Genomic DNA, 115,343 nt, shown 5'->3' with positions numbered 1-115,343 from the left:
TTAATTTCTGCTTCTTCATCTTCCGGAACAATTACACGGAATATTTTATCTTCCATACCCATGGACTCTACTCTTTTTTCAAGGTTCATTTTCACTTTGTTCTCATAGCCGGAATACGTGTGAACCACATACCAATTCTTTTCCATTTATATCGGACAATAGCTGTCCTGTCCCCTCCTCTTCATGAATAAACGATAGCTTTTTTATCCAATTTAAAAAACCCGCATAAATCGGGTTTTCACTGACTTTTTCTTCTTTTCATTATACCTGCATTATAAAGGAATTATTCAAAAAATGCACCTAAAAATTCTGATATACCTAAATCAACAACGAAAAAGAATATTGCCATAAAGATAACTGTAGAAATTACCACAAAGGTATAGTTTCTTAGTTCTTTCCCTTTTGGCCAGCTTACTTTCTTCATTTCATTGGAAACATTTTTTAAGAACTTAAACATTTTATCTCTTTCCCCCCGAACTTACGCGAATCTATCCATCAATCTATATCTACTTGGTCTCACGGTGCAGCGTATGTGTTTGGCAATGTTTACAGAACTTGTTCACTTCTAATCTCTGCGATTGATTGGCTGCGTTTTTGTTCGTTGAATAGTTCCTGCTAGAACATACTGCACATGATAAGACAATCTTTTTACTCATAACTTCCACCCCCATACATAGGGACATAGACTATATTAACATAGCACTTCGCTATCATTATGTCAATGTTATGACTCGTTTCAAAAGCATGACATTCTCTTCCGTTTCTATACAGGATGAGATAAAATGTTTGTTTAAAAGCATTTACTACGCTGCTGGCGCTGCACTTTATTATAAAATAAACATTTTATTTTGTTAGATGTAAAGGGTTGTGATCCGATTATTTCACATATATATTTCTTTCATTTACTCTCTAAAATCTACAGGCAGATAACAGCTTTTTAAATGGTAACCCCATCCTCTTCAAGCAGGATTTCTAATTTTCGTTTTACCCGTACTAAAGCGTTATCAATTGATTTTACATGGCGATTTAATTGTTCGGCAATTTCTTGATAGGTACAACCGTCCAAATATAGCTGCAGCACCTGTTTTTCCAATCCGCTCAATAATTCTGATAATTTAAACTCCATTGCTCCATACGCTTCCCGATTAATAAGCGTCTCCTCCGGGTCGCTGTCCTCTGGACTGGATATGACATCCATCAATGTCCGGTCGGATTCTTCCTCATAGATTGGCTTATCTAAAGAAACATACGAATTTAAGGGGAGATGTTTTTGCCTTGTTGCTGTTTTAATCGCCGTAATAATTTGTCTGGTCACGCATAATTCTGCAAATGCTTTAAAAGAAGTTGGCTGCTCCAGATCAAAGTCGCGGATAGCCTTATATAATCCAATCATTCCCTCTTGAATAATATCTTCTTTGTCTGCGCCGACCAAAAAGTAGGTTCTTGCTTTTAACCGTACAAAATTTAAATACCGATGTATCAGGAGGTCCAATGCATAACTGTCACCTTGATCGATTAATCCCAGCAAATTAATATCTTCTAGCTTGTCCAGTTTCTTGCTGCGTGTATTGATTTGCCCACCATTCACCAACAATCCCCTCCTAAATCGATATCTCCAAATATATCCACGATAGGCACTATTATACTAGACGAGCCGAAATATCGTCAACGACCCTTTTATGACAGAAGCAGTCGTAATTTGTCGTTTTCGTGAAAATCACTAAGACTTTTCGCCTAATGGATGAGTGTCTAAAAAAACGTGAACTGCTTACCTGCCATGCTCTCAAGCTGTATTTTTATTTCCTATCTAAAAATATTTTTCGTCAAAACCGTGTTTGTGCGGAGCGACATGGACAGGAACACTTCTCATGAACTGGCTGAGAGGCATTCCAGTCTATTATACTTTCCATGTATTACTCTATCTCCCGCGGCGCATCTCTTCAAACCGTTTTCGTAACTCTTGGTTTATTGGAATTTTAACAGCAGGCTTTTCTTTTTGGTGCACCTCAAGATTTATACGGATTTCCTGGTTCATATCATCCATCTCAATCTGCAGTTCTCTGGCAGACTTACGCAGCGCACCCTGCCCGAAAATAGTACGCTGCTCTGCATAATCGGACGTTGCAACATACACCTGCGTTTGGATATTTTTTACGGTTTTCACGAGTTTCTCGATACATTCATCTGCAGTTTCTTTTTCCTTTGTGTAGATTACTTCCACTTTATGTTTTTCTTCTTTCGATTCAATTCCCCGAACATAGTAAGCATCAAAGACGACAATCACGCGATCTCCGGTAAATGCCTGATACTCTGCAAGGAGTTCAATAAGCCGGTCTCTTGCCTGTCCAATATCTTTTTCCTTCAGCTGCTCAAGCTCCGGCCACGCACCGATGATATTATAGCCATCTACAATTAATACAACCATTTAAGCACTCCCCAGCGGCAGTCGCTTTCTGAGCACTTCATAAAGAAGTAAACTGCATGCAACAGAGGCATTTAGGGAGGATACTTGTCCAACCATCGGCAGGCTCACCGTCCAGTCACATTTCTTTCGCACGAGGCGGCTCATTCCTTTTCCTTCATTTCCAATAACTAATCCGAGAGGCAGCGTTCCATCCAGCTGCCGGTAATCTTCATCCGCATCCGCTTCCGTCCCAATAATCCATACATTTCTTTCCTTAAGCTCATCAATGGTATTCGCTATATTGGTCACTCTGGCTACAGGAATATGCTCTAACGCTCCTGCTGCTGTTTTCGCTACCGTTGCGGTTAAACCCACGGAACGATGCTTCGGGATAATTACTCCATGTGCCCCTGTTGCATCGGCTGTACGTAAAATAGATCCCAGATTATGCGGGTCCTCTAATTCATCCAGCAAAATAAAGAAAGGAGCCTCCTCTCTTTCCTCCGCTTTGGCAAAAAGGTCTTCCAGTGATGCATAGGGATAAGAGGCAACGGAAGCAATCACTCCCTGATGATTCCCCTCCTGCATTTTATCCAGCTTCGACCTCGGAGCCTTTTGAACCACTGCTCCTGCTTCGCGGGCAAGCTGCTGTATTTTATGCGCAGCCGCTCCCTGCAATTGTTCGGATATCCAAACCTTATTAACAGAACGGCCAGATTTCAATGCTTCGATTACGGGGTTCTTCCCCATAATCCATTCCTTTTCCTGCGTCATTTTAAGCACTCCCTTCTTCTAAAAAATCCATTGCTTGCGTCATCAATTCCTGCAGTCTCTGTTCATTTTTTAATAAATAGTGATAGCCAATCAATGCTTCAAACGCTGTACTATACCGATACGTCTGTACATTAATATTTTTAGGAATACTGCCTGATTTTGCATTTCTTCCCCGGATGACCACTCTGCTCTCTTCTTCCGTTAAAAAGGCTTCCTGTTCCAGCCAATGGAGGATAACCTTTGCCTGTGACTTACCGGATACATAACGAATCGCTGCCTGATGTAGTTGATTTGGTTTAATGGTCCCCCGCTCTAATAATTGTTCGCGCACATACACCTCATAAATCGCATCGCCGATATAGGCTAAAGCGAGACTTTTCATTTGCCTGACGTCACTGGCTTTCATTATTTACCTCTTTTCCATCTTACTCCTTGTGGCGTATCCTCTAAGATAATCTGTTCCTGTTTCAATTGATCGCGTATTTCATCCGCACGGGCAAAATCACGATTTTTCCGGGCCTCATTTCGTTCTGCAATCAATGCTTCAATCGTTTCATCCAGTAATTCTTCCTGTTCATTTTCAATGTCAATTCCCAACACTCCAAGCATCGAAGCAAGGGCTTCACGGAAAGCATCAATGACTTCTTTAGCCGTTTGCTCCTCTTGGACATAGACATTCGCCTCTTTAGATAAATCAAATAGAATGGAAATTGCATTGGCTGTATTAAAGTCATCGTCCATCTCTGCTTCAAACCGTTTTGTACGCTCTTCAATACGGTCTACCCACTCCTTGTTATCTCCTCTTAAATCCATGCTTGTTTGGCGTCGATGCCCTAAATTATGATAAGCTGTTTCAATGCGTTCCAAACTTGTTTTTGCGCTTTGTAATAGCTCTTCTGTAAAGTTAATCGGATTGCGGTAGTGAACAGAAAGCATAAAGAAACGCAGCACTTTCGGGTCATGCATATTGATTAAATCACGTGCCAGCACAAAATTACCAAGTGACTTCGACATTTTTTCATTATCGATATTAATATAGCCGTTATGCATCCAATAGTTAGCAAAGGTAGTATCATTATGTGCTTCCGATTGTGCAATCTCATTCTCATGATGCGGAAAAGTTAAGTCCTGTCCCCCGGCATGAATATCAATGGTATCTCCTAAATGTTTCTTAGCCATTGCTGAGCATTCAATATGCCAGCCTGGACGTCCTTTGCCCCATGGCGCTTCCCACGCAATTTCTCCCTCTTTTGCTTCTTTCCATAAAGCAAAATCCAGCGGATCCTCTTTTTTCTCTCCGACTTGGATTCGTGCACCAGAACGTAATTCGTCAATAGACTGATGAGAAAGCTTTCCATACCCTTTAAAGGAACGCGGTTTGAAATAAACATCTCCTTCTGCTTCATAAGCATAGCCCTTGTCTATCAATTCTTTGATAAACGCTATAATTTCCTGCATCGAATCCATGACACGCGGATTTTTCGTTGCTTTTTTGACGCCTAATGCGCCCACGTCTTCTAAATACGCATCGATAAACCGGTCAGCCAATGCACCGACTTCCTCTTCTGCTTCCTTGGCTGCTTTAATAATTTTATCATCTACATCTGTAAAGTTGAGGACATAGTTGACCTCATATCCCCGATATTCAAAATACCTGCGAACCGTGTCGAATACAATTGCCGGACGTGCATTTCCGATATGGATATAGTTATATACCGTCGGACCGCATACGTACATAGACACTTTCCCAGACTCAATGGGTTTGAAATCTTCCTTCTGTCTCGTTAGCGTATTATATATTTGAATCGTCATGGTTGTTTATTCTCCCTTTCTTTAAAAGCTCCATTTCTGCTTTCAGTTCCTCGATTTGATCTTGCAGGCTTTTGCATTTTTCTGCAACTGGATCTGGAATATTTTGATGATCCAGATCTCTGTTCAGACGTATTCCATCTTGAACAACAACCTGCCCAGGAACACCGACGACCGTAGCGTTAGCAGGAACATTCTTTAATACCACTGAGCCTCCCCCGATTTTCGAGTTTTCTCCAATCGTAATGGCTCCAAGTACCTTTGCCCCTGTTGAAACCATCGCATTGTCTTCAATGGTAGGATGCCGTTTCCCTTGTTCTTTTCCCGTTCCGCCGAGTGTTACTCCTTGGAAAATAGTGACGTTATCACCTATTTCACAGGTCTCCCCGATAACCACGCCCATGCCATGGTCAATAAACAATCTTCTTCCTATTTTGGCTCCAGGATGAATTTCAATACCAGTTATAAAACGAGAGAATTGCGAAATAAAACGAGCCAAGAACTTCAGATTTTTGTTATACAGCCAATGTGCGATGCGATGCGCCCAAATCGCATGTACACCAGAGTAAGTTAACATAACTTCAAAATACGTGCGGGCGGCTGGATCCTGTTCAAAAACAACATCCATATCCTCCTTCATTTTCCGAAAGACCACTATATACAGTCCCTTCTGTTTAAATTAATTAGCAAAATCGATTACTGCCTAATAAAGTAAAAATGAATTTATCTTTTCTTTGATTAGATATAAAAAAAGCGTCTCTGTGTTATTGAAAACACAGAGACGCTTTTTAGCGCGGTTCCACTCTGTTTAGAGAAAAAAATATCTTTCTCCCCTTTGCTCTGTTAACGGCAGAGAACCGCTACCATGTACTTTATGTTCCACAATAGACTCTGAGGCGCACTTCAAAAAGAAATCTTAAAGTCACTCGCAGCAACTGTGACTCTCTCTGTGTAAGAAATTCATTTTTACTTTACCTCTTCAACGATTTAAATTTATTTGATTTTCATAGCTATCATAACATAGGCGAAACTTATAAAGATAATATATTATATTACACAAGAAATGTGAACTCTTAAGCTCCCATTTCCTTTAATAATTTATCAAGACGCTTCACGATAACATCTTTCCCCAGCAATTCGATAGCAAACGGAAGCTCTGGACCGTGCATTTGTCCTGTTGTTGCTACACGGATCGGCATAAAGAGTTTTTTACCGCGATGTCCTGTTTCTTTTTGGGTTGCTTTAAACTGCGCTTTAATCGAATCTTTATCAAACGACTCTAAATGAATTAATTTATCTGTGAACACTTGCAATACTTCAGGCACCTGCTCTTCTCCTAAAACTTCCCGTTCTGCTTCACCATAGGTAATATCCTCCTGGAAGAACAGCTCTGTCAATTCAACGATTTCTGCCCCGTAGCGCAATTGTTCACGATATAGACTAATTACATTTTCCGCCCATTCACGCGTCTTCTCATCCATATTCTCCGGAAGCTTGCCTGCTTTGATTAAATGCGGTAACGCTAGATCGATGACACGGCTTAAATCTGCTTTTTTAATATATTCATTGTTCATCCATTTCAATTTATGCTGGTCAAAAATAGCGGCAGACGTAGATAAACGCTCTGGATCAAATATATTAATCAGTTCATCCTGTGTAAACATCTCTTCTTCGCCAACTGGAGACCATCCAAGCAAGCTGATGAAGTTAAACATCGCTTCCGGCAAATAGCCTAAATTACGATATTGCTCAATAAACTGCAGAATGTGCTCATCACGTTTACTCAGCTTTTTACGCTCTTCATTCAGAATTAATGTCATATGCCCGTAACGCGGTGCTGGCCATCCAAACGCATCATATACCATCATTTGCTTGGGTGTATTGGAAATATGCTCTTCCCCGCGCAATACGTCGGTAATTTCCATCAAATGATCATCGATAGCTACAGCAAAATTATAGGTAGGAATTCCGTTTTTCTTTACAATGACCCAGTCGCCAAAATCACTGGACTCAAATGTGATTTCTCCGCGGACAATGTCTTGGAACGTGTATGTTTTATTTTCAGGAACACGAATACGGATACTTGGCGTTCTGCCCTCTGCTTCAAAGCCCTGAATTTCTTCCTCTGTTAAGTTGCTATGTTTTCCAGCGTATTTAGGGACTTGTCCATTTGCACGCTGCGCTTCCCGTTCTGCCTCTAACTCGTCCTCTGTCATATAGCATTTATAAGCTAAATCACGCTCAAGCAGTTCATCTACAAACTTCTGATAGATATCTAAGCGCTCTGTCTGGCGATAAGGACCATAATCACCGCCGATATCGGCACCTTCATCCCATTCTAAGCCGAGCCATTTTAAATATTTTAATTGACTCTCTTCGCCGCCCTCTACGTTTCTTTTATCATCTGTGTCTTCTGTGCGGATAATGAATTTCCCATCAAAATGTTTTGCATATAAATAATTAAATAAAGCCGTACGAGCGTTACCAATGTGTAAATGACCCGTTGGACTAGGTGCATAACGTACGCGAACTTCCTTACTCATTTAAAATGCCTCCTTCATTGTTTATATATCATCGCTGCCTGCCTTGTATCTATTCAAAAAATCTGATAGAAATTTTTTGAAATACCTATTATAAAAGGAATTTTCTCCCCCTTATCTTCATAAACAAGCTCTATACGAAAAGTGATAACATATATATGTTATCACTTTTTTTATCCTTTATCAGTTATACCCTTTTTACAACGCTTTTTCAAGTAATTTTGGTTTTGCAAAGATCATCCGTCCCGCAGAGGTTTGTAAAACACTCGTAATAACAACCTCAATATTTTTGCCGATATAATCTCTGCCTTCTTCCACCACAATCATCGTTCCATCATCTAAATAGGCAACACCTTGATTATGCTCTTTCCCGTCTTTGATGACCTGCACATGCAGCTCTTCCCCTGGAAGAACAACCGGCTTCACTGCATTGGCCAGATCATTAATATTTAAAACAGGCACTCCCTGGAAGTCACATACTTTATTTAAATTAAAATCGTTCGTAACTACAATGCCATCAATGACTTTTGCCAGTTTGATCAATTTGCTGTCTACTTCCGGAATATCCTCAAAATCGCCTTCATAAATTTCTACTTTTACAGCGAGCTCTTTCTGAATTCTGTTCAAAATATCCAAACCGCGTCTGCCGCGGTTTCGCTTCAGCGCATCTGATGAATCTGCAATATGCTGTAACTCACCAAGAACAAACTGTGGAATCACAATGGTTCCTTCTAAAAAGTTAGTCTGACAAATATCAGCTATTCGCCCATCAATAATCACACTTGTATCCAAAATTTTGGGACTTAAGCTTTGCGTACCCGCATCTGCGTCCTCTTCCTCGCCGCTGCGGCGCTTGTCCTTTTTCGCCGGTTTGAGTATATTCATAAATTCTTCACGCCGGCGAAAACCAACCTGGAATCCTAAATAACCAAGTATAATCATAATGAACAGCGGCAAGACCTGTGAGAAAATACGAATACTCATATCTTGAAACGGCATATTAACAAAGTAAGCTATAACTAGACCGACAATTAACCCGATACTGCCAAAAAATAAATCCATGGCTGGTAATTTGACCAGTGCATCTTCCACCCAACGAAAGAAATTTACAATATAGTTTACTAGTAAATAAGACAAGATAAAAAATATAATAGCTCCAACAATCATTCCCAAGATAGATGAAGTTAGCCAGCTTGATTCTGCAACATTTAACAGCTGGACGATTTCTGGAATATAAAGATATCCCATGGTACCTCCTAAAATAATAAAAAATAAGTGTACTACTTTTTTCATCAATTCCTTTCACCTCCTGACTCGTATTAGTAGTATTACCAAATGACATATAATATATGCTTATCTGCTCGGAATTCTTCTAAATTTTCATCCTCAAAAAAATCTATTGATGTAATCCGATTTCTAAAGCTTCCTGTACATTGGAAACACCAATTACTTCGATGCCGGCCGGATAATTCCAGCCGTCTAAATTATTTTTCGGGCAGATTACCCGTTTAAAACCCAGTTTCGCAGCCTCCTGCACCCGTTGTTCGATTCGGGAGACTCTGCGAATTTCTCCTGTTAAACCAACCTCACCGATAAAAATATCCTCTGGTTTGGTTGGATGATCGCGGAAACTCGATGCAATACTGACCGCCAGTGCTAAGTCAATCGCCGGTTCATCCAGCTTTACCCCGCCCGCTACTTTGATATAAGCATCCTGGTTTTGCAGCATCAGTCCAACGCGTTTTTCCAGCACAGCCATTAAAAGCGGCACGCGGTTATGGTCTACTCCCGTGGCTGTTCTGCGCGGGTTCCCGAAGCTTGTTGGAGAAATCAGCGCTTGAATCTCTACTAAAACAGGGCGTGTACCTTCCATTGATGCTACAACGGTCGAGCCGGCAGCTCCTTGGGATCTCTCTTCTAAAAAGATTTCAGACGGATTCATTACTTCACGTAATCCTTCCTCCTTCATCTCAAAAATCCCCATTTCATTCGTACTTCCAAAACGATTTTTTACACCTCTTAAAATACGATAGGTGTGATGACGTTCTCCTTCAAAATACAACACCGCATCCACCATATGCTCCAGTAAACGCGGACCGGCAATCGAACCTTCTTTGGTTACGTGCCCGACAATAAAAACAGGAATGCCTTTGGTCTTCGCAATTTTCATAAGCTCCATTGTACATTCTCTGACCTGTGACACGCTCCCAGGCGCGCTGGTTATCTCTTCTTTAAAAATGGTTTGAATGGAATCGACGACGACAAAGGAAGGATTGATTTCTTCTATCTGCCTGCTGATATCCATTAAATTCGTTTCTGATAATACATATAGTTCATCCGTTTTTATATCTAAACGATCTGCACGCAATTTGGTTTGCCTTGTGGATTCTTCACCAGATACGTAGAGAACCGGTAAAGCCTTCTCTGCCAGCTGTGCAGATATTTGCAACAGGAGTGTTGATTTTCCAATACCCGGATCTCCGCCAATTAAAACCAGTGACCCTAATACCACGCCCCCGCCTAATACACGGTTAAATTCCCGCATCTTCGTCGTAATGCGGGGTTCCTTCTTTGATTCGATGGAGGTAATCTTTTCGGGTTTTTGTGAGGAGGCTGCACCAGACGTGTATCCTGTCCTGCCTTTTACAGAAGCAGCTTCAATTTCTTCAACCATCGTATTCCATTGATGGCAAGCTGGACATTTCCCCATCCACTTAGCCGATTCATATCCACATTCCTGACAGACAAATTTTGTTTTCCTTTTTGCCAACGTTTCTAACCTCCTTCAAGTGAGATTCAAGCCTAGCGTCTTCTCTTGAACCACCCTTATTTATTATTATAGACTATTTCTGGTTTTCATAGGTTACAGAAAAGCATCAAATTCACAAAGAATCTTCCATACTTATGCCACAAGCATTTTTTTGAGAAATGGAGAAAGCTAGAAGAACCGTGTTCTTCTAGCTTTCTGTACCTTACATCCTGTTTAAGAAAGGACAATAAATTCCCCTTTGCTGTTCAACCCTATTTTCACCTTTTGTTCCTTTTGAATGGTTCCCTTTAACAGCTCTTCTGATAATAAATTCTCGATATTACTTTGAATAGAGCGTCTCAGCGGACGGGCACCATATTCTGGATCAAAGCCTTCATTAGCAATTTTGTCAATTGCCTTATCTGTAAGGGAAAGGGTCAGCTCTTGCTCCTCCAGGCGTTTTTGCAGCTGTTTAAGCATTAATGATGCAATATCTTTCATGTGTTTTCTCTCCAGGGAGTGGAACACAATGGTTTCATCAATACGATTTAGGAATTCAGGACGGAATGCTTTTTTCAATTCGTCCATCACCTTCGACTTCATATCTTCATGCTCTCTCTTCTCATCATTGTCCAGTGTGAAGCCGACATATTTATTACGTCTTAATTCACTTGCTCCGACATTAGAGGTCATGATAATAACCGTATTGCGGAAATCAACTACTCTTCCCTTTGAATCTGTTAAACGGCCATCTTCAAGGACCTGCAAGAGGATATTAAAGACTTCTGGATGTGCTTTTTCTACTTCATCCAACAGCACAACAGAATATGGTTTACGGCGAACACGTTCGGTTAATTGACCGCCCTCTTCATAGCCAACATAGCCTGGAGGCGAACCAACTAAACGGGACGTCGCATGTCTTTCCATGTACTCTGACATATCGATCCGGATCATCGCATCCTCATCCGCAAACATGACTTCAGCAAGCGCACGGGCAAGCTCCGTTTTCCCAATACCCGTCGGTCCAAGAAATATAAAGGAACCAATTGGGCGCTTAGGGTCTTTTAACCCGGCACGGGCGCGGCGGATTGCTTTAGCTACAGCGTTCACTGCTTCCGATTGACCAATAACGCGATCATGAAGAATCTCTTCCATGTTCAGCAGACGGTCACTTTCATCTTTCGTCAATTTCGCAACAGGAACCCCTGTCCAGATAGATACCACTGCAGCGATGTCTTCCATCGTTACTTCCGAATCGGTCTGTCCTTGTTTTTCCTTCCATTCATCCTTTGTTTTCTCAAGCTTTTCACGGTAACGCTGTTCAGAGTCCCGCAAGGATGCTGCTTTTTCAAATTCCTGACTTTGGACAGCGGCGTCTTTTTCTTTCCTTACTTCTTCCAGCTTCTGTTCTAATTCTTTTAAATTTGGCGGAACCGTGTAAGAATTTAAACGTACTTTAGAACCAGCCTCATCGATTAAATCAATTGCCTTATCCGGCAGAAAACGATCTGTGATATATCGATCCGACAGAGATGCTGCTGCTTCAATTGCTTCATCTGTAATAGTCACACGGTGATGCGCTTCGTAGCGGTCTCTTAAACCTTTCAAGATTTGAATGGTTTCATCCAGGGTCGGCTCATCTACCTGAATTGGCTGGAAACGGCGCTCTAACGCGGCATCCTTTTCAATATATTTCCGGTATTCATCTAATGTCGTCGCGCCGATACATTGCAGCTCACCGCGGGCAAGGGACGGTTTTAGAATGTTTGACGCATCGATTGCACCTTCTGCTCCCCCGGCTCCGATCAGCGTATGGAGTTCATCGATAAATAAAATAACATTGCCGGATTGACGGATTTCTTCCATTACTTTTTTCAAACGGTCCTCAAATTCACCGCGATATTTTGTACCTGCAACAACAGTACCCATATCTAACGTCATCACACGTTTGTCACGTAGTGTTTCCGGTACTTCATTATCAATGATCTGCTGTGCCAGTCCTTCTGCAACAGCTGTCTTTCCGACACCAGGCTCCCCAATCAACACAGGGTTGTTTTTGGTACGGCGGCTCAATACTTGGATTACACGTTCAATTTCCTTAGAGCGTCCAATAACAGGATCGATTTTTCCTTCTTTCGCACTGACTGTTAAATCGCGGGCTAAAGAATCTAATGTAGGCGTGCTTGCGTTTGTTTGCTGTCCTGCACGGCCCTGACGGCCTGTCTGAGACTCATTGCTCCCTAACAGTTGAAGAACTTGCTGACGGGCCTTATTTAAGCTTACACCAAGATTATTTAAAACACGGGCAGCAACACCTTCCCCTTCACGGATTAGACCTAAAAGAATATGCTCTGTTCCCACATAGGAGTGGCCCAGTTTTCTTGCTTCGTCCTGAGATAATTCAACAACTTTTTTTGCTCTGGGCGTATAATGAATCGATTGAGAAGGCTGCTTGCCGACACCAATGAGCTTTTCCACTTCTTCTTGAATTTTAGCTACTTCCAGCCCAAGAGATTGCAATGCCTTGGCAGCTATGCCTTCTCCTTCACGTACTAAACCAAGAAGAATATGTTCTGTTCCAATATTATTATGGCCTAATCGTACGGCCTCATCTTGAGATAATGCCAATACCTTTTGTGCCCTCTCTGTAAAGCGACCAAACATCATATGTTTTTTCCTCCTATTTTTTCAAATTTAATCTTTCACGAATAATCGAAGCCCTGCGGATATCACGTTCATCTGAACGAAGTGCTTTATTCGCATAGTGCTGCAAGAATCCAGGCTGTGTTAAAACCATCAGTTCATTTAATATATTCTCGGAAATGTTTTCTATTATGCCTAAATCAATTCCCAAACGCAAATTAGAAATACAGGTAGCAGCCTCCTTCGAATCAATGATTCTGCTATTTTTTAACGTGCCATAGGAACGGAAGACACGATCCTCCAAGCTAATCTCAGATTGCTCGTAAATATACTGCCGTGCCATCCGCTCGTGCTCCACAAGCTGATTAACAATACTCTCCAGGTCTTCCACAATATCCTCTTCCGACTTGCCCAGTGTAATCTGATTCGATATTTGAAAGATATTCCCTCTTGCCTCGCTGCCTTCACCATATATCCCTCTGACAACCAGTCCCAATTGATTAATTGCAGGAATAAGCCGGTTGATTTGCTTTGTCAGTACAAGCGCAGGCAAATGCATCATAATCGAAGCCCGCATGCCTGTTCCAATATTGGTAGGACAGCTGGTCAGATAACCTTTTGTTTCATCAAATGCATAGTCAGCTTCTTCCTCCAGCCAATCATCTAAGTAGTACGCTTCCTCTAAAGCTTTTTTTAGCTGAAGCCCAGGATAATACACCTGAATACGCAAATGATCCTCTTCATTTACCATAATGGAAGTCTGCTCCTGTTCGGATAATAACACTGCAGCATGATCACTATGTTTGATTAAATGTGGACTTATTAAGTGTTTTTCCACCAGAACAAGTTTTTCAATCATATTTAATTGCTTCATTGGTATAAAAGATAGAGAATCCTGCTCTGAATCCTCTTCTTTTATATAATTTTTCTTTATAAATTGCAGTACCTCTTCCAACGCTTCCTTATTACCGGATGTCGGGTACAATTTATCCGCAAAGTTGCGGGCCAGACGGACACGGCTGCTCATTACAATGTCTTTATCCGGACCGTCCTCCAGCATCCACGGGCTAATCGCTTCATTGATAAATGATTCTAATGTCACGTGTTATCACCCGCTTCCTTATCTTGATGATTCGCTTTTTCCAGCTCTCTGATTTTATCGCGCAGAACCGCTGCTTTTTCAAATTCTTCATCTTCAATCAGCTGTTTTAATTCCTCTTTGTGGGAGGATATTAATTGCTTTTGCTGAATATACTTCCCGGCACGCTTTGGAATCCTGCCAGTATGTTTTGTATTCCCAGCATGCACACGCCGTAAGATAGGCTCTACCTTGGAATCAAAGGACGCATAACAATTTGCACATCCAAATTTCCCTGCTTTTTTAAATTCACTAAAGGTTCTCCCGCAAGAAGAACATTTCAGCTCCTGCGGCTGTTTAGGCTGATTGGAATTTGCTGTCCCTGCAGCGTTCAAAGGTATTCCATCTTTTTGAAAAAGCCCAGATAAAAGGTCATTTAATGAGAATCCTTCCTCCGGATAGGTTAAATAACCTTTTTTCTTTGCACATACTTCACAAAGGCTCACTTTCGTCTCTTGACCGTTTATAATATGCTTAAAATGCAGGGTCGCCTTTCTTTCATGGCATTCTTGGCATTCCATACGATTCCTCCCCCCTTCAGGTAATTAATCGTTCAGATACTTGAGTGCAGTTAATGCAGATTTAAGAATACGTGCACGCAATTCATCTCTTAGCGGCAATTGAAAAGCTAACGTTGTTCGATCAATACTTGCCAATATCAGCTTTGCTTCACGTGCTGTAATCAGCTCCTCCTCTAAAAGCCGATCTAAAATATCTATAGCAGCACGCTGCGGAATCGAATCACCGATTAAATAAATAATCTCATCAATCAATTCCGATTTATCCTGATGCCGTATGCGCATAATACGAATATAGCCGCCACCGCCGCGTTTACTTTCTACGATATACCCTTTCTCAATGGTAAAACGCGTATTAATAACATAATTTATTTGAGAAGGTACACATTGAAACTGATCTGCAATTTCACTCCTTTTAATCTCAATCGCTTGTTGTTCTTCTGACTGTAATACTTTTTTCAAATATTGTTCAATGATATCTGAAATGTTACTCATCCTTCGCACCTCAAATCAAATAATTTATTTGATAAATTATTCCTTTTGACTTTGACTAACTTTGACTATGGTTTTATTATAATAAGAAATTGCCACAGTTGCAAATGGATGATATTTCTATTTTGGACAAACAGGCCAAAAATCAAAACATAATTATAAAAATCTATGAAAATATTTATGTTTTAATTTCGCTTTGTTATATTAACCACTCCCGGAAGCTTCGATATTTCATCAAATAAATAAATTAACTTATTGTCCTTTTTCATATTTGTCCATATATGAATTCTGCGCCTGTTACCTTCTAACAGCTTTATCTCAACCTGTTTTATCGTAAAACCGTTCTTTTCCACTGATTTTACAGCTTCATGTATTTCAAATTCCTCTGAAGCAATCAATTCAATAAAATTACTGGTTGCAAACCGAGGGAAAAAATGCTCCATCCGGTTAAAAAATATTAAACTGATAAGGATAATAAGTGTCGTTACAATAGCAACACTATACATGCCGGCTCCAATCACTAATCCTATTCCTGCTACAGCCCATATAGAAGCAGCTGTTGTTAATCCTTTGATGGTTCCTCCATATACAATAATGGTACCAGCTCCAAGAAAACCAATACCGCTAATTACATAAGAGGGGATACGAGCAGGGTCAAATTGAATGTTGTCGTATTGATTCATAAATGTAATAAAACCAAAAATCGATAAAATCATCATCAAACAAGAGCCTACTCCTACCAGTATATGCGTACGAAATCCAGCTGAATGATTATTAATTTCTCTCTCAAAACCAATTAAACCGGATAACAACAAAGCAATAAACAAACGTAACACAATAACTCCGAAATCATCATCAATAAATTGTTCTAATTCCATTCCCTGCACCCCCTTATTGTTTTATATATTTTACAGTTTATTTATATGTATAGGCTATCATTTCATTTTATAAATTGAAAATTTATTCAGCGGGGGTTTTCCGTGCCACCTATCATGAAAATTAATTTTAAACTGTCTAAATAGAAGTATTCATTGTAATAAGTGTATTTTTACTTTAGCAGTAAATTGATTTATCTTCCAGAAATAAATACCAAAGAAAGGATATTTGAGGATAAACAAGCAAAAAACCATTAGACGAACAGTGCCAGCAGTGATACCATGTACAACCACAATCTTACGTCTAATATTTCAAATCAAAAACGTAAAAACGTTGTTTAAAATGCACGTCATAATGAAACATTTTTTGACTCTATACTAAATGTGGCACGTCCTCTCGTTTTCAATCATAGATAGAGTGAAGACAAAAGAATACACGCCATTTGCCATCGAGTTATTTAGGAATAAAAGATGTCCATATGCAGGCACACGGAATCAGAGAAGGAAGTCATTTCGTTGCGGGGTTATTCACAAAACGGCGTATGCAGAAATATCCATTCTGTCGAGGAAAAAACAAACGGACGGATGGCTATCGCTGGCAAAGCATTCATTCAAGGATCCGTCTTTACGACAAAGAAGATTCTATTTCCTGGCAGAAAAGACATAACATTTATATATTTTGTCATCGTACCTTTTATGAACAGATTCAGATGACATAAAACGGCATTTCCTCTAAAAAAATATGCAAAAAAAGAGCTAAGCATGATGCTTAACTCTTTTTCAATATGCCTGGCAACGTCCTACTCTCGCAGGGGGAAGCCCCCAACTACCATTGGCGCTGAAGAACTTAACTTCTGTGTTCGGCATGGGAACAGGTGTGACCTCTTCGCTCTCGCCACCAGACAACAAAATATGTAACTTGAAGATGTTTCCTGAAAAACAAGGACAAGTTATATTATATGCATTTTAGAATAAAAATGCAACACTTTTTTTCAAGAATTTGCACCCTGAAAACTAAATAAGAGTAACGTGACATGAAAAAACTTAGATAAGTCCTCAATCGATTAGTATCCGTCAGCTGCACGTGTCGCCACGCTTCCACCTCGGACCTATCAACCTCATCGTCTCTGAGGGATTTTACTCACTTAAAGTGATGGGAAGTTTCATCTTGAGGGGGGCTTCATGCTTAGATGCTTTCAGCACTTATCCTTACCACACGTAGCTACCCAGCAATGCTCCTGGCGGAACAACTGGTACACCAGCGGTGTGTCCATCCCGGTCCTCTCGTACTAAGGACAGCTCCTCTCAAACTTCCAACGCCCACGACGGATAGGGACCGAACTGTCTCACGACGTTCTGAACCCAGCTCGCGTACCGCTTTAATGGGCGAACAGCCCAACCCTTGGGACCGACTACAGCCCCAGGATGCGATGAGCCGACATCGAGGTGCCAAACCTCCCCGTCGATGTGAACTCTTGGGGGAGATAAGCCTGTTATCCCCGGGGTAGCTTTTATCCGTTGAGCGATGGCCCTTCCATGCGGAACCACCGGATCACTAAGCCCGACTTTCGTCCCTGCTCGACTTGTAGGTCTCGCAGTCAAGCTCCCTTCTGCCTTTACACTCTTCGAATGATTTCCAACCATTCTGAGGGAACCTTTGGGCGCCTCCGTTACCTTTTAGGAGGCGACCGCCCCAGTCAAACTGCCCGCCTGACACTGTCTCCGAACCGGATTACGGTCCTGGGTTAGAATGGTCATACAGTTAGGGTGGTATCCCACGGATGCCTCCACGTAAGCTGGCGCTCACGCTTCAAAGGCTCCCACCTATCCTGTACAAACTGCACAAACATTCCATATCAGGCTACAGTAAAGCTCCACGGGGTCTTTCCGTCCTGTCGCGGGTAATGCGCATCTTCACGCATAGTATAATTTCACCGGGTCTCTCGTTGAGACAGTGCCCAAGTCGTTGCACCTTTCGTGCGGGTCGGAACTTACCCGACAAGGAATTTCGCTACCTTAGGACCGTTATAGTTACGGCCGCCGTTTACTGGGGCTTCGGTTCAAAGCTTCGCTCCGAAGAGCTAACTCTTCCCCTTAACCTTCCAGCACCGGGCAGGTGTCAGCCCCTATACTTCGCCTTTCGGCTTCGCAGAGACCTGTGTTTTTGCTAAACAGTCGCTTGGGCCTATTCACTGCGGCTCACTCACAAGTGAGCACCCCTTCTCCCGAAGTTACGGGGTCATTTTGCCGAGTTCCTTAACGAGAGTTCTCCCGCTCACCTTAGGATTCTCTCCTCGCCTACCTGTGTCGGTTTGCGGTACGGGCACCTATGATCTAACTAGAGGCTTTTCTTGGCAGTGTGAAATCAGGAACTTCGGTACTCTATTTCCCTCCCCGTCACAGCTCAGAATCATGTCAGACGGATTTGCCTGTCTGACTTCCTCGCATGCTTGGACGCACATCCATCGGTGCGCACTCCTTATCCTCCTGCGTCCCCCCATTGCTCAAACAATCATGAGGTGGTACAGGAATATCAACCTGTTGTCCATCGCCTACGCCTGTCGGCCTCGGCTTAGGTCCCGACTAACCCTGAGAGGACGAGCCTTCCTCAGGAAACCTTAGGCATTCGGTGAAAGAGATTCTCACTCTTTTTTCGCTACTCATACCGGCATTCTCACTTCAAAGCGCTCCACCAGTCCTCACGGTCTGACTTCACTGCACTTTGAACGCTCTCCTACCATTGTTCGTAAGAACAATCCGCAGCTTCGGTGATACGTTTAGCCCCGGTACATTTTCGGCGCAGCGTCACTCGACCAGTGAGCTATTACGCACTCTTTCAATGATGGCTGCTTCTAAGCCAACATCCTGGTTGTCTGTGCAACGCCACATCCTTTTCCACTTAACGTATACTTTGGGACCTTAGCTGGCGGTCTGGGCTGTTTCCCTTTCGACTATGAACCTTATCACCCATAGTCTGACTCCCAAGTGTAAGTAACTGGCATTCGGAGTTTGACTGAATTCGGTAACCCGGTAGGGGCCCCTAGTCCAATCAGTGCTCTACCTCCAGTACTCTCTATCTTGAGGCTAGCCCTAAAGCTATTTCGGAGAGAACCAGCTATCTCTGTGTTCGATTGGAATTTCACCGCTACCCACACCTCATCCCCGCATTTTTCAACATACGTGGGTTCGGGCCTCCAGTCAGTGTTACCTGACCTTCACCCTGGACATGGGTAGATCACACAGTTTCGGGTCTACGACCGCATACTCATTCGCCCTGTTCAGACTCGCTTTCGCTACGGCTCCGTGTCTTCCACTTAACCTTGCATACGATCGTAACTCGCCGGTCCATTCTACAAAAGGTACGCCGTCACCCATTAACGGGCTTCGACTACTTGTAGGCACACGGTTTCAGGTTCTATTTCACTCCCCTCCCGGGGTGCTTTTCACCTTTCCCTCACGGTACTGGTTCACTATCGGTCACTAGGGAGTATTTAGCCTTGGGAGATGGTCCTCCCGGATTCCGACGGAATTCCACGTGTTCCGCCGTACTCAGGATACACTCCGGAGGAAATTCTTTTTCGATTACAGGGCTGTTACCCTCTTTGGCTGACCTTTCCAGATCGATTCATCTAAAGAATTTCTTTGTCACTCCAATGGAATGTCCTACAACCCCAAGAAGCAAGCTTCTTGGTTTGGGCTCTTTCCGTTTCGCTCGCCGCTACTCAGGAAATCGATGTTTCTTTCTCTTCCTCCAGGTACTGAGATGTTTCAGTTCCCCGGGTCTGCCTCACCTATCCTATGTATTCAGATAGATGTACTGTTCCATTACGAACAATGGGTTCCCCCATTCGGAAATCCTCGGATATAACGTTTACTTACAACTCCCCGAGGCATATCGGTGTTAGTCCCGTCCTTCATCGGCTCCTAGTGCCAAGGCATCCACCGTGCGCCCTTATTCACTTAACTAAAGTTTTTGAATAAGATGGCTGATTACAGAATGTAATCAGTTGTGTCGCTATATCAATAGCTTTTTTGCCTTATTTTTAAAGTTTGATGTCGTTGTTACTCTTATTTAGTTTTCAAGGTACAAGCTTCCTTTGAGAGAATTGCTCTCTCAAAACTGAACCAAACAACCACGTACGAATTCCGTTATATATCCTTAGAAAGGAGGTGATCCAGCCGCACCTTCCGATACGGCTACCTTGTTACGACTTCACCCCAATCATTCGTCCCACCTTCGGCGGCTGGCTCCAAAAGGTTACCTCACCGACTTCGGGTGTTACGAACTCTCGTGGTGTGACGGGCGGTGTGTACAAGACCCGGGAACGTATTCACCGCGGCATGCTGATCCGCGATTACTAGCGATTCCGGCTTCATGCAGGCGAGTTGCAGCCTGCAATCCGAACTGAGAACGGTTTTATGGGATTTGCTGGACCTCGCGGGTTCGCTTCCCTTTGTTCCGTCCATTGTAGCACGTGTGTAGCCCAGGTCATAAGGGGCATGATGATTTGACGTCATCCCCACCTTCCTCCGGTTTGTCACCGGCAGTCACCTTAGAGTGCCCAACTGAATGCTGGCAACTAAGATTAAGGGTTGCGCTCGTTGCGGGACTTAACCCAACATCTCACGACACGAGCTGACGACAACCATGCACCACCTGTCACTTTGTCCCCGAAGGGAAAACTCTATCTCTAGAGTGGTCAAAGGATGTCAAGACCTGGTAAGGTTCTTCGCGTTGCTTCGAATTAAACCACATGCTCCACCGCTTGTGCGGGTCCCCGTCAATTCTTTTGAGTTTCAGCCTTGCGGCCGTACTCCCCAGGCGGAGTGCTTAATGCGTTAACTTCAGCACTAAGGGGCGGAAACCCCCTAACACCTAGCACTCATCGTTTACGGCGTGGACTACCAGGGTATCTAATCCTGTTCGCTCCCCACGCTTTCGCTCCTCAGCGTCAGTTACAGACCAGAGAGTCGCCTTCGCCACTGGTGTTCCTCCACATCTCTACGCATTTCACCGCTACACGTGGAATTCCACTCTCCTCTTCTGCACTCAAGTCCTCCAGTTTCCAATGCACGTTTGCGGTTGAGCCGCAAGATTTCACATCAGACTTAAAGAACCGCCTGCGAGCGCTTTACGCCCAATAATTCCGGACAACGCTTGCCACCTACGTATTACCGCGGCTGCTGGCACGTAGTTAGCCGTGGCTTTCTGGTCAGGTACCGTCAAGGTACGATCAGTTACTATCATACTTGTTCTTCCCCGACAACAGAGTTTTACGATCCGAAAACCTTCATCACTCACGCGGCGTTGCTCCGTCAGACTTTCGTCCATTGCGGAAGATTCCCTACTGCTGCCTCCCGTAGGAGTCTGGGCCGTGTCTCAGTCCCAGTGTGGCCGATCACCCTCTCAGGTCGGCTACGCATCGTCGCCTTGGTGAGCCGTTACCTCACCAACTAGCTAATGCGCCGCAGGCCCATCTGTAAGTGACAGCAAAAGCCGCCTTTCAACTTTCCATCAGGTGATAGAAAGTGTTATCCGGTATTAGCTCGCGTTTCCGCGAGTTATCCCAGTCTTACAGGCAGGTTGCCTACGTGTTACTCACCCGTCCGCCGCTCGTTCCACGAACTTCCCTCCGAAGAGTTCCGTTCGCTTCCCGCGCTCGACTTGCATGTATTAGGCACGCCGCCAGCGTTCGTCCTGAGCCAAGATCAAACTCTCCATAAAAGTGTTTGAAACTTTAGCTTTCAGAAGTCAACTTCTGACTTATTTTTTAAGAAAAACGAGGTGTTTTTCTTCTTTCGTACTGGTTGTTTTGTTCAGTTTTCAAAGAGCAATTTGTTTCTGTCGTTTTTAGCGACAAGATATAATTTACCATGTTTGTAAATCATTGTCAACAACTTTTTTAATAAATTGTTGAGTGGAGCCTAGCGGGATCGAACCGCTGACCTCCTGCGTGCAAGGCAGGCGCTCTCCCAGCTGAGCTAAGGCCCCATAGATAAATTCAGTTATATTTAATGGTCGGGAAGACAGGATTCGAACCTGCGACCCCTTGGTCCCAAACCAAGTGCTCTACCAAGCTGAGCTACTTCCCGATGGCGCGCCTGAGAGGAGTCGAACCCCTAACCTCTTGATCCGTAGTCAAACGCTCTATCCAATTGAGCTACAGGCGCTTATGGTGCCGAGGACCGGAATCGAACCGGTACGGTAATCACTTACCGCAGGATTTTAAGTCCTGTGCGTCTGCCAGTTCCGCCACCCCGGCAATATTTTGGAGCGGAAGACGGGATTCGAACCCGCGACCCCCACCTTGGCAAGGTGGTGTTCTACCACTGAACTACTTCCGCATATTGCTTTTTAAATTGAAAATAGTGGTGCGGGTGGAGGGACTTGAACCCCCACGCCCGAAGGCACTAGATCCTAAGTCTAGCGCGTCTGCCAATTCCGCCACACCCGCAAATGGTGAGCCATGAAGGATTCGAACCTTCGACCCTCTGATTAAAAGTCAGATGCTCTACCGACTGAGCTAATGGCTCCTACAAAAAGGAAAATGGTGCCGGCCAGAGGACTTGAACCCCCAACCTACTGATTACAAGTCAGTTGCTCTACCAGTTGAGCTAGGCCGGCATAATGGTGGAGGATGCAGGGCTCGAACCTGCGACCCCCTGCTTGTAAGGCAGGTGCTCTCCCAGCTGAGCTAATCCTCCGGATTGATAAAGCCTGGCAACGTCCTACTCTCGCAGGGGGAAGCCCCCAACTACCATTGGCGCTAAAGAACTTAACTTCTGTGTTCGGCATGGGAACAGGTGTGACCTCTTCGCTCTCGCCACCAGACAACAAAATATGTAACTTGAAGATGTTTCCTGAAAAACAAGGACAAGTTATATTATATGCATTTTAGAATAAAAATGCAACACTTTTTTTCAAGAATTTGCACCCTGAAAACTAAATAAGAGTAACGTGACATGAAAAAACTTAGATAAGTCCTCAATCGATTAGTATCCGTCAGCTGCACGTGTCGCCACGCTTCCACCTCGGACCTATCAACCTCATCGTCTCTGAGGGATTTTACTCACTTAAAGTGATGGGAAGTTTCATCTTGAGGGGGGCTTCATGCTTAGATGCTTTCAGCACTTATCCTTACCACACGTAGCTACCCAGCAATGCTCCTGGCGGAACAACTGGTACACCAGCGGTGTGTCCATCCCGGTCCTCTCGTACTAAGGACAGCTCCTCTCAAACTTCCAACGCCCACGACGGATAGGGACCGAACTGTCTCACGACGTTCTGAACCCAGCTCGCGTACCGCTTTAATGGGCGAACAGCCCAACCCTTGGGACCGACTACAGCCCCAGGATGCGATGAGCCGACATCGAGGTGCCAAACCTCCCCGTCGATGTGAACTCTTGGGGGAGATAAGCCTGTTATCCCCGGGGTAGCTTTTATCCGTTGAGCGATGGCCCTTCCATGCGGAACCACCGGATCACTAAGCCCGACTTTCGTCCCTGCTCGACTTGTAGGTCTCGCAGTCAAGCTCCCTTCTGCCTTTACACTCTTCGAATGATTTCCAACCATTCTGAGGGAACCTTTGGGCGCCTCCGTTACCTTTTAGGAGGCGACCGCCCCAGTCAAACTGCCCGCCTGACACTGTCTCCGAACCGGATTACGGTCCTGGGTTAGAATGGTCATACAGTTAGGGTGGTATCCCACGGATGCCTCCACGTAAGCTGGCGCTCACGCTTCAAAGGCTCCCACCTATCCTGTACAAACTGCACAAACATTCCATATCAGGCTACAGTAAAGCTCCACGGGGTCTTTCCGTCCTGTCGCGGGTAATGCGCATCTTCACGCATAGTATAATTTCACCGGGTCTCTCGTTGAGACAGTGCCCAAGTCGTTGCACCTTTCGTGCGGGTCGGAACTTACCCGACAAGGAATTTCGCTACCTTAGGACCGTTATAGTTACGGCCGCCGTTTACTGGGGCTTCGGTTCAAAGCTTCGCTCCGAAGAGCTAACTCTTCCCCTTAACCTTCCAGCACCGGGCAGGTGTCAGCCCCTATACTTCGCCTTTCGGCTTCGCAGAGACCTGTGTTTTTGCTAAACAGTCGCTTGGGCCTATTCACTGCGGCTCACTCACAAGTGAGCACCCCTTCTCCCGAAGTTACGGGGTCATTTTGCCGAGTTCCTTAACGAGAGTTCTCCCGCTCACCTTAGGATTCTCTCCTCGCCTACCTGTGTCGGTTTGCGGTACGGGCACCTATGATCTAACTAGAGGCTTTTCTTGGCAGTGTGAAATCAGGAACTTCGGTACTCTATTTCCCTCCCCGTCACAGCTCAGAATCATGTCAGACGGATTTGCCTGTCTGACTTCCTCGCATGCTTGGACGCACATCCATCGGTGCGCACTCCTTATCCTCCTGCGTCCCCCCATTGCTCAAACAATCATGAGGTGGTACAGGAATATCAACCTGTTGTCCATCGCCTACGCCTGTCGGCCTCGGCTTAGGTCCCGACTAACCCTGAGAGGACGAGCCTTCCTCAGGAAACCTTAGGCATTCGGTGAAAGAGATTCTCACTCTTTTTTCGCTACTCATACCGGCATTCTCACTTCAAAGCGCTCCACCAGTCCTCACGGTCTGACTTCACTGCACTTTGAACGCTCTCCTACCATTGTTCGTAAGAACAATCCGCAGCTTCGGTGATACGTTTAGCCCCGGTACATTTTCGGCGCAGCGTCACTCGACCAGTGAGCTATTACGCACTCTTTCAATGATGGCTGCTTCTAAGCCAACATCCTGGTTGTCTGTGCAACGCCACATCCTTTTCCACTTAACGTATACTTTGGGACCTTAGCTGGCGGTCTGGGCTGTTTCCCTTTCGACTATGAACCTTATCACCCATAGTCTGACTCCCAAGTGTAAGTAACTGGCATTCGGAGTTTGACTGAATTCGGTAACCCGGTAGGGGCCCCTAGTCCAATCAGTGCTCTACCTCCAGTACTCTCTATCTTGAGGCTAGCCCTAAAGCTATTTCGGAGAGAACCAGCTATCTCTGTGTTCGATTGGAATTTCACCGCTACCCACACCTCATCCCCGCATTTTTCAACATACGTGGGTTCGGGCCTCCAGTCAGTGTTACCTGACCTTCACCCTGGACATGGGTAGATCACACAGTTTCGGGTCTACGACCGCATACTCATTCGCCCTGTTCAGACTCGCTTTCGCTACGGCTCCGTGTCTTCCACTTAACCTTGCATACGATCGTAACTCGCCGGTCCATTCTACAAAAGGTACGCCGTCACCCATTAACGGGCTTCGACTACTTGTAGGCACACGGTTTCAGGTTCTATTTCACTCCCCTCCCGGGGTGCTTTTCACCTTTCCCTCACGGTACTGGTTCACTATCGGTCACTAGGGAGTATTTAGCCTTGGGAGATGGTCCTCCCGGATTCCGACGGAATTCCACGTGTTCCGCCGTACTCAGGATACACTCCGGAGGAAATTCTTTTTCGATTACAGGGCTGTTACCCTCTTTGGCTGACCTTTCCAGATCGATTCATCTAAAGAATTTCTTTGTCACTCCAATGGAATGTCCTACAACCCCAAGAAGCAAGCTTCTTGGTTTGGGCTCTTTCCGTTTCGCTCGCCGCTACTCAGGAAATCGATGTTTCTTTCTCTTCCTCCAGGTACTGAGATGTTTCAGTTCCCCGGGTCTGCCTCACCTATCCTATGTATTCAGATAGATGTACTGTTCCATTACGAACAATGGGTTCCCCCATTCGGAAATCCTCGGATATAACGTTTACTTACAACTCCCCGAGGCATATCGGTGTTAGTCCCGTCCTTCATCGGCTCCTAGTGCCAAGGCATCCACCGTGCGCCCTTATTCACTTAACTAAAGTTTTTGAATAAGATGGCTGATTACAGAATGTAATCAGTTGTGTCGCTATATCAATAGCTTTTTTGCCTTATTTTTAAAGTTTGATGTCGTTGTTACTCTTATTTAGTTTTCAAGGTACAAGCTTCCTTTGAGAGAATTGCTCTCTCAAAACTGAACCAAACAACCACGTACGAATTCCGTTATATATCCTTAGAAAGGAGGTGATCCAGCCGCACCTTCCGATACGGCTACCTTGTTACGACTTCACCCCAATCATTCGTCCCACCTTCGGCGGCTGGCTCCAAAAGGTTACCTCACCGACTTCGGGTGTTACGAACTCTCGTGGTGTGACGGGCGGTGTGTACAAGACCCGGGAACGTATTCACCGCGGCATGCTGATCCGCGATTACTAGCGATTCCGGCTTCATGCAGGCGAGTTGCAGCCTGCAATCCGAACTGAGAACGGTTTTATGGGATTTGCTGGACCTCGCGGGTTCGCTTCCCTTTGTTCCGTCCATTGTAGCACGTGTGTAGCCCAGGTCATAAGGGGCATGATGATTTGACGTCATCCCCACCTTCCTCCGGTTTGTCACCGGCAGTCACCTTAGAGTGCCCAACTGAATGCTGGCAACTAAGATTAAGGGTTGCGCTCGTTGCGGGACTTAACCCAACATCTCACGACACGAGCTGACGACAACCATGCACCACCTGTCACTTTGTCCCCGAAGGGAAAACTCTATCTCTAGAGTGGTCAAAGGATGTCAAGACCTGGTAAGGTTCTTCGCGTTGCTTCGAATTAAACCACATGCTCCACCGCTTGTGCGGGTCCCCGTCAATTCTTTTGAGTTTCAGCCTTGCGGCCGTACTCCCCAGGCGGAGTGCTTAATGCGTTAACTTCAGCACTAAGGGGCGGAAACCCCCTAACACCTAGCACTCATCGTTTACGGCGTGGACTACCAGGGTATCTAATCCTGTTCGCTCCCCACGCTTTCGCTCCTCAGCGTCAGTTACAGACCAGAGAGTCGCCTTCGCCACTGGTGTTCCTCCACATCTCTACGCATTTCACCGCTACACGTGGAATTCCACTCTCCTCTTCTGCACTCAAGTCCTCCAGTTTCCAATGCACGTTTGCGGTTGAGCCGCAAGATTTCACATCAGACTTAAAGAACCGCCTGCGAGCGCTTTACGCCCAATAATTCCGGACAACGCTTGCCACCTACGTATTACCGCGGCTGCTGGCACGTAGTTAGCCGTGGCTTTCTGGTCGGGTACCGTCAAGGTACGATCAGTTACTATCATACTTGTTCTTCCCCGACAACAGAGTTTTACGATCCGAAAACCTTCATCACTCACGCGGCGTTGCTCCGTCAGACTTTCGTCCATTGCGGAAGATTCCCTACTGCTGCCTCCCGTAGGAGTCTGGGCCGTGTCTCAGTCCCAGTGTGGCCGATCACCCTCTCAGGTCGGCTACGCATCGTCGCCTTGGTGAGCCGTTACCTCACCAACTAGCTAATGCGCCGCAGGCCCATCTGTAAGTGACAGCAAAAGCCGCCTTTCAACTTTCCATCAGGTGATAGAAAGTGTTATCCGGTATTAGCTCGCGTTTCCGCGAGTTATCCCAGTCTTACAGGCAGGTTGCCTACGTGTTACTCACCCGTCCGCCGCTCGTTCCACGAACTTCCCTCCGAAGAGTTCCGTTCGCTTCCCGCGCTCGACTTGCATGTATTAGGCACGCCGCCAGCGTTCGTCCTGAGCCAAGATCAAACTCTCCATAAAAGTGTTTGAAACTTTAGCTTTCAGAAGTCAACTTCTGACTTATTTTTTAAGAAAAACGAGGTGTTTTTCTTCTTTCGTACTGGTTGTTTTGTTCAGTTTTCAAAGAGCAATTTGTTTGTCGTTGTTTCAAATTGGCGACTTTATTAATTTATCACATCTGCAATTCATTGTCAACAACTTTTTAAAATTTATTTTGTTGTTAATCTGTTGAATCGTTTGTGTGATGCGCATTGCGTTATGCAACGATAATAAATTTATCATGATTCCAAACCGAAAGCAAGTCTTTTTTAAAATAAAATGGTACAAGTTAAATATTTCTATAATTCATTTTATTGGAGCAGCTTTAAAACCCCTTGATAAATCACTATTCTCAAAGATTTTTGCCTCTTTCATCCCTTACGTATACATACAAAAGCACCGACAGAAGAGTAACCTTCCGGCGGTGCTTCTAACAATAACATAATGGTTAATTAACGATTTTTCATTTGCGGGAATAACAGTACGTCCCGAATAGAAGGCGAATTTGTTAACAGCATTACTAAACGGTCTACTCCAATTCCTAAACCGCCAGTTGGTGGCATACCATATTCTAATGCTTCTAAAAAGTCTTCATCCATATAATGTGCTTCATCGTTTCCTTGATCTCTTTCTTTTACTTGCGCTTCAAAACGCTGACGCTGATCAATCGGGTCATTCAGCTCACTAAAGGCATTAGCATGCTCTCTTCCTACAATAAATAACTCGAAACGATCTGTAAAACGTTCATCCTCTTTGTTCTTTTTAGCGAGAGGAGAAATTTCTACAGGATGTCCAAAAATAAACGTAGGTTGAATGAGTGTTTCCTCTACCTTTTGCTCGAAGAATTCATTTACAATATGTCCGAAAGTCATCGCATCTGTAATTTCTACGTTATATTCCTTTGCTAAAGCACGTGCTTCATCGTCCGATAAGTGCTGCCAGAAGTCTACACCTGTCTCTTGTTTAATCGCATCTACCATATGCAGTCTTGTCCATTTAGGCTCAAGGTTTACTTCCTCATCGCCATATTGAATCGTCGTTTTTCCATATACTTCTTTTGCAATATGTGCAATTAAGTTTTCCGTAAGGTCCATAATATCATGATAATCCGCATATGCTTCATAGAGTTCAATCATTGTAAATTCAGGGTTATGCCTTGTGGAAACTCCTTCGTTACGGAATACACGGCCTATCTCATATACTTTTTCTAATCCGCCGACAATAAGGCGTTTTAAATGTAGTTCGATTGCAATACGCATATATAATTCAGCATCCAGCGCATTATGATGCGTAATAAATGGACGCGCAGATGCTCCGCCCGGAATACTGTGCATCATCGGTGTTTCTACTTCTAAATAACCTTGAGCATTTAAATATTCACGCATGGATTGAATAATCTTACTGCGGGCTACAAACGTATCTCTGCTGTCCGGATTAGTGATTAAATCAAGATAACGCTGACGATAGCGCTGTTCAATATCTTTTAGGCCATGATATTTTTCTGGCAGCGGACGCAGTGATTTGGTTAATAGATGAAATTCTTTCGCTTTAACAGATAATTCTCCAACATTTGTTTTAAACATAACGCCTGTCACACCGACAATATCACCTAAGTCCGCTGATTTAAATACATCATATGCCTCTTCGCCAATTGCATCTTTACGGACATATAATTGAATTTGACCGCTTAAATCCTGAAGGTGAGCGAATCCTGCTTTCCCTTTTCCACGCTTTGTCATTAAACGTCCTGCAATCGTTACTTCATCTGGAATTTCCTCCAGCTCTTCTTTAGAATATTGATCATATTTTTCAACTAGATCGTTTGTTAAATGCGTACGTTCAAATTTTTCACCGAATGGATTCAATCCTTTTTCCATGTATTCTGTGAGTTTGTCACGTCTTACCTGCATATGTTCATTCAATTCTTCTGACACTTCTACCACTCCACTTCTTAATTAATTATGATATCCTCTAACCTTGTCATTAAAACAGTTATTGCTTTATCATCACGGAGAACCGCCCGTGAAACTCCCACGGAATGAAGTTTCGTTTTATATTTCTGTCTTCCAAAGTCTGACGTCCGCCTTATCCTTCTCTGGAAGTTCTTCTAAATAGGCTTCTACAGTCTTCTTTTGTACAGGTACAACAAAACCTGGAGCGATTTCTGCTAATGGAATTAATACAAAAGCCCGCTCATGCATGCGGGGATGCGGTATAATCAATCTTTCTACTGTACTATTTTCATAATTAAATGTCAAAATGTCAAGGTCAATCGTCCGCGGACCAAATCGAATGTCGCGTTTTCTGCCGAGTTCTTTTTCAATCTGCTGACAAACCTCAAGCAGCTCCATGGATGATAAACTTGTTTGAAGCGCTAATACCATATTTAAAAAATCTGCCTGGTCCTGGTATCCAACCGGAGCAGTTTCATATATCGAAGATTTTTTTTGGATAGAGATATATTCATTTGTCTCTAATAAGTCTAATGCTTGCGTCAGATGTTCTTCTCTCGGTTCAATATTTGTTCCGAGAGCAATAAATGCTTGATTCATTTCGTTCTCTCCCTATAAATTTCTACCGCTACCGATTCGTAGTAGCCCGGAATCGGCGGATCCGGCTTTGTTAAACGGATGGAACATGCCTCCAGTTGTTCAAAAGAAGTAAAGAGCTCATCTGCAATTGCTTCTGCCACCGCTTCAATCAAATGAAAACTTCCTCCCTCTACGACATGCTTTATTTTTTCATATGCTTCCCCATAGTGAATGGAGTCCTCCATCGCATCAGATTGTCCCGCCTTCTTTAAAGACAGGTACAGGTCAGCATCCACATAAAAACGCTGCCCCAATGTATTTTCTTCAGGTAACAGCCCGTGATATCCATAAAACTGCATTCGTTTTAGAATAATTTTGTCCATCCTTGTCCACCCTTCCTTTAAACATGCTCTTTCCTCTTCTATTCCTATCACCTATAGATTTGTATGATAAATCGCGTCTGCTACTTTTGCCGCTTCCATGTTCGCCTTTACATCATGTACACGAACAATACGTGCGCCTTTAGCAATTCCAATTACCGTCGTTGCTGCTGTCCCTATATCTCTTTGATCTGCAGGAACATCTAAAATATCACCAATAAATCTTTTACGGGAGGCTGCCAGAAGCAGCGGATAGCCAAGTCTATCCAGCTCTTGCAGTTCTTTGATTATATATTGATTCTGCTCCATTGTTTTTGCAAAGCCGATACCCGGGTCAAGAATAATCTGGTTATCTTCTACACCGGCTTTTTTAGCAATAGAAACACTTGCTTGTAAGTCTGCTTTCACATCCGAAATAAAGTCCCCATAATCCATATCCGTTCGATTATGCATGAGAATAATGGGCACTTGATAACGGGCAGCAACCGCTGCAATTTCCGGTTCTTTTCTTGCTCCCCAAATATCATTTATCATAGAAGCGCCGGCTTTTACTGCTTCTTCTGCTACAGATGCTTTAAATGTATCCACGGATATAGGTATCTGCAAAGTACCTTTTAACGCTTCAATAACCGGGATAATACGCGCTATCTCTTCCTCCGCACTGACAGGAGTATGGCCCGGTCTGGTGGATTCTCCGCCGATATCAATGATATCTGCTCCATCTTCCTCCATTTTCTTCGCCGCGACAGCCGCCTTTTCAATATCTGTATATTGTCCCCCGTCCGAGAAGGAATCAGGCGTCACATTTAATATCCCCATAATATGCGTCCGTTTATCTAAATCTAATTGAAATTCTTTTGCCTGGATCACTTGTATTATCCGCCCCTTCTCTGTTAAAAATATATCTATTCTACATCCTACCCTAAGAAGGTAAAGAACAAAAGTGGAAAGCGCTGGTTAAGAAAGATTAACGTAAAAAAGGAACCAGCTTCAATACGGCTGATTCCTTTTACATTCCGAGATTTATTTTTCGTCTTCAAATTGATACAGCGCTGTAGATAGGTAACGCTCTCCGTTATCAGGAAGGACGGCAAGAACCTTCTTCCCTTTCCCTAGGTCTTTCGCTACTTTTAATGCTGCAGCAACCGCTGCTCCAGAAGAAATTCCTCCCAGAATTCCATTTGTAGTAGCAACTTTACGTGCTGTTTCAAAGGATTCTTCATTTCCAATCGGAAGTACCTCATCATAAATCGATGTATCAAGCACTTCTGGTTTGAAGCCTGCGCCAATTCCCTGAATTTTATGAGGACCAGGATTTCCTCCAGAAAGCACCGGGGAATCCTTTGGCTCAACAGCATAAATTTTAATACCGTCAAAATGCTCTCTCAGCACTTTTCCGGCACCAGTAATTGTTCCGCCGGTACCAATACCGGAAATGAAAGCATCTAATCCATCTGACATCTGCTCTACAATTTCTTTACCAGTTGTTTTTGCATGAATTTCCGGGTTAGCTGGATTATTAAATTGCTGTGGCATAAAATAGCCATTTTCTTCTTGTAATTCCTTCGCTTTGGCAATAGCGCCCTTCATTCCTTCAGCTCCTGGAGTTAAAACTAGCTTCGCTCCATACGCCTTCAATAAATTACGACGTTCCTGACTCATTGTATCCGGCATAACCAGAATTGCCTGATATCCTTTAGCAGTAGCAACCATTGCCAAACCAATCCCGGTATTTCCACTGGTTGGTTCAATGATGGTATCACCTGGTTTTAATTCACCTGCATTCTCTGCAGCTTCTACCATCGCAGCTGCAATGCGGTCTTTCACCGAGCTTCCCGGATTCATAAATTCTAATTTAACATATACATCTGCACTATTCTCATCCGCTACATTATGAAGCTTTACAATGGGTGTTCCTCCAATTAAACCTGCAATATTATTAACGACTGTCATATAACTCCTCCTAATACCAAGTATTTTTATATGATTTATATATAATGTATTGCTTTATTAAGAAAATGTCAATCCTAAATGCGAAAAAAACGCCTATTTTTCTAATCTAAAAGCAATATACGAATTTGTCGTCCGATTTTAGCTGCATCCAAAGCAGCTCGTCATGTTTCCATTTTTATCATTGTACCACCTATGATTGCTTAAGCTCTTCTAACTCTTCTTCTGTAAAATGGTAGTGTTCATTACAAAAATGGCAGGTTGCTTCTGCTCCGTGATCTTCATCGATCATTAGCTGGATTTCTTCATTGCCTAACCCAATGATAGCATTAGCAAGTCTCTCTTTCGAACATTTGCATTGAAATTCGATTGGCATTTTCTCCAATATATTTACATTTTCTTCGTCAAACAAGGTATATAGAATTTCTTCAGGTGTTTTTCCTTCCCGGATCAGCGTAGAAATAGCAGGGAAAGATTGAATACGGTCTTCCAGCCGTTCAATCACCGCTTCATCTGCTCCTGGCATTACTTGTACGATAAAACCGCCTGCCGCTAAAATACTCAAGTCCGGGTTAACCAGAACCCCTGCGCCTACCGCGGATGGGACCTGCTCAGAGGTTGCAAAATAATACGTGAAATCTTCGCTTATTTCTCCAGAAACAATCGGTGTTTCTCCTGTGAAATAGTCTTTCATCCCTAAATCCTTGATAACGCTAAGATTCCCCTCTGTCCCGACTGCTCTAGCCACATCCAGTTTTCCTTTATCATTTAAATCAAAATCGACATGCGGATTTGTAACATAGCCGCGGACATGACCTTTGCCATCTCCATCAGCAACAATAGCTCCAGTTGGTCCGTTTCCCATTACTTTTACGGTAACGGAGTCGTCCCCTTTTAACATTGCTCCCATCATTGCTGTTACCGTTATAGTACGGCCGAGTGCTGCAGAAGCTGTTGCCCATGTATCCTGTCTCCGGCGAGCTTCTTCCACTGTTTCTGTCGACGTAATAGCATATGCGCGGATCATGCCGTCATAGGTTGTCGCTTTAATTAAATAATCCTTCACCATCATCATTCCTCCGTTTATTGATAATACTTTTTATAAATAAGATACAGCCCATTCAACGTGAGATAGGGCTCGACAGCATCTATGGTTTCTGATTCATGTGCAATAAGTTTAGACAAACCACCCGTTGCGATAACCGTTGAGTTTGTCCCTTTTTCTTGTTGTATTCGTTTGACCAGCCCATCAATTTGACCAATGTACCCGTAAAATACACCAGATGTCATTGCCTCCACAGTAGAAGAACCAATCACACGCTGCGGTTTCTGAATCTCAATTTTCGGCAGCTTCGAAGCTCTTGTGTTCAGCGCCTCCATCGAAATATTTACGCCCGGGGTAATAATCCCGCCAGCATACCTTGCTTCTTCATCCACATAGCAGTAGGTTGTCGCTGTCCCAAAATCAATGATGATTAGCGGCGCTCCGTATTTTTCAATACCTGCTATAGCATTAACAATCCGGTCCGCCCCAACTTCAGACGGGTTTGGATAATTCATCTTAATTAGCTTATCATAAGAAGTTTTCCCGATAACCACAGGTTCTATATCAAAATAATCGCGGCTCATTTTTTCTAAAGCAAACATAATAGGCGGTACAACAGAAGAAATAATCACTCCAGTGATTTCCTTAAAATGAATCCCTTTATATTCAAATAAAGAATGGATAAGCATGCCAAATTCATCTTCTGTCTTATACCGATCGGTTTTTATCCGCCAGTGATGAATTAATTTATCGTTATCAAAAACACCGAGAACTGTATTGGTATTCCCTACATCAAGAACAAATAACATCTGTCACCATACCTTCCTTTGTTTCTCTAAAATTTAATATAACATACTTCTTTTCAGGAAAAACCAAAAAAGCATCCGTCCAAAGAACAAAAAGAAGCAGCCTTTCTATTCCTTTGGCTGCTTCCTTTCTATATCTTTTCCAATCCTTTAGTTTTTACGATCGGAATCGGAGTCATCTTCCTTATTATCATCCGTGTGATCTGTTTCTTTTTCTTCAGAATTACCGCCCATAATCGGGTCGTTAATATAAGAGTCGGATTTCTTTTCCGCTTTTTCTTTTGCTTCTTCAAAAGAAAGACCTTTTTTATCCTCATCCTCTTTTTCTTCCTTCGAATGGATGCTTACCTTCACATCATCTGAATCCTCTTCCGGTTCAGGAAGCGTTCCATTTTCAAAAAGAGACTTGATTTGTTTCGCATCGAGTGTTTCTACTTCCAATAATGTTTTTGCAAGCAGTTCTAATTGCTCTCTATGCTCTGTAAGAATACGTTTTGCACGGTCATAACAGTAATTAATGAAATTCTGCATTTCCTTATCGATATCCTGAGCAATGGCATCCGAATAAGTCTGTTCATTTTGAATGTCTCGGCCAAGGAATACATTCCCGCCGCCGCCGCTGCTAAATTGAAGCGGACCAATCTTATCACTCATACCAAATTCGGTAATCATCTTATGCGCAATACCTGTTGCACGCTGGAAGTCATTCGAAGCACCTGTACTCACTTCGCCAAAAATGATTTCTTCCGCAACACGTCCGCCCAGTAAACCGGTGATTTTATCAAACAGCTCAGGTTTTGTCATGAAGTAACGGTCTTCCCTTGGAAGCATTACTGCATAACCGCCGGCTTGACCACGAGGGACGATGGTCACTTTGTGAACGACATCCGCGTCATCCAGAACCATCCCGATCACGGTATGACCGCTCTCATGATAGGCAACGATATTTCTTTCTTTTTCGGAAATAACTCTGCTTTTCTTCGCAGGACCTGCAATGACACGGTCGATAGCCTCATCGATATCTAACTGACCGATTTTCTTACGGTCGGCTCTTGCTGCAATCAAGGCTGCTTCATTGAGCAAGTTCTCTAAATCCGCACCTGAGAATCCTGGCGTACGCATAGCGATTGTTTTTAAATCAACGGTATCTTCTAACGGTTTATTTCTAGCGTGAACACCTAGAACCGCTTCACGGCCTTTAACATCTGGGCGGTCTACCATGATTTGTCTGTCAAAACGTCCTGGACGTAACAGCGCCGGGTCAAGAATATCGGCACGGTTTGTTGCAGCAATCATAATAATACCTTCGTTTGCTCCAAATCCGTCCATCTCAACCAATAGCTGGTTCAATGTTTGCTCACGCTCATCATGTCCGCCTCCAAGACCAGCTCCACGCTGACGGCCAACGGCATCAATCTCATCAATAAAGATGATACATGGTGCATTTTTCTTCGCGTTTTCAAATAAGTCACGAACACGGGATGCACCGACACCAACGAACATCTCTACGAAGTCTGAACCACTGATAGAGAAGAATGGCGTTCCGGCTTCACCGGCAACTGCTTTCGCTAATAATGTTTTACCTGTACCTGGAGGTCCGACAAGAAGTACACCTTTTGGAATACGTGCACCTACTTGTGAGAATTTGCGCGGATCTTTTAAGAATTCCACAACCTCGACAAGCTCTTGTTTCTCTTCATCGGCACCAGCGACATCTTTAAAGCGGACTTTTTTCTTATCTTCAGAGTACATTTTTGCCTTACTCTTACCGAAGTTCATTACACGGCCGCCGCCACCGCCGCCTTGCGCCTGGCTAAGGATGAATAGTAAGAATAGACCAATCAATAAGAATGGAATGATTCCAGTTAAGAATGTGAGCCAAGGACTAGGCTGCTCTTCCTCTTCCACCGTTAACTCACTTTGCTCGCTTGCACTATTTGTAATTTGTGAAACAAGTGCTTCATTATCCGGTACTTGAGCAACAAATTCTGTCTCATCGTCCATTAATGTACCCGTCAAACGGATGATGCCATGTGACGGCTGAAAGGTCAGTTCTTTAATCTCACCATTATTTAAAGCATTCATAAATTGCTGTACATCATACTGCTCCTGATCTTCACTTGGATTGTTAAATACCCCGATTACACCAATAATGATTATAAATAAGAGCATCCATACGAAGACCTTACGAAATATCTGATTCATTGCTTACCTCCTCCCAAATGGGGAAAAACTATAGTAAATCGTATCATAGTAAAATCGCTTTATACAAATAATTTAACCATTTTTGACGAATTATTTTTTTGGAATGTTCAAGAAATCCGATAAATATAATCATACGCTTGGAACATCCGCATGTATGAAAGAAATTATTGCAAAAACCCGGATGATATCGTCCAAGATGATTTTTCAAATACATGCATTGCCGGCAAAGAAAAAAATCTATTTTTATGGGGGCTTTCTTTTACAGCATGTCCCTTCCCAAGCGCGGCTTCTTCCTTTTCACTTTCTCCATCAGCCGCCATAAATTTCCGGCTTGAGGACACCGATATATGAAAGGTTTCGATATTTTTCTGCATAATCTAAACCGTAGCCGACAACAAATTCATCCGGAACTTCAAAACCAATTAAATCTGCTTTAATATCTGCTGTTCTTCCAGCCGGTTTATCAAGAAGTGTCACGATCTTGATGGAATTTGCTTTACGATATTTAAACAGATCTACTAAGTAGTTCAATGTCAGTCCGCTGTCAATAATGTCCTCAACAATAATTAAATCGCGGCCCTCTACTTTTGTATTCAAGTCCTTCAGGATTTTTACTTCTCCTGTGGAGGATGTGCCGCCGTCATAGCTGGATACATCCATAAAATCCATTTCTAAATGGATTTCTGTATGCCGAAGAATATCTGACATAAACGGCAATGCACCTTTTAACACGCCAATAGCCAAGGGAAATTTGCCCTCGTATTCTTCTGTTAATATTGCACCGAGCTCCTTGCATTTTTTTTGAATTTCTTCCTCGCTTACTAAGATTTTTTCAATCTCATTATGAATTGTTTCTTGCGCCATTTTTTCTCCTCCTAATCAGCGTCATGAGCTAATCTTCAGTTTTATATTCATTCCTTTACCATTTTGTGCAGTCTCCGCTTTTTTTAGACCGACGACCCACAGGATCTTTCCCTTATCATCCACTATTATCGGCCAATTATCCCGCATATTTTGGGGTATCTTCGCATCTATAAAAATATCCTTCAGCTTTTTTGAACCATTGAGTCCTCTTACAGACATACGATCTCCCGCTTTTCTTACTCGGATATGTAGTGGTAATGAAATCGAATCTAGCGGAAAAACAAAAGTTGCTTCATCCTCTGCCGGGGCTTCTTTGATGATGGCAGCCTCGATCTTTGTGTCATCAGACAGCACCGTTTCACCTGGAACTGGCAATAAAGAGGGTTGAGCTGACTTTACGGATGGTTGTTGACCAAATTGCAGATAAATCTTCCCATATATATTTGTCACACGGAGCCTTAACGGAAAATCAATACTTGCGCTTCCGTTTCGGCGTCTCAACAGGTCAAAAAAGTTTACTTCGTGGATATAAGATAGGTCTTTAGGCAAGGTTCCATATAGATAGTTTAATATTAGATGAAAGGCCCGTCTTTGTAAAGCCTGAGGAAGCTCTGAAAACGCTTCTGCCGCAAAACAAATTTCCCTTGTATCTTCCCGAAATTCCACCACTTTTTCTACCATTTCCTTCGCCTGCTCCTGCAAGTATTGTTCGTCCTGGGCTAACGTTTCGCTGAGCGTCTGAATGGTGTCTGCGATACGCGGATTTTTCCCCTTCAGCAGCGGGACGACGTTTTTCCGGTAATAATTTCTCGTATACGTATCATCCGCGTTCGTTTTATCGACCTGATAGCTCAATTGATACTTTTCCAAATAAGCAAGGATGTTATTCTTTGTCACCCCTAATAAAGGACGGATAATTTCACCGCCGGCAAAATCACGCCGCATAGGAATCCCTTTTAAAGCGTTCGAGGTCGCCATTCTTACCATTCGCATAACCATCGTTTCAATTTGATCATCGGCGTGATGTCCAAGAGCAAGCAGATCAGCTTTTTTCTCATGCATCAGATCCAAGTAAACACTATAGCGTAATTCACGTGCAGCAACCTCTTCACTGACACCCTTTTCCTTTTGATATTGTCTGACGTCCACCATTCTTTCCACGCAGGGTATTCCCCATTCCTGACAAGTATCTTTCACAAATTGACAATCGTCGGCAGAATCTCCGTTACGCAGCTGATGATCTATGGTCACTGCTGTAAGGCTTAATTCCCATTTGGATGAAATGTTGTTCAAGAAATGTAATAGCGCAATCGAATCCGGTCCTCCTGAAACGCCGACAAGAACCGTTGCATGCTTTTGAATTAGGCGGTGCCTTCTGATAAATGCACACACTTCCTGCTCCATCTCATTCCTCCTCCATCCATCGGTTCTGGCTCCCTATACGGTTAGGATAAAATTAGAAAAAAACCGTATTTTAACTATACTTCTATCATACTCCTTTTTGAGGAACGGTTCAAAAGAGAGGATGCGAAAAAGTATATTTTCAGTCTATCTTTTTTCAGTTTAAGGCAATAACAAAGAAATAATCCAAAAAACAGAGGCTGCCAGAGAAATACTAAAGGATTCTTTCACAGGATATACTTTTTTTTGCTGCATTTTTTTTCGATATTGGCTGCGCTTGTGCTGTACCTGTTTTATCTTGCCCATTACATCTTTTTTCATTTCTGCTGCGGTAGAATACTTTCCTTTTAGTGCTTTCTTTAAAAATGGATGCAGGAGCTGCAGATCGCTGGCCCGATACAATTTTTTCTCAAGCAGCTTCTCAGAGGATTCCCCCGCTATCCGGTCAAAGCGTCTCGGATAATAGATATGGAGAAACACCATCGCAACCGCAAATAAATCATAGCTTGGCTCTGCCTTACGTGTTCCAAGCCCCCAATAACCGCGATCAAAAAACTCTGTATATTCTTTAATAGAACGCCCCATCCTTGTTGTGCCGCCCACATCAACCAGTCTAATTCTTGGCGGATTCGATTCCACAAGAATATTATCTGTTTTTAAATCGCCAAAGGTCCAGCCCGCCTGATGAAGCTGGTCTAAATCCTCTAACAGCTGAACCATCAATACGCCCAGCCACTTCTTGCCTCCCGCCTGAATAAACGCACCTAATGTCTGACCCTCCATATACTCCATCACATAAAAGGAATACACCCTGCCGCCTGGTGCTCTCCAATCATCGACATCCAATAAAGAAGGTCCAAGGCGATATCCTTGAACCTTTTTCAATGCTTTGAGCACATTGACTTCTACCGTTACAGCTGTATCCTGTTCGCTTATTTTCAAAGCAACAGGCCGTCCATGATGCATGCAGAGATACACAGCTCCAATTGCGCCCTCGCCAATTTTTCTCACAACGGTATAGGATTTTTGATGCCACTTCCCTGTTATCTTTTGCTGAGAGTGTAACCTAATAGCCGGTTTCTTCCATGTCGAATGGTTCTTCATCCGAATTCCTCCGTAGCTGCTTCTTGCTAAATTGGTACATTGCTGCCCGTAATGCCGGCCCAGTCGGGGTGATTCCTCCGCTTGTTAACTTTGGAAAAACCTTGGAAATCCCATCCAGCCTCGGCGACCAATCAAGCACAAGCTCAATATCGTTCCGTCTGCCCGGAAACCGGTAAATACAAAAGCGGTTTTTTCCAACTCGGGCATTCAAGCTCATAGATAAGTCAAACAACGCCTCCTTGACTGTTTCTAATTTATCACGCATGCTCGCACTGCTGTCGACTAGCACCACCACCTCTAAATCACTGGTTTCTCCTAAGTCCTCTACCACTTCCATGATTTCACCGCGTTTTTCCGGATCCAGCTCTTCCATTGACTGATCTTTTCCTAAAATGCTGCGCAACTCTTTATTGACAAATCCCTGTAATGTTTGTGTCATTGCCTGCCTCGTCACCATTTGCACCGTTTGAGATAAACGTTCACTATAAACAATTTGACTGACGCCGCCGCCAGATACAGCGATATCCTCCACTTCCTGAAGGCCCTCTGGCTGTTCCGTCTGATCATCGTCTAATATACCAATGACATTCACAGTGATTCCCTGTTGGTTTGCTAAACCGGCTACTGTTGCAGGGCTTTCGCCTTTATTGGAGCAGCCATCGGTTAATAGCAAAATTTGTTTTAATGTTCCTGCGTTCATTTCATGTATACCTCCTCATCTTCCATTACCATCATCACCAAATAATGCATTCTGTATACGTATATTTGGCAGATTGGCTTACGAGAAAGAAGCATACAGCTGAGCGTGCTCTACATCGAGAGCAGCTTCTCTTGCCGGACTGGAACATTGGCCCATTTCGGTGTATTTTTCTTTACTTTGGCAACCAATACGGTCATGTCATCATGAATATCCCCCGATCTGGTTCGAATCACCTCTTCTAATAATAAATCAGCAATTTCCTGCGGGTCCTCCGTATCCATCTCTTTGATTTTCCGTTTAATCCAAATATCAATATTTTCCACGTCTTTCGGCCCGTCAAAAATGCCGTCACTCATCATGATTAATAAATCATTCGGCTTTAGCTGCTCACTGACAATATCTACATCAAATTCCTGAATAATCCCCATCGGCAAATTACTGGCCTCTATTTTTATCATGGAATTCCCTCTGCGGACAAAGCTTGGAGTCGAACCAATCTTTAAAAATTCGGCAGATGCATTATGCAAATCCACCACTGCTAAATCAAGCGTTGCAAACATCTCATCCGTAGTACGCAAAGCAAGAATCGAATTAATTGTTTTGATTGCTACCTTTTCTCGTATTCCAGTCTGCAAAATTTGCTGCAGTAAACGTAATGTCTCTGTACTTTCTTCCTTTGCACGCTTCCCGTTCCCCATCCCATCGCTGATAGCCATCGCAAACTTCCCTGCGCCCAGCTCAATGGTCGTAAAGCTGTCACCAGATACAAGCCCCCCTCCTTTTGCTGCATTGGCCGCCCCCGTCTCTACCTCAAAATCCCTTGCTGATCCAAAGACGAAGTGGCTGTAACCATAAGGGAAAGAAGAAATGTCTTCATTCCTTACCACAATCATCTCATCGAGCAGCTCCGAAAGAACCGGAGCAATTAATTTTTCCCCTTCCCCATGATATTCGTAGAAACTTGTCGTTAGCTCAATATCTACATTTCCCTTCTCTAAGTGATAAATATCTAAGCGGACTAATTCTATCCCCATCTGTTTCAAAGCTTGAATAATTTGCGATTCCTGCAGCTCATGATGCTGCCGTTCCTTTAATATTTCTTTAGCAAAATCATTCATCACATCAGAAACACCCTGGAGCTGGTCAGAAACTAAGCGCTTACTTTCTGTCACCTGCTGTCTCAGCTGTTGGTTTGCCTCATAGAAGCTCATTTCTGACTGCATTGCCTCCTTGACTTGGCGCGATCGTACACAATGATTCTCAAATTCCTTCACGACATTTCGGTGGGGCTCCTGCCCGGCGGTAATATTCTGCTTCATCGTCTCCATAAGCGAATAGGTTTTATCAAATTCCTTCTGCCAGCATTTATTCTTTAAAAAGCAGTCCTGACATGTTTTTTCCGTTACCTGGCTTAAAAAGTAATCGGTATCCCGCTTCTCGTCTCTTTTTTCATCACTTAATGTCCTGTCTGTCACGGCAAAGCTTTTGGATAACGCCTGAAAGACATCGGAAAATTGTTCTACGCGTTTGGCAGTAACATTTCGGACCTTTTGCGAATACTGCTCCTGTTCATTTGTATATGCTTCTGTTCCCGGAATATAACGGGCGATTTGCTCCAGCCAGGATGCCGGTGTCATCAAAAATAGCAGCACAGCCATAAGTGATTCCGTTAACGACGGCAATAAAGCAACACTCTCCCCATAAACACCGATGAGTCCTGTCCCAATCAAAAGCCCCACCGCTGTTCCCGGTTTCTTTCCTTCCTTCAGCAATCCCCCGAGCACACCTGAAAATGCTAGCAGACTCATTTGATAGAGGTTGACCACATTGGCTAATGACAAGATCATTCCTGCCACCACCCCAACCGTTGAACCAATAGCAGCACCTCCAATAAAGGCAAACACCAAAACAAAATACCTTGAAAAAACATGTTCTAATGATGCGCCGTACACCTCCCAGCCGATAAACCCTGTTAATACCGAGGCAATCAGAATAATCAAGCAGACAATTTCTTCACTTTTTAAGGTGGGTTTATATCGTTTTGGTGATAATAACGGAATACTTTGCATAAATATAAGTACAAGGATTGCCCCAAGGACTCCCTCAACGGCCAGCATCATCCATTCAAAGGATGATATGGTGCCCTGGAGCGAATATAAAAACATCCGCGGCAGACTGGTTGCAAAAAAGACAGTAATGGGCAGCATCCACTGTTGATGCTTTAAAGATTTTGTTGCTGCCGAGATGAAGATAAATAAAATAAAAGCAATAAAAATATAAGCTACATGCTGCATCGAGTAAGTCAGCGCCCCTAATATAACAGCTATCATCGAACGGAAGGATTTTTCCCGATGGACAAGCCACATGCTCGCAATGAAAGCCACAGCAAACGGAGATACGGTCTGCAGGATGACAGCTCGTCCTAATAAAAAGCCTGTAATATAGAATAACCAGCCCTGTGCGATTAATATATGGTTGACCTTCGCAGTAATCTGTTCTCTCCATTTTCTCTTTTTACTTGCTTTCTCGATTGTAATGCTTCCCGATTCCACCCTTGGAATTGAACCTATCATTTTATCCACTCCCATCTTTCCAACTAGTAAAACATAGGTTGCTTTCTTTTTTTGTCAAAAAAACATGGCAGTTTCTAAAAATCGTTCGACGTAATCTTGGGAAGTTACCATCGTTTTACAAAAAGGGTGTACCTTAGGATATTCATCCAGTTTCATTAAAAAAGCAGAGGATACGTTGCTTTGCAAATCATATACGGGATTTTACTTCATTTTAAACCTCCGCATTTTTTTAAACATCGCTACATCATTTGTAGAAAAAGTGAGTGGAAATGCGGTTCTTTTTTATAACCTCGACAAGATAACCGAACTTTTCGAAATTAAGGAAGTAAACGCGGATTTTTTAGTTCGCGGGAATCATATCCGGAAGTATTTTAAAATAAGCTTCAAAAATTTATAGAGAAACTATTGACAGTTTATGCTGTCTGTTGTATGATTTTTCTTGTTGATTTCACTTGGCGGCGTAGCTCAGCTGGCGAGAGCGTACGGTTCATACCCGTGAGGTCGTGGGTTCGATCCCCTCCGCCGCTATCCTAAATAATTAAAAAACTCATCTCTTTAAAAAAGAGATGAGTTTTTTTGTGTAAACGAAATAAATTGATTTCATCATTCCATATGTTGACGGGAGGAGAAATCATCGTTACATGTAAAAAAGCAGGAACGAGCGTCCCTGCTTTTTCTATTTATCCATAGAGCATTATTAATAGACAGCAACTACTATCCTCTTCTGGCACCCCGTCCTCCGCGCTTGGATTCTGTGTGCTTCTTCAAAGAGGCTAAACGATCCTCGGAATCCTTCAGGAAACGATTCATTTTGGACTCGAAGTTCTCTGTGCGTTCTTTTTGACTCTTTTGACTTTTTGGACGTGCTTGTTGCGGGCGATCTTTCGCCTTTCTGATGGACAGGCCGATTTTGCCATCCTTTTCGACATTAATGACTTTAACTGTTACTTCGTCTCCAACTGTTAAATGCTCATTAATATCTTTAACATAGTTGTCAGCAACCTCACTAATATGAACGAGACCTGTTTTACCCTCTTCTAACTCCACAAAAGCTCCAAAATTAGTGATTCCGGTTACCTTTCCTTGCAGCTTGCTGCCTACTTCAATTGACATAAAAGAAATGCTCCTCCTTAAAAGATTAAATGTTCTTCAATATATAGTATATTAATCAAAATAAAAAGTGTCAATATGACGGGTCTTCATCCGGTAATTTAAATATAAGTTCTCCTTCATTTGAGAAGAAATAATTAGTTCTGGCAATCTCAAGAACATACTCTTCATCCTGCAGGAGTTCGATTTCATGATTTAAATCTGATTCTTGCTGCTCTAAATCTGCAAGCTGCTGTTCTAACTGTTCGTATTCTTCCATTTTGTCTGCCTTTGTTGCCCGCTGATTAAAATGATAGATGGACATACTTCCTACGATAACCGCTACAACTAATGCATACAGTACCAACCGTCTGGTAAGACGCTGTTTTTTTCTATTCTGCCGCTCTATGTACGCATCGTACTGGTGCACGGATTTAGATTGAAGCTTTGTTACTTTCTTCTTTCTTTCCTCCACAGCTTTACCTCCTTCGATAAGACTGAATCCATTTTGGGATGCTTAAAAAATCCACTTAATCATATTTTTTAAACACGTATTTATAAACTATATTCTTCATTTTACTATAAAATCCTGCTATTTGCAGAAAGAAATTTTGAATAGATTGTGGACAAAGGCGAAAAAGCCCTTTCCCTATCCACCGGAAAGGAGTAAATAAAAATAGACACAGCCATGTTATTATTTTGAAAACTCCCATCAGGATTGCCTTTATCATACGATAGAACGTCAAGAATATCCACTGCAAAGGAGAAATCAGCAAGAAATTTATTATTTTTTCTATACCCCGATAAATTGCTTTAAAAACACGAATCATATGCTCTAATAATTTTTTATACAGCTGCTTCGCCAAGGCCTGGTAAATAGAAAAACCAAAGAGACACGCTAACACAATATAAATCCTGAGCTCTCCTTGGTTGACTCGATATAATATATAAAATAAAATGCCGGCCTGGGTCATCCAAAATAATATTTCTAAAAAATAAGTTAAAAATAATCGTCCCTTCCAATAAATCGTGAAGCGCCGGAAGGTTTCCTGGGCAACACCTAAATAAAATCCACTTATAATCATCGTGATAAGTGTTAAAAATTGCGTAGATAACGTCATCGGAATATCTTGCTAAAGAACCCTTTAGCTTTCTCCTGCTGCTGATCATCTACATAGGAAAGCTCGTATATTTTTCCTTTAATGGTGACAATACCTTCTGTCACATCTAAATTCTTCAATTGCAGATTCTGTCCGCGGATAATCAAGTATCCCATCACCGTTTCTAAAAGGAATGCTTCATTATCAAAGCTGTCCACCTCTTTAACGCCCGTAATTTCAAGGTTTTTTCGTTTGTCTATTTTTACGGTATGCTCTAGTTCAACATGATTTCTTACATCTTTATTCTCATAATAATTCATATAAAAACCCTCCCTATCGTTAATAATTTATGATGGGAGGGACAAGTATAGAACTACATTTTTACTGCTCTATTTTTTCTTCTTTCACAATGGTGTAAAGGGTATCTGCTTCATCTTTACGGACATTTTCCCGCAGTGAATTTACTTTTACCGTAACCAATTTCTGGCCAAATCGAATAACAAGCTCATCCCCTTCAGAAAGGATGGAAGAAGCCTTCGCTGCGTTTCCGTTTACAGTGATTCTTCCTTGGTCTGCTACTTCTTTAGCTAATGTACGGCGTTTAATGATTCGGGATATTTTTAAAAATTTATCTAATCTCATCTTTCTTCTCCTCTCATCGCTTGATTTTTCTTCGCTTCTTCCCAATAAGCATCCATTTCCTGCAGAGAAGCTGTTTCAGGCGTCTGCCTCTTTTCTTCAAGCTTGTTTTCTATATATTGAAATCGGCTGATAAATTTCCGGTTGGCACGCTCCAGCGCAACCTCAGGATTGACTTTATAGTATCTGGAAATATTCGCTAAGACAAATAATACATCTCCCAGCTCCTCTTCCACATCCGTCAAATCTTTATCCTGAACAGCTTCGATAACTTCATCGATCTCTTCCTTCAATTTCTCCCATACTTCGTCTACATGACTCCATTCAAAGCCGACTTTCCCTGCTTTGGACACAAGCTTATATGCTTTAGCTAAAGCAGGCAGATGCGCAGGGATACCGTCCAGCACGGATTCCCTCTCTTTTCCTTTTTCCTGTTTTTTGAGCTCTTCCCAGTTCTCTAACACTGTTTCCTCAGTATCTGCTGTTGCTCCCCCAAAAACATGCGGATGGCGGTAAATCATTTTATCCGAAATCGACTGAATTACGTCATCTATCGTAAAATAACCATTGTCCTCGCCAATTTGACTATGCAATAAAATATGCATCAACAAATCACCAAGCTCCTCGACAATATGGTCATCATCTTCTTCATCAATCGCTTCAATCAGCTCATAGACCTCTTCAATCGTATGATGACGCAAGGATTCATGCGTCTGCTTCTTATCCCACGGACAGCCATCAGGTCCGCGCAGAATCGCCATCACTTCACGTAAAAACGGGAAGGTATGGTGCAGATATCCTTTTGGAACCGGAGGGATATATAGCGTAGTCAAATTGCTAATTTCCATCCGGTAATCCAATTCCTCTAAACGAACTTTTTCAATTTTTTCCGCCCTGCTGCCAGCCGCTTCCACAATATAAACCTCATAATCAGGCGGCAAATCCTCCAATAAAGTCAGCTTGACTTCGGAGGCAATGAACATGTCATATACCTGACAAACAAATAAATGATTACCGAAATGAAGCTGATCACGTCTGAAATCTGTTCCGTCTACAAATTGAAATCCTTCAATAGGATCAATTTGCATGGCAGTAAATAAGTCATCTAAATAGCTTTGCCCGCCTGCAATCGATACCTCGACCTCGTTCTGCTCCAATAGAAGCTGAACGGTTTTCTCTGCCAGCATAGGATGGCCGGGAACAGCGTAGATAACGGTGTCCTCACTTGTTTTCGCAGCTTCTACAAGCTGTGCTGTAATACAGGCATACACCGTACCAAACTGCTCTTCTTCTTCATAAAGCGTATCAAAAGAAGTAAAAGAGACTCTCTCTGCTTCCAGCACTTTGATAACGGGATGATCATTAGTTCTTGCATAAATCGTTTGCTGTGCTTGCGTTAATTTTCTATATATACCGAGCGGGAGCTGCTCTATATCTCCTGCGCCCAATCCAATAACCTCTATTTGCTTCAAGGTTTTTTCCTCCCTTTATGATAAATACGTAACAGGTACGCTGATTTTGGTAAAATACGAATTTGTGCTTCGGTTAATCCGCCTGTTTTTAGCAATACAAAGAGGAATAAACCTGCGCCTGATACCGAAATAAAAAGAACATATATCAGCAGCAGCAGCCTTATATCTATCACAAGTGCAGAAAACATTCTCTGCATCACCAAAAGGTATATAACCATCGATAAGCTCGCTGCAGCCAAGCTTTTCCATGACATTGAACGATATAATGACACGCTTGGCAATTTTCGATATAACTCGATTCCTACAAGCAATAATAACACACTGAGACTTAAAATCGTTGCTATACCCGCACCATATACCTCAAAATGCGGAATAAGAATCAGGTTGCTGCCTACCTTCACTACAAAGGAAATACCGATAAATACAGCTGTTCGCACAATCATCCCCAAGCTTTGCAAAATCGATGCGCCGATAATCGAAATGGTAGACATGCCGATAGCTATAATCAATAATCTTAATTCGCTCGTACCCTGCATATTTTTATAAAGCAGCTGGTTGACCTCCGGGAAAATAATAAATAGCCCTAAAACAGCACCTATGGCGATAAAAATACCAACATGCATGGCTGTTTGAATATAATTCATTACTTGCTCCCGTTGGTTTTTTAATTTCTGATAATTAATCGCCGGTATAATCGCTAAAGCAATGGACGAACCAATAATGGTCACCACCTGAATCAGCGGCTGCCCCCGGTCAAACACGCCTTTCATTTCTTTAGCAGCTATCTCTGCTGCTCCGCTTGCCATTAATCTCGGCACAAATGTGAATGCATCTGCTAACTGCATGAATAAAAGTGTCATATGATTCATCGCCGCAGCTACCCCAAATAAAAGCAAGGTTTTCATATATTTTTTCCATGGGACAGCTTCCTCCAAGGAAAATGCTTTAACGCCTGCAGGGGAATTCTTTCGATTTTTATAATAAAAGCACAACAACACAACAAGTGCACTGATCCCTCCCAGCAAGGACGCAAGCACGGCCGTCGTTCCAATGGCATCGATTTGAAAAATACCTTGGCTGACCAGCAGCGCTCCGGCAATAATAGTCCCTACACGAATAAACTGTTCTCCAATTTGCGAAAATGCAGTAGGAGCCATCTCATACTTTCCCTGCTGTATCCCCCGGAATAAAGCCAGGACAGGAACAATCAGGAACACGGCAGCTGTAACTTGATATAAACCGACAAAACGCTCATCCCCAGCTAATCGGGCTAATAATGGAGCTGTAAAATACACGATTGCAATAAGCAGGAGATGAAAGCTCCCAAGAATAAAAAGAATTGGCCGATAGAATCCTCTCCAGGACAGCGCTCTTCCTTTTTCCAGCTCCGTTGCTGTTAGCGAGGAAATAGCAGAAGGGAATCCGTACAATGCAAGCATCGTAGCAATTCCCAATAATGGATAGAGCTGCTGATACATATAAAAGCCGATATCCCCTGTTAAGTTTTGCAATACAATACGATAAACAGCACTAAGCACTTTACTTATCAAACCGGCGATACTCAGTACCACCGCACCTTTAACCAGCCGGCTTGTTTCATTATCTGACATGATAAATTTTTCCTTTTCCAAATGAATTTCTCTCAGTATATCATATCAGGGAGAGAAGCACGTTGCTAAGAAAAACCAAGAAAAAAAGAAGCCTGTCTTCTAGATTGGAGGTAACCTAGAGAAAGCTTCTTCTAGCAAAAATAATAGTAAAAGTATGGTCTATTCCATTTGTTTCGCCAGGAAAACAGATGCCGTCTCTGCTGCCTTCTGCTCTACCTTGCTCAGTTTATCTTCTTTCGAAAAAATCATTACACAGCCGATGGGGTCGCCATTGGCAATAATCGGATGAATCGAATAAGAGTGCAGCTCCTGTTCATTTCCATCTACAATTTCCATCTGGGACTTATCCCCTTCATAAACAGGCGATCGTCCTTCAATAATATCAGTAATCTTACCGCTCAGCGATTTATTCAAATACTCTTTTTTAGATTCTCCCGCTACAGCAATAATTTCGTCCCGGTCAGTAATAATAACCGGTGCTTGCAAGGATTGAAACAATGCCTCCGCATATTCTTTCGCAAAATGACCCAGTTCACTGATTGGGGAATATTTCTTTAAAATAACCTCTCCTTCCCGGTCAACGAAAATTTCGAGGGGATCTCCTTCACGAATACGCAAGGTTCTCCGGATTTCTTTTGGCACCACTACTCTTCCTAAATCATCGATACGTCGTACGATTCCTGTTGCTTTCATCTAAGTATCCTCCCTTTCTGAATGACGATTCTGACCTGGATGGAAGGACTTCCTTCCATGATTCATCACCGGTTGTTGTTATAGTATTAAACAACAAGAGATAACTATACATTCCAATTGAAATTTTTGTTATTTTATTTGGAATGTATAGGAAAATCCTCTGCTCCGGCCATGTTCTTCACATAAAAAAAGCTGCTCTCTTTTCGTAAGAAAGCAGCTTTTCACTGGTTTATCGTATCTTTAACGATTCACTTCGCTTAATTTTTTAATGAATTCAATAACGGTATCGTGCCGTTTATAAGCCTTGTCTTTGCTCCATTTGATACCTGCTTTTAAATTTTGATTTTCAGTGCCCAGACTGACTTGACGATCAAATTGATTCGCCGCTTCAAATAATTTAGAGCCGTCAATTTCCTGACTTCTTTCTTCATCGAGAAGCATCGTGATTTTTTGCGGCGCTTCTGTAATGGATTGTACACGCTGTTTCTTCGCATGCATTCTCATAATGCTTACCGTGAATAAATTCTCGACTTCTGCAGGATAATCTCCGAAGCGGTCAATTAATTCGTCTCTTAAATCCTGGACTGCTTCCGGGCTATCCACGTTTTGGAATTGCTTATACATTTCAATTTTCTGTTTCTCATCATTCAAGTATTCATCCGGAATATATGCATCGATTTTTAATGAAATCTCCGGTTCAAACGGCTTAATATCTTCTACTTCTTTTCCTTCTTTGCGGGCATCGATTGCATCCTTCAGCATTTGAGAGTACATATCAAACCCGACTGAATCAATAAATCCGTGCTGCTGTGCGCCGAGTAAATTTCCAGCACCGCGAATAGACAAATCGCGCATCGCAATCTTAAATCCAGATCCGAGCTCTGTAAATTCTTTAATGGCCTGCAATCGTTTTTCAGCTACCTCTGTTAATACCTTATCACGCTGATACGTGAAATAAGCATAAGCTACACGATTAGAACGTCCGACACGGCCTCTTAATTGGTAAAGCTGGCTCAGCCCCATACGATCGGCATGATTGACAATCAAGGTATTCACATTCGGGATGTCCACCCCTGTTTCAATAATGGTCGTACTGACTAAAATATCAAATTCCCCTTCTATGAAACCGAAAATAACATTCTCCAGTTCGGACTCATTCATTTGTCCATGCGCAATGGCTACCTTGGCATTTGGTACAAGCATGCCAATATCGCGGGCTGTTTTCTCAATATTTTCTACTCTGTTATGCAGGAAGAAAACCTGCCCCCCTCTGGACATTTCCCGATCAACAGCTTCCCGGATAAAGGATGGATTATATTCCATCACATAGGTTTGAATCGGAAATCTGTTTTCAGGCGGGGTTTCAATAACAGATAGATCCCTTACTCCCAGCATGGACATATGCAGTGTTCTTGGAATAGGTGTTGCTGTCAGCGTTAAAACATCGACATTGGTCTTCAGCTGTTTGATTTTTTCTTTGTGCTTCACACCAAACCGCTGTTCCTCATCGACAACAAGCAAGCCTAAATCCTTGTATTTTACATCCTTTGATAACAGACGATGTGTCCCTACCACAATATCCATATTTCCATCTTCCAGCCCTTTTACCGTTTCATTGGATTGCTTACGTGTGCGGAAACGGCTTAATAAACCAATGTTTACCGGGTAATCCTGGAATCTTTCGCGAATCGTCTCATAATGCTGCTGTGCCAGAATCGTTGTCGGCACCAGAATAGCAACCTGCTTTCCATCTGCCACTGCTTTGAAAGCGGCACGGATAGCAACCTCTGTTTTCCCGTAACCAACGTCCCCACAGAGCAAGCGGTCCATTGGTTTTACTTTTTCCATATCCTCTTTGATTTCTGTGATACACCGCAGTTGATCCTCTGTCTCCTGGTAGGCAAAAGACGCTTCGAATTCACGCTGTAATTCAGAATCTGGTGAGAAAGCGTAGCCTTGCCGGGATTCACGCTCCGAATATAACTTGATTAAATCATCAGCAATGTCTTCCACAGATCGCTGAACTTTGCGTTTTACCTTTGTCCATTCCGTACCGCCTAATTTATATAGCTTCGGTTCCTTTCCTTCAGAACCGACAAATTTCTGAACTAAATCAATTTGATCAATTGGCACGAACAGCTTATCGTCTCCAGAGTAACGGATCAGCATATAATCCTTATGCAGTTTGTTAACTTCTAACGTTTCAATCCCGAGATATTTCCCGACACCATGATTTGCATGAACTACATAATCACCGACCTTGAGCTCTTGATAATTCTTAATGCGCTCTGCATTCGTAATCTTCGGTTGTTTTCTAGAGCGTTTCGTGCGCTGCTTGAACAATTCATTTTCGGTGATAATCGCCAGCTTATGCATCGGGAATTCAATTCCCGAATGCAGCTGCCCCACGATAACGGTCGGCTTTTGTATCGGCAGTTTTAATTCTTTTTCCACCTGTGTTTCAATATCATAATCTTCTAAAATAGAATGTACTTTTTCTGCGCGCTGTTCATTTGGTGTCAGAATAACAACCGAGTAATCTCCCTTTTCCCAGCGCTTCAATTCATTTTTAAATAAAGGCATCTGCCCATGAAATTCCTGCATCGTTCGTGTCGATAGATTAATAATATTTTGCGGGTTCGTATTTGGAATATGCCGCATAAACACGGACATATATACACGAGAATGGGAAATACCGTCTATCAGTGTATTCCAGCCAAAAGAAAATTGACTGCCCTGGACCATTTTATTTCCTTCCAGCAGCCCCGTATACCATTCCAGCTCTTCATGATCTAAATTGGTCGCTGTTTCCTGAATACGGCTCATTTCATCAAAAAAGACAACCCCATTCCTCGGCAAATAGTCTAACAAACTAGCTGGTTCATCATATAAATAGCCAATGTATTTATACATCCCCTGGAAACGGTTTAATTGTTTAAATTGTTCAATATCTTGTTCAATAACCTCCATAAGCTCTTCTTGATCAGAAGGTTTTTTGACTTTTTTCAATGTATCTGAAAGGGCATCCTCTAGCCGTTCTGCTACTTTCACCATTTCTTGTTTATCTATCAATAATTCTGTAGCAGGATGGATTGTTACCTCTTCTACTTTGTCTAAAGAACGCTGTGACTCCGCATCAAAATAGCGGATAGAATCTACCTCTTCATCAAATAGTTCAATCCGGATTGGATGCTCCTCCGTAATCGGATAAATATCAATAATTCCTCCCCGCTGGCTGAACTCACCAGGGGCGGTAACCATTGAGGCTCCTTCATAGCCCATTTCCACCAAGGAACGCAGATAGGCCTCTACCTCAATGTCTTTTCCTGTTTGAAATAGAAGCTGATATTTATTCCAATATACTTTTGGCGGCAGCATCCTTTTTAATGCTGCAACAGGAGCGATTAGTATCCCTTTATCTTTCTGTGTCCAAGCAGTTAATGCTTCAATCCGCTGAGCGCGCAATTCAGGGCTTGCTACAGCCATTTCGGAGGCTATTAACTCGTTGACAGGATAAAGATATACCCCCTCCTCATTTGTCAGCTCTGCTAAATCATCATACAGCTGCTGTGCCTGGGCAAGCTGGTGGGTAACAATTAATAAAGGACGATTCATGGATTGATGTATGGTGGATAAGAGCAGGCTTCTGGCAGAGCCGCTTAAGCCGGCAACCATCTGCTCCTTCATGCCTGCCAGCAATCCATCCATAATCGACTGAATATCTTCCTGTGATTTTAAATAATTATGAATTGCTTTCATTCGTATTTCCCCTCTAAATTGTTAAAGTATTTTAAAAAACGCGCTTTGTGCGTGAAAATAGTCGATAAAATATATTTTATTTTTAAGAAAATGGTATATACGGTCATAGGTCTATCCGGAAAATAATCATCAGACCGGAACCCATTCAGGCTATTGTAAAAAATGGTCCAATTCATGATAATCAGGATGCATATCAAGAGCCTGCTGACAGTATTCACAAATGACTTCTAAACGGAAATAGCCATCTTTTTCAGAGACTATCATTTCTGCTAAATCCTGTTCCTTCAGAAGTTCAAGGAATCGTAAGGTTATATCCATTTCTGTATGCTGCAGCACACCCAGCTCTTTTCCGCAATGTCGACAACCATAGTAGATAACCATCTCATTCACCTCGATTAAAATACAAAAATTTAGAGCGCAGCCTATTCCTTGCTCAGAGAGGATATCTGCACTTTTCATTTAGTTTTAACCGAGAGGAATAAGAATATACCCTGCTTCCATTTTCCACTCAAAAAGGTGGATGAATGGAACTTCCCCTTCAAACCAAAGGTATGCTTTATTGATTAAAATCATTCATCACTTCTACAAAAGGTTTGCCTTCTATCCACGCTTCAATAGCATCAGCTGCATCTTGAACACTTTGTTCAACCGCTTCTTTTTCATCTTTGGGAAACTTCCCTAATACATAATCTACGACAGGGGTTGCATTTACCGGTCTTCCTACCCCTAAACGTATTCGTTTAAATTCTTTCGTTCCTAAATGTTCAATTGTGGAACGAACTCCATTATGACCGCCATGGCCGCCCTTTTGCCGTAACCTGATTTTCCCTGTCGGCAAATCCAGGTCATCATAAATAACGATCACGTCTTCTGTCTCTATGTCATAATAATCCATCAGCGGCCGAATAGACTCGCCTGACAAATTCATATAGGTTTGCGGCTGTAATAATACAATCTTTTCTCCATTGAAATGCTCGATAGCATAATCCCCGTGAAATTTCGAGTTATTCAGCTTCCATCCATGACGATCTAACAGCGCATCAATCGTGCGGAAGCCAATATTATGACGTGTCTTCTTATATTTCCTTCCAGGGTTTCCCAGCCCAACAATTAACTTCATCACCATACCCTCACTTTTCCCTGTCCACAATTTCTGTTAAACGCAATAACCCTTCTTTACGCATACCAGTATGGTATGCGTAAAGAAGGGAGGTATTACTTCTATATTGTTAACTTAAAAATTACTTTTCCTCTGAGTCAGATTTTTCTTTAATGACTTCCGGTTCTGCATTTTCATCTGCTTCTGTGTCTGTTTCTAAATCTTCTTCTGTAGTTGGAGGAACAACGGAAGCGATTGTCGTATCTGGATCATCTAAAAACTCATAGTTTCCAGTTACTTTCAAATCAGAAATAGATAAGCTTTCGTTCACATCCAGGTCAGAGACATCTACCACGATTTCCTCAGGAATATCTTTTGGTTTTGCACGGACTTGAATTTCATAAAACGGCTGCTGTAGTACGCCGCCTTCTTTTTCACCTTTTGATTCACCATCAAGGCGAACAGAAACATCAACGTCCATTTCTTCAGACATATTTACGATATAGAAATCGGCGTGAAGCAAATCATCTTTTATCGGATCTATTTGATAATCATGCAGCATCACATCTACCGTGTCGCCGCCTTCGACTTGAAGTGAAATGATTGCATTTCGTCCTTCATCCCGAACGGTTTTTACTAAATCAACGCTATCTACAGAAACTGTCTTAGCGTCTTTGTCCTTTCCGTAGACGACCGCTGGAATTCTACCGCTTTTTCTAATTTCGCTTGTTACTGATTTTGCAAGATCTTCTCTTTTTTTTGCGTTTAATTTTACTGCCATTCGTATCACCCTCCAAGTTGATTAAAAAAATAATATGAAACATTGTTTCTGCATATGTTGCATTATTTCTTTTTCTCAATAAAATAAACGGTCAATATAATACATACCCTAAAATGGAACAAGTTAAACCTTTAATCAAAAAGAATACTTACAGATTGCATTTCATGAACACGGATAATCGCTTCACCCAGCAGAGAAGCAACCGATAATTCGGTAATTTTATCAATACATTTTTCTTCCGGCAAAGGAATCGTATCTGTGACAACGAGCTCTTTGATTTTTGAATTGTCAATGCGCTCGATAGCTGGTCCAGAAAGTACCGGGTGGGTACAACAAGCATATACTTCTTTTGCGCCACTTTCAATTAATGCGTTCGCGGCTAAGGTAATTGTACCAGCTGTATCAATTAAATCATCAATTAAAATAGCTGTCTTCCCTTCAATATTACCAATAATATTCATCACTTCAGCAACATTAGGCTTCGGACGCCGTTTATCAATAATACCAATTGGGGCTTTTAAGCGGTCTGCCATTTTTCTGGCACGTACTACACCGCCATGGTCAGGAGAAACAACAATCACATCTTCTAAATTCTTCTGTTCGAAATAAGTAGCTAAAATAGGGACACCTTGTAAGTGGTCAATTGGAATATCAAAGAAGCCTTGAATTTGCGGTGCATGCAGATCAAGTGTAATCATTCGATTTGCTCCTGCTTTTTCAATTATATCTGCCATTAATTTTGCCGTAATCGGTTCGCGGGCTCTGGCTTTACGGTCCTGCCGAGCATAACCATAGTAAGGCATCACAATATTGATTGATTTGGCAGAAGCGCGCTTCAATGCGTCGATCATAATCAGCAGCTCCATAATATTCTGGTTTACCGGTGCTGAAGTAGACTGGATAACATATACGTCAGAACCACGCACACTCTCATCTATATTAATTTGAATTTCACCGTCACTAAATTGTGTTACGGTACATTTTCCTAATTTCGTTCCGATTTGAGCTGCAATACTTTCTGCTAATGCTGGATTCGAATTTAACGAAAATACTTTCAACGAAGCGTCCTTATAGTTGGATGACATTCCTCTAACCTCCATGACTTTGTTTGTAGTCTATTTTTTAAACTTCTTTGCATATCCTTCTTTATTTGATTGCTTCGATCTTGCAATGGATAATGCCTCATCCGGCACATCATTTGTAATTGTCGATCCGGCTGCCACATATGCACCTTTACCAATTGTAACCGGCGCAATTAAATTGGAGTTGCATCCAATAAACGAATCATCTTCTATTGTTGTCAGGAATTTATTTTTTCCATCATAATTTACTGTTATTGTACCACAACCGACATTTACACGCTCTCCCACATTAGCGTCCCCTACATAACTAAGATGAGAAACCTTGCTGCTGTTGCCCAGAGTCGTTTTCTTCAGCTCTACAAAATTGCCAATTTTTGTGTCGTTTCCTACATTTGAGGCTGGACGGATATGTGCGTAGGGACCAATATTCACTCGATTCCCAATGCGGCTATCAGCAGCAACACTGAATCGGATCGTTGTAGCTTCCCCAACTTCACAATCTTTTATTTCTGTATGCGGACCAATCTCTGAACCAGCCGCAATGGAGGTGTCTCCTTTTAAAACCGTTCCTGGATGAAGATACACATCTGCAGCAATTTTCACATCCGGACCGATATATGTATTATCAGGATCCACGATGGTCACGCCATTACGCATATGCGTCTCGTTAATACGCCGTTTCATAATTTTTTCCGCTTCACTTAATGCAACACGATCATTAATCCCTATCGTTTCATTAAATTCAGCTGCCACATAAGCGCTGATACGCTCTCCCTGGTCGCCTAAAATTTTAATGACATCAGGTAAATAATACTCCCCTTGTGCATTGTCATTAGAAACCGATTTTAAAGCTTCAAATAACGCTTTATTGTCAAAACAATAGGTTCCTGTATTAATCTCATTTATCGTTAATTCCTCTTCAGAAGCATCTTTATGTTCGACAATTTTCTCAACTTCCCCTGCATCATTTCGAACCACCCGGCCATATCCGGCAGGGTTATCTGCAAGTGCCGTCAATATACTTGCTTTAGAACCCGTCTGCTCATGATGTTCAAACAATTTTTGGAATGTTTCTGCACGAATCAAAGGGGTATCCCCGCAAGCTACAATGGTTACACCTTCTTTATTCTGTAACAGTTGTTCCGCCTGCATCACAGCATGTCCTGTGCCGAGTTGTTCTTCCTGCACGACAAAGTCACTGGACGCTCCAAGCTGCTCTCTTACTTGCTCTGCTCCAAATCCGACAATGGTAACTAATTTATCTAACCCAGTTTGTTGTAATTGATCCGCAACATGCTGTACCATTGGTTTGCCAACTACAGGATGAAGCACTTTATATAACTTTGATTTCATCCTTGTTCCTTGCCCAGCTGCTAAAATAACAGCAAATCGATTCGTCATTAGGAAACCTCCATCATCTCTAAATATCCATTTAAAAATATATCGTAAAAAAACCTTTATTTCAATAAAATAAAAGGTTTTATTTCTATATCTTATGTTATCATATTTTTATTTTTTTCGTGACCTCGCTTAACTAAAATACGAAAAAAACTTTCATTGCTGCGTTTATCGCAGTGTAACTGGTTGAGACAACGATTACCAATGTTGTCAGGTTCCCACTTTTAAAAAATCGTCCCATAAAATACCAGCTTTTCTTTTAAAAAAGGACAAAAAAAAGAAGGCAAATCTTCATTCAGATTTCTACCTTCTCGCCCAATCGCCCTCCAGCGTATGTTCAGGAAACACCGGCTTCTTCTTTATAGCCTAGCCCCTCTTCATTCTCACGTTCACGTTGATACTCCCCTAAAACAGCTTCTTGAATTTTTGAGCGTGTTCCAGAATTAATCGGATGAGCAATATCCCTAAACTCTCCGTCTGGCGTCCGCTTTGACGGCATTGCAACAAATAATCCACTATTCCCGTCGATGACACGGATATCATGGACAACAAACTCGTTGTCTAATGTGATTGAGGCAATGGCCTGCATTCTTCCATCTGTTTTTACGCGGCGCAATCTTACGTCAGTTACTTCCATGATGTTTCACCACCTTTTTCCTAATTCAAAAATCACCCTTTATACTTATACTACTTCAACATAAATTACAAAAATCCTTCTTATAAATACCAATAAAATAAAATATTTTAAATTTATTCTCCCGTGTACCTAAGAAATCATTTGTTTTCGACTTTTTTAGTCATTATTATCCACCTTTTTCTTCCAGACACGATGATTGTCTAAATGCAATGAACACAGGTATAAAAAAAGACCTTAATCTCTAAATTAGATTAAGATCTGAATTGTATGCCGTTTATTCCATTTGATAATTCCCCGGCAGTACAGACACATGATGATTCTGTATGTCGACAGGAGATATTTTTAAGAGGGACGTATAATCGGTAATCACTCTTTCATCTTCCTCATCATCTGCTTCTGCCAGTACTCCAACAGCCTGTACCGTTGCAGAGAATTCCTCCAAGAGGCTCTTTATTCCTGTAATCGTTCCTCCTGCTTTCATAAAATCATCGATGATACATACGTTTGAGCCATCAGGCAGACTGCGTTTTGGCAGCACCATCGTTTGAATTTTTCGGGACGATCCAGAAACATAGTTGATACTTACAGAGGACCCTTCTGTTACTTTCGGGTCTCTGCGCGCAATAACAACCGGCACATTTAAAAAGGATGCTGTAGCATACGCCAAAGGAATCCCCTTTGTTGCAACAGTGACAATCGCATCAATCTCTAAATGGGCAAAGCAGGAAGCGAAGGCACGGCCAATTTCCCGGACCATGGAAGGATCGCCAAGGATATCGCTCATGTACAGATACCCTCCTGGGAGAATGCGGGCAGGATCTTCTAACTTCTTCTGAAGCGTGGAGATAAACTCGCTGCTTGATTCTGCCGAGCTGGTAGCAATATATTTCACACCGCCGCCAGCCCCGGTCGTTCTCTCCAGATACCCCAATCCTTTTATTTGAAATACTTCATGTATAATATCTAAATCCTCACTTATCGATGACTTCGTTGTATCACAAAGCTCGACAAAGTAAGGCAATTGAATATGTTTCCTCGGGTTTTCTAAAAAGTACTCTGTTAACACAACCAATCGATTACTTCTTTTCAAACTCACACCTCAAATCCGAATGTTCTTTATATAATATAGCATTTTCATATGCATTTTAGCAATGCCTATCCTAACATTCGGATTAATTGTACGTCCTTGCAAAAGCCCCGCATACTGTTATAAATCCGCAGTGCCTTCCGGTGATGCTTCATTAAGCCAAACACGGTCGGCCCGCTCCCGCTCATCATCACACCTTCTGCTCCTGCCAGCTGCATCGCTTCCTTCAGCCGTGCAACTTCCGGATGCATGGAAAAAGTAATAGGCTCCAATGCGTTTCCCAGATGATTGCACAGCCTTGAAAAGTCTCTTTCCTCCAAGGCTGCCAGTACCTCTTTTGTATTTGGGTGCTGTAACTCCGGAATTTTAATTTGATCAAATACGGTATAGGAGGATACACCAATATCCGGTCTGGCAAGAACAACCCAGCAGGTAGGCGGGGCAGGCAAGAGTTCAATGCACTCGCCGTAACCTTTTGCTATCGCTGTTTTACTGTGAACGCAAAAAGCAATATCCGCTCCTAATTGCGATCCTAAATCAGCTAATTCAGCTAACGGGATATTCAGTCCCCATAATCGGTTTAATCCCCGTAAAACCGCTGCAGCATCAGCACTTCCACCAGCCAATCCAGCGGAAACAGGAATCGATTTATCAATTTGGATGTGAACACCTTTTTTGATATTGTACGTTTTCTTAAATAAAATTGCTGCTTGATATGCTAAATTCCGTTCATCGCTGGGAACATAACGGCTTTCCAAAGATAATTGAATTTTATCTGCAGGTAATTCCCGTAATTCTAAACGATCTGCTAAGTCTATCGTTGTCATGACCATTTCAACATCATGATAGCCATCCTCCCGCTTATTTAGTACATCTAATGATAAATTTATCTTAGCAGGCGCCTTCTCCATGACAAGCATCTTCAATCACATCCTCAAAGCGTTGGAAATTCGTTCACCTATTTGAAACCATAGCTACGTCCATAAAAATATGTTTTATTGTATCATAATCAAAACACGTAGGCTAATTTAGTTTAAGAAAGGGTTTCAAGGGCAGCCGAAAAAAGTTCCCGGTCAAGCTTTCCAGTCTCCTGAAGCCGGGAACAGAACTGCGTTAAAACAAAAAAGCAAGCCCGGTCAGGACTCGCTCTTTTTCATACTTTCTTCTGCCATTTCTATCGCCCGTTTCACCATATTACCGGCATCACGAGCTTTTATTCCTCCCCAGCCTTCCTGCTGTACCGTATCGTAAAATCCTAATTCTTTCGCTATTTCTTCTTTCATTTGTGCGGACATAATCCCTCGTCTACCCATATAAAAGCTCCCCTTTACGAATGAAGTTTTATTTTATCGACAGGCAATTATAGCTTATGTACTTTTCCTCCATTCAATCGCAAAAGAATTAACCAAGAGAACCATTTTCTGTTCTTTTTACCCAATATAAAAAACAGCAGACAATATGCTTGTCTACTGTTTAAAAAATACCGCTGAACTTCCTTCCACAAAATTCAGCTCCACCGTTTCTGTCAATATGTCTGTATAGCTGTATGAAACCCGTTCGAATGCATTCTCGTCCTGGTCAAGCTCAACAATGAAAACAGAGGGATATGTCTCCGCTAGAACACCGCATCTTTCAACGGTTTTCCGTCTTCCGCCATTCGCTCTGAGCCTTAACCGTTTACCTACCTGACCATCTAGACCTTGCTTGATTTCGATCAACGTTTTGCCCACTACACTCCACCTCACATACATTTATTTTAGCATATACGCCGATGAAATGTCAAGCAAAACAAACAATTATATCAGCATATGTTTTAGATTGTCAACTATTTATTTTGTCTATTTCTGATATTATTTGTCATGATGCTATTTTTATACATAAATTGTCACAAAAAAATGCATAAGAGGCTGATTTTATAAAAATTACAAAAAAATAACTAATCAGAATGGTCTAATTACAGGTTCCAATTCCTTGGAAAGAAGGAGGAACAAAAGCACACCTCTTATTCCCATTACTGCCTTTTCTAAGCAGTTTTTGAGATTATAATTCATCTTCGTCCTCATTCGCTAAGTAAGGCATGCCTGTTCGTAATAATCCCCTTGTCTGTATTCCTCCTAATCCTTTTTCTCCCGTTAACGTATTACGGAGCGCTTCCCACACCGATACACTTTCCATAAATGACGTGTACGCTACCTTTGCGACAATATAGACTGGATCCAGGGCATGAATATTGACTCTGGACGGTGAGCTGGCAAAATTGGATCCCGCACGAATCAATGACTCAAAATGCGATTGGCATGCTCCTGCAAAAATGACGAGCTGATCCAGATTCGGATAAACGTTCCTCGCTTCCCGCACAGCCTCTACAAAATATTTAGAATGGCGGTAGGCACTTAAATCATGCTTCATCCCCTTATTATGTGAATAAGCATCGTGGCCCGTAATAACCATAATATCCGGCTGGATTTTCTCAAGCAGATCTTTTATTTGAAAAGGCATTTCTGTTTCCGTTAAGTGAACACCATGCACTTGCAGGCCAATACGCTGATATAATTGGATACACTTTCTTAAATAGGACGGATCTCCATCAATATGAAGGACTTTTGCCGGCAATTGAAAATAATTTGCAGCATCCGTATAACCTTCTGTTGCTTCATAATTTCTTTTTTCTTTCATCATTTGATAGTCCTGACGAAATAATCGATAGGAGGATTCTTGTTTTTCTCTGTCCACTGCTTTTCTTTTTTTATGCTCCCTTTGGTTCACTAGTATTAAATCGGATAAAGCTGCATCTGCCTTTAATCTCAGTTCTTCTCCGTGAAGAATAGCAACTCCCTTTTTTATTTCTGCCACACGGAATAATAAATCATGATCATATGATTTCCTTGTAACTAACGCACCCTTCTGTATATCCATCGCTGCACCTCTCACCTTTTACTCTTTCTCATTGTATGAATAAAAGCACAGCTCTGTTCCAATCATAAGAAAAAACAAGAACACCACTTGGTTTTAAAAACTTCGATGTTCTTGCCAAGGAGATGTCCGCTACGGGAAGTCGCTTTCCGCGGGCAACGTTCAGCCGCACGGTAAGAAAACCGCTTCCTGCTCAAGTCTACCTGTTGCTTTTCCCGCAGGAGTCGACAACATCCGCTCCCATCTAAGTGGAATTATGTTTTATTTGCTTTTTTACAAGGAAATAACGCAAATTCTAGCGACGGTTTTGATGGGACGAGTAATCGCAGTCCCAGGGGGAAGACCCCGCAGGAAAAAAGTGTTCTTCTTTTTTTCTACCCGCGGGGCATAAGTGCGACTATGCTTCTGTCTGCGCCTGACGGCTTGCCAATCAGCAAGTCTTCTTTTCACCCTCGGGGTATAAGTGCGACTTTAGCTCTGTCTGCGCCTGTCGGCTTGCCAATCGCTAAGTCTTCTTTAAAGGAGATGAGCTCGGGGCCCACGGAAAGCGGAGTGTATTTCTGGGGCCTAAGATTACTCACCCCATGAAACCCGTTGGAGCGGCTATATTCAGCATTTTTTATGCTTTCTTATTCTTTAAAAAAACTGATCAAAAGATTATATCTTCTGATCAGTTTTTTGGAAGCTCTTTATGGATTACATTTGCCAAGGATGAAAATTCCTCCATGGTTAAGGTTTCACCGCGTCTTCCTCCATCTATTGCTGCGTTTTCTAGGAAGGTTTCTATTTGCTGTTTTGCAAATTTATCCTGCAAAAATCGGTTTAAGTTATTACGGAGGGTTTTTCTTCTTTGAGCAAAGCTTGCTTGAATCAATTCAAAGAAGAAATCTACATTATCTACTTGAACAGGCGGTTCTTTGCGCATCACAAGCTTTAACACACTGGAATCCACATTAGGCTGCGGCATAAATACCTGCTTCGGCACATTTAAAACGACACTGGCTTCTGTATAGTATTGTACGGCAATGCTAAGCGAGCCATAGCTTTTGGTATTTGGGACAGCAGCCATTCTATCCGCTACTTCTTTTTGGATCATCACAGTCAGGCTCGTAACCGGAAGCTGATCACGAACAAGCTTCATCAGAATTGGTGTCGTAATATAGTAAGGAAGATTAGCAACGACATGAATATCCTGACCTTCCTCGAATTGCGTTCGAATCACTTCTTCTACGTTTGCCTTTAAAATATCATGATGAATAATTTCTACATTATCGTAATCGGCTAACGTCTCTTCTAAAATCGGGAGCAGGCGCTGGTCAATCTCAAATGCAACGACCTTGTCTGCATGAATAGCTAACTGCTCCGTTAAAGCACCCATTCCGGGGCCAATTTCAATGGCTCCTGTTTCCTTTGTTATCCCCGCTTGGTGGATGATATTTTCCAATACATTCACATCAATCAAGAAATTTTGTCCTAAGCTTTTTTTAAATGCAAAACCATATTTGTTCAGCAGTTCTTTTGTTCTCGTCGGTGTTGCAATATATTTTTTAGACATCCTGCTCCTCCTGCTCTATTACTTCCATTGCTTCTTCCAATTGTTCTTTGGAAATTTGGAATTGGGTAAGGCGTTTTAACAGCTGCTTTCCATTGGTATGTCCAATATGCAAAAGCTCTCCCAGACGTTTTCTCCGTCCAGACGCCTTCTTCCCTCCAATTAATCCATAATCAATCAAGTCTGCTTTGTTAATATCGCTATCCGAAAAATCCGCTAATTCATAAACCTCCGCAAGTGCTTTTTGAATATCCTCCACAGAGGCATGTTCAATACCTAAGCTTTTATTCATGGAATGTTTTGCCTTTGCCTGATCTCTTCGTAAAAAAGCGTGCTTGCAGCCGGGGATTGCCTGATTAATTAAGTGCCTGATCCGCTCGCCCGGATAATCCGGGTCCGTAAACACAATTACTCCGCGTTTTTCTTTTGCATGACGAATTTTATCGAGCGTTGCTTTATTTACTGCAGAACCATTTGTTTCAATCGTATCAGCATCTACAGCAAGTCTGATTCGTGTTGTATCGTCCCGTCCTTCTACTACAATCATTTCTTTTATCTTCAATCGATTTCCTCCACTTTATTCCATAATACGACAGACCTAATCAATTTTAAAAAATCGTTTCGCATTCTCTGTTGTGATATTTCCAATTTCAGCTGCGTCCATCTCACGTAATGCCGCAATATCTTCGGCTACACGTGCCACATATGCCGGCTCATTTCTTTTTCCACGGTACGGATGCGGTGCTAGAAATGGGGCATCTGTTTCAATCAGCAGACGGTCTAAAGGCACCTGCTTCGCTACTTCCTTCGGCAACGGGGCATTTTTGAAGGTTACCGGTCCGCCTAAGGAAATATAAAAATTCATATCCAGACATGTCTGGACATATTGGACAGAATCATTGTAACAATGCATAATCCCGCCAACCTCTTCGGCGTTCTCTTCCTGCAGGATAGCAATAATATCCTCCGTCGCTTCCCGGTTGTGAATAATAATCGGCATTTTTACTTTTTTAGCAAGTGCGATTTGCTGACGAAAGACCTTCTTCTGTACATCTTTCGGTGATTTATCCCAATGATAATCCAAGCCCATCTCGCCAATTGCGACCACTTTAGGATGTGCTGTTAATTCTTCGATCCATTCCAATTCTTTCTCTGTCATATCGATTGCATCAACAGGATGCCAGCCTACTGCTGCATAAATATTCTCATGTGCTTCCGCAATTTCAATAGCGAGCGGGATGGTTTCATGATCAAAACCAACCACGACCATATACTCCACACCTGCATCCTTTGCACGCTGAATGGTCTCTTCTCTATCTTCAGCAAACTGCCTTGCGTTTAAATGAACATGTGTGTCAAATAACATTCTAATCATCCTTTTTTGTTCTTATATCGAAAAGGAAGGAGCTGACATGAACACGATGACAGCTCCCTTCCATCTATTATTAGTTAAGAAATCGGCGCTCCGTTTGGTGCGCTTTCCGGTGCTGGAACGATTTCTAATTTCCCGTCCTTCTCAGCAGAAAGGATCATTCCCTGACTGATTTCTCCCCGCATTTTACGCGGTTTAAGGTTCGCTACAATAACAACCTTTTTCCCAATTAATTTTTCCGGTTCCGGGTAATATTCTGCAATCCCCGATAAAATTTGTCTGTCTGCTTCATCACCGGCATCCAGGCGGAATTTCAATAGTTTATCTGCACCTTCAACCTTACTGCAGTCTTTCACTTCCGCGACTTTCAGTTCTACTTTATCAAATACATCATATTTGATTTGTTTTTCTTTGGTAGAAACAAGCTCCGTTTCATTCGGATCCCAGGCTGCTTCTTCATCCGCTGGAGCTGTTCCTCCCATTTGAGAACGGATATATTCTACTTCTTCATCCACATCTAAACGAGGGAAGATTGGCTTCCCTTTTTTCACAACAGTAGTGCCTTCCGGGAAGTTTCCAAATGGAACATTCTCCCAGGCTAATCCGCTGGCTTCATCTAAACCAAGCTGCTCGATGATTTTCTTCGGCGCATGCGTCAGACAAGGCTGAAGAAGCGTTGCAACAACACGCAATGTTTCGGCCAGATGTGCCATAACACTGGCCAGTTCAGGACGCTTTTCCTCATCCTTCGCAAGAATCCATGGCTGTGTTTCATCAATATATTTATTCGCACGGGAAATCAGCGTCCATACTTTTTTCAATGCATTACTGAATTCCATCTGCTCCATGGACTCTTGATAATCCTGAATAACAGACGCTGCCAGCCCCTGCAGATCAGCATCTTCTTTATTAATCACACCGTTTATTGTAGGGACTTTTCCGTCAAAATATTTATTAATCATCGCTACAGTACGGTTCAATAAGTTCCCTAAATCATTTGCTAAATCATAATTTACTCTGGAAACAAAATCTTCCGGTGCAAAGACACCGTCACTGCCAAAAGCAACTTCTCTCATTAAGTAGTATCGTAAAGCATCGAGACCATAACGCTCTACAAGCATTTCCGGATAAACCACATTTCCTTTTGATTTCGACATTTTTCCGTCTTTCATCAACAACCAGCCGTGGCCGAATACTTTCTTCGGAAGCGGCAAGTCTAAAGCCATCAGCATAATCGGCCAATAAATGGTATGGAAACGAACAATTTCTTTCCCTACCATATGTACGTCTGCCGGCCAATATTTTTGGAAGTTTTCATCATCATTTGTACCATAGCCTAATGCTGTGATATAGTTTGCCAATGCATCGATCCATACATAAATCACATGCTTTGGATTACTCGGGACCTTGACTCCCCAACTGAAGGTAGTACGGGATACAGCTAAATCCTCTAAACCTGGTTTAATGAAGTTATTAATCATTTCATTTTTACGCGACTCCGGCTGAATAAAATCTGGATGCTCCTCGTAATATTTCAATAAGCGATCTGCATATTTACTCATCCGGAAGAAATAGGACTCCTCTTTAATCAGCTCAACAGGGTGGCCGCTGTCCGGTGACTTTCCGCTGATAACATCACCATCCTCGTCCCTTTCAACATCTTCCAGCTGCGTTTCCGTATAAAACGTTTCATCCGGCACAGAATACCAGCCCTCATATTCATCCAGGTAGATATCTCCTTGTTTTAAGAAACGCTCAAAAATATCAGCTACAACCTTCTGATGCTGTTCATCGGTTGTGCGAATAAATTTATCATTGCTGATTTCAAGCTTCTTCCATAAATCCTGCATTCCAGCAGCCATGCCATCTACATATTCTTGCGGAGAGATATTTTGTTCAGCAGCCTTCTGCTCAATTTTTTGTCCATGCTCATCACTGCCTGTTAAATAAAACACATCAAACCCTAATAAGCGCTTATATCGCGCCATCGTATCACAAGCTATCGTTGTGTATGCACTGCCAATATGTAATTTTCCGCTCGGATAATATATTGGCGTTGTAATGTAAAAAGTATTTTTGCTTCCCATCCGTTTTATTCCTCCTAGATTTGTTCCTATTTAAAAAATCTTGTCCTGAGATGTACAAGTGTCAGAGAGATTTCCCATTTACCTATAAAAAGATACATGCTATGAAACAAGCATTGCCATCTCATCCGAAAAAGATTCAAAATCAACTTTTAGAATTTCAGCTTTCGCTCTATTTTTTATGGTATCACATGACGCATATAAAATATCAACATCTATTGTAGCTATTATAACGTAATTTGCCAAATTGTGTACCTATTCACTCATTCTTTATCCAACTTCTTAGAAATTAATTTTACAAAAAAAGAGATACTTTCTTCCTCTGAAATAAATAAAAACGGATAAAAACCTGAATATTTATGAAAAAGGAATAAAACTTTTCCTTTTACAGTAAAATTGTATTGACAATACCAAATATTGTTGCTATTCTAATGTTATCAGTACCGACTAGTAACGACATTTTTTGCAATTTATCTCATTATTTGAAATTGTAATACTTATTTATTCAGAAAATTTTATTAAATCTCACATTGGAGGAATGAAGAATGAAATCTACTGGTATCGTACGTAAGGTTGACGAGCTTGGTCGCGTAGTTATTCCTATTGAATTACGCCGTACCCTTGATATTAAAGAGAAAGATACAATGGAAATTTACGTAGACAATGATCGTATTGTCTTGAAAAAATACCGTCCAAATATGACCTGTCAAATCACTGGAGAGCTGACAGATGATAATCAGACCCTGGCTGACGGCAACCTCATCCTTAGCCCAGAGGGTGCAAAAATTTTACTGGAAGAAATTCAAAACCGTTTTAAATAAATTTAAAAGGCAAAAAAAGGACGACCTCCTCTATGTACGTAGGTCGTCCTTTTTTTGCCTTTATTACCTAGCGAACTGGAACAAAGCTAATCAATATGGTAGCTCTGATAAACTTCCCTTTTCGGCACTTTCCGTTCGATGGCTGCCTGCTTAATGGCCTCTTTACTGGATAGATGCTCTTTATTCATCAACGCTTCTACATGTTCTTTCACAGATAACGCTTCCCACCAGCTTGATTCCTGCTCAAATGAAGCTGCTTCTGCTTCTGTCGGTCCTTCTACCACAATAACAAACTCGCCTCGCATGTCATTTTTCTTACTCCATGAAAAAAGTTCTTGTATGGTACCTCTAACAAATTCTTCAAATTTCTTAGAGATTTCTCTTCCTATGGCCGCTTTCCTGTTACTTAGGATACTTTCCATTTCCTGCAGGGTATCTTTGATGCGATAGGGAGATTCATAAAAAATTAAAGTCGTATTAAAATTTTTTAATTTTTCCAGTGTTTCTTTTTTATCTTTTTTCTTTCTGGGAAGAAAACCATAAAATGTAAAAGGCTGTGCAGTTAGACCAGACCCGACCAGTGCTACGAGTGCCGCATTAGCCCCTGGTAACACGATGACATCCAGCCCTTCGCGGATAGCTGCTTGAACCAGCTCTGAACCAGGATCAGAAATTGCAGGCATCCCCGCATCGCTCACAACAGCAACCGATTCTCCCTGACGAATCGTATCTAAAAGCTGTTTTTCTCTTTCCTGATGATTATGCTCATGATAGCTGATGAGAGGGGTGTGAATCTCAAAATAATGAAGCAGCTTTTTCGTATTCCTCGTGTCCTCCGCAGCAATCAGCTTGCATTCCTTTAATACCCGAATCGCCCGAAAAGTCATATCCTCCAAATTTCCAATAGGTGTCGGGACAACGTATAATGCAGCATGTTCTTCCGGCTGATAACTATTTTGGATATTCATTCATGGCACATTCCTTTCTCATAAGCTTGAATCATTTCCAGCTTTTCCTGGCGAGTTAATTTTTTTATTCGATATTCCTCGCGCAAGGCATCTGACTTATTTTCAAATGCGCATGTATAGATGATTTCAAAAGGCCCTCTTCCTCTTGTATATTTTGCCCCTTTTCCCTCTTCATGCATACGAATCCGATGCTCTAAATCATTTGTATATCCCGTATACAGCGTTCCGTCCTGACAATGTAACATATAAACCAAATGCTCTCCGTCAGCCATAGATAACTTCCTCTGCCTGCTTCGTATAGGAACCGTCCTGTTCATAAATATAGAATGGCGGCAGGATTTTCACATCTGCTTTCCCGTCGCGAATCCCTTCTATCAAGAGCATATTTGCTTCCTTTCCTTGTTTCGGATAAACAAATTGCACACGTTTCGGCTCGATACGGTACTTTCTAAATTGCTCTATAATATCTACCAGGCGTCCGGGACGATGTACCATGGCAACTTTTCCCCCGGGCCGGACATATCTTTTACAAGCTTTGACGACATCCTCTAATGTACAATACACTTCATGCCTGGCAATCGTAAGGTACGCATTGTGATTATGTTCTGTTGCAGAGGGTGTTTTAAAATAGGGAGGATTACAGGTAACCATATCAAAAGCACTTTGATCCAGGGTCGCCTGCATTTCCTTTAAATCTCCATGAATCATTTGTAATCGAGGTTGCAAATCATTTAAAGCAACATTTCTTTCCGCCATCTGAAAAATACGTTTTTGAATCTCTACCCCAATAATTTCCGCATTTGTCTTTTTAGACAGCAATAACGGGATGACCCCATTTCCTGTACACAAATCAAGAATCTTTCCTCGTTTTTTAGGAATCGAACTAAAATGAGCTAACAACACCGCATCCAATGAAAAAGCAAAGGCTGTCGGACTTTGGATAATTTTCATCGTTTCGTCTGCTAATAAATAATCTAATCGTTCATCATCATATAGCTCCACCATTGGTTCACCACATCCTTATGTTCTCATTGGACAGCTTATCAGAAAAATAGCTGCCTTCATAGGAAGACAGCCGTCCAATACGATACTTACCGTACTTTATTTCGTTTTATCACAGCATGAGTGTCCGTAATTTCCCCTTTAAGTTATAGAAGATATATTTAAATATTCATGGGGAAAAAACGGTCACTTCATCTCCTGATTAACTCAAGCTAATAATCATGGGGAGAGGAGCACCACTCTCCATGATTAAAGTTTCGTTTTATCAAAGAAGTCCAAGCAAAAAATACAATCTTCGTTTCGTCTCGGACTGCCAAACTCTAAACTGCAAATATGGAAACCTTCTTCATAAAGACGTGCTAAATTATCATAGCCTTCCCCCGGAAATATTCCTTTTTGCTGTTTAGAATCACTTTTTTCCTGCTGTTTTTCCACAGATTCTTCTGTAAAACTGTCTAGGTGATTACGCAAATGATGATTTTCATGGGCCAACCGGTGATTTTCTTCAAGCAAATCACTAAGTTTACCTTTTAAATCACCTAACTGCTCATATAATTCACCAATTTGCTTCTCCATATCGGAAACTTGATCGAATATCTCTCTGTTTCCCAAGATTGATCACCTACCTCTATTCTGTGACTTGTGCTACAATTCCTTCTTCGATTAATTCATCTAATGTATACTCCACAACACGTTCTTTATCTAAAAGCTCAATTTGAACCATTTTTTCTAATATATTTAACCCGACAACCTTTCCTTTTCCATGCGGTGTCGGCATCGTTTCGCCAATATCCGGCAGCTCTCTTTTTGCTGTTTCATATTCATCATTCTCATATTTCAAACAGCACATTAGTCTTCCGCATAAACCGGATATTTTTGCCGGGTTTAGAGAAAGATTTTGATCCTTTGCCATTTTAATAGACACCGGCTCAAAGTCTCCTAAGAAAGTGGAACAGCAGAGCATACGGCCGCATGGACCGATTCCGCCCAGCATTTTCGCTTCATCTCTGACTCCAATTTGTCTTAATTCAATACGTGTCTTGAACATCGACGCGAGATCTTTTACAAGATTTCTGAAGTCCACTCTTCCGTCAGCTGTAAAATAGAATATGATTTTATTGCGGTCAAATGTATATTCTACATCTACCAGATTCATATCCAGCTTATGCTGCGTAATTTTATCTGTACATATGTCAAAGGCTTTTTTCGCCTGATCCTGATTCTCTATAACCGTTCGCTTATCCTTCTCGTTTGCGATTCGGATTACTTTCTTTAACGGTAAAACTACATCTTCTTCATCGACTTGCTTTTCCGTAATGACTACTTTTCCAAATTCTATCCCTCTCACCGTCTCCACGATGACATAGCTATCTGGAGTGACCGGGTAAGAATCTGGATCGAAATAGTAGATTTTACCGGCTTTCTTAAAACGTACGCCAATAACTTCTAACATTTTTTCACCTCTGTATTTGAAGCGCTAGTTGTTCAATCACCAATGTTGGCTGAACATTTGCCTTTAATTTTCTTTTCGCCATTAAAATCTGATTTAAAATAGTCAATAATTGAGTTTGAGAAAACGTGATGACTATTTTTTCTAACTTAGATGAATCATTGGATAGCAGTATCGTATTGGCGTCTGTATATATATGCTGATGTAAAATATCTTTAAATCCTAGTATTAATAAGTCCAGACCTCGTTCTTGACCTTCTCTATCTTTAAAATGAGGTATCCAATTTTGATGAATGTATGTGTAGATATCCTCAGGCTGTGCAGTATACATTTCTACCCATTGTATCACTATTTTTCGCGCGTCTGCAAACCAATCATCTTGGGCAAGTTCGAGTGCTTCTGTCAGACTGTTTGTCAATGCACTTAAAAGTTTAGCATCGGTCTCATTCACACCCTCTTGCTGTAATCTTTCCTGCAAAATCCCCGGCGGAAGCGGCTGCAAATCAATAATCTGACAGCGTGATCGAATAGTTGACAGCATGGAGTGACCATTCTCTGTAAGCATCATAGCCGTTGTTTCCACACTTGGCTCTTCTAAAAATTTCAACAGGCGATTGGCGGCATTTACAGTTAATGTATCTGCATCCTTGATGATATACACCTTCTGATTGGATTCCATTCCCGAATACGTAAATTCCTTCTGCAGATTACGCACCTGTTCTATTTTAATAGAGGCGCCATCCGGCTCAATCCAATGCATATCCGGATGGTTTCCAGAATCAATCCGCTGGCAATTGATACAGTGATTACATGGATTCTCTCCTTGGCGATTCATACAAAATAAATACTTTGCCAACAGGAGCGCCATTTCCTTTTTGCCAGTCCCTCGATCTCCTTGAAATAAATAAGCATGGGAAATACGATTCTTCTTGATACTATTCATTATCGTCCGGGTTGCTACAGGCTGTATTTGTTCTATCTCTTCCCATGTCTTCATTATTATTTCCACCTTTAAACAGGAGCTGACTCTATTTATTTTTATGAAAGGCTAAAGTCCTCTCGATATAAAAGCTTTGCTCAAGTATAAATATTAACTAATAACCCCTTGATTTCCCCAATTAATCCGAGAATATCAATGGTTTTCTTTTCTTCATCCATTAAATCTTCTGCTAACTGGGCAATCTTTTCATCAATTATCTTCACTGTAGACAATTGCCTGCTTCCTTGCATGCTGAAGCTTTGCTTTTTTTCTAAAAGATACCCTTCCGAGGTCGCTTTTTCAAGAAAGCCCTTTACCATTCGTTTAAACTTGACCAGCTCACGAAAGGAACGATATCGGCTCAGTTTATCTCCCTGCTCCGTAATCTGCTTCACCATTTGAGTAAATTCCTGGGTCTTCAGCTGTTCCGATTGGGATTGAACAAGGTTTTGGAAAGAGGCATTATTTGTCTGCGCCGGACGCTTCAAATTGCCATCTCTCGGTGTTACGATATCACTGGAAATTTTCATTGTTCTCCCCCTCCCGTTTGATTACATAGCATGTTTTGAAGCAGAATTCCTGTTTAGAATTGGTAAAAGGACTCGATAGGCAAGATGAATACTGTAGCACCGCCAACTTCTACCTTCACTGGTTTTGGAATATACGAATCGGCATTTCCTCCCATTGGAGAAATGGGCGCCACCATCTGTTCCCGATGCGAGCAATTATCACGGATGATTTCGAGCGCATCATTCACATATTCATCCTCACAACCAATCATTAACGTGGTATTACCTTCCTTTAAAAATCCGCCTGTTGTAGCTAATTTAGTTGTCTGAAATTTATTTTCACCTAATGCGTTTACTAAACGATTGGAATCTTTATCTTGAATGACCGTTATAATTAATTTCATGATTGACCAGCCCCTTTTGGCATATTTATTTATTAAATAAAGCTGTAATTCTTTCTAACACATCTTGATAGACCGCTTCAAGCGAACGATCAGCATCCACAGTTTGAAAACGCTCTGGAAAACGAGATCGGATCAGCTGATAGCCTTCATAGACTTTCTCATGAAATTCGATGGTTTCTAAATCCAAGCGATTTTTCTCTCTGTCTGCATTTGCTGAAATACGCTCCAGTCCTTTTTTTGGAGAAATATCAAAGTAGAGCGTTGCATCCGGCATACAATCCTCAATCACAAATTGATTGATCGCATATACTTCATCTACACCAATGCCTCTTGCATAGCCTTGATAAACCAGACTGCTGTCTACAAAACGATCGCATAATACAATTTTCCCTTGTTCTAACGCAGGAAAAACCTTCTCTACAAGATGCTGTCTTCTTGCTGCTGCATATAATAACGCTTCTGTTCTTTCTTCCATTTCCAGATGGAGAGGGTCATGGATAATTTCTCGAATCTTCTCGGAGATACGGATACCTCCTGGCTCTCTTGTCTTGATAACCTCTATCCCCCGGGATGTAAGCTCTTCATAAACCTGATTTAGGATAGTGGTTTTGCCAGCTCCTTCGCCACCTTCAAATGTTATAAACAAACCAGTTGTCATCATCTTTCCCCTTTGTTCCTATATATGCGTATTCCTTCGTCCCTATGCTGTATTCGAACACCCTGCTCCACTAATTTTTCCAAGTGTGCGATATGCATTGCTTGGATTCTTTCTCCTTTTAAGAGAAGCGGAATACCAGGCGGATAGGGAATCACTGCCTCAGCAGCTATCTCTCCTATGCTTTCCCTCATCGAGACCAGATACGTTGGATAATTATTCATTTCTTGATAAGACAAATCTAATTCTTGGACCTTTTCGGGAAAAAGATTTGTCCTCTCTATTGTAGCACGATTTGCTGATTTTTTTAATGGATGCCCTATGGTTTTCAACCTTTTTTCCAGGAGACCCATCTGTTCCATTGGAGCAAGCCCATGGACAAATAAAATTTGTTCCTCCGTCGCAAGCTCCGGAAAAATTCCTGCTTTTTCGAGCAAATTCACAATGGACTTTGTCGAAAAAGAATGTTTCACGTGGAACGTTAGTTTTAATGGGTCGTCGCAAGGCATGAATTCCCAAAATGAAAAGGCGGAAAACAACTGCTTTACCTGTTCCACACTTTTTATCGTTTTGATTCGATCTTCTTCCGAAAAATGCGCTAAAAAGTGCCTTGCTATATCTAAAGAAGCCATAAGTACATAAGATGGACTGCTCGATTGGATAATTTGTAAATAATGCGCAATTTGAGACGGATTGATACGCGAAGTCCCCAGATGTAAATACGAAGCCATCGTCATTGCGGGAGCCATTTTATGTGCAGAATGCACCACAGCATCCGCTCCTAATTCTAGCGCTGATGCTGGAAAGGGGTCTCCTAAGGCAAAATGAACACCGTGTGCTTCATCTACTAGTACAGGGATATCAAATTCATGTGCCTTATCAATCATTGCTTTCAACGGATAAGTTTGACCAAAATAATCCGGGTAGGTAAGAACAATTGCTTTAGCATCGGGATGCTGCTCTATGGCGGATGCTATTGTTTCATAGCTTGGACTCGTAAATCGGCTAACCTGCTCCTCCCATTCCGGAGCTAAAAAAACAGGCTGTGCTCCTGCTAACTCTACGCCATTCATCACCGACTTATGACAATTACGCTGAATAAGAATCTTATCTTCCTGCTTACACGCTGCGAGAATCATCGCCAGATTGCCAGCTGTCGATCCGCCAACCAGAAAAAATGTATGCTGGGTCTGAAAAAAAGCTGCTGCTAAGCTTTCCGCTTCTGCAATAATGCCTGCAGGCGCATGCAAATCATCCATTCCGGTAATTTCGGTCACATCCCAGCGGAGCATCTGCTGAAAATTGTTATGATATGCAGGTGTAAAAACTTCTCCGTGCTTGTGACCCGGTACATGGAAAGAGATTGGATTCCTTTTTGCAAATGCTTGTAAATGCTCTGCTAATGGCATACGCTGCTGCTCCATTTGTCTGCCTCATTTCTTTTTATATGTAAATAAACTCAACTTTCGCACATTAAAAAGTAACTTCATTTCTATAGAAACAGGGGTTGATCGTTCCTTCGATAACACCCTTGACAAAGTGTAAAGCACCGCTGCGGCGGACCGTTTTGCTTTCCTAGGGGCACGCTCTTCAGCTAACTTTTATGCATAAAAGTTATTCGCTGTAGAATCCTATCAGAGCGCAGGCCAACCACGCAGACTCCTATGGGAACAGGGCGAGCTGAAGATCCACTTGAAAAGCGGTTTTCTTTTCAAGTTAGCTGAAGCCGTCCCCATGGAAAGCGGAGTGGTTGGCCGGAGCGGAGCTATGCACCATCATCAATTCCAAAAAGGCCGGATATTTCACCAAAATGCAAGCATGGTAATGAAGAACATGTTCATCTTGGAATAGCAAGATATATTTGCTTATTCTTAGGTGCGAAAGTTGATTAAATAAACAAATCAATTCCATTGAAATTGATTTGTTTATTATGGTGTTCTTCTTATTATACCAAGCAAGTGAAAGGGATGAAAAACATGGATACAAAAATGTACTATTATTCCGCTTTTTATAGAGCTGCATAAGTCGAAATTATTTAATCTATTTTTCCCGCTGTTTTCCCTTAACAGAAAAAAGCAATTTTCTATAGTGAAACACTTTAACGAGCGTAGTGTATTTCCGTAGCCGGTCGCTAGGAGATAGAATCTTTCATTTAACTTATATAGTACGTACCTTTCTTCCATATCTATGCTAACAAAACAAAAAAGCCTTTGCATGCAAAGACTTGTAAAAGGGGATTATATTAAGAATGTAATGTTGATTGGTTGATATTTTTTAACTTTGAGAGATAGTATTGGTATTTTTCTTCCCGCGGCTCCGTATGAATCATATTATGCTCACATTCCGAACATAAAAACATGGAATACAAATGAATCCCGTTTTCCTTTGGTTCCTCACAAATTCCGCAATACTCATACTCTTGAACTTTTTGCTGCTTCATTTCTCCACCTCCGTTAAAACTAGTATCTCCTAATCTAACGGATGCTATACATAGATATTATTTTTTTAGATTTTTATTCAATCTTGAAAAAATAAACAACGTCTCAAAGAATAAATAAATGGATCGCTGCAAGGGAACCGACTCCGAATATACCAAGAAATCCAGATACTAATACCGTAAATAGATTAATTGGAATATGCAGACCTACCGCCCCTCCAAATACATTTAAGAAAAAAAGCAGCAATGCACCTATCCCCAGCTTCATCGTTGCTTTCCCAATATGTTTCATTGGCTTTACCGGCGCACCTACAATAAATAAAAGAATAATTAATCCGACAATCGTTCCAATAAATAGTGTTGAATTCATTCCTCTCCCCACTTTCCTTCCATCGCTTTAACTTATTTCTATGATTTATCAGAAGCAATTAGAACAGGTTTTAGAAACGGGGAAGTCAATTTATATCCTATCTTAGCTAGTCATTGGCCGTTTTCTTCTTCAGCCTTTGAGAGCGAATGAGAAAGAAAGTCATCGTCCCTGCTAGAACCAGAAGGAGGAATACAAGAGCCCATGTATTCATATAAGACGGGAATCCCTTCGCAACACGAATATTATTCCAAATTATAAAGGAAAAGAGAACAGCTACTTCATTTTTTTAGAAAAACTCCCATTCGCTCGCCCTTTAGCGAATCCATAGTTTTTCTTATACTGCCCTATCGTGCAAGGAATTTACTAACATTCTAGAGTTGATATATTGTCCTTTTATATTTGCTTCGGTAAGATTCCTGGAATTATACATATGCGGAAATTTTTCCATAACAGTCATCACAACCCATAAAAGTAACCCGATACCTAAAAGGATGAATAGTTCTTCTCTTCCTCCCCATCTTGTTACTTCCCCAGCAAAATTATAATGTCCTGGAATCTGGCTTGGAATAGAGCTCCATGTAAAAATGATATACATAATAATACCAAAAAAACTCAGTATTCCCAAAACATTCAACAGCTTTTCAATTGCAGTCATTTTTAATTTTAGAATCGGCGGATTGGTTTCCATGATAAGCCTCACCTCTTCTTTTCTTAGAAAAATAAAAAAGAATCAGGCAGCTTGAAACATACTTGATTCTTTTGGAAAAATATATTCTTTAATTTTAAAATCGTGTCGCTTTAACCTTGCGAATACGAGCTTCTTTCAACAGCATCAAATATTTGGATCTCGCTAATAACTCTTCTTTCATCCCATTGCGTGACGGGTCGATACTTTTTCGCACAAAATCCTGAAGCTGCCTCCACTCGCCCTCTACTTGATATAAAGCATTTAGAAGCTCCTGGTCCATATCTTTTTTCTTTAATTTCTTTGCCATATTTCCCACCAAACCTCGTTATAAAATGAAATTTCATCTCATGGAAGCTTTATTTTCCCCATAGATGATCAGCGATACAATTTAGACATCTCTTCGTCCCTCTAGTGCTTTTGATAATGTAACCTCATCCGCATATTCCAAATCACCGCCGACAGGCAATCCATGTGCAATACGTGTGGTACGAATGCCAGAGGGTTTTACCAATCGGGAAATATACATTGCGGTGGCTTCCCCTTCAATATTCGGATTGGTTGCTAAAATAAGCTCCTCTACTTCTTCGTCTTTCAAGCGATTAATCAAATCCGGCACATTAATATCCTCTGGACCAATCCCGTCCATCGGTGAGATGGCACCGTGAAGAACATGGTATTTGCCGCGAAATTCTTTCATTTTTTCCATCGCAATCACGTCTTTCGGATCTTGGACAACACAAATAATCGATCCATCCCGGCTGGTATCCTGACAAATAGCACACGGGTCTTGGTCTGTAATATGTCCGCAAACAGAACAATGGGTAAGCTCCCGTTTTGCATTCACTAATGCATTAGCAAAATTCATCACATCGTCATCCTTCATATTTAAAACAAAGAAGGCCAGACGTGCTGCTGTCTTTGGACCAATTCCCGGTAATTTGGAGAAGCTATCCATCAGCTTGGTTATCGGCTCCGGATAATACATACTTTCTTACCCCCTTATCAAAAAAATCAATTAAAAACTCTATCTTTTGCGAAAATAAGACGCCTTGGCAGTGAAGCCAGACGTCTTATCTTTAATTAGAAAGGAATTAGAACATTCCTGGCATATTCATTCCTTTTGTAAATTGTCCCATGGTATCATTTGTTTTGTCATCGATTTGCGTTAACACGTCATTAGTTGCTGCTAAAATAAGATCCTGCAGCATTTCAATATCATCCGGGTCAACAACCTCTTCTTTGATTTCTACATCTGTAATTTCTTTTTTGCCATTTGCCCGGACAGTTACCATGCTGCCGCCGGCTGAAGCTTCAAAGGACATTTCATGTAACTCATCCTGTGCCTTCATCATTTTCTTCTGCATTTTCTGCATTTGCTTCATCATGTTATTCATATTTCCCTTCATGGAAAATACCTCCTTTAAATGTATATGTTAATCATGAATTTCTAAAAGGTCATCACCAAAAAGCTTTCGCGCTTCATCTACGAGCGGGTCTCCTTCTGGTTTCTTGGGTTCATCCGGCTTTTCCTGCTTTTGAATATACTCACTGCGCAGGTCATTCCACTCTTTCTCTGGAATAGGAATAATCGTGCGGTGTTTATCCAGATTGCCTAATATCGATTCTACCATTTCCCGATGATCCAGGAATAAAGAACAATGAATTTCATATTTAAACGCAACAATCAGGGTATCGGCTGATGCCGCGGCAGGCTTGCTGTCCTGAATCGTCGCATGGGCCGGAGCATTCGTTGTTTTCAACTGATTTAAGAAGTTTGCCCAATGTGCATGAACATCTTTCAGTTCTTTTTTCTCTGCCTTTCCTAGTGTATCACGAATTCGGTCAAATGGAATCTTATAAGTGTTTCGTGAATTTCTCGAGCTGGGACGGCGTCTCTCCTGTGCAGGAGCGGTACCGCCAGCATCTTGCTGCTGGGGCGGAGCTTCTTTTAATTTTGCAATATCACGCTCCATCGCCTGCAGTTTCTGCTGAAGCTGCCCGACAACAGCTGATTGCTCCACAGCTTCCGGCTGAAGCTGTCCGGATCCTTGCGTTTTTCCAAATTGGTCTGTAATGGACAACAGTGCAACCTCAATAAAGATTTTCGGACTGTTGGACCATTTCATTTCCTGCTGGCATTGATTCAGTTCAATAATTGCATGCTGAATCCAACTGTTCTCCACCTGCTCCGATAATGCTTCAAAAGCTTCATTGGCTACGGCCCGTTCTAATAAATCAGCTAAACCGGACGAGGTTTTATATAAAAGTAAATCACGCATAAAGTAGATTAAATCCTGGACAAACTTTCCCGGATCTTTTCCTGTCTGAATCATCTGGTCCAATCCATGAAGCACCGTCTGCACATCCTGCTGAATCATTGCACGGACGATATTGGTGAGTACCTCCTGAGATACTCCGCCAGTTACAGCAAGCACATCTTCTAACTCTACCTGCTCCTCGCTATAGGAAATAGCCTGGTCCAGGATACTCAGTGCATCGCGCATTCCGCCTTCTGCTGCTAATGCCACAGACTCTAAGGCTTCCTCTGTAACAGAAATATTTTCTGCCTGCATGATTTTTTGCGTTCTTTCCACAATTGCCTGATTGGAAATCGGTTTGAAATCAAAGCGCTGGCAACGGGATATAATCGTTAATGGTATTTTATGCGGTTCGGTTGTTGCCAGAATAAATACAACATGTTTTGGCGGCTCTTCCAGCGTTTTCAAGAGCGCATTAAATGCATTGACAGATATCATATGCACTTCATCAATAATATACACTTTATAAGGCACAGCACTCGGTGCATACTTTACTTTATCCCGAATATCACGAATATCATCGACGCTTGTATTCGATGCCGCATCAATTTCAATGACATCCGAAATAGAGCCATCTTGAATCCCTTTACATGCCGCACATTCATTACATGGTTCTTTGACAGGCGCATGCTCACAATTAATCGTTTGCGCAAAAATCTTTGCAGCACTCGTTTTCCCTGTCCCTCTTGGGCCAGAGAATAAGTAAGCATGTGAGAATTTATCCTGGGTAATAGCATTTTGTAATGTTCTCGTGATATGCTGCTGTCCTACGACATCTTCAAATGTTCTTGGTCGCCAGACGCGGTATAAAGCTTGATAACTCATGATTTCGATTCCCCTTATTTGTCTCCTTCTTATTATACCCGATTAAAGGCTTGGATGAAAACCTTAGAAATGATTATCTGGAAGTAATTTATGTTTGCAAAAATTAGCTTAGAATTTAATTTTTTTATGATGAATAAAAAGGTTCGTCTAAAATTATAGAACTAATGTTCCTGTTATGATATAATACACTAAGATACTCACAGTAAGAAGTTAAACGGTGGAAGGTACCATCTCCTATATGAAAGGAGGTGATGCCTATGGCTACTTTTGACGCCTTATCTTTAATGATCAGCTTTGGCTTGCTTATTATAGCCATTCTTTCATTTCATGATAAAGACCAAAAGTAAAAAAACCACCCTTCGCTTGCCGGCAAACAGGGTGGCTTCATTGTCACTTAAAACAGCCTTCCCTCTCTGATGGAGAGAAATCACTGTGTGTATTTTCCGGGCAGCATGTGGTTGCATGCTGCCCTTTTTTATATCGTATGCTTTGCTATAGAAATTATATCATATCCCTTGTTTCTAGTACAATTTTACCTGTAAAAAGAAATTCGTACGGGGAATCATCCTTCTATCCGTCTGCATTCATCACTGCTTCTTCGGATAAGCACGCTTATATTGTCTTGCCGGCTCCATCGTATCCCCCAGCTGTTCACTTGCCCGAATGGCCCAATAAGGGTCTTTCAGCATACCGCGGCCAATCGCAACCAGGTCCGCATCGCCATTTCCGATAACAGACTCTGCCAGCTCCGGGTCTTCTAAAAGGCCGACAGCAATCACCGGCATATCCAGCTCTTCTTTAAATCTGCGTGCAAATGGAAGCTGATAGCCTGGATTGGTGGCTGGTTTGTGCTTTCCTGGAGGTGCTTCTCCGCCGCTGGAAATATGGAACATATCCACACCAGCCGCTTTATATTTTTTGGCAATTTCTAATGCATGGTCTATATCATAGCCGCCATCCATGTATTCTACAGCTGAAATTCGCATCAGAAGCGGCATATCTGCAGGAATCACATCTTTCACAGCACGGATAATTTGTACCCCAAAAAAGGACAGCTCCTGATACTCATCCTCTCTCTGATTAATTAACGGAGAATGAAACTGATGAATCAAATAACCGTGTGCTCCATGCAATTCAATTGTATCAAAACCAGCTTCGACTGCCCGTTTTGCTGCATCCTGAAATTGTTGAATCGTTTCCCGGACCTCATCTGTCGTTAAAGCACGAGGCATTTTATCATCCTCTGTAACAGGAATTGCCGATGGAGCAACGGGCGGGTTCGCATCCTCAGCCTTTCTTCCGGCATGCGCAATCTGAATACCGATTTTAGCACCCTGCTTATGAACGGCATCAACTATTTTTTTATAAGCCGGAATTTGTTCGTCTGACCAGAGACCAAGATCGTTATCTGTAATCCGGCCATCCGGATCGACATCTGTCATTTCAACTAAGATTAATCCGGCACCGCCCACTGCACGGGAGGTATAATGAACAAAATGCCAATCGTTTGGAATCCCGTCCTTAGCATCTACTGAATACTGACACATTGGAGCCATGACAACTTTATTTTTCAAGGTTAAATTTTTTAATGTAAAAGGTTGTGTTAATTGAGTCATTTTTACACCTCGCTTGTAAATTTTAAGTAATTCATAGCATATGCTTTCTTATGATTTAGTGCAAATAATCTGTTTATCCCGCTATATTTTTGCATAAAAAAAGAACTGCATTCACAGTCCTTTTCTTTCATATGTAACGTGCACCTGCTTTCGATGGAGTGACCATATGCGCTACGTAAGTTCATGGCTCAGCCCAGGTTTCCCTGCGGCACACAAGAATGACCACTTACTGCTGCTTCCTTCCGGACCTGACAGGGTTCATGGGTTCCTGTTGCGCAGGACCCGGACGTCAACACCAATTCCTTACGTCTGACCATACAGTCATCCCACCTCGAGCAGGAATTCGGCCTCGCTATAGCGGATTGCGAGTACAGGGCACCGCTACCTCCCCGCTTAGCACGTATTTATTATTATAGCTTCCTCGTCCTAAAAATGCAATGAAAAAAGTATCTTTTCCAGTGCCGGCTCTATTCTCCCGCCTCAGCATCCTTTTCATTCTTCTTCTGACGCAGCTCTTTAAAAAAATTCTTTAAAACTGTACTGCATTGTGGTTCAAGCACACCAGATTTCACCTCGACCTGATGGTTAAACCGCGGTTCTTCCAATAAATTCATTAAGGTTCCCGCACAGCCTGCTTTCGGGTCACTTGCTCCATAGACTACACGCTTTACTCGTGATTGAACAATTGCTCCGGCGCACATAGGGCATGGCTCTAATGTAACGTATAGGGTGCAATCCTCTAATCTCCAGCTGCCGACTTTTTGATTGGCATCCTGAATAGCAAGAAGCTCTGCATGAGTTAGGGTAGTTTGCATGGATTCACGCAAATTAAAGCCTCTGCCGATAATTTCTCCGTCCTTCACGACCACTGCGCCAATGGGGACTTCGTTTAACATCCAAGCTCTGCGTGCCTCCTGCAGAGCAGCTGCCATATACTTTTCGTCCTGGCTTACAGATATTTCTTCTGTCATTTTTATCACATCACTTTATTCTCGTTTTAATAATTGTTTAGCGGGAATACTATATTAACTGATTTCTTTAAAAAGGAGAAGCTCATGAATATAACACCAGAGAACACAGCACTTGTTTTTGTCGACTTAATCAATGATTTTAAATTTGACGGCGGTGACAACCTTCTTGCAAATACAGAAGAGATTCTCCCAAATTTAATTAATTTGCGTCACTTCGCCAAAGAAAAGTCGATACCTATTATCTACGTTAACGATCATTATGGCTTATGGCAAGCAGATTTCCGGGAGATTATCAAATATTGTAAAAATGAAAAGAGTGAGAACATCATTGAAAAAATCAAACCGGATGATGACGATTATTTCCTAATTAAACCACAACACTCCGCCTTTTTTCAAGCACCCTTACACGCTCTTTTAACAGATTTAAAACGAACACATCTTATTTTGGCAGGGATCGCCGGCGATATTTGTATTCTGTTTACGGCAAAGGATGCCTATATGTATAAATTCAGCCTTTCCATTCCTAAAAACTGCCTCGCCTCCGAGGGAGTGGATAATAATAACTATGCGCTTTATTTAATGGAATCGGTCATGGATGCAGATATTACAGCAATTTAGCATATTACTTTCTCCCCCTTCATATAGTGAGTAAGAAGCACTCTGAAGGGGGTTATTAGTTTGCAAATATACGTCGTTGAACAAGGAAATACGCTGGAGCAAATTGCAGATACATACGGTTCCTCCGTTCAAGATATTGTCAATGCGAATGAACTAAATGCACCTGACCAATTAGTTATCGGGCAAGCACTTGTCATTCCCATTGTCGGAGAGTTTTATTTTGTGCAGTCTGGTGATACACTTTCTTCCGTGGCGGCTCAATTTAACATCCCTGTGGAGGAATTAGCAACAATTAACGGATTAAATGCAAATCAGATTATTTATCCTGGACTTCGCCTATACATCCCGCCTGCTCCAAAAGAACCGATTACTTCCAATGCCTATGTCGAACCAATGGGAGAGGAGGTTTCCCAGACATTAGAAACAGCAGCCAGCACGTATTCGCCTTTTTTAACGTATCTCACTTTATTTAGCTACCGCGCTAATCGGGATGGTACACTGACAGCTCCGCCAACAGGGAATCTTATCACCTCCGCACGAGCAAACGGCGCCTCCATTGCGATGGCCATTACCAATTTAGAAGAAGGAGCCTTCAGCTCGGAGGTCGGGCATATTATTTTAACGGTGCAGGCTGTCCAAAACCGGTTATTAGATGAGATTATTAATATCGCAACAGAACAAGGCTTTCGTGATGTACATTTTGATTTTGAATTTCTTCCATCAGATGATAGGGAGGCTTATAATACCTTTTTGCGTACCGCGAAGGATCGCCTTTCCCAAGCTGGACTGCTGATTTCAACAGCACTTGCGCCAAAAACGAGCGCAGAACAGGCAGGGCAATGGTATGAAGCGCATGATTACCGCACCCACGGAGAGATTGTTGATTTTGTTGTGTTGATGACTTATGAATGGGGCTACAGCTACGGGCCACCGATGGCTATTTCACCTCTCAACTCCGTCCGCGATGTGGTGGAATATGCTGTTTCTGAAATACCATCAGAGAAAATTTTACTCGGTCAGAATTTATATGGATATGATTGGACGCTTCCTTTTGTAGAAGGAGGGGAAGCGGCACGGGCTATCAGTCCGCAGCAGGCCGTTCAAATCGCCTGGGAGAATAATGTTGCGATTCAATATGATACCACAGCCCAAGCGCCCTATTTTATGTATGCAGATGCCTCCGGACAGGAGCACGAGGTTTGGTTTGAGGATGCCCGTTCAATCCAGACTAAATTTGATTTAATCCGCGAATTTCAGCTTTTAGGCATTTCTTATTGGAAATTAGGACTGTCCTTCCCGCAAAACTGGCTGCTTTTAAATAATGAATTTGATATTCGAAAATTAGAGGAATAAGCAAAATATGTACATAAAGAAGAGTGCTTTGAAATTGGTTTCAAAGCACTCTTCTTTATTTTTAATTATACTTTTTAATTTAACCAAGCACTTTCACAGACTCACGATTAAACGCTGGAATATCATCTGGTGTACGGCTTGTTACTAATTGATTTTGACAAACGACAACTTCTTTATCCTGGAATTTCGCACCTGCATTTTCTAAATCAACTTGGATTGATTTAAAGCCTGTTGCTCCACGTCCATCAAGTGTTTTTGCAGTGATAAGAAGCTGCGGTCCATGACAAATGGCCATAACTGGTTTCTTCTCATCCATAAAATGTTTTGCAAATGCAACGAAGCGGTCATCTGCACGAAGCATGTCTGGAGAGAAACCGCCAGGAATAAATAATGCATCAAAGTCTTCTGGTTTTACGTCATCAATACCTTTATCGATAGTTACTTTTATATCTTCTGATTTGCCTGTTACGGTATTGCCTTGTTCTTTTTCAATCGTAACCAGCTCATGACCAGCTTCTTCCAATGCTTTTTTAGGGTCTGTATACTCTACGTCTTCAAATAAGTCTGTAATAACTGTTGCAATTTTTTTACCCATGAATTATTCACTCCTTTAATATTGGTTACATCCTATATCTTCCCAAGTAAAATTTATTTCAAACATACGAAATGATATTTTTTAGGAGTGGATTGTTTCTTTATTTACTCAACTTTTCGCACATTAAAAAGTAACTTCATTTCTATAGAAACAGGAGTTGACCGTACCTTGGATAACTCCCTCGATAAATAATAGAAGTTGAAGAGTAAAGCACCGCTGCGGCGGACCATTTTGCTTTCCGACGTACAAATGTTTTCGATGGAACGAGTAATCTCAGTCCCAGGACGCCGGAAAGCGGAGTGGTTGGTTGCAGGAGCTATACAACTTCACCAATTCCTAAAAGGCCGGATATTTAACCAAAAAGCAAGCATGATAATGGAGAACATGTGCATCTTGAAATAGCAAGATATATATGCTTATTCTTAGGTGTTAAAGTTGAGTTATTTAGTATGCTGCATGATGCTTTTTGTATGAATTGCTATCCGTCCATTCTTTTATATTTTCGCTTCAATTTCATTTGTACGTAAAAATAGTGGCTTCTCACTTGTATCGTTAAATGAGAAGCCACTATGTTCATTTTATAAAATATTTCCTGCCTTTTTACAATAGACGGATTACTCCTCTAACGTCGAAGTATCTCCTGTCGGCAGCCCTAATTCCCATGATTTTAACAGACGGCGCATGATTTTACCGCTTCGTGTTTTAGGGATAGAGTCTTTTACTTCAATTTCTCTTGGTGCAGCGTGTGCACTTAATTCTTTTTTAATAAATTGACGGATTTCTTCCAGCAGCTCATCACTTTTTTCATGGCCCGGGTTCAAGGTAATAAATGCTTTAATAATTTCTCCGCGCTCTGGATCCGGCTTACCGATAACTCCCGCCTCTGCAACAGCCGGATGTTCAATCAGCTTGCTCTCGACCTCAAATGGTCCGACCCGTTCTCCAGATGTATTGATAACATCATCCAAACGCCCCTGGAACCAGAAATATCCATCTTCATCACGATATGCACTATCTCCGGAGACATACCATCCATTAATAAAATAACTCTCATATTTTCCTTTATTGTTCCAAACCTCGCGCATCATGGCCGGCCATCCCGCTTTGATTGCTAAATTACCCATTTGATTTGGAGGGATTTCATTTCCTTCATTATCGACAATGGACGCCTCTACTCCAGGGATTGGTTTCCCCATGGAACCAGGTCTGATTTCCAGTGACGGGATGTTTACAATCACCTGTGCACCTGTCTCTGTCATCCACCACGTATCATGAATACGTAAATCAAATGCTTTTAATCCCCATGTAATTACTTCCGGGTTTAATGGTTCTCCTACACTCAAAATATGACGCAGCGCAGACAGGTCATATTCTCTGACCTTCTCTTCGCCATGACTTACAAGCATCCGTAAAGCTGTTGGTGCAGTATACCATACGGTAACATGATTATCCTGCAACGTTTTATACCAATCATCTGGAGAAAAACGTCCGCCGCGAATCACATTTGTCACTCCATGCAGCCAAGGCGCAAAAATACCATAGCTTGTTCCTGTAACCCAGCCCGGGTCTGCTGTACACCAGTAGATATCATCCTCTTCTAAATCTAATACCCATTCTCCTGTAGCGTAATGCTGAATCATAGCATTATGCACATGCAGAATGCCTTTTGGTTTCCCAGTGGAACCAGATGTATAATGTAGCAGCATGCCATCTTCTCTATCCACCCAAACAATATCAAAATCTGTGGATGCCTCATTCATTTCGGAATCGAAGTCAATATACTGGTTTCCTTCTTCCTCATGCGCACCCACTAACACGATTTTTTCTAAATTTGGCAGTCTATCCTGCGGGATACGATAGAGTAAATCAGGAGTTGTTACTAATACACGTGCCTCACTATTCTCTAAGCGGTCACCGACCGCCTGCTCCATAAATGCCTCAAACAGCGGCCCTGCAATTGCTCCGATTTTTAAAATACCGAAAAATGCTTGATAGAACTCCGGACTTCTCGGCATAAAAAGAAAAACACGATCTCCCTTTTGCACATCGTATTTTTTCAATACATTTGCGAATTGGTTACTTTGGAGACGAAGTTGCTCAAAGCTGACTTTTTCTTCTCGATTGGGATCTGAATATAGTAATGCGATTTTATCCTTCTTATCCGGATTATCAGCATGTCTATCAATTGCTTCATAGGCCATATTCACTTTTCCTGTTTCATACCAGGAAAAGTTCTTCTCCACACTTTCCCAAGAAAATGTTTTTCGAAAATCCTCGTAGTTTTTTAAATTATGATTGCCTTCACGTGCCGGTATTGCTTGCATATCCATCTAATCACCTCATTCATCTTAATTGGAAACGATTACAAATAGAATTAAAAAAAGGGTTAAAATATTTTGTTAACTATTTCTATTTTAGAACATTCTGTGACATTTTTAAAGAGTTTGTTTCTAATTTTACAAAATAAAGGAGATATTCCTATAATGGATACCTGCTAGCCCATGGTTTACAGCAATTTATCAGGATAGAAAATAATTAAGTAGAGAACATGCACAGATTATCTGTTAATTAACTTCAGACCCTATAGAATCAAAAAACATACCAAACAGAGAAATCCGAACCATTATCAATATTCTCTCGTTAGAATACAAAATGGGTTCGGATTTCTCTGTTTTTAAATGATTTATGCTTTCTGTGCTTTTTTCTCTCTTCGTCTTTCCCGCTCAGATAAAATATATGCACATGCCGCATCTCCAGAAGTATTCAGAGCGGTTCTTAACATATCCAGAATACGGTCAATACCAATAATTAATGCAATTCCCTCAACAGGTAAACCAACCTGATTCAGAACCATTGCCAGCATGATTAAGCCAACACCCGGAACACCTGCAGTACCCACACTTGCCAGAGTAGCTACAAGTACGACCATTAAAAGCTCTGTAAAGGTAAGCGGTAAGTCATATACCTGTGAAATAAACACAGTAGCTACAGCCTGCATAATTGCTGTACCATCCATATTAATAGTGGCTCCAAGCGGCTGTACGAAACTGCTAATTTCTTTCCTAATCCCCAGATTTTCCTGCGCTGTTTTCATTGCTACAGGAAGAGCTGCATTGGAACTGGACGTACTGAACGCTACTGTCATTGCAGGGAAAAATCCTTTAAAGAATTGAATTGGGTTCCCGCGTCCCAATAGCCAGATAGCCAGGGAATAAATAATTAAAGCATGCAGAAACAATCCCCCAATAACAGTTAACATATAGCTCAACATTGAACCAAGTGCATTCAGCCCGGCGCCGCCGATTGCTGAGGCAATTAATGCAAAAGCACCGTATGGAGCAAATCGCATAACTAACATAACGAGCCAATTTAAAATTTCATTTGCTTGTTCAAATAAATTATATATTCCTTTTGTTTTATCACTTAAATACGCCAGCGCGATTCCTATAAAAATAGCGAAGGCGATGATTTGCAGCATTTCTCCTGAAGACATTGCCGCTATCGGATTCTCAGGAATGATATTAATAATCGTCTCCATAATTGGCGGCGCTTCTCCTGGTGAATAACCATCAAGATTAGATGTATCAAATATTCCTGTTGTTCCTGGCTTAACTATATAAGCTAATACTAAACCTACGCTGATAGCAATCGCAGTAGTTGTTAAGAAAAAAGTAACTGTGAAAACACCAATTTTACCTAGTTTTGCTGGATCACCAAGACCTGCTGTCCCTAAAACAATAGATACAAATACGAGAGGAACGACTAACATCATAATAAGATTAATAAATATTTGACCAACCGGGTCTAATACATATTTGTCGAGAGGACCAAAAAAACTTTCAGGTGTATAAGTCAGAGCTATACCAACAACTGCACCAGCAATTAATGCAATTAATATTCTTCTCGTTAATTTTTTAGAATCCATATACCTTCTTCCTTTCACTATGTTCGCAGGTAAAAAAATATCCATCTGAAAAACAAAAATTTATAGAGATTCTAATCTGCACAGATTCTCATCTTACTTAAGACTAGTCATTATTTACTCTTGATAAACTCTTAGCTTTCATTGGATATAAACATAGATTTATTAGATTTTCTTTCTTTGCAGTTGAGGCGACTGCATTTTACAGGGATTTTTTTATTTGTAGGGCAAGTATGATAAATTCTACCATAATTGTTAGGTACTTGAATAGTATTTTTTCATGTCATTATATTCCATGACCCTTAAAGATTTTAAAGACTTTACCCTTATTTTTATTTGATAAAACGTATTTTTTGATCCAATAAAAAACTACCTCCTTAATGAATGAGGAGATAGAACCCAAATTACGTATTATAACAGGATAAAATACATTTCGATTGAGAGATTTTTCTTTGAGGGGATAGCTATGCGGCGCGCTTTATGATATTCATATCATTCAAGCTCTTCGAGGTATCGTTTTTGTCTAGGGTGTATAAAATCTCTTCCTTTTTTATTTTCGTTTATAAAAGCTCTTTGCATTTATTTAATGCATCATTCAACTCCTTATCAAATAACATTTTTACATCAATTTCTAATGCATCTGCTATTCTTTCCAGGGTATCTACATCTATCTTTGTTTTTCCCTTGGAAATATTGGTATACCAGGCAGGAGTTTTAGAGCATTTTTTTGCAATTTGTGTCTTCGTTATTTGTTTTTGCTGTCTGATAAATTCGATTTTCTCATGTATTTCCACTAAATCACCCCATCCATCTTTTGGTTTTTATACTTTAAATTATAATTAAGCGTTTTGCATAAGTCAATATACGAAAACAATAAAATTTGCATTTCGCTTAAAAATATTATTGTTTTTATTAAAAATGGTATTATCTCTATATTGAGGTGGATACTATGAAAATTCTTTCCCAAAGATTAAGAGAAGCACGAGAAAAAGCTGGATTAAAACAAATTGAAGCTTCGAAACTTTTAGGTATTTCAAATGGTACTTTATCTGGTTATGAAAGAGAATATCGTGATCCGGACACAGACACGTTACATAAAATGGCTAATTTATATGGTGTTTCCGTAGATTGGCTTTTAGGTAAATCTATGTCTTCCTCAACAAAAGATACTTCCCGGCCGGAGCCGATGTCAGAGCAAGATACATTGATGTTCCATAATTGGAAACGAATGACAGAAGATGAGAAAGAAGAAGCTTTAAATGTGATACAATATATTTTATACAGAAAGAAAACAAATAACGATAACGCCAATCAAAATGACTAATGCTAATTTATACTTCCATAAGCAATATAAAAACAGGTGTACTTGCTGCACCTTATTTTTAGCACTTCAAACCGAACATATATTCTTATTGAAGGTGGGAAATCAAATGTACTATTCAGATGTAGAAAAGTTTGTCGAAGCATTATACAAGCAGTTGAATATCCAGACTCCGGCAGAGCTCTCCATTTCTTCTATTGCACAAGCTTTAAATATTGAAATTATTTATGCAGCATCTGTCAGTATGCGGATAGATAACTATATCGTACTTCCAAATACTTCCCGGCAAAATATATGGCAATGCTTTGGGCATGAATTATGCCATTATTTTTTCCATGAAGGAGATCAGCGTTTTATGCATTCCCTTTTTGTCGACCTGCAAGAAAATCAAGCCAATCATTTTGCATATCATTTTTGTATCCCGACATTTATGCTGGATCAGCTTCAAATCGAAAATGTTTATGATATCCTGCAGCATTTTCCGGTGGAATTTTCCTTTGCACTGCACAGACTGGAGATGTACCATAATAACCATTTTTCTCTGTATGAAAAATCCGCTTCCTATCTCACAGGGTAAAAAAATAGACCTTGTTTTCTTTCCCACAGGCAAGAAACAAGGTCTGCGAACATTAAAATACAACATGTACAAAAAGAACAATGAAAAGGAATTTTTGAATATCCTCTTAAAAGAAATTTAGTACGATTATTCCACTGATAATCATAATAACAGCGATAATCCTTCTTTGATTAATTAAATATTTCGGCAAGTTAAACAGCCCAAAGTGATCAATTAACAGCCCCATGATAATTTGTCCTAAAATAGCAGCCATCATCGTTAATGTAACACCCAGATAAGGCATTAAACTGATATTTGATGCGATATATGCTGCGCCGAGTGCACCCCCGGCAAAATGCCAAGGCTTTAATTTAAAATCTCCAGAAATACGTGTTAACTTTACTCCTTTATTCACCATCATCGACAGAATAAATAACACAGCGGTTCCTACAATAAATGAAATAAAAGCAGCATAAATAAAGGAATCTACTTCATAACGCAAGGCGCTATTGATTGCTGTCTGCAGCGGCGGCATCATTCCTGTACATATCCCGAACAGTACCCACAAACGGGAATGAGTCTGCGAAACGCCGGGATTTTTTTTCGCATTCATATATACAATTCCGGCAATTAAGAGAAGAACACCAACGATATGCATAAAATGCAACGGCTTTACCTCTGCACCGAACCAGCCAAAGGTATCGATCAAAATACCAATCACCATCTGTCCTGTTACGGTAACAATAACCGTTAATGCTGCACCAATTTTGGGCAGTAAAATAATATTCCCTGTAAGAAAAATTACTCCAAGCACACCGCCGGTAAACCAGACATAAGAAAAGGATTGATCTGCAAAAAATGATACTGTAAATTTGCCAGGGTCTATCATAAGATTAATGAAGAATAAAATAATACTTCCAGATAAAAAGGAATAAAAGGAGGTCGGCAACACCGCTTTGGTAAACAAAGTCAGCCGATTATTTACTGCTGTCTGCAGCGGAATCATCATTCCTGCAATTATTCCCAGAACAATTATTACATACAAAAAAGAAACCTTCCTTCTAAAAACCGTAATGTATTTATTTTAAGCAAATATATAGCAGAAAACAATACACTTGCTCCGTCCCCCCAATCCAAAACCAGGTATTTATTAAAAAAGGCTTGGAACGAATGTTACTATTTTATAAAATCCGCTTATTTCCCAAGCTTTAAATTTGAACATTTTAAGAACTTTCTTTATTTGTGAAGTATTTCACTTGTTTTATTTTCTGAAACCGTTATAATAAAAATAGAGGTTATTGTGAATTTATTCACAATTAATTAAGAGGAGGGTTTTTGTTATGAAAGTAGCAGATGAAATGGTAAAAAGAGTCCCTTGGGATGGTTTCATTGATGGTAACTGGCAGAAAGAAATTGATGTTCGTGATTTTATTTTACAGAATTATCATTTATATGAAGGAAATGAATCCTTCTTAACAGGTGCAACCCAGGCAACCAAAGATCTGTGGAAGCAAGTCATGCAATTGACCAAAGAAGAACGGGAAAATGGCGGCGTATATGATTTAGATACCAAAATTGTATCCACAATCACCTCTCATGGCGCTGGTTATTTAAATAAGCCCTTGGAAAAAATCGTCGGCGTGCAAACAGATGAGCCTTTCAAACGTGCTTTAATGCCATTTGGAGGTATCCGTATGGCCGTAGCTGCTGCAGAATCCTATGGCTACAAAGTAGATGATGACGTTGTCCATACCTTTACAGAACACCGGAAAACGCATAACCAAGGCGTCTTTGATGCCTATACACCCGAAATCTTAAAAGCAAGAAAAGCAGGAATCATCACCGGGCTTCCAGATGCATATGGCCGCGGACGTATTATCGGAGATTACCGCCGTGTTGCCCTGTATGGAGTAGACCGTTTAATTGAAGAAAAGAAAAAAGACCTGCAGCTGATTGGTAACGGAACGATGACGGATGATGTTATCCGCGACCGGGAAGAAACCTCGGAACAGATTCGTTCCTTAATGGATTTGAAAAAGCTCGGAGAAAAATATGAATTTGACATTTCCAAGCCGGCAACAACTGCACAGGAAGCCTTCCAATGGCTCTATTTAGCCTATTTAGCTGCAATTAAAGAGCAAAACGGGGCTGCTATGAGTCTTGGCCGTGTTTCTACATTCTTAGATATTTATATAGAGAGAGATATTGAAAATGGGGTTATGACAGAGGAAGAAGCGCAAGAACTTGTCGATCATTTTGTAATGAAGCTGCGTCTCGTAAAATTCGCAAGAACACCAGATTATAACGAATTATTTAGTGGAGACCCAACTTGGGTAACAGAATCATTGGCAGGAATAGCGGAAGATGGACGTCCGCTTGTAACAAAGAGCTCATATCGTTTTCTGCACACATTAGATAACTTAGGACCGGCGCCAGAGCCAAACTTAACCGTACTTTGGTCTGCCAAACTGCCGGAAAACTATAAAAAATATTGTGCGAAGATGTCCATTAAATCAAGCTCAATTCAATACGAAAACGATGATATCATGCGCCCGACTTACGGAGATGATTATGGAATTGCCTGCTGTGTATCTGCAATGCGCATCGGTAAACAAATGCAGTTCTTCGGTGCACGGGCAAACCTGGCCAAAGCACTTCTATATGCAATCAATGGCGGTGTAGATGAAAATCTAAAAATGCAGGTAGCTCCAAACTATGCACCAATCACCTCAGAATATCTTGATTACGACGAAGTAACGGAGAAATATGATAACCTCCTAGATTGGTTATCTGGTTTATATGTCAACGCATTAAACATTATCCATTATATGCATGATAAATACAGCTATGAGCGTCTGGAAATGGCGCTGCATGACCGGGAAGTATTACGGACCATGGCTTGCGGTGTAGCAGGACTATCCGTGATTGTCGATTCCTTAAGCGCCATTAAATATGCGAAGGTAAAAACGATTCGTGATGAAGACGGACTTGTCGTTGATTATGAAATAGAAGGCGACTATCCAAAATACGGCAATAACGATGATCGCGCAGATGAGATTGCTGTGAATCTCGTAAAAGACTTTATGAATAAAATTAAGAAACATCATATGTATCGCAATGCTACACCAACACAGTCTATCCTGACGATTACTTCCAATGTGGTTTACGGGAAGAAAACAGGAAATACACCAGATGGACGAAAAGCTGGAGAACCTTTTGCACCAGGAGCAAACCCATTACACGGACGCGATAAAAATGGCTCATTAGCTTCTTTAAGCTCCGTTGCTAAATTGCCATATAAATACGCACTGGATGGTATCTCTAACACCTTCTCCATCGTACCAAAAGCGTTAGGAAAAGATGAAGAAACAAGAAAAACAAACTTAGCCGGTATCCTCGATGGCTACGCAGCAAAAAAAGGACATCACCTAAACATCAATGTCTTTGACCGGGAAACCTTATTAGATGCAATGGAGCATCCGGAAGAATACCCGCAGCTGACCATCCGCGTCTCTGGATACGCAGTAAACTTTATTAAGCTGACAAGAGAACAGCAAATCGATGTCATTAACCGGACCTTCCATGAAAGCTTGTAAGGCCATTCTGTAAGAAGTGAATATCAAGCGCTCATTAAACAACTTGAGCGCTTGATGCTGAATTATTTTCAGCATATGAAGTGAGGGGGAAAAGTATCATGAAAGAAGGAAGAATTCATTCAATTGAAACGTGTGGAACTGTAGACGGACCTGGATTACGCTATGTTATCTTTACCCAAGGCTGTTTATTACGCTGTCAATTTTGTCATAATCCGGATACGTGGAACATGGGGGCAGGAAAGAAAATGTCTGTACAAGAGCTGGTGAAGGATATTAAGGGCTATCTCCCATTCTTCCAATCTACCAATGGAGGAGTGACTGTCAGCGGCGGGGAGCCTTTACTTCAGGTTGAATTTTTACTGGAATTGTTCACCGAACTGAAAAAATTAGGAGTACACATAACCATTGATACTTCTGCCGGATGCTTTAACCGCTCTCCTCACTTTATAAAAAATTTAGATAAAGTACTGGAATTAACTGATTTGGTTTTACTTGATTTAAAGCATATCAACGCTGCAGCGCATAAAGAGCTCACCGGTCTGTCCAATGAACATATTCTCGACATGGCCCGCTATTTAGACGAGAAGAAAGTGCCTGTCTGGGTCCGTCATGTACTTGTTCCCGGCGGCAGCGATAACGATGCACATTTACAGCAGCTCTCCAATTTTATTGCAACGTTAAATAATGTCGAAAAAATAGAAGTGCTGCCGTATCATAAATTAGGTGTCTATAAATGGGAAAATCTTGGTTTGGACTATCCGCTGGAAGGTGTAGAACCACCGACAGAGGAACGGGTGAAAAACGCCGAAGATATTTTGAATCGGGTGAAAGTGATATAGCGATAAGGAATCCATTGCTGTATCCTGCCCTTTATATAGATGAGATGGATGGAGCCGCTTCTTTTTAGGAGCGGCTCCATCCATTATTATCGTCTAAAAAAACATCAATAATTGTCTTCTTTATAAAAAAACGACACCCTTCGGAAATCTTGTCATAAAACAAACAAGAAATCGAAAAATGACGTCTGCCAGTTTATATAATTTTCAAGGAGAAACCATGCCCAGTAATGTAACTGGAAAACATCAACCTCTGTATAACAAAACATTACGCCCCCGGCAGGATTCGAACCTGCGGCACATGGTTTAGGAAACCAATGCTCTATCCCCTGAGCTACGGGGGCTTTAGACATAATCAAGCAATGAAAATCGCCGAATTATGCTTCATTATCCGCTCATCCAAAAATAAACGAACAATCGTATTATACTAAACCTTATCTATTTTGGGAAGCATCGTGTTTCACTTTATTTTTTCCCTGCCTTCTGCAATCTCGTCCGATAAGGAATCGACAGGACGTGAAGAATCATCAGCAAACAGCCCATGAGAATAATTTCTACAGAAGACAGCCTTAGCAGAAAGGCCAGCCCTAACAGAATAGGAATGGCTAATAAAGGGAGCCAGCCGCCTTTTTTACTTGCATTATAATAATTTTCTTTGCCGCAGTGCGGACAAATCATTTTAATCTTAAATACCTGCTTAAAGGTCTGTCCATAACTCCATCTTTTCCCGCAATAACTGCAGTCCGGTGTATGCATCTGCTTTCCCTCTTCTCTTTTTTAAAGTGCGTGTAAATAATTAGTTCTGAGCATTCGTAATCTCGATAGACCGGTTTCGTGCACCATCGACACATGCTTTGATTATCTTATCAAATTCATTCGCCATTAACTGGTTTAAACCAGCCTCTGTGGTTCCTGCCGGGCTGGTAATATTAACACGGAGCTGTTCCGGGTCTGCGCTGGATGTCTCCAGCATTTTTCCTGCGCCGATTACTGTCTGAGTTAATAACTCTAATGCCGTATCCCGGTCCAATCCTGCTTCGATTGCTGCTTTTTCCATTGCTTCCACCATATAATAGAAAAATGCCGGTCCGCTTCCTGCAATCGCCGTAATCGTATGCATCTGCTCCTCATCGACAATTTTTGTCGTACCCACTGTCTGGAATAGTTCCTCAGCAAAGTAAAGCTGACCGAGTTCGACATTGGTTCCCTTTGAAATAGCAGTAGCTGATTGGCCTATCAATGCAGATGTATTCGGCATGGTTCGAATAACAGGAATACCTTCTCCCAGCGTTTTTTCCATCTGTTCGATAGATAACCCTGCAATCACTGAAATAACCATGTGACGCGGCTGTATATAACTTTTTAGCCAATCCAAATAATCCTTCGCATCCTTAGGCTTCATCGCTAAAATAATAATATCTGCTTTCTCGATCATTTCTTCTTTATCCAGGTCGCATGTCACCCCATACTTTTCAGCAATCAGATCTAACCTTGCTTGATCACTGCGATTCGTCACCAGCACCTGTTCTTTTGTAACGACATTGGTCCTTGTAATACCTGCAATAATCGCCTCTGCTAAATTCCCTGCTCCAAAAAATGCAATTGTTTTTTCCATATATTTTCCTCCTGTGTGTTTCTTCTTTCCTTTGATATTTTATTTCACTGATACCTCAGAGCAATAAAAAAACTGATTATACATCCTTTGTAAAGGACGAAATCAGTATTATTCCGCGGTACCACCTTTGTTGATAAAAGTTATCCACTCACATTGATAATGCAGTTTACTGCAGTCAGCATACACTAACCTACTCCCGGATAGGTTCATCAAGGCATTTACAGAAATCTTACAGCCGCCGGATTTCCTCTCTTTGGTAAATACACATCGATTACTGGCCCGTTCACCGTATTTCTTTATTGAATTGTACTATAAGGCCTTGCCATACTTTTGTCAAGACTGCACCCATCAGAATGGATTGCAGCGTCTTTTTATCTGCGATTCAAAACAAATTTTGCTATACTTATATTGTACATGAATGTAAGCCAGAAAGGAATTTTATCAATGGATGAATCAAAACAGATACATCAGTTAACCGCTGTACGAAAAGAACTGACACGTTTCATGCTCAGCTATAAATTTGGACTGGATGAAATCAATACCAAGCTGAATATCCTTCAGGAAGAATTTGAGCATATTCATGATTATAATCCGATTGAACATTTAAAATCACGTATAAAAACACCTGAAAGTATTTTACGAAAATGCCAGCGAAAAAATATTTCGATCACGCAAAAATCTATCAAGGATCATATCAAGGATATTGCAGGAATCCGGATTGTCTGCTCCTTTATATCCGATATTTATAAAATCAGCGAAATGATCCAAGGTCAGCAGGATATCAAAGTCATTGAAACAAAAGACTATATTAAGCATCCAAAACCAAATGGATATAAAAGCCTGCATCTGATTTTATCCATTCCTGTCTTTTTCTCTGACCGTCAGGAAGAGGTATTTATCGAAATTCAAATCCGTACCGTTGCGATGGATTTCTGGGCGAGCTTAGAGCATAAAATTTATTATAAATACGATGGGGAAGTACCGGCACATCTGGTGGAAGAATTAACAACCAGTGCAAATATCGCAAATCAACTGGATGAAAAGATGGAGTTTCTTCATACGGAAATCAATGAAGCAAAAGAGGACAAACATGCAGAGAGCAAGCTTAACTTTCTGCCCCTTGATAACAAACGTTTCCCGCTGCCAAAGCAGTTATTAGAATCGTTGATGGAGCGAAGAGATAGAGAGTAAACATATAAAAGTATTAGAAAACCCGCAGCTCGAAAGCTGCGGGCTTTTATCTCCAATTTTTTACGGTTGTTTTAAATGGAGGAGGTAGAGGGATTCGAACCCCCGCGCGGTTTGACCCGCCTCTCGGTTTTCAAGACCGACCCCTTCAGCCAGACTTGGGTATACCTCCATGAAATAACGCTAATTTGCTCATTTCCTTGCGAACAAAATATACTATATCATCCTCAAAGATGACTTGTCAATATTTTTCACCAAAAATAAGAGGCCTCCAAAGATGGAGAACCTCTTACTTAATCATTACTTGCCAATCACTTCAATACCGCCCATATACGGACGCAATACTTCCGGAATTACTACACTTCCATCTTCCTGCTGGCAATTCTCTAAAATAGCCGCTACAGTACGTCCTAACGCAAGACCAGAACCGTTTAACGTATGGACAAATTCCGGTTTTCCATTTGCTTCGCGGCGGAAACGAATTCCGGCACGGCGCGCTTGGAAATCCTCAAAATTAGAGCAAGAAGAAATTTCACGATACGTATGCTGGCTTGGAATCCATACTTCGATATCGTATTTTTTCGCTGCTGTAAAACCTAAATCACCTGTACACATGCTCATCACACGATAAGGGAGTTCTAACAGCCGCAATACTTTTTCCGCTTCCCCTGTCAATCTTTCTAATGTTTCATAAGAATCTTCCGGTTTCACAAAATTCACAAGCTCCACTTTGTTAAATTGATGCTGGCGAATCAAACCGCGTGTGTCTCTTCCGGCAGAGCCTGCTTCAGAGCGGAAGCTGGCACTGAATGCGACATATTTTTTCGGCAATGCCTCTCCTGTTAAAATCTCATCACGGTGATAATTGGTTACAGGCACTTCCGCAGTCGGTACCAGAAAATAATCCCAGTCCTCCAGTTTAAACGCATCCTCTTCAAATTTCGGAAGCTGTCCTGTCCCTGTCATGCTCATGCGATTCACAATGTACGGCGGGAGCATTTCCTGATAGTCGTGCTTATCCGCATGCAGATCCATCATGAAGTTTAATAATGCGCGCTCCAGTCTCGCTCCTAATCCTTTATAGAAAACAAAACGGCTTCCCGTTACCTTTGCTGCACGTTCAAAGTCCAAAATATCTAAATTTGTCGCAACATCCCAGTGCGGCTGTGCTTCAAATGAAAATTCCGGCACCTCTCCCCATTTACGTGCTTCTACATTATCATCCTCATCTTCACCAACGGGCACGCTCTCATGCGGCAGATTGGGGATAGAAAGCATGATATGCTCCAGGGTTTCTTCAATTTCTTTTAATTCTTTATCATATTTAGAAATTTGATCTCCAACTTCGCGCATAGAAGCAATGGCTTCTTCCGCATCCTTTTTCTCGCGCTTTAAAACAGAAATCTCCTTAGATACTTCATTACGCTTTGCCTTCAGCTTTTCTGTCTCTGCAATTAATTCCCGTCTTCTTACATCGAGCTCGCCAAATTTGTCTAAATCGCCAAGGTCTTCTCCGCGGTGTGCTAATCTTTGCTTCACTTCATCAAAGTTATTTCGTACATATTTCATATCTAACATACTGATTACCTCCTATATTTTTAATGTCTTTAAAACCATAAAAAAACTCCCATCCCTTGTGTAGAAAGGGACGAGAGTATATTTCCCGCGTTGCCACCCTAGTTAAAGAATCTATACAGACAGATTCTTCCGGCTTTATATACGAATAACGTCGTATCTCCGTGCTTACTTACGTGACTAGCTCACTTCGATAAGCATGCTCCAGGATGGATTCACTGTATTCTAACGCTAATTTGCACCAGATATTAGCTCTCTATAGATAGAATCAAACAGCTACTGCTTCCTATCAACGCTTTATTATTTCAATGAATGATTGTATATCATCATAAGCTATTTCCAATCAGGTTGCAAGACTTCCTGCAAAAATTAGCTGAAAAGTCCCTTCACCCAATTAAATGCACCCTGGAACATGTTTACAAAGAAATCACCGATGGATTGTAACGTAAGCATAAACCAATTTGCTTTTTCAACGGAATCCATTGCAACTAAATCATAGCTTTCCTGACTTGCTTCATCCGAAATATATCCAAAATCTTCTTCTTCTCCATCATAGACAACGGTAACTGTTCCGATAACTTCATCTGCTTCTACTGGAGCTTCTAGCTCTCCATTATCATTCAATCTGTCGTCATCAATTGTATATTCTAAATGATACAAATCTTCCTCACCAGATTTGATGGGAACATGAATCCCTTCATTGATGCCAATATTTACTTCTTTTTCTTTTCCTCTTGCAACAGGAGCTGTTTCATTACCTTCTTCTTGATATCCTGCCGGGAATAATTCTTGTGTTTCAAATTGATCAAAACCATAATCAAACAGCTTTGCAGTCTCATTAAAACGGGCATCTTCACTGTCTGTTTTCATAACCACACTGATAAGACGTCGTCCATCACGTTCTGCTGTTCCTGTGAAAGCATAACCGGCAACCGTTGTAAAACCAGTTTTTAAACCATCTACACCTTCATAGTAATGCTGCTGTAAATAATCTGCATCATGATCCAGCATGTAATTCCAGTTACGGATCTCCTGATCATCAAATTCCGTATTTGGCACACTGGAAATCTCTAATGCTTCCGGATAATCATTAACTAATGCAGAGCCTAAAATTGCTGCTGAGCGGGCCGATAATAAGTTTGTATCGTTAGGGCTTGTTCCTTCTGGATAATTATCCCCCAGACTCTCATTATCTAATCCGCTGGAATTAACAAATTTATATTCCGGCATTCCCAGCTCTTCTGCCTTTGCATTCATCATTTCAACAAATTCACTTTCTGAACCTGCAATTAACTCCGCAAGTGCAATTGTTGTCGCATTATCTGAGTTGATTGCCATTGCTTTATATAAATCTTCTACTGTGTAATCTTGCTGTTGCCTTAATCCAACTCCTGAAAAATCATCATTGCTGGATATTTCATATGCATAATCACTAATTTGTGTTGTTGTATCCCAGGAAATATCTCCGTTTTCAACTGCTTCCCAAACGAGATATTCTGTCATTATTTTCGTCATGCTAGCAGGAGGCAATGCCACATCCGGGTCCTTTGCAAATAATACTTTCCCCGTTTCTGCATCCACTAAAATAGCCGATTCCGCTTCTATATCTAATCCATCTGCATACACAGACATGGATGGTGTAACAAAAGATGTTAAAACAAGCGCTGCTGCAACCACCAAAAGAAACAATTTTTTCATAGACTTTCTCACATTTCCGTACCTCCGTTTAATAATATAGCCATCAACATACGTTCTATGTATTCTGCTGAGCACGCTTCACATTTTACCATAAAAATTCATAAAAAAATAGATGGAGCAACATCCTCCATCTATTTTTTTTACGACCGTATGACACAAATTTGTCATCAACTAAATTACTTGAGCATCCTCTTTTTTACTGCATAAAATAGTTCGGTGCTTCTTTCGTAATCTGTACATCATGCGGATGGCTTTCCTTCAATCCAGCCCCTGTAATCCGGATAAAACGAGAATCATTTCTTAAGCTCTCCAGATTTTTTGTTCCGCAATATCCCATGCCGGAGCGTAAACCGCCTGCCAGCTGATGGAAGGTATCTCCCAACGAGCCTTTATACGCAATACGTCCTTCAATGCCTTCTGGAACAAGCTTTTTATTCTCTGATTCACTTTGGAAATAACGGTCTTTGGAGCCTGCTTGCATTGCTCCGACAGAACCCATGCCGCGATATACTTTATATTGACGTCCTTGGAAAATTTCTGTTTCTCCAGGGCTTTCCTTTGTTCCGGCAAAAATACTTCCCAGCATCACAGCATGTGCACCTGATGCCAAGGCCTTCACAATATCGCCGGAGTATTTGATTCCGCCGTCTGCAATAACGGGTACGCCATATTCTTTTGCTGCTGTTGCGCAGTCATAAACTGCTGTGATTTGCGGTACACCGACCCCTGCTACTACTCTTGTGGTACAGATGGACCCCGGTCCAATACCTACTTTGACAACAGAAGCTCCTGCTTCAATTAAAGCTCTTGTCCCATCCTCTGTGGCAACATTTCCTGCAATAATTGTCAAATCAGGGTAAGTTTCGCGAATGTGTTTTAATTGATCGAGAACACCTTTAGAATGGCCATGTGCGGTGTCGATCACAATGGCATCAACACCGACATCCACTAATTTTTCAATCCGCTTCATCGCGTCGCCTGTCACACCGACTGCAGCTGCTGCAATCAACCGTCCTTGTGCATCCTTTGCTGCATTTGGGAATTCAATGACCTTTTCAATATCTTTAATCGTAATTAACCCTTTAAGAATTCCCTGATTATCAACAAGAGGCAGTTTTTCAATTTTATATTTCTGCAGAAGCTTCTCTGCTTCATCCAGTGTTGTTCCCACTGGCGCTGTCACTAATTCCTCTGTGGTCATCACTTCCGAAATCAAAATGGAATAATCTTCAATAAAACGTAAATCACGATTGGTTAAAATACCGACGAGCTTTTGTTCCTCAATATTATTTACAATGGGAACTCCTGAAATGCGGTATTTTCCCATTAAATGTTCCGCATCATAAACCTGATGCTCCGGAGTTAAGAAGAATGGGTTCGTGATTACGCCGCTTTCTGAGCGTTTCACACGGTCTACTTCCTCTGCCTGCTGTTCAATAGACATATTCTTATGAATGACTCCAAACCCGCCTTGACGTGCCATCGCAATTGCCATTTCTGCTTCTGTTACAGTATCCATTCCAGCACTGATAAATGGGGATTTCAATTTTAAATTTGATGTTAAATCAACACTCAGATCCACCTGGTTTGGTAAAACATCTGATTCTGCCGGAACAAGCAATACATCATCAAATGTCAAACCTTCTTTTGCAAATTTGTCTTCTCTCATTGCTAGCTCATCCTCCAATCATTGAATTCGCAACCCCAATTCACTTTATTTACGGGTATTATACAGTTTTCAAGGTATATCCTTATCAAATATCGGAGAAACTGCTTAAAAAATACCAACCTTTGTGAAAGTAGCAGCAAATATCTATTTTTACTTACATTACGCTTTTTTTCATGCTTTTTCAAGCACCCTACATATAGAAAAAATAGAGGATAGATTCAAAATATTTAAATAGTTATGGAGCTGTAGAAATGATGCATGTTGAAGATTTATATCCATTTTTAACCACTCAGGAAAATGCACAAAATTACCTGAAGAAAAGTTACTCATTTCTTCGTGAAGCTCAGGCAAAAAGCTATCAAAACAGCTCTGCTTTTATCCATTATATCCATAATGGAACATGCTTTATAGAATCAAGCAGGCAAAGCAATGTGCTGGTTCAGCCTGTTCTGTCTTTTTATGGAATGACACATCTTTTAAAAGGTTGGCTGCTGTCAAAGCGCCCTGATTATCCGGAAACAACAGCTGTTCTTGCGCATGGACTGACTGCCCGGAAAAGAAAACGCAAGGATTATCGATTTATTGAGGATGAGGTCAAATTACAGCAAAAGGGGTTATTTCCATATGTAAGCCGCCATTTATTTTCTCTCTATCCCTTTCCATTAGAACGTGTTTCGATGCGCCTGTTATTAGCTTCTATTCCAGAATTAAGCAATATTTGGCAGCTTTATCAGGAAGATACGATGATTATTATTGGAAATAAAAACAGTAAGCTGCTTCGTTTTCCCAATCGGATTTTAGATGGGTTTTATTTAAAAGAAGATACCTTTGTCGAGCGTATTCGGGCATTTTTGCCTCCTATCGAGGATATACAGCAAAAAAAGGAGGAATTACAGCTTTATCTGACAGAACCCGTTACAGATTGGAATGGTCCGTTTCGTTATCACTTGCATAATGAGTTTATTTATTTTCCAGCGAATCGGGCCAACTATTTTCCTTATTCTGAAATCCTGGTACATTATCTGCTGTTATTTAATTTGAGCATGATTTGCCGTTATGAAACAGAATGGTGGGGCGAGCTGATACAAATGAAAGCAGACCGGGAATATCCGCTTATCCAACAATTTTTAACCATCACCCAGCAAAAAACACCAGCGCTTATCGGCCAGCATTTACTACAGAATTTCAAAGAATGAAGCTATTTAAGTAGAAACAAAAACAACAGGCGAGTTATGATGACTCATAGCTCGCCTGTTGTTTTATATCATCTTTCCACATTTCATTGTTTTGTCTATTCCTCGTTATTATCGTCTGCACCATCATTTACATCGCTATTTTCCTCAGATGCTTCGATTTCCTCTGCAACTTCCTCTTCTTCTTTCTCAATCCGTGCTACTGTTGCAACTTCTTCGTCATCCTGCAGACGAATCAAGTGTACCCCTTTGGTATTTCTTCCAGTTTGTGAAATATCGGATACTTGCATTCGGATCAGCACGCCGCCGGCAGTAATAACCATTAAGTCTTCGTCGCCCTGGATGGCTTTTACATCGACTACATGTCCTGTTTTTTCATCCAGCTTACACGTAAATACACCTTTACCGCCACGATTGATACGGCGATATTCATCTTCTGGTGTCTGCTTTCCAAATCCTTTGCTGGTTACATGAAGAATTTTAGAACCTTCATCCATAATTTCCATAGAAACGACTTCATCATCCTCACGCAGAGAAATGCCTTTTACTCCTGCTGCGGTTCTGCCCATTGGACGCATTTGTTCTTCTTCAAAACGAATCAGATAGCCATTTTTCGTAGCAATCATAATTTCTTTTTCGCCATCTGTCATGCGGACAGAAATCAGCTCATCCTCTTCCCGAAGATTTACAGCAATCAGGCCGCCTTTACGGATGTTTTTGAATTTTTCAAGGGATGTACGTTTTGCAACCCCATGCTTCGTTGTAAAGAATAAGAAGTGATCTTCATCAAACTCAGATACAGAGATAACAGCGTTCACCCATTCTCCTTTTTCTACTTGAAGCAGGTTAATAATCGGAATCCCTTTAGCCGTCCGGCTGAACTCCGGTACTTCGTAACCCTTTGTTTTATATACCTTCCCTTTATTCGTAAAGAAAAGAACTGTATCATGTGTTGATGTGGATACAAGGTGTTCTACAAAGTCATCCTCATTGGTTCCCATGCCCTGGATACCTCGTCCGCCGCGGCGCTGCGTACGGTAAGTAGAAGCAGGCAAGCGTTTAATATAGCCCTGGTGGGTCAATGTAATAACGATATTCTCTTCCGGAATCAAATCTTCATCTTCAAAGAAGCCCGCTCCGCCGGCAACGATTTCTGTACGGCGTTCATCACGGAACTTCTCTTTGATTTCCGTCAGCTCTTCACGAATGATTTCCAATACTTTCTCTTCATCCGCTAAAATAGCTTTTAATTCAGCAATCAATGCCTGCAGCTCTTTGTATTCTTCTTCAATTTTTTCGCGTTCTAATCCTGTTAAACGCTGCAAACGCATATCAAGAATAGCTTGGGCTTGTTTCTCGGATAACTCGTAACGTTCCATTAAGCCTTCTCTTGCAATATCTGCTGTTTTTGAATTACGGATTAAAGAAATAACCTCATCCAAATGATCGAGTGCAACACGCAAGCCTTCTAAAATATGTGCGCGTGCTTCTGCTTTATTTAATTCAAAAGCTGTACGACGCTTGATAATTACTTTTTGGTGGTCTAAATAATGCATCAGACATTGCTTGACATTTAAGACATGCGGGCGTCCATCCACCAGTGCAAGCATATTGATACCAAATGTCGTTTGCAGGGACGTATGCTTATATAAATTATTCAAAACCACATTCGCATTTGCATCTCTTCTAAGCTCCATAACAACCCGCATGCCATTACGGTCTGATTCGTCACGAAGATCGGTAATGCCATCAATTTTCTTATCACGGACCAGCTCGGCTATTTTTTCAATCAGCTTGGCTTTGTTTACCTGATAAGGAAGCTCTGTCACAATAATGGTTTCTTTGTCATTTTTGCCTTGCTCAATATTGATTTTTGCCCGGATGGTAATGGATCCTTTTCCTGTTTCATACGCTTTGCGGATACCGCTTCTGCCTAAGATTTGCCCTGCAGTAGGGAAATCTGGTCCAGGAAGATATTTTTCCATAATTTCATCGACAGTTAAATCAGGGTCTTTACTGATTGCCAGGACAGCATCAATTGTCTCTCCAAGATGATGCGGCGGAATATTGGTGGCCATACCAACCGCAATCCCGGAAGTTCCATTGACAAGTAAATTCGGAAAACGTGCCGGAAATACAACCGGCTCGCGTTCGGCTCCGTCATAGTTATCCTGATAATCAATCGTGTCTTTATTAATGTCGCGAAGCAGCTCCATGGAAATCTTAGACATACGTGCTTCTGTATAACGCATCGCTGCTGCTGAATCGCCATCGACCGAACCAAAGTTACCGTGTCCATCGACAAGCATATATCGGTAACTGAAATCCTGTGCCATTCTTACCATCGTTTCATAAACAGCTGAGTCACCGTGCGGATGGTACTTACCAATAACCTCTCCGACGATACGTGCTGATTTTTTAAATGCTTTGTCAGAGTGCATTCCTAAATCATTCATTGCGTAAAGGATACGGCGATGTACGGGCTTCATTCCGTCGCGAACATCTGGCAATGCTCTTGCCACAATAACGCTCATTGCATAATCCAAGAAGGATGTGCGCATCTCTTTACTTATATTTATTTCCTGGACACTCGGACGATTTTCCTCTGCCATAGTCTAATAACCTCCCAATCACCATTGTGTTAGTGATTCCTTGAATCTTTCATTATCAGTTGAATTGCATTTCAATATGCATAAAATATAAACAGCTCAAGTAGCAGCCGCTACAGAAATACACTACGCTTTCCTGTGGGCTTGCGCTCAGCCTCCTCGAAAAAGAAGACCGCTTTTTCTGCGGGGTCTTCCCACTGGGACTGCGATTACTCGCCCCACCGAAGACCACTGCGCTTTCCCACGGGAGTCTCCGTGTATTTCTTCCGCTAGTTATAGTGTATAATCACCATTCAATCTTGTTATAAAAAACGCAAGCATGTAATTTAATCGTTTTAATTATATCTGACAAGAAAGGGATAGAAGTATTTCTATCCGCTTTGTTGTCTTTATTAAAAGGATGTGATACTTAAATATCTAAGTTTTGTACGTATTGGGCATTTTCTTCGATAAAGTTGCGTCGTGGTTCTACTTTATCGCCCATCAGCATATCGAAAACCTGGTCTGCGTCGATTGCGTCGCTGAGTTCAACCTGCAGCAGTGTACGGGATTCTGGGTTCATTGTGGTATCCCATAGCTGATCTGCATTCATTTCTCCTAACCCTTTATAACGCTGAATACCTGGTTTTGGTGCTTTTGGAATCTCTTCCAGAAGCGCGTCCAGTCCTTTATCAGAATAAACATAGTGAACAGACTTTCCTTGTTTGATCTGATAAAGCGGCGGCTGGGCAATATAAATATACCCATGCTCAATCAACGGACGCATATATCGGTAGAAAAAGGTTAATAATAACGTTCTGATGTGAGCTCCATCTACATCGGCATCTGTCATAATGACTACTTTGTGGTAGCGTGCCTTTGTAATATCAAACTCTTCGCCGATACCGGTTCCTAATGCCGTAATCATAGCTCGTACTTCATTATTTGATAAAATTCGATCTAAGCGCGCTTTTTCGACATTCAGGATTTTCCCGCGCAATGGCAGGATAGCCTGGTAATGACGGTCTCTTCCTGATTTTGCAGAACCGCCGGCAGAGTCACCCTCTACGATATACAGTTCACTCAAAGAGGCATCTTTAGAAGAACAATCAGCAAGCTTGCCCGGCAGACTTGTTACATCCAATGCACTTTTACGACGGGTCAGCTCTCTTGCTTTTTTCGCTGCCAGGCGTGCTCTGGACGCCATAAGTCCTTTATCCACAACGATTTTGGCAATTGTCGGGTTTTCATAAAGGAATTTAGAGAAAGACTCTGAAAATACACCATCCGTAATAGCACGGACTTCACTATTACCCAGCTTTGTTTTTGTCTGCCCTTCAAATTGCGGGTCTGGATGCTTCACAGAAACAATCGCTGTCAGCCCTTCCCGGACATCCTCTCCAGACAGATTGGCTTCACTATCTTTCAATAAGCTGTTCTTTTTCGCATAATCGTTGATAGCACGTGTCAAACCGGAACGGAAACCAACTTCATGTGTACCGCCCTCATACGTATGGATATTATTCGCAAATGAATATAAACTGGTTGCAAAACCATCGTTATACTGAATAGCAATCTCCACGGCTATTCCCTGGTCTTCGCCTTCTGCAAAGAAAGGTTCATGCAATACTTCTTTATTTTTATTAATGAATTCAACATAAGAGCTGATTCCGCCCTCATAGTAGTAAGATGCCGGCTCTTTTCCAGATCGTTTATCTTCAATCGAGATACGCAATCCTTTGTTTAAAAAGGCAAGCTCTCTCAGACGCTGTTCTAATGTTTCATAGTTATATTCGGTAGTTTCTGTGAAAATTTCCGGATCCGGTATAAAGTGTGTTGTTGTTCCAGTAATATCCGTATCACCAATAATCTCAATCTCTCCATCAGGAATTCCTTTATGAAAAGAAAGATAGTGAATTTTCCCATCAAGGTGGACGGTCACCTCTAATTTACTGGAAAGAGCATTTACAACAGATGCACCTACACCATGAAGTCCGCCGGAAACCTTATATCCGCCGCCGCCGAATTTACCGCCGGCATGAAGGACTGTCATAATTACTTCCAGCGCTGGACGGCCTGTTTTCTTTTGAATACCGACAGGAATCCCCCGGCCGTTATCTTTTACAGTAATACTGTTATCTTCTTCGATAATGACTTCGATATGATCACAATAACCTGCCAGTGCTTCATCGATACTGTTATCCACTATCTCCCAGACAAGGTGATGTAATCCTTTTTCACTGGTGGAGCCAATATACATTCCCGGTCTTTTTCGAACTGCCTCAAGACCTTCAAGTACTTGTATCTGATCAGCATCATAGGCTTGGTTTTCTGTCATTTTGTCTTCCATCGACATCTTCTCACACTCATTTCTATATGAATTACAATCCATCCATTTGTATATATTAAAAAGAGAAGGCTCTGCATATTCCTGAGCAGAAATCTCTTGATTTTGTTATCTCAGGCTTACTCTTCATAATAATCCTCTAAATTACTGATTGTGGTTAAAATACCTGACCGTTTTCTTAAGGTAGTTACAGATAAAGAACTGAAAAAAATATGATCTGCAGTAACCATAATGGATTTGGCCTTTTTTTCAGGACCGGAAACTTTTTTTTGCTGCTTCCATTCCTGTATCATTTGATACATTCCTGATGCATTGGTATATAAATCGTAATCAATAATCGCAACGATTTCCCGAGACCGGATAACATTGTCATTGCCAATGTGAATGAACACGATCAATCGCTTCCTTTCTTCATTAAACCAGACTTTTTTCCATCCTCAGGGTTATATTTTGTATAAAGAATAAACGCTCTTAGGTGCCAAAAAATACAATACCCTGGAAACTTTTTGTACATCCTCTTCTTACAGATGGAGATTATGACTCTTCTTTATTGGTCGCAACTCCCTGATGAACATAAAATAACTCAGCATTTTTTAGCGTTTCGTGGTGAATCCCGTCTACATTCGTGGTGGACACAAACGTCTGCACTTTTCCCTGAATGGTATTTAATAAATGCGACTGGCGATAATCATCCAGTTCACTTAACACGTCATCCAGTAAAAGAATAGGATATTCGCCGACTTCCTGATAAATCAATTCAATCTCAGCCAGTTTAATCGACAATGCGGTTGTCCGCTGCTGTCCCTGAGAACCATATGTTTGTACATCTTTGCCATTTACTAAGAAGATAAGGTCATCCCGGTGCGGACCAATCAGCGTGGTGCCGCGTTCTATTTCTTTTTCACGGACATCCTTGAAGGAATCTTGGTAGATAGTAGTTATTTTCTCCTTATCTGCCTCTTCTGATACCTTTATTGTCGCGTCATATTGAATTTCTAAGTTTTCTAGATTGCGGCTGATGCCTTCATGAATCGGTCCTGCCCATTTTCTTAACAAATCAAGATAGACAAATCTTCTCTCCAACAAAAAAGAAGCATGCTCAACCAGTTGGTCTGTTAATACATCCAACATCGTTTCATCAGCAGAGCTCCTGCGCTGCAGCTGCTTTAATAAATGGTTTCTTTGCTTTAGTATTTTTTGATATTGAGATAAATGGTATATATAGGTTGGCTGGATTTGGCCTAACTCCATATCCATAAAACGCCGGCGAATCTGCGGAGCACCTTTTACAATGGTTAAATCCTCCGGTGCAAACATAACCACATTAACCGCACCAATATAGTCACTTAACCGGTGCTGCTCCAAATGATTTACTTTTGCTTTTTTTCCTTTGGATGAAATGGAGATTTGCAGGGGAATCGATTGATTTCTTTTTGTAATCCTGCCCTCTATTGTAGCATAATCTGAATCCCAGCGTATGAGCTCTTTTTCCCGCATTGTCCGATGAGAACGGGTAAAAGAGAGCACATAAATAGCTTCCATCAGATTCGTTTTCCCTTGAGCATTCTCACCAATGATGACATTTACTTTATCATCAAATGTAATATCCAATGTTTCATAGTTGCGGTAATTGGTTAATTTTAACTGTTCAATATGCATGTTTTAATCCTCTTTAAGAATGATAAATGATCCTACCTCATCAATTTCAAGGACATCTTCGGGATATAATTTTCTTCCGCGGCGATGTTCACGTTCCCCATTTACCACAGCACCTATATCTTGAAGATATGCTTTGACCATTCCGCCAGAATCTAAAAAGTTAATCAGCTTGATGCATTGCCCAAGCGTAATGTATTCCGTATCTATTTTTATCTGTTCATGCATGGATATCACCAAATACTTTCTATTTGTTTTATCTGCCTTTATTTTGTCCAAAGACAAATACGATTATTTTTTCCTCTATTATCTATTTTACTAAAGATTGATTAAAAAAGGAAGAATAGGCCTCAAATAATTACAAAAAGATGCATTACAGAGCTTTTAAGACATTTTTAATGGGGGAATTCTTATTTTCCTAATCTCTTCTTAGAGCGCGTTTTCTGTTGTTTTTTAAAAGGGGTTGTCAAAAAAATGCGGTTTTCTTTCTCATTATCGATTCTGATCCAAAAGAAAAAGCTCTTTCTTCCACAAAAGAGCTTTTAAATGATCAGGTATAACTTTTACTTATTATCCAGTTAGAATGCTTTTTTAACGCGTAATGCGTAAAAAATTAATAGGTTCTTACCGGTAAAATAAGCTGCAGGATGGAATCATTTTCTACCGGGCAAATGATAAATGGACGCATTGCTCCAGTAAATTCTATCACTACTTCATCATATTCAATCGCTTTTAGCGCATCGATCATATATTTTGAACTGAAGGATATCTTTAAATTCTCTCCGTTAATCTGATCAGCTGTGACTTCTTCTTCAACATTTCCGATTTCTGGAGAGTTACTTGAAATCTGGATAACCCCGTCATCATTGCTGGTAAATTTAACAACATTATTTCTTTCTTCTTTTGCTAATAAAGAAGCACGTTCGATTGATCTTAACAACGGTGTTGTTTTTATTTGGATCGTTGTTTTACTGTGATCCGGAATCAATCTCGATGTTTCTGGATAATTCCCGTCCAGTAATCGGGATAAGAAATTTAAATGCTTCGTACGGAAAAGAATTTGGTTATTCGTTACACTGATTTCTACCGTTTCCTCTGAATCATTTAAAATTTTATAGAGTTCATTGAGACTTTTTCCAGGAACAACAACCTGCTCTATCGAGACATTCGTTCCTGTTACTGGAACTTCTCTTTTGGCCAGTCGGTGGCTGTCGGTGGCTGTAAATACAAGTTTTTGATCCTCCAGCTTGATATTTACTCCGGTTAAAATTGGTCTGGTTTCCATCGTAGACACAGCAAAAACAGTCTGTTTGATCATACTTTTTAATAAGTCAATCGGCATTTCAAAGCTATTTTCTGTTTCTACTTGCGGAAGGTGCGGATATTCATCGGCACTCTGTCCATTTAAATTAAATTCTGATTTTCCGGAAGTAATTTTGACATTAAACTGCTCATCAACAACTATATCTACTTGTGCTTCCGGGAGCTTGCGGACAATTTCAGGAAAATATTTAGCCTGCAATACAATGGTTCCATCTTCTATATTTTCAACATATACTTTATCTTCATCTTCTGCAGGAATATAAGATTCAATAGAAATATCTGAATCACTTCCGGTTAATGTCACTCCGTGTTGTCTCACTTCTATCTTCATTCCAGTCAATATTGGAATAACTGTTCTGGAAGAGATTGCTTTCATAACATCCTGCACACTGGCAATCAGTTTATCTCTTTGTATTGTAAAACGCATGTTTATATCCTCCTCAGGTTTTAAGAAAAGTTTTACAGCAACGATTTCTTAAATTCTTTTCAAAATCAATAAAAAAGGGTTCTATATATTTATTAATTATAATATAAAACCAGTAATAACAGTAATAAGTGTTGTGGTTACTGTGGATAAGTGAAATTAGCGTGAAAACATCAAAGTTTTCCACATGTGCATAACCTGTTCATAAGTGATTCGCTTTTTTCACAGCATACACAGCTGCTTCCTTCTGCATAATTAAAAAGCAGGAGGACAACAAAGGCAATCCTGTTTCTATTTAGGTTTGCCTTTGTTGTGTTTTCACTATAGATGGATGCTCAAAAACTCCAATAAAAACGCATTTTTTGAACATGTATTATAAGGATTTAAGTTTTTCTTTTAATTCTTCAATATCCCGATCGAGCTCTGTATCTGTTTCAAGCAGCTTCGAAATTTTTTCATGGGCGTGAATGACGGTCGTATGATCTCTTCCGCCAAATTCCTGGCCAATTTTAGGCAGGGAAGAATCCGTAAGTTCCCGTGACAAATACATTGCAATCTGTCTCGGAAAGGCAATCGATTTGGTACGTTTTTTAGCAGGAAAATCTTCCAGACGGATATGATACCGGTCTGCGACCACCTCTTGAATCGCAGGAATGGTAATTTCTTTTGGTTTATTACTTGGAATAATATCCTTTAATGCGTTTGCTGCCAACGATGCGTCAATGTCTTGATTGACTAAAGAAGAATAGGCAACAACACGTATCAGCGCACCCTCCAGCTCCCGGATATTTGTATTGATTTGATTAGCAATATAGAGCATAACCTCATTTGGAATATCTAAACCTTCTGCTTTTGCCTTTTTATTTAAAATAGCAATTCTTGTTTCTAAATCAGGAGGTGTGATATCGGTAATCAGACCCCATTCAAAGCGTGAACGCAAACGATCCTCTAATGTAGGAATTTCTTTTGGCGGCCGGTCACTGGAAATAATAATTTGCTTGCTTTCTTCATGCAGCGCATTAAATGTATGGAAAAATTCTTCCTGGGTGGATTCTTTTCCAGCAATAAATTGAATATCATCAATAAGAAGGACATCAATATTGCGATATTTATTACGGAAATGATTTGATTTATTATCCATAATGGCGTTGATAAATTCATTCGTAAATTTTTCAGAAGTCAGGTAAACCACTTTCGCATCTTTATTATGTTCTCTTACATAATGACCAATTGCATGCATTAAATGTGTTTTTCCTAAACCGACGCCGCCATAAATAAATAAGGGATTGTACGCTTTAGCAGGAGCTTCCGCTACAGCTAGCGATGCTGCGTGTGCAAAGCGATTTCCGGCGCCGATAACAAATGTATCAAATGTATATTTATCATTAAGCATTGACTTGGGGGAATCCGTTGTTTTTGCATCGATATTCGGTTTTGGCATGGGTTTTTGATCGGACGGCTCTTCCACAGAATCAGGAATAATAAATTTTGCATTCAGACTTGTCCCAGTGGTTTTTTCCAATGTTTGCGTAATTAGATCCGTATACTGTGTCTCCAGCCAGTCCTTTGTAAATTCATTTGGAGCAGAGATAACCAATGTATTTTTTTCTAAGTGAAGGGCTTTTGTATTCTTCAGCCAGGTGTCAAAGCTTGGCTTACTTAATTTCTCTTTAATAATGTCCAATGTGGCATCCCAAAGTTCTTCAATATTTTCCAA

Annotated in this window: 100 protein-coding genes, 12 tRNA genes, 6 rRNA genes, 1 other RNA gene and 3 other annotated features (1 of these 122 running past the window's edge); of the genes, 11 read left to right on the top strand and 108 right to left on the bottom strand. The window is 41.3% G+C overall.

What is annotated here, in order from left to right; translation table 11 throughout:
- The 45 genes from nusG to spoIIE form a co-directional block, all read right to left on the bottom strand.
- Positions 1-146: the 5' end (the start) of a transcription termination/antitermination protein NusG gene (gene nusG / locus MKY65_RS00595; protein WP_042530745.1), read on the bottom strand. Its footprint begins 391 nt before the window's first position; 146 of the gene's 537 nt are visible here — the first part of the coding sequence; the start codon lies at positions 144-146; its stop codon lies beyond the left edge, outside the window.
- 137 nt (positions 147-283) lie between these two features.
- The gene (gene secE / locus MKY65_RS00590; protein WP_339181382.1) at positions 284-457 is read right to left on the bottom strand and encodes a preprotein translocase subunit SecE; all 174 of its coding nucleotides are present in this window, start codon (positions 455-457) and stop codon (positions 284-286) included.
- A gap of 49 nt (positions 458-506) precedes the next feature.
- Positions 507-671 carry a 50S ribosomal protein L33 gene (gene rpmG / locus MKY65_RS00585; protein ID WP_339181380.1) on the bottom strand — a complete coding sequence of 55 codons (165 nt, stop codon included), beginning with the start codon at positions 669-671 and terminating at the stop codon, positions 507-509.
- Positions 672-937: 266 nt separating this feature from the next.
- Entirely contained in the window at positions 938-1,591 is a 654-nt protein-coding gene (gene sigH, locus MKY65_RS00580) for an RNA polymerase sporulation sigma factor SigH (protein WP_339181378.1), read from the bottom strand.
- A gap of 327 nt (positions 1,592-1,918) precedes the next feature.
- Complete coding sequence (locus tag MKY65_RS00575; RefSeq protein ID WP_339181376.1) at positions 1,919-2,425, bottom strand: NYN domain-containing protein; 507 nt, start codon at positions 2,423-2,425, stop codon at positions 1,919-1,921.
- Complete coding sequence (rlmB, locus tag MKY65_RS00570) at positions 2,426-3,178, bottom strand: 23S rRNA (guanosine(2251)-2'-O)-methyltransferase RlmB (protein WP_339181374.1); 753 nt, start codon at positions 3,176-3,178, stop codon at positions 2,426-2,428.
- Between the two features lies 1 nt (position 3,179).
- On the bottom strand, positions 3,180-3,584 hold the full coding sequence (locus tag MKY65_RS00565; protein WP_339181372.1) for a Mini-ribonuclease 3: 405 nt from the start codon (positions 3,582-3,584) through the stop codon (positions 3,180-3,182).
- Entirely contained in the window at positions 3,584-4,990 is a 1,407-nt protein-coding gene (cysS, locus tag MKY65_RS00560) for a cysteine--tRNA ligase (protein WP_339181369.1), read from the bottom strand. The genes MKY65_RS00565 and cysS overlap by 1 nt, the downstream gene beginning before the upstream one ends.
- Entirely contained in the window at positions 4,971-5,615 is a 645-nt protein-coding gene (gene cysE, locus MKY65_RS00555; RefSeq protein WP_339181366.1) for a serine O-acetyltransferase, read from the bottom strand. Before cysE ends, cysS begins: the two co-directional genes overlap by 20 nt.
- 146 nt (positions 5,616-5,761) lie before the next feature.
- Positions 5,762-5,979: a binding site (T-box leader), on the bottom strand.
- Positions 5,980-6,060: 81 nt separating this feature from the next.
- The gene (gltX, locus tag MKY65_RS00550; protein WP_339181365.1) at positions 6,061-7,530 is read right to left on the bottom strand and encodes a glutamate--tRNA ligase; all 1,470 of its coding nucleotides are present in this window, start codon (positions 7,528-7,530) and stop codon (positions 6,061-6,063) included.
- Between the two features lie 195 nt (positions 7,531-7,725).
- Positions 7,726-8,823 (bottom strand): PIN/TRAM domain-containing protein, encoded by a 1,098-nt coding sequence (locus tag MKY65_RS00545; RefSeq protein ID WP_339181363.1) that lies wholly within the window; start codon positions 8,821-8,823, stop codon positions 7,726-7,728.
- Positions 8,824-8,923: 100 nt separating this feature from the next.
- Positions 8,924-10,297, bottom strand: coding sequence for a DNA repair protein RadA (radA, locus tag MKY65_RS00540; protein ID WP_212928863.1), 1,374 nt, complete (start codon positions 10,295-10,297; stop codon positions 8,924-8,926).
- Positions 10,298-10,510: 213 nt separating this feature from the next.
- Positions 10,511-12,943 carry an ATP-dependent protease ATP-binding subunit ClpC gene (gene clpC, locus MKY65_RS00535; RefSeq protein ID WP_339181359.1) on the bottom strand — a complete coding sequence of 811 codons (2,433 nt, stop codon included), beginning with the start codon at positions 12,941-12,943 and terminating at the stop codon, positions 10,511-10,513.
- A 13-nt stretch (positions 12,944-12,956) separates the two neighbouring features.
- Entirely contained in the window at positions 12,957-14,021 is a 1,065-nt protein-coding gene (locus MKY65_RS00530) for a protein arginine kinase (protein ID WP_339181356.1), read from the bottom strand.
- Complete coding sequence (locus tag MKY65_RS00525; RefSeq protein ID WP_042530721.1) at positions 14,018-14,578, bottom strand: UvrB/UvrC motif-containing protein; 561 nt, start codon at positions 14,576-14,578, stop codon at positions 14,018-14,020. Before MKY65_RS00525 ends, MKY65_RS00530 begins: the two co-directional genes overlap by 4 nt.
- A gap of 24 nt (positions 14,579-14,602) precedes the next feature.
- On the bottom strand, positions 14,603-15,070 hold the full coding sequence (locus MKY65_RS00520) for a CtsR family transcriptional regulator (protein ID WP_193064161.1): 468 nt from the start codon (positions 15,068-15,070) through the stop codon (positions 14,603-14,605).
- A 182-nt stretch (positions 15,071-15,252) separates the two neighbouring features.
- Positions 15,253-15,945: an MgtC/SapB family protein gene (locus MKY65_RS00515; protein ID WP_339181352.1), complete on the bottom strand. Its 693-nt coding sequence runs from the start codon at positions 15,943-15,945 to the stop codon at positions 15,253-15,255.
- 784 nt (positions 15,946-16,729) lie between these two features.
- A 5S ribosomal RNA gene (rrf, locus tag MKY65_RS00510) occupies positions 16,730-16,845 on the bottom strand.
- A gap of 141 nt (positions 16,846-16,986) precedes the next feature.
- A 23S ribosomal RNA gene (locus tag MKY65_RS00505) occupies positions 16,987-19,908 on the bottom strand.
- 197 nt (positions 19,909-20,105) lie between these two features.
- Positions 20,106-21,667: ribosomal RNA gene (locus MKY65_RS00500) — 16S ribosomal RNA — on the bottom strand.
- Positions 21,668-21,861: 194 nt separating this feature from the next.
- Positions 21,862-21,934, bottom strand: a tRNA-Ala gene (locus tag MKY65_RS00495).
- A 24-nt stretch (positions 21,935-21,958) separates the two neighbouring features.
- Positions 21,959-22,035 (bottom strand) — tRNA-Pro (locus tag MKY65_RS00490).
- A gap of 1 nt (position 22,036) precedes the next feature.
- Positions 22,037-22,113, bottom strand: a tRNA-Arg gene (locus MKY65_RS00485).
- 3 nt (positions 22,114-22,116) lie between these two features.
- Positions 22,117-22,205 (bottom strand) — tRNA-Leu (locus MKY65_RS00480).
- Between the two features lie 7 nt (positions 22,206-22,212).
- A tRNA-Gly gene (locus MKY65_RS00475) sits at positions 22,213-22,287 on the bottom strand.
- A 25-nt stretch (positions 22,288-22,312) separates the two neighbouring features.
- Positions 22,313-22,397 (bottom strand) — tRNA-Leu (locus MKY65_RS00470).
- Between the two features lie 3 nt (positions 22,398-22,400).
- Positions 22,401-22,476 (bottom strand) — tRNA-Lys (locus tag MKY65_RS00465).
- Positions 22,477-22,491: 15 nt separating this feature from the next.
- Positions 22,492-22,567 (bottom strand) — tRNA-Thr (locus MKY65_RS00460).
- Between the two features lie 4 nt (positions 22,568-22,571).
- Positions 22,572-22,647: transfer RNA gene (locus MKY65_RS00455), tRNA-Val, on the bottom strand.
- Positions 22,648-22,658: 11 nt separating this feature from the next.
- A 5S ribosomal RNA gene (rrf, locus tag MKY65_RS00450) occupies positions 22,659-22,774 on the bottom strand.
- Between the two features lie 141 nt (positions 22,775-22,915).
- Positions 22,916-25,837 (bottom strand): 23S ribosomal RNA (locus MKY65_RS00445).
- 197 nt (positions 25,838-26,034) lie between these two features.
- Positions 26,035-27,596: ribosomal RNA gene (locus tag MKY65_RS00440) — 16S ribosomal RNA — on the bottom strand.
- The 16S, 23S and 5S rRNA genes sit together here with 9 tRNA genes alongside, the layout of an rRNA operon.
- A gap of 470 nt (positions 27,597-28,066) precedes the next feature.
- Positions 28,067-29,548, bottom strand: a complete 1,482-nt coding sequence (lysS, locus tag MKY65_RS00435; protein WP_339181350.1) for a lysine--tRNA ligase — start codon at positions 29,546-29,548, stop codon at positions 28,067-28,069.
- A gap of 117 nt (positions 29,549-29,665) precedes the next feature.
- Positions 29,666-30,166 (bottom strand): 2-amino-4-hydroxy-6-hydroxymethyldihydropteridine diphosphokinase, encoded by a 501-nt coding sequence (gene folK / locus MKY65_RS00430; RefSeq protein WP_339181347.1) that lies wholly within the window; start codon positions 30,164-30,166, stop codon positions 29,666-29,668.
- Entirely contained in the window at positions 30,163-30,528 is a 366-nt protein-coding gene (gene folB, locus MKY65_RS00425) for a dihydroneopterin aldolase (protein WP_339181345.1), read from the bottom strand. Before folB ends, folK begins: the two co-directional genes overlap by 4 nt.
- A 51-nt stretch (positions 30,529-30,579) precedes the next feature.
- Complete coding sequence (gene folP / locus MKY65_RS00420) at positions 30,580-31,344, bottom strand: dihydropteroate synthase (RefSeq protein ID WP_339185063.1); 765 nt, start codon at positions 31,342-31,344, stop codon at positions 30,580-30,582.
- Between the two features lie 204 nt (positions 31,345-31,548).
- Positions 31,549-32,478 carry a cysteine synthase A gene (cysK, locus tag MKY65_RS00415; RefSeq protein ID WP_193065217.1) on the bottom strand — a complete coding sequence of 310 codons (930 nt, stop codon included), beginning with the start codon at positions 32,476-32,478 and terminating at the stop codon, positions 31,549-31,551.
- Positions 32,479-32,668: 190 nt separating this feature from the next.
- A complete protein-coding gene (hslO, locus tag MKY65_RS00410) occupies positions 32,669-33,541 on the bottom strand; it encodes an Hsp33 family molecular chaperone HslO (RefSeq protein WP_042535596.1) in 873 nt (290 codons plus the stop codon).
- 17 nt (positions 33,542-33,558) lie between these two features.
- A complete protein-coding gene (locus MKY65_RS00405) occupies positions 33,559-34,329 on the bottom strand; it encodes a type III pantothenate kinase (protein WP_289585121.1) in 771 nt (256 codons plus the stop codon).
- Positions 34,330-34,476: 147 nt separating this feature from the next.
- Positions 34,477-36,531: an ATP-dependent zinc metalloprotease FtsH gene (gene ftsH / locus MKY65_RS00400; RefSeq protein WP_339181340.1), complete on the bottom strand. Its 2,055-nt coding sequence runs from the start codon at positions 36,529-36,531 to the stop codon at positions 34,477-34,479.
- A 309-nt stretch (positions 36,532-36,840) separates the two neighbouring features.
- On the bottom strand, positions 36,841-37,380 hold the full coding sequence (gene hpt, locus MKY65_RS00395; RefSeq protein WP_042535598.1) for a hypoxanthine phosphoribosyltransferase: 540 nt from the start codon (positions 37,378-37,380) through the stop codon (positions 36,841-36,843).
- 36 nt (positions 37,381-37,416) lie between these two features.
- Complete coding sequence (tilS, locus tag MKY65_RS00390; protein WP_339181337.1) at positions 37,417-38,799, bottom strand: tRNA lysidine(34) synthetase TilS; 1,383 nt, start codon at positions 38,797-38,799, stop codon at positions 37,417-37,419.
- Between the two features lie 159 nt (positions 38,800-38,958).
- On the bottom strand, positions 38,959-39,900 hold the full coding sequence (locus tag MKY65_RS00385; protein ID WP_339181334.1) for a protein kinase: 942 nt from the start codon (positions 39,898-39,900) through the stop codon (positions 38,959-38,961).
- The gene (locus tag MKY65_RS00380) at positions 39,863-40,600 is read right to left on the bottom strand and encodes a VWA domain-containing protein (RefSeq protein WP_042528560.1); all 738 of its coding nucleotides are present in this window, start codon (positions 40,598-40,600) and stop codon (positions 39,863-39,865) included. The genes MKY65_RS00385 and MKY65_RS00380 overlap by 38 nt, the downstream gene beginning before the upstream one ends.
- A gap of 110 nt (positions 40,601-40,710) precedes the next feature.
- Complete coding sequence (gene spoIIE, locus MKY65_RS00375) at positions 40,711-43,173, bottom strand: stage II sporulation protein E (RefSeq protein ID WP_339181331.1); 2,463 nt, start codon at positions 43,171-43,173, stop codon at positions 40,711-40,713.
- A gap of 454 nt (positions 43,174-43,627) precedes the next feature.
- Between spoIIE and MKY65_RS00370 the strand changes: the two genes are divergently transcribed.
- Positions 43,628-43,701 (top strand) — tRNA-Met (locus tag MKY65_RS00370).
- Between the two features lie 186 nt (positions 43,702-43,887).
- On the opposite strand, the gene MKY65_RS00365 is transcribed toward MKY65_RS00370, so the two are convergent.
- From MKY65_RS00365 to metG, 24 genes are all read right to left on the bottom strand, one after another.
- A complete protein-coding gene (locus MKY65_RS00365) occupies positions 43,888-44,286 on the bottom strand; it encodes a S1 domain-containing RNA-binding protein (RefSeq protein ID WP_042528562.1) in 399 nt (132 codons plus the stop codon).
- 70 nt (positions 44,287-44,356) lie between these two features.
- Positions 44,357-44,737, bottom strand: a complete 381-nt coding sequence (locus MKY65_RS00360) for a septum formation initiator family protein (protein ID WP_042528563.1) — start codon at positions 44,735-44,737, stop codon at positions 44,357-44,359.
- A gap of 55 nt (positions 44,738-44,792) precedes the next feature.
- Complete coding sequence (gene yabQ, locus MKY65_RS00355) at positions 44,793-45,383, bottom strand: spore cortex biosynthesis protein YabQ (protein WP_193065212.1); 591 nt, start codon at positions 45,381-45,383, stop codon at positions 44,793-44,795.
- Positions 45,380-45,682, bottom strand: a complete 303-nt coding sequence (gene yabP, locus MKY65_RS00350; RefSeq protein WP_042528565.1) for a sporulation protein YabP — start codon at positions 45,680-45,682, stop codon at positions 45,380-45,382. Before yabP ends, yabQ begins: the two co-directional genes overlap by 4 nt.
- 61 nt (positions 45,683-45,743) lie before the next feature.
- A complete protein-coding gene (locus tag MKY65_RS00345; RefSeq protein ID WP_339181328.1) occupies positions 45,744-46,004 on the bottom strand; it encodes an RNA-binding S4 domain-containing protein in 261 nt (86 codons plus the stop codon).
- Complete coding sequence (gene mazG / locus MKY65_RS00340) at positions 46,001-47,473, bottom strand: nucleoside triphosphate pyrophosphohydrolase (protein WP_339181327.1); 1,473 nt, start codon at positions 47,471-47,473, stop codon at positions 46,001-46,003. The genes MKY65_RS00345 and mazG overlap by 4 nt, the downstream gene beginning before the upstream one ends.
- Positions 47,470-49,083, bottom strand: coding sequence for a polysaccharide biosynthesis protein (locus MKY65_RS00335; RefSeq protein WP_339181324.1), 1,614 nt, complete (start codon positions 49,081-49,083; stop codon positions 47,470-47,472). Before MKY65_RS00335 ends, mazG begins: the two co-directional genes overlap by 4 nt.
- A 159-nt stretch (positions 49,084-49,242) precedes the next feature.
- A complete protein-coding gene (gene spoVT, locus MKY65_RS00330; protein ID WP_042528568.1) occupies positions 49,243-49,776 on the bottom strand; it encodes a stage V sporulation protein T in 534 nt (177 codons plus the stop codon).
- A 240-nt stretch (positions 49,777-50,016) separates the two neighbouring features.
- Positions 50,017-53,535, bottom strand: a complete 3,519-nt coding sequence (mfd, locus tag MKY65_RS00325) for a transcription-repair coupling factor (protein WP_193065209.1) — start codon at positions 53,533-53,535, stop codon at positions 50,017-50,019.
- A gap of 150 nt (positions 53,536-53,685) precedes the next feature.
- Positions 53,686-53,916 carry an anti-sigma-F factor Fin gene (locus MKY65_RS00320; protein ID WP_339181321.1) on the bottom strand — a complete coding sequence of 77 codons (231 nt, stop codon included), beginning with the start codon at positions 53,914-53,916 and terminating at the stop codon, positions 53,686-53,688.
- Positions 53,917-54,091: 175 nt separating this feature from the next.
- On the bottom strand, positions 54,092-54,655 hold the full coding sequence (gene pth / locus MKY65_RS00315) for an aminoacyl-tRNA hydrolase (protein ID WP_042528570.1): 564 nt from the start codon (positions 54,653-54,655) through the stop codon (positions 54,092-54,094).
- A 121-nt stretch (positions 54,656-54,776) separates the two neighbouring features.
- Positions 54,777-55,415 carry a 50S ribosomal protein L25/general stress protein Ctc gene (locus MKY65_RS00310; RefSeq protein ID WP_339181318.1) on the bottom strand — a complete coding sequence of 213 codons (639 nt, stop codon included), beginning with the start codon at positions 55,413-55,415 and terminating at the stop codon, positions 54,777-54,779.
- 131 nt (positions 55,416-55,546) lie between these two features.
- Positions 55,547-56,500 carry a ribose-phosphate diphosphokinase gene (locus MKY65_RS00305; protein ID WP_042528572.1) on the bottom strand — a complete coding sequence of 318 codons (954 nt, stop codon included), beginning with the start codon at positions 56,498-56,500 and terminating at the stop codon, positions 55,547-55,549.
- A gap of 30 nt (positions 56,501-56,530) precedes the next feature.
- On the bottom strand, positions 56,531-57,898 hold the full coding sequence (gene glmU / locus MKY65_RS00300; protein ID WP_339181315.1) for a bifunctional UDP-N-acetylglucosamine diphosphorylase/glucosamine-1-phosphate N-acetyltransferase GlmU: 1,368 nt from the start codon (positions 57,896-57,898) through the stop codon (positions 56,531-56,533).
- 334 nt (positions 57,899-58,232) lie between these two features.
- Positions 58,233-58,532 (bottom strand): septation regulator SpoVG, encoded by a 300-nt coding sequence (spoVG, locus tag MKY65_RS00295; RefSeq protein WP_042528574.1) that lies wholly within the window; start codon positions 58,530-58,532, stop codon positions 58,233-58,235.
- Between the two features lie 274 nt (positions 58,533-58,806).
- Positions 58,807-59,622: a pur operon repressor gene (purR, locus tag MKY65_RS00290; protein ID WP_339181312.1), complete on the bottom strand. Its 816-nt coding sequence runs from the start codon at positions 59,620-59,622 to the stop codon at positions 58,807-58,809.
- A gap of 65 nt (positions 59,623-59,687) precedes the next feature.
- Positions 59,688-60,539 (bottom strand): 4-(cytidine 5'-diphospho)-2-C-methyl-D-erythritol kinase, encoded by an 852-nt coding sequence (ispE, locus tag MKY65_RS00285; RefSeq protein ID WP_193065204.1) that lies wholly within the window; start codon positions 60,537-60,539, stop codon positions 59,688-59,690.
- A 216-nt stretch (positions 60,540-60,755) separates the two neighbouring features.
- Positions 60,756-60,932, bottom strand: a complete 177-nt coding sequence (locus tag MKY65_RS00280) for a small, acid-soluble spore protein, alpha/beta type (RefSeq protein ID WP_084612794.1) — start codon at positions 60,930-60,932, stop codon at positions 60,756-60,758.
- A gap of 153 nt (positions 60,933-61,085) precedes the next feature.
- Positions 61,086-61,349: a Veg family protein gene (locus MKY65_RS00275; protein WP_042528577.1), complete on the bottom strand. Its 264-nt coding sequence runs from the start codon at positions 61,347-61,349 to the stop codon at positions 61,086-61,088.
- Between the two features lie 310 nt (positions 61,350-61,659).
- Positions 61,660-62,535, bottom strand: coding sequence for a sporulation peptidase YabG (gene yabG / locus MKY65_RS00270; protein ID WP_339181307.1), 876 nt, complete (start codon positions 62,533-62,535; stop codon positions 61,660-61,662).
- 667 nt (positions 62,536-63,202) lie between these two features.
- A complete protein-coding gene (rsmA, locus tag MKY65_RS00265; protein WP_339181305.1) occupies positions 63,203-64,087 on the bottom strand; it encodes a 16S rRNA (adenine(1518)-N(6)/adenine(1519)-N(6))-dimethyltransferase RsmA in 885 nt (294 codons plus the stop codon).
- Complete coding sequence (rnmV, locus tag MKY65_RS00260; RefSeq protein WP_042528580.1) at positions 64,080-64,646, bottom strand: ribonuclease M5; 567 nt, start codon at positions 64,644-64,646, stop codon at positions 64,080-64,082. Before rnmV ends, rsmA begins: the two co-directional genes overlap by 8 nt.
- 36 nt (positions 64,647-64,682) lie before the next feature.
- The gene (locus MKY65_RS00255; RefSeq protein WP_339181303.1) at positions 64,683-65,450 is read right to left on the bottom strand and encodes a TatD family hydrolase; all 768 of its coding nucleotides are present in this window, start codon (positions 65,448-65,450) and stop codon (positions 64,683-64,685) included.
- A gap of 83 nt (positions 65,451-65,533) precedes the next feature.
- Complete coding sequence (gene metG, locus MKY65_RS00250) at positions 65,534-67,543, bottom strand: methionine--tRNA ligase (protein ID WP_339181300.1); 2,010 nt, start codon at positions 67,541-67,543, stop codon at positions 65,534-65,536.
- Positions 67,544-68,085: 542 nt separating this feature from the next.
- Between metG and MKY65_RS00245 the strand changes: the two genes are divergently transcribed.
- Complete coding sequence (locus tag MKY65_RS00245; protein WP_040977653.1) at positions 68,086-68,361, top strand: AbrB/MazE/SpoVT family DNA-binding domain-containing protein; 276 nt, start codon at positions 68,086-68,088, stop codon at positions 68,359-68,361.
- Between the two features lie 86 nt (positions 68,362-68,447).
- Here the strand turns inward: MKY65_RS00245 and rsmI are convergent, their stop codons facing one another.
- The 17 genes from rsmI to dnaX all read right to left on the bottom strand — a co-directional run bounded on the left by rsmI (position 68,448) and on the right by dnaX (position 80,966).
- Positions 68,448-69,329 carry a 16S rRNA (cytidine(1402)-2'-O)-methyltransferase gene (gene rsmI, locus MKY65_RS00240; protein ID WP_339181297.1) on the bottom strand — a complete coding sequence of 294 codons (882 nt, stop codon included), beginning with the start codon at positions 69,327-69,329 and terminating at the stop codon, positions 68,448-68,450.
- Positions 69,326-69,601 carry a GIY-YIG nuclease family protein gene (locus MKY65_RS00235; RefSeq protein ID WP_339181294.1) on the bottom strand — a complete coding sequence of 92 codons (276 nt, stop codon included), beginning with the start codon at positions 69,599-69,601 and terminating at the stop codon, positions 69,326-69,328. Before MKY65_RS00235 ends, rsmI begins: the two co-directional genes overlap by 4 nt.
- The gene (locus MKY65_RS00230) at positions 69,594-70,334 is read right to left on the bottom strand and encodes a tRNA1(Val) (adenine(37)-N6)-methyltransferase (protein ID WP_339181292.1); all 741 of its coding nucleotides are present in this window, start codon (positions 70,332-70,334) and stop codon (positions 69,594-69,596) included. The genes MKY65_RS00235 and MKY65_RS00230 overlap by 8 nt, the downstream gene beginning before the upstream one ends.
- A 246-nt stretch (positions 70,335-70,580) precedes the next feature.
- Entirely contained in the window at positions 70,581-70,943 is a 363-nt protein-coding gene (yabA, locus tag MKY65_RS00225; RefSeq protein ID WP_042528586.1) for a DNA replication initiation control protein YabA, read from the bottom strand.
- A 16-nt stretch (positions 70,944-70,959) separates the two neighbouring features.
- On the bottom strand, positions 70,960-71,784 hold the full coding sequence (locus MKY65_RS00220) for a stage 0 sporulation family protein (RefSeq protein ID WP_042528587.1): 825 nt from the start codon (positions 71,782-71,784) through the stop codon (positions 70,960-70,962).
- 4 nt (positions 71,785-71,788) lie between these two features.
- Positions 71,789-72,778 carry a DNA polymerase III subunit delta' gene (gene holB, locus MKY65_RS00215; protein WP_339181290.1) on the bottom strand — a complete coding sequence of 330 codons (990 nt, stop codon included), beginning with the start codon at positions 72,776-72,778 and terminating at the stop codon, positions 71,789-71,791.
- Between the two features lie 80 nt (positions 72,779-72,858).
- Positions 72,859-73,290 (bottom strand): YaaR family protein, encoded by a 432-nt coding sequence (locus tag MKY65_RS00210; RefSeq protein ID WP_193063797.1) that lies wholly within the window; start codon positions 73,288-73,290, stop codon positions 72,859-72,861.
- Between the two features lie 53 nt (positions 73,291-73,343).
- Positions 73,344-73,673 (bottom strand): cyclic-di-AMP receptor, encoded by a 330-nt coding sequence (locus MKY65_RS00205; RefSeq protein ID WP_040977662.1) that lies wholly within the window; start codon positions 73,671-73,673, stop codon positions 73,344-73,346.
- Positions 73,674-73,698: 25 nt separating this feature from the next.
- Complete coding sequence (tmk, locus tag MKY65_RS00200) at positions 73,699-74,334, bottom strand: dTMP kinase (RefSeq protein WP_193063796.1); 636 nt, start codon at positions 74,332-74,334, stop codon at positions 73,699-73,701.
- Entirely contained in the window at positions 74,331-75,752 is a 1,422-nt protein-coding gene (locus MKY65_RS00195) for an aminotransferase class I/II-fold pyridoxal phosphate-dependent enzyme (protein ID WP_339181285.1), read from the bottom strand. Before MKY65_RS00195 ends, tmk begins: the two co-directional genes overlap by 4 nt.
- 818 nt (positions 75,753-76,570) lie before the next feature.
- The gene (locus MKY65_RS00190) at positions 76,571-76,768 is read right to left on the bottom strand and encodes a sigma factor G inhibitor Gin (RefSeq protein WP_042528592.1); all 198 of its coding nucleotides are present in this window, start codon (positions 76,766-76,768) and stop codon (positions 76,571-76,573) included.
- A 103-nt stretch (positions 76,769-76,871) separates the two neighbouring features.
- Entirely contained in the window at positions 76,872-77,135 is a 264-nt protein-coding gene (locus MKY65_RS00185; RefSeq protein ID WP_193063794.1) for a pro-sigmaK processing inhibitor BofA family protein, read from the bottom strand.
- Positions 77,136-77,469: 334 nt separating this feature from the next.
- Positions 77,470-77,823 carry a DUF1648 domain-containing protein gene (locus tag MKY65_RS00180; protein WP_339181280.1) on the bottom strand — a complete coding sequence of 118 codons (354 nt, stop codon included), beginning with the start codon at positions 77,821-77,823 and terminating at the stop codon, positions 77,470-77,472.
- A 94-nt stretch (positions 77,824-77,917) separates the two neighbouring features.
- Positions 77,918-78,130 (bottom strand): YaaL family protein, encoded by a 213-nt coding sequence (locus MKY65_RS00175; RefSeq protein WP_042528597.1) that lies wholly within the window; start codon positions 78,128-78,130, stop codon positions 77,918-77,920.
- An 81-nt stretch (positions 78,131-78,211) separates the two neighbouring features.
- Positions 78,212-78,808, bottom strand: coding sequence for a recombination mediator RecR (gene recR, locus MKY65_RS00170; RefSeq protein ID WP_042528598.1), 597 nt, complete (start codon positions 78,806-78,808; stop codon positions 78,212-78,214).
- Between the two features lie 106 nt (positions 78,809-78,914).
- Entirely contained in the window at positions 78,915-79,229 is a 315-nt protein-coding gene (locus MKY65_RS00165; RefSeq protein ID WP_339181277.1) for a YbaB/EbfC family nucleoid-associated protein, read from the bottom strand.
- Positions 79,230-79,256: 27 nt separating this feature from the next.
- A complete protein-coding gene (dnaX, locus tag MKY65_RS00160) occupies positions 79,257-80,966 on the bottom strand; it encodes a DNA polymerase III subunit gamma/tau (RefSeq protein ID WP_339181274.1) in 1,710 nt (569 codons plus the stop codon).
- Positions 80,967-81,223: 257 nt separating this feature from the next.
- On the opposite strand from dnaX, the gene MKY65_RS00155 reads away from it, so the two are divergent.
- Positions 81,224-81,313 carry a putative holin-like toxin gene (locus tag MKY65_RS00155; RefSeq protein WP_226894862.1) on the top strand — a complete coding sequence of 30 codons (90 nt, stop codon included), beginning with the start codon at positions 81,224-81,226 and terminating at the stop codon, positions 81,311-81,313.
- Between the two features lie 240 nt (positions 81,314-81,553).
- On the opposite strand, the gene MKY65_RS00150 is transcribed toward MKY65_RS00155, so the two are convergent.
- The 3 genes from MKY65_RS00150 to tadA form a co-directional block, all read right to left on the bottom strand.
- Entirely contained in the window at positions 81,554-82,582 is a 1,029-nt protein-coding gene (locus MKY65_RS00150; protein WP_339181271.1) for an NADH:flavin oxidoreductase/NADH oxidase, read from the bottom strand.
- Positions 82,583-82,718: 136 nt separating this feature from the next.
- An RNA gene (gene ffs / locus MKY65_RS00145) (signal recognition particle sRNA large type) lies at positions 82,719-82,984 on the bottom strand.
- Positions 82,985-83,049: 65 nt separating this feature from the next.
- Positions 83,050-83,553: a tRNA adenosine(34) deaminase TadA gene (gene tadA / locus MKY65_RS00140; RefSeq protein ID WP_339181268.1), complete on the bottom strand. Its 504-nt coding sequence runs from the start codon at positions 83,551-83,553 to the stop codon at positions 83,050-83,052.
- A 90-nt stretch (positions 83,554-83,643) separates the two neighbouring features.
- On the opposite strand from tadA, the gene MKY65_RS00135 reads away from it, so the two are divergent.
- Positions 83,644-84,171, top strand: coding sequence for an isochorismatase family cysteine hydrolase (locus MKY65_RS00135; RefSeq protein WP_289585123.1), 528 nt, complete (start codon positions 83,644-83,646; stop codon positions 84,169-84,171).
- 60 nt (positions 84,172-84,231) lie between these two features.
- Positions 84,232-85,524 (top strand): glycoside hydrolase family 18 protein, encoded by a 1,293-nt coding sequence (locus MKY65_RS00130; RefSeq protein WP_339181266.1) that lies wholly within the window; start codon positions 84,232-84,234, stop codon positions 85,522-85,524.
- A 79-nt stretch (positions 85,525-85,603) separates the two neighbouring features.
- Here the strand turns inward: MKY65_RS00130 and MKY65_RS00125 are convergent, their stop codons facing one another.
- The 4 genes from MKY65_RS00125 to MKY65_RS00110 all read right to left on the bottom strand — a co-directional run bounded on the left by MKY65_RS00125 (position 85,604) and on the right by MKY65_RS00110 (position 90,835).
- On the bottom strand, positions 85,604-86,119 hold the full coding sequence (locus MKY65_RS00125) for a type 1 glutamine amidotransferase domain-containing protein (RefSeq protein ID WP_339181263.1): 516 nt from the start codon (positions 86,117-86,119) through the stop codon (positions 85,604-85,606).
- Positions 86,120-86,733: 614 nt separating this feature from the next.
- On the bottom strand, positions 86,734-88,449 hold the full coding sequence (gene acsA / locus MKY65_RS00120) for an acetate--CoA ligase (protein WP_339181261.1): 1,716 nt from the start codon (positions 88,447-88,449) through the stop codon (positions 86,734-86,736).
- Between the two features lie 353 nt (positions 88,450-88,802).
- Complete coding sequence (locus MKY65_RS00115) at positions 88,803-90,044, bottom strand: dicarboxylate/amino acid:cation symporter (RefSeq protein ID WP_339181259.1); 1,242 nt, start codon at positions 90,042-90,044, stop codon at positions 88,803-88,805.
- A 557-nt stretch (positions 90,045-90,601) separates the two neighbouring features.
- On the bottom strand, positions 90,602-90,835 hold the full coding sequence (locus MKY65_RS00110) for a helix-turn-helix transcriptional regulator (protein WP_042528610.1): 234 nt from the start codon (positions 90,833-90,835) through the stop codon (positions 90,602-90,604).
- Positions 90,836-90,990: 155 nt separating this feature from the next.
- On the opposite strand from MKY65_RS00110, the gene MKY65_RS00105 reads away from it, so the two are divergent.
- Both MKY65_RS00105 and MKY65_RS00100 read left to right on the top strand, forming a co-directional pair.
- Complete coding sequence (locus MKY65_RS00105; RefSeq protein ID WP_339181257.1) at positions 90,991-91,365, top strand: helix-turn-helix transcriptional regulator; 375 nt, start codon at positions 90,991-90,993, stop codon at positions 91,363-91,365.
- Positions 91,366-91,471: 106 nt separating this feature from the next.
- Positions 91,472-91,939 carry an ImmA/IrrE family metallo-endopeptidase gene (locus MKY65_RS00100; protein WP_339181255.1) on the top strand — a complete coding sequence of 156 codons (468 nt, stop codon included), beginning with the start codon at positions 91,472-91,474 and terminating at the stop codon, positions 91,937-91,939.
- Positions 91,940-92,045: 106 nt separating this feature from the next.
- Here the strand turns inward: MKY65_RS00100 and MKY65_RS00095 are convergent, their stop codons facing one another.
- Positions 92,046-92,963 (bottom strand): DMT family transporter, encoded by a 918-nt coding sequence (locus MKY65_RS00095; RefSeq protein WP_339181252.1) that lies wholly within the window; start codon positions 92,961-92,963, stop codon positions 92,046-92,048.
- 295 nt (positions 92,964-93,258) lie between these two features.
- Between MKY65_RS00095 and pflB the strand changes: the two genes are divergently transcribed.
- Positions 93,259-95,514, top strand: a complete 2,256-nt coding sequence (pflB, locus tag MKY65_RS00090; RefSeq protein ID WP_339181250.1) for a formate C-acetyltransferase — start codon at positions 93,259-93,261, stop codon at positions 95,512-95,514.
- 98 nt (positions 95,515-95,612) lie between these two features.
- On the top strand, positions 95,613-96,353 hold the full coding sequence (gene pflA / locus MKY65_RS00085) for a pyruvate formate-lyase-activating protein (protein WP_339181247.1): 741 nt from the start codon (positions 95,613-95,615) through the stop codon (positions 96,351-96,353).
- 268 nt (positions 96,354-96,621) lie between these two features.
- On the opposite strand, the gene MKY65_RS00080 is transcribed toward pflA, so the two are convergent.
- The 3 genes from MKY65_RS00080 to proC form a co-directional block, all read right to left on the bottom strand.
- A tRNA-Arg gene (locus MKY65_RS00080) sits at positions 96,622-96,694 on the bottom strand.
- A 121-nt stretch (positions 96,695-96,815) separates the two neighbouring features.
- The gene (locus MKY65_RS00075) at positions 96,816-97,106 is read right to left on the bottom strand and encodes a TIGR04104 family putative zinc finger protein (RefSeq protein ID WP_193063781.1); all 291 of its coding nucleotides are present in this window, start codon (positions 97,104-97,106) and stop codon (positions 96,816-96,818) included.
- A 40-nt stretch (positions 97,107-97,146) separates the two neighbouring features.
- Positions 97,147-97,965: a pyrroline-5-carboxylate reductase gene (proC, locus tag MKY65_RS00070; protein WP_339181243.1), complete on the bottom strand. Its 819-nt coding sequence runs from the start codon at positions 97,963-97,965 to the stop codon at positions 97,147-97,149.
- An 89-nt stretch (positions 97,966-98,054) separates the two neighbouring features.
- Positions 98,055-98,261, bottom strand: a binding site (T-box leader).
- Positions 98,262-98,409: 148 nt separating this feature from the next.
- Here proC and MKY65_RS00065 point away from each other — a divergent pair.
- Positions 98,410-99,156 (top strand): GTP pyrophosphokinase family protein, encoded by a 747-nt coding sequence (locus tag MKY65_RS00065; RefSeq protein WP_339181241.1) that lies wholly within the window; start codon positions 98,410-98,412, stop codon positions 99,154-99,156.
- Between the two features lie 76 nt (positions 99,157-99,232).
- Here the strand turns inward: MKY65_RS00065 and MKY65_RS00060 are convergent.
- From MKY65_RS00060 to guaB, 4 genes are all read right to left on the bottom strand, one after another.
- Positions 99,233-99,325, bottom strand: a tRNA-Ser gene (locus MKY65_RS00060).
- Between the two features lie 128 nt (positions 99,326-99,453).
- The gene (gene serS, locus MKY65_RS00055) at positions 99,454-100,731 is read right to left on the bottom strand and encodes a serine--tRNA ligase (RefSeq protein ID WP_339181239.1); all 1,278 of its coding nucleotides are present in this window, start codon (positions 100,729-100,731) and stop codon (positions 99,454-99,456) included.
- Positions 100,732-100,794: 63 nt separating this feature from the next.
- Positions 100,795-101,030, bottom strand: a binding site (T-box leader).
- Positions 101,031-101,097: 67 nt separating this feature from the next.
- Entirely contained in the window at positions 101,098-102,438 is a 1,341-nt protein-coding gene (locus MKY65_RS00050; protein WP_339181236.1) for a D-alanyl-D-alanine carboxypeptidase family protein, read from the bottom strand.
- Positions 102,439-102,622: 184 nt separating this feature from the next.
- Entirely contained in the window at positions 102,623-104,095 is a 1,473-nt protein-coding gene (gene guaB / locus MKY65_RS00045) for an IMP dehydrogenase (RefSeq protein ID WP_339181233.1), read from the bottom strand.
- A gap of 251 nt (positions 104,096-104,346) precedes the next feature.
- Between guaB and MKY65_RS00040 the strand changes: the two genes are divergently transcribed.
- The gene (locus MKY65_RS00040) at positions 104,347-105,291 is read left to right on the top strand and encodes a YaaC family protein (RefSeq protein WP_339181231.1); all 945 of its coding nucleotides are present in this window, start codon (positions 104,347-104,349) and stop codon (positions 105,289-105,291) included.
- A gap of 95 nt (positions 105,292-105,386) precedes the next feature.
- Here the strand turns inward: MKY65_RS00040 and gyrA are convergent, their stop codons facing one another.
- From gyrA to dnaA, 7 genes are all read right to left on the bottom strand, one after another.
- Positions 105,387-107,900: a DNA gyrase subunit A gene (gene gyrA, locus MKY65_RS00035; RefSeq protein WP_339181229.1), complete on the bottom strand. Its 2,514-nt coding sequence runs from the start codon at positions 107,898-107,900 to the stop codon at positions 105,387-105,389.
- A 406-nt stretch (positions 107,901-108,306) separates the two neighbouring features.
- Positions 108,307-110,214 (bottom strand): DNA topoisomerase (ATP-hydrolyzing) subunit B, encoded by a 1,908-nt coding sequence (gyrB, locus tag MKY65_RS00030; RefSeq protein ID WP_339185357.1) that lies wholly within the window; start codon positions 110,212-110,214, stop codon positions 108,307-108,309.
- 128 nt (positions 110,215-110,342) lie between these two features.
- A complete protein-coding gene (locus MKY65_RS00025) occupies positions 110,343-110,615 on the bottom strand; it encodes a DUF370 domain-containing protein (protein WP_339181227.1) in 273 nt (90 codons plus the stop codon).
- A gap of 142 nt (positions 110,616-110,757) precedes the next feature.
- Complete coding sequence (gene recF, locus MKY65_RS00020) at positions 110,758-111,882, bottom strand: DNA replication/repair protein RecF (protein ID WP_339181225.1); 1,125 nt, start codon at positions 111,880-111,882, stop codon at positions 110,758-110,760.
- A gap of 3 nt (positions 111,883-111,885) precedes the next feature.
- Positions 111,886-112,107 carry a S4 domain-containing protein YaaA gene (gene yaaA / locus MKY65_RS00015; protein ID WP_339181223.1) on the bottom strand — a complete coding sequence of 74 codons (222 nt, stop codon included), beginning with the start codon at positions 112,105-112,107 and terminating at the stop codon, positions 111,886-111,888.
- 385 nt (positions 112,108-112,492) lie between these two features.
- Positions 112,493-113,629 carry a DNA polymerase III subunit beta gene (dnaN, locus tag MKY65_RS00010; RefSeq protein WP_339181221.1) on the bottom strand — a complete coding sequence of 379 codons (1,137 nt, stop codon included), beginning with the start codon at positions 113,627-113,629 and terminating at the stop codon, positions 112,493-112,495.
- 370 nt (positions 113,630-113,999) lie between these two features.
- Complete coding sequence (gene dnaA, locus MKY65_RS00005; RefSeq protein WP_042528650.1) at positions 114,000-115,343, bottom strand: chromosomal replication initiator protein DnaA; 1,344 nt, start codon at positions 115,341-115,343, stop codon at positions 114,000-114,002.

This window comes from Oceanobacillus sp. FSL W7-1293 (assembly GCF_037969815.1).
Classification (GTDB): Bacteria; Bacillota; Bacilli; order Bacillales; family Amphibacillaceae; genus Oceanobacillus; species Oceanobacillus oncorhynchi.
This window is presented reverse-complemented; position numbering and strand designations above follow the sequence as displayed.

What these genes read in the sequence shown, in the direction of transcription:
- secE (WP_339181382.1), bottom strand. Translation starts at nt 457, where the DNA reads ATGTTTAAGTTCTTAAAAAATGTTTCCAATGAAATGAAGAAAGTAAGC.
- rpmG (WP_339181380.1), bottom strand. Translation starts at nt 671, where the DNA reads ATGGGGGTGGAAGTTATGAGTAAAAAGATTGTCTTATCATGTGCAGTA.
- MKY65_RS00575 (WP_339181376.1), bottom strand. Translation starts at nt 2,425, where the DNA reads ATGGTTGTATTAATTGTAGATGGCTATAATATCATCGGTGCGTGGCCG.
- rlmB (WP_339181374.1), bottom strand. Translation starts at nt 3,178, where the DNA reads ATGACGCAGGAAAAGGAATGGATTATGGGGAAGAACCCCGTAATCGAA.
- MKY65_RS00565 (WP_339181372.1), bottom strand. Translation starts at nt 3,584, where the DNA reads ATGAAAGCCAGTGACGTCAGGCAAATGAAAAGTCTCGCTTTAGCCTAT.
- cysS (WP_339181369.1), bottom strand. Translation starts at nt 4,990, where the DNA reads ATGACGATTCAAATATATAATACGCTAACGAGACAGAAGGAAGATTTC.
- cysE (WP_339181366.1), bottom strand. Translation starts at nt 5,615, where the DNA reads ATGGATGTTGTTTTTGAACAGGATCCAGCCGCCCGCACGTATTTTGAA.
- gltX (WP_339181365.1), bottom strand. Translation starts at nt 7,530, where the DNA reads ATGAGTAAGGAAGTTCGCGTACGTTATGCACCTAGTCCAACGGGTCAT.
- clpC (WP_339181359.1), bottom strand. Translation starts at nt 12,943, where the DNA reads ATGATGTTTGGTCGCTTTACAGAGAGGGCACAAAAGGTATTGGCATTA.
- MKY65_RS00525 (WP_042530721.1), bottom strand. Translation starts at nt 14,578, where the DNA reads ATGGAATGCCAAGAATGCCATGAAAGAAAGGCGACCCTGCATTTTAAG.
- MKY65_RS00520 (WP_193064161.1), bottom strand. Translation starts at nt 15,070, where the DNA reads ATGAGTAACATTTCAGATATCATTGAACAATATTTGAAAAAAGTATTA.
- MKY65_RS00515 (WP_339181352.1), bottom strand. Translation starts at nt 15,945, where the DNA reads ATGGAATTAGAACAATTTATTGATGATGATTTCGGAGTTATTGTGTTA.
- folK (WP_339181347.1), bottom strand. Translation starts at nt 30,166, where the DNA reads ATGAATCAAGCATTTATTGCTCTCGGAACAAATATTGAACCGAGAGAA.
- folB (WP_339181345.1), bottom strand. Translation starts at nt 30,528, where the DNA reads ATGGACAAAATTATTCTAAAACGAATGCAGTTTTATGGATATCACGGG.
- folP (WP_339185063.1), bottom strand. Translation starts at nt 31,344, where the DNA reads ATGGGGATATTAAATGTGACGCCTGATTCCTTCTCGGACGGGGGACAA.
- cysK (WP_193065217.1), bottom strand. Translation starts at nt 32,478, where the DNA reads ATGACAGTCGTTAATAATATTGCAGGTTTAATTGGAGGAACACCCATT.
- MKY65_RS00405 (WP_289585121.1), bottom strand. Translation starts at nt 34,329, where the DNA reads ATGTTATTTGTTCTTGATGTAGGGAATACCAATACAGTTCTCGGTGTT.
- ftsH (WP_339181340.1), bottom strand. Translation starts at nt 36,531, where the DNA reads ATGAATCAGATATTTCGTAAGGTCTTCGTATGGATGCTCTTATTTATA.
- tilS (WP_339181337.1), bottom strand. Translation starts at nt 38,799, where the DNA reads ATGGAGCAGGAAGTGTGTGCATTTATCAGAAGGCACCGCCTAATTCAA.
- MKY65_RS00385 (WP_339181334.1), bottom strand. Translation starts at nt 39,900, where the DNA reads ATGAAGAACCATTCGACATGGAAGAAACCGGCTATTAGGTTACACTCT.
- MKY65_RS00380 (WP_042528560.1), bottom strand. Translation starts at nt 40,600, where the DNA reads ATGAACGCAGGAACATTAAAACAAATTTTGCTATTAACCGATGGCTGC.
- spoIIE (WP_339181331.1), bottom strand. Translation starts at nt 43,173, where the DNA reads ATGATAGGTTCAATTCCAAGGGTGGAATCGGGAAGCATTACAATCGAG.
- MKY65_RS00365 (WP_042528562.1), bottom strand. Translation starts at nt 44,286, where the DNA reads ATGTCAATTGAAGTAGGCAGCAAGCTGCAAGGAAAGGTAACCGGAATC.
- yabQ (WP_193065212.1), bottom strand. Translation starts at nt 45,383, where the DNA reads ATGACGTTATCTACGCAATTTTTAACACTTATCACGATGATTATAAGT.
- yabP (WP_042528565.1), bottom strand. Translation starts at nt 45,682, where the DNA reads ATGAATTATTATGAGAATAAAGATGTAAGAAATCATGTTGAACTAGAG.
- MKY65_RS00345 (WP_339181328.1), bottom strand. Translation starts at nt 46,004, where the DNA reads ATGAGATTAGATAAATTTTTAAAAATATCCCGAATCATTAAACGCCGT.
- MKY65_RS00335 (WP_339181324.1), bottom strand. Translation starts at nt 49,083, where the DNA reads ATGTCAGATAATGAAACAAGCCGGCTGGTTAAAGGTGCGGTGGTACTG.
- spoVT (WP_042528568.1), bottom strand. Translation starts at nt 49,776, where the DNA reads ATGAAAGCAACAGGAATCGTACGACGTATCGATGATTTAGGAAGAGTA.
- mfd (WP_193065209.1), bottom strand. Translation starts at nt 53,535, where the DNA reads ATGAAAGCAATTCATAATTATTTAAAATCACAGGAAGATATTCAGTCG.
- MKY65_RS00320 (WP_339181321.1), bottom strand. Translation starts at nt 53,916, where the DNA reads ATGGTTATCTACTATGGTTGTCGACATTGCGGAAAAGAGCTGGGTGTG.
- pth (WP_042528570.1), bottom strand. Translation starts at nt 54,655, where the DNA reads ATGAAGTTAATTGTTGGGCTGGGAAACCCTGGAAGGAAATATAAGAAG.
- MKY65_RS00310 (WP_339181318.1), bottom strand. Translation starts at nt 55,415, where the DNA reads ATGGCAGTAAAATTAAACGCAAAAAAAAGAGAAGATCTTGCAAAATCA.
- MKY65_RS00305 (WP_042528572.1), bottom strand. Translation starts at nt 56,500, where the DNA reads ATGTCATCCAACTATAAGGACGCTTCGTTGAAAGTATTTTCGTTAAAT.
- glmU (WP_339181315.1), bottom strand. Translation starts at nt 57,898, where the DNA reads ATGACGAATCGATTTGCTGTTATTTTAGCAGCTGGGCAAGGAACAAGG.
- spoVG (WP_042528574.1), bottom strand. Translation starts at nt 58,532, where the DNA reads ATGGAAGTAACTGACGTAAGATTGCGCCGCGTAAAAACAGATGGAAGA.
- ispE (WP_193065204.1), bottom strand. Translation starts at nt 60,539, where the DNA reads ATGCTTGTCATGGAGAAGGCGCCTGCTAAGATAAATTTATCATTAGAT.
- MKY65_RS00280 (WP_084612794.1), bottom strand. Translation starts at nt 60,932, where the DNA reads ATGGGTAGACGAGGGATTATGTCCGCACAAATGAAAGAAGAAATAGCG.
- yabG (WP_339181307.1), bottom strand. Translation starts at nt 62,535, where the DNA reads ATGGATATACAGAAGGGTGCGTTAGTTACAAGGAAATCATATGATCAT.
- rsmA (WP_339181305.1), bottom strand. Translation starts at nt 64,087, where the DNA reads ATGTCTAAAAAATATATTGCAACACCGACGAGAACAAAAGAACTGCTG.
- MKY65_RS00255 (WP_339181303.1), bottom strand. Translation starts at nt 65,450, where the DNA reads ATGTTATTTGACACACATGTTCATTTAAACGCAAGGCAGTTTGCTGAA.
- metG (WP_339181300.1), bottom strand. Translation starts at nt 67,543, where the DNA reads ATGGGAAGCAAAAATACTTTTTACATTACAACGCCAATATATTATCCG.
- MKY65_RS00245 (WP_040977653.1), top strand. Translation starts at nt 68,086, where the DNA reads ATGAAATCTACTGGTATCGTACGTAAGGTTGACGAGCTTGGTCGCGTA.
- rsmI (WP_339181297.1), bottom strand. Translation starts at nt 69,329, where the DNA reads ATGAATATCCAAAATAGTTATCAGCCGGAAGAACATGCTGCATTATAC.
- MKY65_RS00235 (WP_339181294.1), bottom strand. Translation starts at nt 69,601, where the DNA reads ATGGCTGACGGAGAGCATTTGGTTTATATGTTACATTGTCAGGACGGA.
- MKY65_RS00230 (WP_339181292.1), bottom strand. Translation starts at nt 70,334, where the DNA reads ATGGTGGAGCTATATGATGATGAACGATTAGATTATTTATTAGCAGAC.
- MKY65_RS00220 (WP_042528587.1), bottom strand. Translation starts at nt 71,784, where the DNA reads ATGTTAGAAGTTATTGGCGTACGTTTTAAGAAAGCCGGTAAAATCTAC.
- holB (WP_339181290.1), bottom strand. Translation starts at nt 72,778, where the DNA reads ATGAAGACATGGGAAGAGATAGAACAAATACAGCCTGTAGCAACCCGG.
- MKY65_RS00210 (WP_193063797.1), bottom strand. Translation starts at nt 73,290, where the DNA reads ATGAAAATTTCCAGTGATATCGTAACACCGAGAGATGGCAATTTGAAG.
- MKY65_RS00205 (WP_040977662.1), bottom strand. Translation starts at nt 73,673, where the DNA reads ATGAAATTAATTATAACGGTCATTCAAGATAAAGATTCCAATCGTTTA.
- tmk (WP_193063796.1), bottom strand. Translation starts at nt 74,334, where the DNA reads ATGATGACAACTGGTTTGTTTATAACATTTGAAGGTGGCGAAGGAGCT.
- MKY65_RS00195 (WP_339181285.1), bottom strand. Translation starts at nt 75,752, where the DNA reads ATGGAGCAGCAGCGTATGCCATTAGCAGAGCATTTACAAGCATTTGCA.
- MKY65_RS00190 (WP_042528592.1), bottom strand. Translation starts at nt 76,768, where the DNA reads ATGAAGCAGCAAAAAGTTCAAGAGTATGAGTATTGCGGAATTTGTGAG.
- MKY65_RS00185 (WP_193063794.1), bottom strand. Translation starts at nt 77,135, where the DNA reads ATGAATTCAACACTATTTATTGGAACGATTGTCGGATTAATTATTCTT.
- MKY65_RS00180 (WP_339181280.1), bottom strand. Translation starts at nt 77,823, where the DNA reads ATGGAAACCAATCCGCCGATTCTAAAATTAAAAATGACTGCAATTGAA.
- MKY65_RS00175 (WP_042528597.1), bottom strand. Translation starts at nt 78,130, where the DNA reads ATGGCAAAGAAATTAAAGAAAAAAGATATGGACCAGGAGCTTCTAAAT.
- recR (WP_042528598.1), bottom strand. Translation starts at nt 78,808, where the DNA reads ATGTATTATCCGGAGCCGATAACCAAGCTGATGGATAGCTTCTCCAAA.
- MKY65_RS00165 (WP_339181277.1), bottom strand. Translation starts at nt 79,229, where the DNA reads ATGAAGGGAAATATGAATAACATGATGAAGCAAATGCAGAAAATGCAG.
- dnaX (WP_339181274.1), bottom strand. Translation starts at nt 80,966, where the DNA reads ATGAGTTATCAAGCTTTATACCGCGTCTGGCGACCAAGAACATTTGAA.
- MKY65_RS00155 (WP_226894862.1), top strand. Translation starts at nt 81,224, where the DNA reads ATGGCTACTTTTGACGCCTTATCTTTAATGATCAGCTTTGGCTTGCTT.
- MKY65_RS00150 (WP_339181271.1), bottom strand. Translation starts at nt 82,582, where the DNA reads ATGACTCAATTAACACAACCTTTTACATTAAAAAATTTAACCTTGAAA.
- tadA (WP_339181268.1), bottom strand. Translation starts at nt 83,553, where the DNA reads ATGACAGAAGAAATATCTGTAAGCCAGGACGAAAAGTATATGGCAGCT.
- MKY65_RS00125 (WP_339181263.1), bottom strand. Translation starts at nt 86,119, where the DNA reads ATGGGTAAAAAAATTGCAACAGTTATTACAGACTTATTTGAAGACGTA.
- acsA (WP_339181261.1), bottom strand. Translation starts at nt 88,449, where the DNA reads ATGGATATGCAAGCAATACCGGCACGTGAAGGCAATCATAATTTAAAA.
- MKY65_RS00115 (WP_339181259.1), bottom strand. Translation starts at nt 90,044, where the DNA reads ATGGATTCTAAAAAATTAACGAGAAGAATATTAATTGCATTAATTGCT.
- MKY65_RS00105 (WP_339181257.1), top strand. Translation starts at nt 90,991, where the DNA reads ATGAAAATTCTTTCCCAAAGATTAAGAGAAGCACGAGAAAAAGCTGGA.
- MKY65_RS00100 (WP_339181255.1), top strand. Translation starts at nt 91,472, where the DNA reads ATGTACTATTCAGATGTAGAAAAGTTTGTCGAAGCATTATACAAGCAG.
- pflB (WP_339181250.1), top strand. Translation starts at nt 93,259, where the DNA reads ATGAAAGTAGCAGATGAAATGGTAAAAAGAGTCCCTTGGGATGGTTTC.
- pflA (WP_339181247.1), top strand. Translation starts at nt 95,613, where the DNA reads ATGAAAGAAGGAAGAATTCATTCAATTGAAACGTGTGGAACTGTAGAC.
- MKY65_RS00075 (WP_193063781.1), bottom strand. Translation starts at nt 97,106, where the DNA reads ATGCATACACCGGACTGCAGTTATTGCGGGAAAAGATGGAGTTATGGA.
- proC (WP_339181243.1), bottom strand. Translation starts at nt 97,965, where the DNA reads ATGGAAAAAACAATTGCATTTTTTGGAGCAGGGAATTTAGCAGAGGCG.
- MKY65_RS00065 (WP_339181241.1), top strand. Translation starts at nt 98,410, where the DNA reads ATGGATGAATCAAAACAGATACATCAGTTAACCGCTGTACGAAAAGAA.
- serS (WP_339181239.1), bottom strand. Translation starts at nt 100,731, where the DNA reads ATGTTAGATATGAAATATGTACGAAATAACTTTGATGAAGTGAAGCAA.
- guaB (WP_339181233.1), bottom strand. Translation starts at nt 104,095, where the DNA reads ATGAGAGAAGACAAATTTGCAAAAGAAGGTTTGACATTTGATGATGTA.
- MKY65_RS00040 (WP_339181231.1), top strand. Translation starts at nt 104,347, where the DNA reads ATGATGCATGTTGAAGATTTATATCCATTTTTAACCACTCAGGAAAAT.
- gyrA (WP_339181229.1), bottom strand. Translation starts at nt 107,900, where the DNA reads ATGGCAGAGGAAAATCGTCCGAGTGTCCAGGAAATAAATATAAGTAAA.
- gyrB (WP_339185357.1), bottom strand. Translation starts at nt 110,214, where the DNA reads ATGACAGAAAACCAAGCCTATGATGCTGATCAGATACAAGTACTTGAA.
- recF (WP_339181225.1), bottom strand. Translation starts at nt 111,882, where the DNA reads ATGCATATTGAACAGTTAAAATTAACCAATTACCGCAACTATGAAACA.
- yaaA (WP_339181223.1), bottom strand. Translation starts at nt 112,107, where the DNA reads ATGCATGAACAGATAAAAATAGATACGGAATACATTACGCTTGGGCAA.
- dnaN (WP_339181221.1), bottom strand. Translation starts at nt 113,629, where the DNA reads ATGCGTTTTACAATACAAAGAGATAAACTGATTGCCAGTGTGCAGGAT.